This is a genomic window from Vibrio sp. FF266 (assembly GCF_041439695.1).
Lineage (GTDB): Bacteria > Pseudomonadota > Gammaproteobacteria > Enterobacterales > Vibrionaceae > Vibrio > Vibrio tasmaniensis_A.
On the sequence record NZ_JBGOOO010000014.1, the window covers coordinates 1 to 112,462 of the forward strand.

88 protein-coding genes and 3 pseudogenes are annotated in these 112,462 nt (G+C 43.4%); 37 read left to right on the forward strand and 54 right to left on the reverse strand.

Translation table 11 applies throughout. From position 1 onward, the window contains the following. Positions 1 to 242: 242 nt before the first annotated feature. Positions 243 to 692 (forward strand): TerB family tellurite resistance protein, encoded by a 450-nt coding sequence (locus ACED59_RS12345; protein ID WP_009847013.1) that lies wholly within the window; start codon positions 243 to 245, stop codon positions 690 to 692. Between the two features lie 33 nt (positions 693 to 725). On the opposite strand, the gene ACED59_RS12350 is transcribed toward ACED59_RS12345, so the two are convergent. The 6 genes and pseudogenes from ACED59_RS12350 to ACED59_RS12375 all read right to left on the reverse strand — a co-directional run bounded on the left by ACED59_RS12350 (position 726) and on the right by ACED59_RS12375 (position 5,888). Continuing rightward, positions 726 to 1,163, reverse strand: coding sequence for a hypothetical protein (locus ACED59_RS12350; RefSeq protein WP_029222865.1), 438 nt, complete (start codon positions 1,161 to 1,163; stop codon positions 726 to 728). 5 nt (positions 1,164 to 1,168) lie between these two features. Further along, positions 1,169 to 1,875 (reverse strand): annotated as a pseudogene (locus tag ACED59_RS12355) (transcriptional regulator). A 418-nt stretch (positions 1,876 to 2,293) separates the two neighbouring features. After that, on the reverse strand, positions 2,294 to 2,989 hold the full coding sequence (locus ACED59_RS12360; RefSeq protein WP_009847016.1) for a hypothetical protein: 696 nt from the start codon (positions 2,987 to 2,989) through the stop codon (positions 2,294 to 2,296). Positions 2,990 to 3,005: 16 nt separating this feature from the next. After that, entirely contained in the window at positions 3,006 to 3,362 is a 357-nt protein-coding gene (locus ACED59_RS12365) for an antibiotic biosynthesis monooxygenase (RefSeq protein ID WP_009847017.1), read from the reverse strand. A gap of 369 nt (positions 3,363 to 3,731) precedes the next feature. After that, the gene (locus ACED59_RS12370; RefSeq protein WP_009847018.1) at positions 3,732 to 4,262 is read right to left on the reverse strand and encodes a 3'-5' exonuclease; all 531 of its coding nucleotides are present in this window, start codon (positions 4,260 to 4,262) and stop codon (positions 3,732 to 3,734) included. An 87-nt stretch (positions 4,263 to 4,349) separates the two neighbouring features. Further along, on the reverse strand, positions 4,350 to 5,888 hold the full coding sequence (locus ACED59_RS12375; RefSeq protein WP_012604200.1) for a sensor domain-containing diguanylate cyclase: 1,539 nt from the start codon (positions 5,886 to 5,888) through the stop codon (positions 4,350 to 4,352). 348 nt (positions 5,889 to 6,236) lie between these two features. Here ACED59_RS12375 and ACED59_RS12380 point away from each other — a divergent pair, with 348 nt between their 5' ends. From ACED59_RS12380 to ACED59_RS12390, 3 genes are all read left to right on the forward strand, one after another. Continuing rightward, the gene (locus ACED59_RS12380) at positions 6,237 to 6,869 is read left to right on the forward strand and encodes a DUF2760 domain-containing protein (RefSeq protein WP_009847020.1); all 633 of its coding nucleotides are present in this window, start codon (positions 6,237 to 6,239) and stop codon (positions 6,867 to 6,869) included. After that, positions 6,869 to 8,848, forward strand: coding sequence for an Hsp70 family protein (locus tag ACED59_RS12385; protein ID WP_017102681.1), 1,980 nt, complete (start codon positions 6,869 to 6,871; stop codon positions 8,846 to 8,848). The genes ACED59_RS12380 and ACED59_RS12385 overlap by 1 nt, the downstream gene beginning before the upstream one ends. A 138-nt stretch (positions 8,849 to 8,986) precedes the next feature. Beyond that, entirely contained in the window at positions 8,987 to 11,827 is a 2,841-nt protein-coding gene (locus tag ACED59_RS12390) for an Hsp70 family protein (protein ID WP_029223789.1), read from the forward strand. A 172-nt stretch (positions 11,828 to 11,999) separates the two neighbouring features. Here ACED59_RS12390 and ACED59_RS12395 read toward each other — a convergent pair whose 3' ends face one another. From ACED59_RS12395 to ACED59_RS12430, 8 genes are all read right to left on the reverse strand, one after another. Beyond that, positions 12,000 to 12,215, reverse strand: a complete 216-nt coding sequence (locus ACED59_RS12395) for a hypothetical protein (RefSeq protein ID WP_009847023.1) — start codon at positions 12,213 to 12,215, stop codon at positions 12,000 to 12,002. A gap of 267 nt (positions 12,216 to 12,482) precedes the next feature. After that, the gene (locus tag ACED59_RS12400) at positions 12,483 to 12,956 is read right to left on the reverse strand and encodes a DUF2947 domain-containing protein (RefSeq protein WP_029223788.1); all 474 of its coding nucleotides are present in this window, start codon (positions 12,954 to 12,956) and stop codon (positions 12,483 to 12,485) included. A gap of 120 nt (positions 12,957 to 13,076) precedes the next feature. Continuing rightward, positions 13,077 to 13,664 (reverse strand): ribosomal protein S5-alanine N-acetyltransferase, encoded by a 588-nt coding sequence (gene rimJ, locus ACED59_RS12405; protein ID WP_009847025.1) that lies wholly within the window; start codon positions 13,662 to 13,664, stop codon positions 13,077 to 13,079. Between the two features lie 71 nt (positions 13,665 to 13,735). Continuing rightward, positions 13,736 to 15,280 (reverse strand): transcriptional regulator TyrR, encoded by a 1,545-nt coding sequence (gene tyrR / locus ACED59_RS12410; protein WP_017096746.1) that lies wholly within the window; start codon positions 15,278 to 15,280, stop codon positions 13,736 to 13,738. Positions 15,281 to 15,467: 187 nt separating this feature from the next. Next, positions 15,468 to 16,520 (reverse strand): YcjF family protein, encoded by a 1,053-nt coding sequence (locus tag ACED59_RS12415; protein WP_017096745.1) that lies wholly within the window; start codon positions 16,518 to 16,520, stop codon positions 15,468 to 15,470. A 14-nt stretch (positions 16,521 to 16,534) separates the two neighbouring features. Next, a complete protein-coding gene (locus ACED59_RS12420) occupies positions 16,535 to 17,908 on the reverse strand; it encodes a YcjX family protein (RefSeq protein WP_017096744.1) in 1,374 nt (457 codons plus the stop codon). Between the two features lie 223 nt (positions 17,909 to 18,131). Beyond that, a complete protein-coding gene (locus ACED59_RS12425) occupies positions 18,132 to 18,317 on the reverse strand; it encodes a hypothetical protein (RefSeq protein WP_004734731.1) in 186 nt (61 codons plus the stop codon). A 164-nt stretch (positions 18,318 to 18,481) separates the two neighbouring features. Further along, positions 18,482 to 19,999 carry a fumarate hydratase gene (locus tag ACED59_RS12430; protein ID WP_009847029.1) on the reverse strand — a complete coding sequence of 506 codons (1,518 nt, stop codon included), beginning with the start codon at positions 19,997 to 19,999 and terminating at the stop codon, positions 18,482 to 18,484. Between the two features lie 254 nt (positions 20,000 to 20,253). On the opposite strand from ACED59_RS12430, the gene pabB reads away from it, so the two are divergent. Further along, positions 20,254 to 21,660 carry an aminodeoxychorismate synthase component I gene (pabB, locus tag ACED59_RS12435; protein ID WP_017096743.1) on the forward strand — a complete coding sequence of 469 codons (1,407 nt, stop codon included), beginning with the start codon at positions 20,254 to 20,256 and terminating at the stop codon, positions 21,658 to 21,660. 121 nt (positions 21,661 to 21,781) lie between these two features. On the opposite strand, the gene ACED59_RS12440 is transcribed toward pabB, so the two are convergent. The 3 genes from ACED59_RS12440 to ACED59_RS12450 all read right to left on the reverse strand — a co-directional run bounded on the left by ACED59_RS12440 (position 21,782) and on the right by ACED59_RS12450 (position 24,818). Further along, on the reverse strand, positions 21,782 to 22,399 hold the full coding sequence (locus ACED59_RS12440; RefSeq protein WP_009847031.1) for a porin family protein: 618 nt from the start codon (positions 22,397 to 22,399) through the stop codon (positions 21,782 to 21,784). Positions 22,400 to 22,576: 177 nt separating this feature from the next. Beyond that, positions 22,577 to 24,274, reverse strand: a complete 1,698-nt coding sequence (locus ACED59_RS12445; RefSeq protein WP_009847032.1) for an ATP-binding protein — start codon at positions 24,272 to 24,274, stop codon at positions 22,577 to 22,579. Position 24,275: 1 nt separating this feature from the next. Further along, positions 24,276 to 24,818 (reverse strand): heme NO-binding domain-containing protein, encoded by a 543-nt coding sequence (locus ACED59_RS12450; RefSeq protein WP_017096742.1) that lies wholly within the window; start codon positions 24,816 to 24,818, stop codon positions 24,276 to 24,278. Positions 24,819 to 25,141: 323 nt separating this feature from the next. On the opposite strand from ACED59_RS12450, the gene ACED59_RS12455 reads away from it, so the two are divergent. From ACED59_RS12455 to ACED59_RS12465, 3 genes are all read left to right on the forward strand, one after another. Next, entirely contained in the window at positions 25,142 to 25,741 is a 600-nt protein-coding gene (locus tag ACED59_RS12455; RefSeq protein ID WP_009847034.1) for a CoA pyrophosphatase, read from the forward strand. Between the two features lie 309 nt (positions 25,742 to 26,050). Beyond that, complete coding sequence (locus ACED59_RS12460) at positions 26,051 to 27,304, forward strand: aromatic amino acid transport family protein (RefSeq protein ID WP_009847035.1); 1,254 nt, start codon at positions 26,051 to 26,053, stop codon at positions 27,302 to 27,304. A gap of 120 nt (positions 27,305 to 27,424) precedes the next feature. Then, positions 27,425 to 28,786 carry an L-serine ammonia-lyase gene (locus ACED59_RS12465; RefSeq protein ID WP_017096740.1) on the forward strand — a complete coding sequence of 454 codons (1,362 nt, stop codon included), beginning with the start codon at positions 27,425 to 27,427 and terminating at the stop codon, positions 28,784 to 28,786. 154 nt (positions 28,787 to 28,940) lie between these two features. On the opposite strand, the gene ACED59_RS12470 is transcribed toward ACED59_RS12465, so the two are convergent. Together ACED59_RS12470 and queD are read right to left on the reverse strand one after the other, a co-directional pair. Further along, positions 28,941 to 30,083 (reverse strand): amino acid permease, encoded by a 1,143-nt coding sequence (locus ACED59_RS12470; protein ID WP_139137290.1) that lies wholly within the window; start codon positions 30,081 to 30,083, stop codon positions 28,941 to 28,943. 737 nt (positions 30,084 to 30,820) lie between these two features. Then, positions 30,821 to 31,183: a 6-carboxytetrahydropterin synthase QueD gene (queD, locus tag ACED59_RS12475; RefSeq protein ID WP_029223787.1), complete on the reverse strand. Its 363-nt coding sequence runs from the start codon at positions 31,181 to 31,183 to the stop codon at positions 30,821 to 30,823. Positions 31,184 to 31,510: 327 nt separating this feature from the next. Between queD and ACED59_RS12480 the strand changes: the two genes are divergently transcribed. Next, positions 31,511 to 33,145 carry a methyl-accepting chemotaxis protein gene (locus ACED59_RS12480; protein WP_029223786.1) on the forward strand — a complete coding sequence of 545 codons (1,635 nt, stop codon included), beginning with the start codon at positions 31,511 to 31,513 and terminating at the stop codon, positions 33,143 to 33,145. Between the two features lie 138 nt (positions 33,146 to 33,283). Here ACED59_RS12480 and ACED59_RS12485 read toward each other — a convergent pair whose 3' ends face one another. Next, the gene (locus ACED59_RS12485; RefSeq protein WP_017096736.1) at positions 33,284 to 34,774 is read right to left on the reverse strand and encodes a SulP family inorganic anion transporter; all 1,491 of its coding nucleotides are present in this window, start codon (positions 34,772 to 34,774) and stop codon (positions 33,284 to 33,286) included. Positions 34,775 to 35,494: 720 nt separating this feature from the next. Between ACED59_RS12485 and asnS the strand changes: the two genes are divergently transcribed. Together asnS and ACED59_RS12495 are read left to right on the forward strand one after the other, a co-directional pair. After that, complete coding sequence (gene asnS, locus ACED59_RS12490) at positions 35,495 to 36,895, forward strand: asparagine--tRNA ligase (RefSeq protein WP_004734710.1); 1,401 nt, start codon at positions 35,495 to 35,497, stop codon at positions 36,893 to 36,895. Positions 36,896 to 37,214: 319 nt separating this feature from the next. Then, the gene (locus ACED59_RS12495) at positions 37,215 to 38,594 is read left to right on the forward strand and encodes a hypothetical protein (protein ID WP_017096735.1); all 1,380 of its coding nucleotides are present in this window, start codon (positions 37,215 to 37,217) and stop codon (positions 38,592 to 38,594) included. 92 nt (positions 38,595 to 38,686) lie between these two features. Here the strand turns inward: ACED59_RS12495 and ACED59_RS12500 are convergent, their stop codons facing one another. The 4 genes from ACED59_RS12500 to ACED59_RS12515 form a co-directional block, all read right to left on the reverse strand. Then, positions 38,687 to 39,847: a serine protease gene (locus tag ACED59_RS12500; RefSeq protein WP_017096734.1), complete on the reverse strand. Its 1,161-nt coding sequence runs from the start codon at positions 39,845 to 39,847 to the stop codon at positions 38,687 to 38,689. Between the two features lies 1 nt (position 39,848). Then, positions 39,849 to 40,526: a hypothetical protein gene (locus ACED59_RS12505; protein ID WP_017096733.1), complete on the reverse strand. Its 678-nt coding sequence runs from the start codon at positions 40,524 to 40,526 to the stop codon at positions 39,849 to 39,851. Between the two features lie 420 nt (positions 40,527 to 40,946). Then, on the reverse strand, positions 40,947 to 41,153 hold the full coding sequence (locus ACED59_RS12510) for a hypothetical protein (protein WP_004734707.1): 207 nt from the start codon (positions 41,151 to 41,153) through the stop codon (positions 40,947 to 40,949). 127 nt (positions 41,154 to 41,280) lie between these two features. Further along, positions 41,281 to 42,684, reverse strand: a complete 1,404-nt coding sequence (locus ACED59_RS12515; protein WP_017096732.1) for a PLP-dependent aminotransferase family protein — start codon at positions 42,682 to 42,684, stop codon at positions 41,281 to 41,283. Between the two features lie 220 nt (positions 42,685 to 42,904). Between ACED59_RS12515 and ACED59_RS12520 the strand changes: the two genes are divergently transcribed. Continuing rightward, positions 42,905 to 43,204, forward strand: a complete 300-nt coding sequence (locus tag ACED59_RS12520) for a hypothetical protein (RefSeq protein ID WP_009847048.1) — start codon at positions 42,905 to 42,907, stop codon at positions 43,202 to 43,204. Between the two features lie 298 nt (positions 43,205 to 43,502). Next, a complete protein-coding gene (locus ACED59_RS12525; RefSeq protein WP_029223785.1) occupies positions 43,503 to 45,029 on the forward strand; it encodes an HD-GYP domain-containing protein in 1,527 nt (508 codons plus the stop codon). Between the two features lie 222 nt (positions 45,030 to 45,251). Here ACED59_RS12525 and ACED59_RS12530 read toward each other — a convergent pair whose 3' ends face one another. Continuing rightward, a complete protein-coding gene (locus ACED59_RS12530; protein ID WP_371704923.1) occupies positions 45,252 to 48,410 on the reverse strand; it encodes an Ig-like domain-containing protein in 3,159 nt (1,052 codons plus the stop codon). Positions 48,411 to 48,608: 198 nt separating this feature from the next. Further along, positions 48,609 to 51,755 carry an Ig-like domain-containing protein gene (locus ACED59_RS12535; protein ID WP_371704922.1) on the reverse strand — a complete coding sequence of 1,049 codons (3,147 nt, stop codon included), beginning with the start codon at positions 51,753 to 51,755 and terminating at the stop codon, positions 48,609 to 48,611. A gap of 261 nt (positions 51,756 to 52,016) precedes the next feature. Here ACED59_RS12535 and ACED59_RS12540 point away from each other — a divergent pair, with 261 nt between their 5' ends. Beyond that, positions 52,017 to 53,207: an amino acid aminotransferase gene (locus tag ACED59_RS12540; RefSeq protein ID WP_017096727.1), complete on the forward strand. Its 1,191-nt coding sequence runs from the start codon at positions 52,017 to 52,019 to the stop codon at positions 53,205 to 53,207. A gap of 122 nt (positions 53,208 to 53,329) precedes the next feature. Here the strand turns inward: ACED59_RS12540 and ACED59_RS12545 are convergent, their stop codons facing one another. After that, on the reverse strand, positions 53,330 to 53,971 hold the full coding sequence (locus ACED59_RS12545; protein WP_029223784.1) for an outer membrane beta-barrel protein: 642 nt from the start codon (positions 53,969 to 53,971) through the stop codon (positions 53,330 to 53,332). A gap of 150 nt (positions 53,972 to 54,121) precedes the next feature. On the opposite strand from ACED59_RS12545, the gene ACED59_RS12550 reads away from it, so the two are divergent. Both ACED59_RS12550 and ACED59_RS12555 read left to right on the forward strand, forming a co-directional pair. Next, on the forward strand, positions 54,122 to 56,011 hold the full coding sequence (locus ACED59_RS12550; protein WP_009847053.1) for a DUF294 nucleotidyltransferase-like domain-containing protein: 1,890 nt from the start codon (positions 54,122 to 54,124) through the stop codon (positions 56,009 to 56,011). Positions 56,012 to 56,016: 5 nt separating this feature from the next. Beyond that, positions 56,017 to 56,733 (forward strand): 3'-5' exonuclease, encoded by a 717-nt coding sequence (locus ACED59_RS12555; protein WP_012604226.1) that lies wholly within the window; start codon positions 56,017 to 56,019, stop codon positions 56,731 to 56,733. A gap of 159 nt (positions 56,734 to 56,892) precedes the next feature. Here ACED59_RS12555 and ACED59_RS12560 read toward each other — a convergent pair whose 3' ends face one another. The 3 genes from ACED59_RS12560 to ACED59_RS12570 form a co-directional block, all read right to left on the reverse strand. Then, positions 56,893 to 57,585 (reverse strand): MOSC domain-containing protein, encoded by a 693-nt coding sequence (locus tag ACED59_RS12560; protein ID WP_029223783.1) that lies wholly within the window; start codon positions 57,583 to 57,585, stop codon positions 56,893 to 56,895. A 66-nt stretch (positions 57,586 to 57,651) separates the two neighbouring features. Then, positions 57,652 to 58,746 (reverse strand): 3-phosphoserine/phosphohydroxythreonine transaminase, encoded by a 1,095-nt coding sequence (gene serC, locus ACED59_RS12565; RefSeq protein WP_029223782.1) that lies wholly within the window; start codon positions 58,744 to 58,746, stop codon positions 57,652 to 57,654. A gap of 163 nt (positions 58,747 to 58,909) precedes the next feature. Continuing rightward, positions 58,910 to 60,172 carry a DUF945 family protein gene (locus ACED59_RS12570; RefSeq protein WP_017096724.1) on the reverse strand — a complete coding sequence of 421 codons (1,263 nt, stop codon included), beginning with the start codon at positions 60,170 to 60,172 and terminating at the stop codon, positions 58,910 to 58,912. A 182-nt stretch (positions 60,173 to 60,354) separates the two neighbouring features. On the opposite strand from ACED59_RS12570, the gene ACED59_RS12575 reads away from it, so the two are divergent. The 3 genes from ACED59_RS12575 to ACED59_RS12585 all read left to right on the forward strand — a co-directional run bounded on the left by ACED59_RS12575 (position 60,355) and on the right by ACED59_RS12585 (position 63,702). Continuing rightward, positions 60,355 to 62,298, forward strand: coding sequence for an ATP-binding protein (locus ACED59_RS12575; protein ID WP_371704921.1), 1,944 nt, complete (start codon positions 60,355 to 60,357; stop codon positions 62,296 to 62,298). Further along, entirely contained in the window at positions 62,291 to 62,788 is a 498-nt protein-coding gene (locus ACED59_RS12580) for a response regulator (RefSeq protein ID WP_017096722.1), read from the forward strand. The genes ACED59_RS12575 and ACED59_RS12580 overlap by 8 nt, the downstream gene beginning before the upstream one ends. Positions 62,789 to 63,147: 359 nt before the next feature. Beyond that, positions 63,148 to 63,702 (forward strand): hypothetical protein, encoded by a 555-nt coding sequence (locus ACED59_RS12585; protein ID WP_009847060.1) that lies wholly within the window; start codon positions 63,148 to 63,150, stop codon positions 63,700 to 63,702. Between the two features lie 125 nt (positions 63,703 to 63,827). On the opposite strand, the gene ACED59_RS12590 is transcribed toward ACED59_RS12585, so the two are convergent. Continuing rightward, on the reverse strand, positions 63,828 to 64,409 hold the full coding sequence (locus ACED59_RS12590; RefSeq protein ID WP_009847061.1) for a TfoX/Sxy family DNA transformation protein: 582 nt from the start codon (positions 64,407 to 64,409) through the stop codon (positions 63,828 to 63,830). A 355-nt stretch (positions 64,410 to 64,764) separates the two neighbouring features. On the opposite strand from ACED59_RS12590, the gene ACED59_RS12595 reads away from it, so the two are divergent. The 5 genes from ACED59_RS12595 (at position 64,765) to ACED59_RS12615 (ending at position 70,323) form a co-directional block, all read left to right on the forward strand. After that, complete coding sequence (locus ACED59_RS12595; protein WP_017096721.1) at positions 64,765 to 65,685, forward strand: HDOD domain-containing protein; 921 nt, start codon at positions 64,765 to 64,767, stop codon at positions 65,683 to 65,685. A gap of 54 nt (positions 65,686 to 65,739) precedes the next feature. Next, positions 65,740 to 66,645, forward strand: coding sequence for a lysine exporter LysO family protein (locus ACED59_RS12600; RefSeq protein ID WP_017096720.1), 906 nt, complete (start codon positions 65,740 to 65,742; stop codon positions 66,643 to 66,645). A gap of 174 nt (positions 66,646 to 66,819) precedes the next feature. Next, positions 66,820 to 67,347, forward strand: coding sequence for a hypothetical protein (locus ACED59_RS12605; protein WP_009847065.1), 528 nt, complete (start codon positions 66,820 to 66,822; stop codon positions 67,345 to 67,347). A gap of 118 nt (positions 67,348 to 67,465) precedes the next feature. Next, positions 67,466 to 69,109: a pyridoxal-dependent aspartate 1-decarboxylase PanP gene (panP, locus tag ACED59_RS12610; RefSeq protein WP_017096719.1), complete on the forward strand. Its 1,644-nt coding sequence runs from the start codon at positions 67,466 to 67,468 to the stop codon at positions 69,107 to 69,109. Between the two features lie 359 nt (positions 69,110 to 69,468). Further along, positions 69,469 to 70,323, forward strand: coding sequence for a MurR/RpiR family transcriptional regulator (locus ACED59_RS12615; protein WP_004734686.1), 855 nt, complete (start codon positions 69,469 to 69,471; stop codon positions 70,321 to 70,323). A 114-nt stretch (positions 70,324 to 70,437) separates the two neighbouring features. Here ACED59_RS12615 and ACED59_RS12620 read toward each other — a convergent pair whose 3' ends face one another. Continuing rightward, complete coding sequence (locus ACED59_RS12620) at positions 70,438 to 71,739, reverse strand: iron-containing alcohol dehydrogenase (protein WP_017096718.1); 1,302 nt, start codon at positions 71,737 to 71,739, stop codon at positions 70,438 to 70,440. Positions 71,740 to 72,250: 511 nt separating this feature from the next. Here ACED59_RS12620 and ACED59_RS12625 point away from each other — a divergent pair. Continuing rightward, positions 72,251 to 72,514 carry a GrxA family glutaredoxin gene (locus ACED59_RS12625; protein ID WP_009847069.1) on the forward strand — a complete coding sequence of 88 codons (264 nt, stop codon included), beginning with the start codon at positions 72,251 to 72,253 and terminating at the stop codon, positions 72,512 to 72,514. 247 nt (positions 72,515 to 72,761) lie between these two features. Beyond that, complete coding sequence (locus ACED59_RS12630; RefSeq protein WP_012604238.1) at positions 72,762 to 74,444, forward strand: aspartate:alanine antiporter; 1,683 nt, start codon at positions 72,762 to 72,764, stop codon at positions 74,442 to 74,444. Between the two features lie 184 nt (positions 74,445 to 74,628). Here ACED59_RS12630 and fabV read toward each other — a convergent pair whose 3' ends face one another. The 4 genes from fabV to ACED59_RS12650 form a co-directional block, all read right to left on the reverse strand. Next, complete coding sequence (gene fabV, locus ACED59_RS12635) at positions 74,629 to 75,831, reverse strand: enoyl-ACP reductase FabV (protein ID WP_009847071.1); 1,203 nt, start codon at positions 75,829 to 75,831, stop codon at positions 74,629 to 74,631. Between the two features lie 209 nt (positions 75,832 to 76,040). After that, a complete protein-coding gene (locus ACED59_RS12640; RefSeq protein ID WP_004734682.1) occupies positions 76,041 to 78,323 on the reverse strand; it encodes an acyl-CoA dehydrogenase in 2,283 nt (760 codons plus the stop codon). Between the two features lie 55 nt (positions 78,324 to 78,378). Continuing rightward, positions 78,379 to 79,008, reverse strand: coding sequence for a TetR/AcrR family transcriptional regulator (locus ACED59_RS12645; protein WP_009847073.1), 630 nt, complete (start codon positions 79,006 to 79,008; stop codon positions 78,379 to 78,381). Positions 79,009 to 79,447: 439 nt separating this feature from the next. Then, complete coding sequence (locus ACED59_RS12650; protein ID WP_371704920.1) at positions 79,448 to 82,531, reverse strand: VCBS domain-containing protein; 3,084 nt, start codon at positions 82,529 to 82,531, stop codon at positions 79,448 to 79,450. 301 nt (positions 82,532 to 82,832) lie between these two features. Between ACED59_RS12650 and ACED59_RS12655 the strand changes: the two genes are divergently transcribed. Both ACED59_RS12655 and ACED59_RS12660 read left to right on the forward strand, forming a co-directional pair. Then, complete coding sequence (locus ACED59_RS12655; protein WP_017096715.1) at positions 82,833 to 84,140, forward strand: TolC family outer membrane protein; 1,308 nt, start codon at positions 82,833 to 82,835, stop codon at positions 84,138 to 84,140. Then, the gene (locus tag ACED59_RS12660) at positions 84,140 to 84,751 is read left to right on the forward strand and encodes an OmpA family protein (RefSeq protein WP_032499588.1); all 612 of its coding nucleotides are present in this window, start codon (positions 84,140 to 84,142) and stop codon (positions 84,749 to 84,751) included. Before ACED59_RS12655 ends, ACED59_RS12660 begins: the two co-directional genes overlap by 1 nt. A 237-nt stretch (positions 84,752 to 84,988) precedes the next feature. On the opposite strand, the gene nhaA is transcribed toward ACED59_RS12660, so the two are convergent. The 5 genes from nhaA to ACED59_RS12685 all read right to left on the reverse strand — a co-directional run bounded on the left by nhaA (position 84,989) and on the right by ACED59_RS12685 (position 92,167). Then, positions 84,989 to 86,152, reverse strand: coding sequence for a Na+/H+ antiporter NhaA (nhaA, locus tag ACED59_RS12665; protein WP_029222855.1), 1,164 nt, complete (start codon positions 86,150 to 86,152; stop codon positions 84,989 to 84,991). Between the two features lie 275 nt (positions 86,153 to 86,427). Continuing rightward, positions 86,428 to 87,576, reverse strand: a complete 1,149-nt coding sequence (locus ACED59_RS12670; RefSeq protein ID WP_012604245.1) for a lipocalin-like domain-containing protein — start codon at positions 87,574 to 87,576, stop codon at positions 86,428 to 86,430. Further along, positions 87,566 to 90,019 carry an ABC transporter permease gene (locus ACED59_RS12675; RefSeq protein WP_009847079.1) on the reverse strand — a complete coding sequence of 818 codons (2,454 nt, stop codon included), beginning with the start codon at positions 90,017 to 90,019 and terminating at the stop codon, positions 87,566 to 87,568. The genes ACED59_RS12670 and ACED59_RS12675 overlap by 11 nt, the downstream gene beginning before the upstream one ends. Continuing rightward, complete coding sequence (locus tag ACED59_RS12680; RefSeq protein WP_009847080.1) at positions 90,000 to 90,671, reverse strand: ABC transporter ATP-binding protein; 672 nt, start codon at positions 90,669 to 90,671, stop codon at positions 90,000 to 90,002. The genes ACED59_RS12675 and ACED59_RS12680 overlap by 20 nt, the downstream gene beginning before the upstream one ends. Positions 90,672 to 90,793: 122 nt before the next feature. Continuing rightward, entirely contained in the window at positions 90,794 to 92,167 is a 1,374-nt protein-coding gene (locus ACED59_RS12685; protein WP_017096714.1) for an MATE family efflux transporter, read from the reverse strand. Positions 92,168 to 92,263: 96 nt separating this feature from the next. On the opposite strand from ACED59_RS12685, the gene ACED59_RS12690 reads away from it, so the two are divergent. Next, positions 92,264 to 93,700 carry a DUF2867 domain-containing protein gene (locus ACED59_RS12690; protein WP_017096713.1) on the forward strand — a complete coding sequence of 479 codons (1,437 nt, stop codon included), beginning with the start codon at positions 92,264 to 92,266 and terminating at the stop codon, positions 93,698 to 93,700. A gap of 126 nt (positions 93,701 to 93,826) precedes the next feature. On the opposite strand, the gene ACED59_RS12695 is transcribed toward ACED59_RS12690, so the two are convergent. The 3 genes from ACED59_RS12695 to rsuA form a co-directional block, all read right to left on the reverse strand. Continuing rightward, positions 93,827 to 94,486 carry a DUF2913 family protein gene (locus tag ACED59_RS12695; RefSeq protein WP_017096712.1) on the reverse strand — a complete coding sequence of 220 codons (660 nt, stop codon included), beginning with the start codon at positions 94,484 to 94,486 and terminating at the stop codon, positions 93,827 to 93,829. Next, positions 94,486 to 95,703: a Bcr/CflA family multidrug efflux MFS transporter gene (locus tag ACED59_RS12700; RefSeq protein WP_017096711.1), complete on the reverse strand. Its 1,218-nt coding sequence runs from the start codon at positions 95,701 to 95,703 to the stop codon at positions 94,486 to 94,488. Before ACED59_RS12700 ends, ACED59_RS12695 begins: the two co-directional genes overlap by 1 nt. A gap of 211 nt (positions 95,704 to 95,914) precedes the next feature. Then, positions 95,915 to 96,610 carry a 16S rRNA pseudouridine(516) synthase RsuA gene (gene rsuA, locus ACED59_RS12705; protein ID WP_009847085.1) on the reverse strand — a complete coding sequence of 232 codons (696 nt, stop codon included), beginning with the start codon at positions 96,608 to 96,610 and terminating at the stop codon, positions 95,915 to 95,917. Positions 96,611 to 96,707: 97 nt separating this feature from the next. On the opposite strand from rsuA, the gene ACED59_RS12710 reads away from it, so the two are divergent. Next, positions 96,708 to 98,447, forward strand: coding sequence for a DEAD/DEAH box helicase (locus ACED59_RS12710; RefSeq protein WP_017096710.1), 1,740 nt, complete (start codon positions 96,708 to 96,710; stop codon positions 98,445 to 98,447). A gap of 76 nt (positions 98,448 to 98,523) precedes the next feature. On the opposite strand, the gene ACED59_RS12715 is transcribed toward ACED59_RS12710, so the two are convergent. Then, positions 98,524 to 100,908, reverse strand: coding sequence for an EAL domain-containing protein (locus ACED59_RS12715; RefSeq protein WP_029223781.1), 2,385 nt, complete (start codon positions 100,906 to 100,908; stop codon positions 98,524 to 98,526). Between the two features lie 286 nt (positions 100,909 to 101,194). Between ACED59_RS12715 and ACED59_RS12720 the strand changes: the two genes are divergently transcribed. The 3 genes from ACED59_RS12720 to ACED59_RS12730 all read left to right on the forward strand — a co-directional run bounded on the left by ACED59_RS12720 (position 101,195) and on the right by ACED59_RS12730 (position 103,730). Beyond that, the gene (locus ACED59_RS12720; RefSeq protein WP_009847088.1) at positions 101,195 to 101,593 is read left to right on the forward strand and encodes a PepSY domain-containing protein; all 399 of its coding nucleotides are present in this window, start codon (positions 101,195 to 101,197) and stop codon (positions 101,591 to 101,593) included. A gap of 25 nt (positions 101,594 to 101,618) precedes the next feature. After that, positions 101,619 to 102,278: a response regulator transcription factor gene (locus ACED59_RS12725; protein WP_012604255.1), complete on the forward strand. Its 660-nt coding sequence runs from the start codon at positions 101,619 to 101,621 to the stop codon at positions 102,276 to 102,278. Between the two features lie 102 nt (positions 102,279 to 102,380). Beyond that, positions 102,381 to 103,730 (forward strand): ATP-binding protein, encoded by a 1,350-nt coding sequence (locus tag ACED59_RS12730; protein WP_017096708.1) that lies wholly within the window; start codon positions 102,381 to 102,383, stop codon positions 103,728 to 103,730. A gap of 74 nt (positions 103,731 to 103,804) precedes the next feature. Here ACED59_RS12730 and ACED59_RS12735 read toward each other — a convergent pair. Together ACED59_RS12735 and ACED59_RS12740 are read right to left on the reverse strand one after the other, a co-directional pair. Next, positions 103,805 to 105,111, reverse strand: a pseudogene (locus tag ACED59_RS12735) (LssY C-terminal domain-containing protein). Positions 105,112 to 105,125: 14 nt separating this feature from the next. After that, complete coding sequence (locus tag ACED59_RS12740; RefSeq protein WP_017096707.1) at positions 105,126 to 105,854, reverse strand: glycosyltransferase; 729 nt, start codon at positions 105,852 to 105,854, stop codon at positions 105,126 to 105,128. 369 nt (positions 105,855 to 106,223) lie between these two features. On the opposite strand from ACED59_RS12740, the gene rplY reads away from it, so the two are divergent. Further along, positions 106,224 to 106,502 (forward strand): 50S ribosomal protein L25, encoded by a 279-nt coding sequence (gene rplY / locus ACED59_RS12745; protein ID WP_009847093.1) that lies wholly within the window; start codon positions 106,224 to 106,226, stop codon positions 106,500 to 106,502. 461 nt (positions 106,503 to 106,963) lie between these two features. Here rplY and ACED59_RS12750 read toward each other — a convergent pair whose 3' ends face one another. Then, entirely contained in the window at positions 106,964 to 107,200 is a 237-nt protein-coding gene (locus ACED59_RS12750; protein ID WP_017096706.1) for a hypothetical protein, read from the reverse strand. A 280-nt stretch (positions 107,201 to 107,480) separates the two neighbouring features. Beyond that, positions 107,481 to 107,768 (reverse strand): hypothetical protein, encoded by a 288-nt coding sequence (locus ACED59_RS12755; protein WP_241820692.1) that lies wholly within the window; start codon positions 107,766 to 107,768, stop codon positions 107,481 to 107,483. 219 nt (positions 107,769 to 107,987) lie between these two features. On the opposite strand from ACED59_RS12755, the gene ACED59_RS12760 reads away from it, so the two are divergent. The 3 genes and pseudogenes from ACED59_RS12760 to ACED59_RS12770 form a co-directional block, all read left to right on the forward strand. Beyond that, entirely contained in the window at positions 107,988 to 108,209 is a 222-nt protein-coding gene (locus ACED59_RS12760) for a hypothetical protein (protein WP_009847096.1), read from the forward strand. After that, entirely contained in the window at positions 108,202 to 108,492 is a 291-nt protein-coding gene (locus ACED59_RS12765) for a type II toxin-antitoxin system RelE/ParE family toxin (RefSeq protein ID WP_009847097.1), read from the forward strand. The genes ACED59_RS12760 and ACED59_RS12765 overlap by 8 nt, the downstream gene beginning before the upstream one ends. A 103-nt stretch (positions 108,493 to 108,595) precedes the next feature. Beyond that, positions 108,596 to 108,691, forward strand: a pseudogene (locus ACED59_RS12770) (integrase); the annotation flags it as partial. A gap of 256 nt (positions 108,692 to 108,947) precedes the next feature. Here ACED59_RS12770 and ACED59_RS12775 read toward each other — a convergent pair. The 5 genes from ACED59_RS12775 to ACED59_RS12795 all read right to left on the reverse strand — a co-directional run bounded on the left by ACED59_RS12775 (position 108,948) and on the right by ACED59_RS12795 (position 112,276). Beyond that, positions 108,948 to 109,304 (reverse strand): hypothetical protein, encoded by a 357-nt coding sequence (locus ACED59_RS12775; protein WP_017096704.1) that lies wholly within the window; start codon positions 109,302 to 109,304, stop codon positions 108,948 to 108,950. 115 nt (positions 109,305 to 109,419) lie between these two features. After that, complete coding sequence (locus ACED59_RS12780; protein WP_017096703.1) at positions 109,420 to 110,193, reverse strand: aminoglycoside phosphotransferase family protein; 774 nt, start codon at positions 110,191 to 110,193, stop codon at positions 109,420 to 109,422. A 138-nt stretch (positions 110,194 to 110,331) separates the two neighbouring features. Then, on the reverse strand, positions 110,332 to 110,892 hold the full coding sequence (locus ACED59_RS12785) for a hypothetical protein (protein WP_017096702.1): 561 nt from the start codon (positions 110,890 to 110,892) through the stop codon (positions 110,332 to 110,334). Beyond that, a complete protein-coding gene (locus ACED59_RS12790) occupies positions 110,892 to 111,584 on the reverse strand; it encodes a hypothetical protein (protein ID WP_017096701.1) in 693 nt (230 codons plus the stop codon). The genes ACED59_RS12785 and ACED59_RS12790 overlap by 1 nt, the downstream gene beginning before the upstream one ends. 152 nt (positions 111,585 to 111,736) lie before the next feature. After that, on the reverse strand, positions 111,737 to 112,276 hold the full coding sequence (locus tag ACED59_RS12795; protein ID WP_017096700.1) for a hypothetical protein: 540 nt from the start codon (positions 112,274 to 112,276) through the stop codon (positions 111,737 to 111,739). Between the last annotated feature and the right edge of the window lie 186 nt (positions 112,277 to 112,462).

Consider the following 112,462-nt stretch of genomic DNA (forward strand, 5'->3'; position numbering starts at 1 on the left):
TCGGCTAAAAGCGTTTTACTCTTTGTTGAGGGAGATTTGCTTAGAATGACTAGGCTACTTCCCCCTCGCCGCGATTAAAACGCTTTTATCTCGAACAAAGTTTAACCGCGAAAGGTCAACACGCCCTAAACAAGTGTTCCTTATTGCTGACCTCTTCGTAATGTCAGTTTTAAGTAAAGACGCTTGCGATCACACTCCGTAGGCCCAATAGTAATAATATTCACCATAACTGGAATGCTCTTATGTTTAACTCACTTACCTCGTTATTTAAACAATTAGTTGACGGCTCTGATTTAGGCAAAACGCCCACTGCCTCACCTAACTTAGCCATCGCCAGCTTGTTATGCGAAGTCGCTGGTGCGGACCACGCGATCAACGAATCAGAGCAACAAGCCAAACTGCACTTACTTCAGCGTTTACTGAACATAACCGAAGAAGAATCAAAAGCTTTATTAACACAAGCTGAGCCTCAAGTTGAACAATCTGTTTCTCTGTACGATTTCACTTCTCAACTGCGAGAGCTTTCGCAGCCGGTTCGCATAGAATTAATCAAAGCTATGTGGGAAGTCGCGCATGCGGATGGAGAGATTGACCCACTTGAAGATTCAGTGATCCGTAAAACCGCAGAACTGCTCTACGTTGACCACAGTGACTTTATCAAAACTAAGCTGAACGTCATCGGTAAAAGCTAACCAAAGGCTCGATACTCACGTTAAGTGACTGGATCAACGTAAACGGTCGCCATGCATGATGCCTTTGAGCTCTAACGGCGTGCCCTTCTTAGTGACATAAAGGCCGCGCTGATTTGATACCAACACACTGCGCTTGCCTTGTGTTTGTTGAATGTATAAGTGCTTGATATTGAATGTCTGCTTATCTTGGGCCTGATCTTGATCCAATTGATAAAAGTAGTAATGATTCCCCCAGCGCAAGAACACGCCAAACATTTGCTTAGTTTGAGCGATATTCCCATCGATATCGTAACCAATGTACTGCATTTTGACTCGACCATTTTCCAATCGAAGTGATATTTTTTCCCAGCCTACCATCGGGTATTCTGCGGAAAATTTATAAGTACTTTTGGTTGCGAGCCCAGAAATTAAGCCTACATTTAGAATCACAAAAAACGTGAGTAAGATAGGCATCCAAAACTTACGATTCATATCACTCACCCTCGCTCATCGTCATTATCGTCATCGCAAGACAAAGATTTAAACTGGTGACTCATCTCTTTCCAGCGCCCGTTTATCAATGCGACGGCTTGGATATTCTGGCACCCAACTCCGATGCGATGCAGATAAAGCGAATCAACACCGAGTTCTGAGACGGTATTGAGTTCGGTTAATAATTCTTGATCAAAATTCAAACTGTCGTGATAAACATCCATGCCACGATAGCTCGTTTTATCCATAAAAAAACGAACTGATAAAACAGCACGAGAAGAAGCGCGCTGACGACCATCCCTACGATACGAGATTGGTGACGAGTGAGAAAACTCTTAACCCTTCGCTGTTTATGAAGTTCCCGTTGTTGGGGTAATACAGACTCGCTTTTACTGTCATCACTGCGATCACTGCGATCACTGTCAGTATTAAAAACCTCTAGCTCAACGGTTTCATTAGGAACATTAACTTGAGCTACTTGAGTTTGAATAGCAGAAATGGGTGTTGATAGATAACCACCAAGCTGTTGAGGCCTGCTAAAACTGTACCCTTGCTTCTGAACCGTTAAAATTTTGCACTCACAGTTCAGTTCATTCAACGCTGTACGAATGTTCTTTATCGCTACGTTTAGCGAGCTTCCTGTCACCACCCGCCCAGGCCAGCAATGTTCAAGAAGGAAGTCTCGGCCAATCGCTTTCGGGCTATTCATCACCAAATGTTCAAGGATCAAACTTTCGGATGAAGACAAGGTGACCTGCTTGTTAGAGCTCGAATTAATGAGAGTATTGTTATTCAATTCGATACCCGAAGCGTCTAAGGTGATCTTATCAGGGCTATTGGCGTTCATTTCGGCGAGGCGTTCATAAATAAAAGGTCATCAAAAAGGTGTTTATTTGGTCGAGCTAATACCAAACCATACATGGAAAAGAAGAGTAATAAGTTTAGTCAATAATTAAGCCAAATATAAGCTCAGCAAGTAACAAGATAAAATAACAACAAGGTGAGCCAGTCACGAAAACTCACTCACCTATGAACATAGCCAAGTTTAACTCTAAACTTGTCATGGTCCTATATTAAGACCTCGTCGTTACGCAATCTGAAAACGAGGTCACAATTTTGTTCTAGCGAAATTATAGTTCCAGTTTGAATCCAAGTTCACTAATCATAACTTCAGCGAAGCCTAACTTTACTGCATTCAACTGACTGGCAACTCCGCGAGCTTGTTCTTCGTTTTTAGCCAATATTGCCATTGAGTAAATGGGTCTGATCATCGCTTTTTGGTTTGGCTTCTCTTGAGCTATTTCTTGATGTTTTAAGTAAGCAGAAGTAATCACGCCTTGAGCGCTCCAATCGACAACCATTTGTAAATCTTGGCTGATAATCTCATCGACAATGAATTGATTCTCAGGCTCTGTCCAAGCGAGTTCGACTGCGTAGTTTTTGAAAGCGACGTCAGTGTTTAACCACTTATTACCGATGTCTCTGATTTCAGTCACCTCGACAAGCTCTTTAAATTGGAATGGTAGGTTACCAATCAACTCTCGAACGTGCTGTTCACTGTCCGCTTCAATCACAAACTTAATCATCGGAAACTTTTTATCCCCAATAAAGCTTTGTGATACGAACATATCGTGTACCAAGCCCGCATCAATCAGGTTGGCAAATGCTTTTTTCTGATGAGGCATTGCCTCAAATACGGCTTGGGCGTCATCGGTTTTCCAAGCCACTGACACGCCGTATGCCGCTGCGTGGGCATGGGTTGAAAAAAGAATGGCTGAAAATAGAAAGCTAAAAATAGCTAAAAAGGTTCCTAGAGTTGTTTTCATTGTGGTGGCTTCCTAATTAGTCGCGAATAATTTCATACAAGTTAGGGTCAGCAGAAACCCCTTCAATTTTTAAAGGTGGTAATTCTTTTCTCATCGCCTGTATCGCATCATGGAAATGCTTTTTGCTTTCCCACTCTGCAACATTAATAAAACGGTATGTCGCATCCGAGCTTAAAGAGCGGTGCAATTTGGTAGAGATATATCCAGGTTGCTTCACCAATACGTCTCGCGCATTTTCCCAATACGTTAATGTAGCGGCCTCATGGGCCGGCTCGACTGAAAAGGTATTTATCAATACAACGGGTTGTGCCGAAACCAACGCACTTACGCTTAGCGCCCCCAGTGCCAATCCATACTTAATAATGTTCTTCATCCTATTCTCCTTGTTTTGGGTGAGCTAACGCTACCACCTAGCCCTACCCAATCAAGGTCGAGACCTGCGATTTAATATTAATTAAAAAGCTAAATTTCAAACCAATATTATTCACTCGTAAAATAAGCGATGTAGCCATTCACTATTGATAAACCACTTGTTGAAATTAGGTTTCTTGGGATAGTCATTGCCCTTAACGTGAATAGTCATTGCCCTCAATTTGGATCGTCATTACCCTCAAATAACAGGCACAAAAAAACCACCTAATAAGTAGGTGGCTCTTCATTTTAATAACTCACAAGATTCAGGCTAACTTTAAGTGTTTAACCTTTAAGTATTTAACCAAGCGCCTCTCTGAAATACAAACGATTACAACATAGTCAGCGCAAGCTTTGCCAAGTTATAAGCGTCAACATAACCAGAGTGCTGACGACCTTCCCACTCAATGTTTTTCGCTTCTTGAGCAGCACGGTGACCAATACGTTTTTCTTTCAATCGATTCTGAACTCGATAAAGCGTGGCGATATTCAAGAACTCGCTAAACGGAGGTTCGATGCCTTTCTCAATACACTCTTTGTGTAAGATAAGGTCGTCACGTCCCCACGCTGCATAGATTTTTTTTGGTCCACCGAAGTTCTTAATCATCGACTTGATGACAGATTCTAATGGACGACCTTGCTTTTCGATTTTACGAGGTGTTATGCCCGTTAGCTCGGCGCAGAACAGAGAGACTTCATCTTTCTCTGGCTTAACGTAGTATTGTGCTCGCTTGACGATAGTGCCAGATGCTAGATCAATTTCAGCAAGACCAACTTCAATGATCTCGCCTGTTGTTCCCACACCGTCTTCGCTCCAACAGCACATTTCCAAATCGAAACATACCACTCGATTGTGATTCATACGTCGCCTAATTCTCTCGTCAAAAATTTTGTCAAATTGTACATGAGCCCAATACAGAACTCGACCCTAGTTGCATCAAGTGCTCATTTAGCCTGCAATTGTAACGCGATTTCGGCCATTTGACTTACTTAAGTAAAGCATACTATCGGTTTTTTGAAGGAGTTCTTCGATGTCTTCTTTACTGCGGATGGTAGCACCGATACTTAGAGTACAACTCAATAGTTGACCTTTATGCTCACAGTGAGACTCGCTCACCGTATCTAAAATGCATTCTAAATAACGAGCCAGTGCGTCGTGTTCAATGACGCTCGAAATGATACCAAACTCATCTCCTCCCATACGGAAGACATGATCGCCCTCTTTCAAACTGCCTGAAATCAACTGAATTACATGAACCAGTAAGGCATCACCAGCCGGGTGGCCAAATTGATCATTAATCCCTTTAAATTTATCGACATCAAATCCAATCAAGCTAAACGGCTTGTCACCTTGTATCGCTTTATCGAGCACCTTATTAAAGGCTCGTCGATTATAAATCTCTGTGAGGCTGTCATGATTGGCAAGAAAACGGAGTTCTTCCGTTCTTTCATCAATCATTTTATACAGGCGTACTTTTTCTTGGACTTGCAGTTTAACGATATAAGAAAGCAACAGTGAAATAGTCGTGCCCACGAGGGCAATCCCGGCCAACACCAGGTAACCATTAAACGAAATGCATGAGTCTATCTTGAAGTCGACAACCCATTCACGGTTAGTGAGTGTGATTTTCTTGGTGATATGTTGTCCAGTCACACCCTCATAACCTTTCGTTTCGAACAAGACAGGTGCATCTTCGGCTTCAAAACCGACATCACTAACGCGGACATAAACATTCATATCCCCAACCGTCGAAGCCAGCAAGTTCTCAAAATAGTATGTGGTGCGAACCACACCAATTACAACGCCGAGTAAGTTGTCACTCTCTCCCTCAAAGACAGGGTGATACACCAACATGCCACTCTTTTTTGTGTCTTTATCTAGCCCATCTTGTATCAAGCGAACTTTGTCTGAAATATTCGCCTTACGTGTCTGTTTGATATTATCTAGAACGAGATCAAATCGCTCTCTAGAAGAGTAAAAACCAAGAACTTTGTTGTTTGGTTCTGTATTGGGGAAAATATCGCTAGCAACGAAAGCTGGCTGACCATCCAAAATGTAGCCATAGGTTTTTGCTTGGTTCTTAGGAATGGTATACAGCTTAAAGAATGGGTACTTTTCTTTCATTTTCGCCGTGTGCTCAGCTATCTCGTCTGCGGGCACTTTTTGCATCCACTGCAAGGCAATTAAACTCTTTGAATCATCTATGGTTTGCTTAGCAAAGCGATCAAACTTATCCCAATTTTCAGGGTCATTTGCGTAGAAAAAATTAGCACCAGACCCAATATATGCAACATCATTATCTATAAAGGCTTCCAAGCTCAATGTCTGGTGAGTAGCAAAACTATCCAAATTCATATTCAGCGCACGCTTTTGATTAAGCATGACTAATACAAAGCACAAAACAGTAATCAAAAAACTGACCGAAAATACGACCAACGGGAGAGTTTGTCTCTTCAACCCTGTTAGTGGGTCAGTAGTTTGGGGCATGCGGGTTCCAAATAGGCTCTATTGAATGAAAAGTATATAACGGACGGAAATAATGCTCCATTCATGTTTAGTCCTAAATGTCACATTAAACGGGCATTTTGTAAATTTTACTGACCCCCATGACCAATAACCAGACAAATCTCGACTAAATTTCAAGCTAACACACTAAAAAGCCACTTGTTTGAAAACATTAAATACACCTCTTAAGCCTTGAATATGCTAGTATCCACCCATATTTATAGCTTGAAAGCGACCGTTTCAGTCTCGTGCTACCGAGTTTCTTTCCAATCTGTATATTCCTTTAAACCGACGAATATACCGTTAAATCAATTTTAAAGAGAAATCACTATGATCGTTGATTTGAACCTAATCCCACAAACGTTTGATATGCTTCACGCAGGCCTAACTGCATCAAGCGTTTTACTACTGCTTATTGCCGTTTCTCGTAAAACCCAAGTGGTTGAGAAAGTCGTAGAAAAACCAGTAGAAAAGATCGTTGAAGTTGAAAAGCCAGTTGAGAAAATTGTCGAAGTAGAGAAAGTTGTTGAAGTTGAACGTGTAATCGAAAAAATCGTAGAAGTTGAATCTAAGCTGGCAACAGCACCAACAGATTCTGCAATGCAGCTACTGTCTATCATGCAGCAAGAAGCTCGTTTAATTGACTTCCTAAAAGAAGACCTAACTTCATTCTCTGACGAAGAAGTTGGCGCAGCAGCACGTGTAATTCACACTGGCGGTAAAAAAGTGTTAGCCGATTACGTGACGCTTTCTCACATCCGTACTGAAGATGAAGAAACGCGCATCACGGTTGTTGAAGGTTTCAACCCTCAAGAAATTCGCCTAACAGGCAACGTAACGGGCAATGCACCGTTCAATGGCACATTGGTTCACAAAGGTTGGAAAGCAACTGACATGAACCTGCCTAAGCTTGCTGAGAACTACGATGCATCTGTGATTGCACCGGCAGAGGTGGAGCTATAATGGAACACCAAACTCAGCCATCATCACACGAGTCATCTGCACAGACGCATTCACAAGAGCTATCTTCTCAAGAGCAACAGCAAGCGCCTAAGTTCAGTGTCGGTATCGATTTAGGTACTACACACTGTGTTTTGTCTTTCATCGACACAACAAATGAAGACGCTCGCGTTGAGGTAATGCCAATCCCTCAATTGACGGCTCCAGGTACCGTAGAAACTCGCAGCCAACTTGGCTCGTTCCTATACCAGCCGCACGAACATGAAATGAATGCGGGATCTCGCGTTCTGCCTTGGTCTTCTGAACCGAAAGCGCTAGTCGGTGCGATTGCTCGTAACCTAGGTTCGAAAACCCCTATCCGTTTGGTCGCAAGTGCAAAATCTTGGCTATGCCACGGTGGTGTTAACCGTCGTGATGCGTTCCTTCCAGCAGGCAGCCCTGAAGAAGTTGAAAAGGTATCTCCGCTTAAGACAACTGAGTTGTACCTTGAGCACCTTAAAGATGCTTGGAACCACGCTAACCCAGAACACAAACTGGCAGACCAAGATGTAACGATCACCGTTCCAGCTTCGTTTGATCCTGCGGCTCGAGACCTAACGGCTGAAGCTGCGCGTAATGTTGGTTTTACTCACCTAACGCTTCTTGAAGAGCCACAAGCAGCTCTTTACAGCTGGATTGATAACAGCAACGATACTTGGCGCGATGAAGTGAACGTTGGTGACATCGTTCTAGTTGTCGATATCGGTGGTGGTACGACTGACCTTTCGTTAGTTGAAGTAACACAAGACGAAGGCAACCTAAGTCTGAACCGCATCGCGGTAGGTGAGCATATCCTACTTGGCGGCGACAATATGGACTTAGCGTTAGCTTACCGTCTGAAAATGAAGTTAGCTCAAGAAGGTAAAGAACTGGCTCCTTGGCAGGTTCAAGCGATGACTCATGCGTGTCGTGATGCGAAAGAAGCATTGCTAAATGATGCTGAACTTCAATCTGTGCCCATCGTTGTTCCAAGCCGCGGCTCTAAGCTACTTGGCGCAACACTGAAAACAGAACTGACTCAGCAAGAAGTACAACAAACATTGGTTGATGGCTTCTTCCCACAAGTCGCTGTAACGGATCACCCGGTACAGAAAACTCGTGGTGCACTGACTCAAATGGGTCTCCCTTACGCTCAAGATGCGGGTATTACTCGTCATATTGCCGCATTCCTTTCTAAGCAAGCCAATGCGCTTTCTGGAAATAGCGAAGCCGCTCAACAAGATTTCAACCCGTTTGCAAACATGCCCGGTATGCCCGGTACAGAAGCGCCAGCGGCAGACTTCATCAAACCAACAGCGGTACTGTTCAATGGTGGTGTTCTAAAATCTAACCTGCTTGCTGATCGTCTTTCAGACACGATCAATGAATGGCTAATTAATGCAGACGCTGAATTCGCTAAACAGCTTTCAGGCTTAGACTTAGACCTAGCGGTTGCAAGTGGCGCTTCTTACTACGGCGCAGTACGTCGTGGTCAAGGCGTTCGTATCCGCGGTGGTATCGCTTCTTCTTACTACGTAGGAATTGAAAGCGCGATGCCAGCTATCCCAGGTATGGCTCCTCCAATGGAAGCACTGTGTGTTGCACCATTTGGTATGGAAGAAGGCTCAAGCGTTCAAGTTCCTAGCCAAGAGTTCGGTCTAGTGATTGGTCAGCCAGTACACTTCCAATTCTTCGGTTCAACAACACGTCGTGAAGACCAAGCAGGTACGCACCTTGATCACTGGGCTCCAGAAGATCTTGATGAGCTTCCTGAAATCCAAGTGACACTGCCTGTTTCTGAAGGTCGTCGCGAAGGTGAAGTGGTTCCGGTGACTTTGGCGTCTCGTGTTACTGAATTAGGCACGTTATACCTAGAAGCGATTGCCACTGACAATGGTCAGAAATGGCATGTTGAGTTCGACGTTCGTGAAGACTCGAATAACGACTCAAACGTAGAAGCATAATGAATCAACGGCACCTTAACGGGTGCCGTTACTTTATCAATGCGATTCCCTAGCCCTGTATTAAAAGCATTCCAAAGACAATAATAAGACCAAGATTATCCATTAACTGGTCATCACTTTGGCAGAATAAGGTTTTGTATGGCATCTCCTCGTTTTTTAGTCGGCATTGACTTAGGCACAACCAATACTGTTGTCGCTTACTGTGAAATCAACGACGACCTACAACATGCTCCCGTTTCTCTTTTCGATATTGACCAACTCATCGGCCCCGGTGAAGTGGTTCGCAAGCCTCTACTTCCATCATTTCGTTATCATCCCGCACAAGGTCAGATCTCCCCTTCCGATCTCACCATGCCTTGGGAACCGAGCTTAGTTGAAGGCGATATTCAAAATGTCATCGTTGGTGAATGGGCTCGCGAACTGGGCGCAAAAGTCGAAGGCCGCCAAGTATCCAGTGCTAAGAGCTGGTTATCTCACCAAGCGGTTGATCGTAACTCCGACATTCTCCCTTGGGCAGGCGCAACTGACGTCGATAAGGTGTCTCCTGTTGTCGCAAGCGCAAGCTACCTTAACCACATCCGTCAAGCATGGAACTACCGTAACCCAAGCAATAAGCTTGAAGACCAAGACGTTGTAGTCACCGTTCCTGCTTCATTCGATGAGACAGCACGTAAGCTGACACTCGAAGCGGCAGCACTTGCTGGTTTAGGTAAGATTCTATTGCTCGAAGAGCCGCAAGCCGTTTGTTATGACTGGTATGCCCGTCACCAACAAACCGCTACAGACGAACTTCAACAGATCCCGCTGATTCTAGTGTGTGATGTTGGTGGCGGTACTACCGATTTAAGTTTGATCGAAGCGAGCTTCAAATCGGATAACGGTGGCAATCAAGAGCTCGCACTCGACCGTATCGGCGTTGGCGAACACTTGATGCTTGGGGGTGATAACCTCGATTTAGCTCTTGCCCACCTTGCAGAGCAGCGCTTCAATCAAAACAAAAAATTGAATGCTTCGAGCCTAACCAAGCTTATTCAGCAGACTCGCGCCGCAAAAGAGAGCCTGCTTTCTGCTAATGCGCCAGACGATGTGAAGATCACCATGCTGGGCAGCGGTTCAAAACTGCTTGGCGGAACGAAGAGTATTGGTTTAACCAAACAAGAAGTTCATCAGATTGCACTAGAAGGTTTCTTCCCGCTTTCAGAGTTTACGGAAGTACCCGACAAACGACGTAGCGCGGTGGTTGAGTTCGGCCTACCCTACGCAGCAGATCCTGCTGTAAGTAAGCACGTTGCCGAATTCCTAGCGACCCACCAGCAAGTATCTAAAGCCGCATTGGAAAAGTCAGACTCTGTTGAGTTTGACGATACCAAACCTGCAATTCCTGTTGGTGTACTACTCAACGGTGGTGTGTTCAACAGCGAGCTTGTCACCGAACGTATTACTCAGTTACTTGGCAATTGGAATGGTGCACCAATCACCGTCTTAGATAACCCTCACCCTGACTGGTCTGTAGCCCTTGGTGCTGTAGCTTTTGGTAAAGCACGCCGTGGTGCACAACTGAAAATCGGTGGTGGTGCCGCTCGTTCTTACTTCTTGCATTTACAAGAGAAGAACAAGATGGGTAAAGCTCTTTGTCTGCTTGCTAAAGGGACTGAAGAAGGCCAAGAGATACGCTTAAACAGCCGTCGTTTCTCGCTGACTTTAGGTGAGCCAGTACGATTTAATCTACTGACTTCAACCCACGATCAAATTGCTCATGACACCGCTATTCAAAATGGTGTGATGGTCAATGTCGACGCTGACTTGTTCTCCCCTCTTCCACCGTATATTTCAACACTGGAAGGTTCAGGTACTGCAGAGCTCCAAGCCAACCAAAAAGAACGCGTCGAAGTATTGCTCGCGTGTCAATTAACAGAAGTCGGCACACTGAAAATGGAGTGTGTGAGTACAGAAGACGACTCTAAACGTTGGTTGCTCGAGTTTGAAGTCAGAAACAAGCAAGGCGATGAGTCTGATACCGCTAAACTTCACCCAAGGCTGGATGAATGTAAGGAATTGATTTCTCGTCTGTACAGCGGCAACAAGAAGAGTGCTGAATCGAAAGAGATCAAAACACTATCGAAAGATCTTGAGAAACGACTCGGTAAGCGTGATGAATGGGACTTCACGACCCTTCGCCATCTGTTTGATACCTTTTCATTAGGTCGTAAACGCCGTCGTCGTTCAGAAGCACACGAGAAGAACTGGCTGCGTTTGGCGGGTTACTCGCTGCGTCCAGGCTTTGGCGATCCGACTGACTCATGGCGTATCGAACAAATTTGGGGCCTTTACCAACAAAACATTCAGTTCCAGAACCACCAAGGTTGGACGGACTGGTGGGTATTCTGGCGTCGTGTTGCGGGTGGCCTGAATCAAGAACAGCAAGAAACCATCTTGGCTGATATCGCGAAGTACCTTCACCCAGGTGCAATGAAGAACCCTAAGACAGCGAAAGATGCGCAAGACAATGGCTATGAAGCCATGGTGAGATTGGCAGCGTCCCTTGAGCAACTCGAGGTGGAAGATAAGGTTCTATTAGCGACTTGGTTCTTAAGCAAAGCGATTAACCATAATCAGTTCGAACAGGCTCACTGGTGGGCTCTGGGTCGCTTAGCGTCTCGTACACCTTTATACGGAAGCCAACACAGCGTCATTCCAAGAGAGCAAGCAGAACAGTGGTTACCAAAGCTGCTTGACCAGAATTGGCAGAAAGAGCAAATGATTGCTTTCGCGGCAGTGATGATTTGCCGCAAGACAGGTGACCGACAGTTCGATATCTCTGATGACTACCGTGCTCAAATTCTTGATAAATTAAAGCAAAGCAAGGTACCTGATTCATGGCTAACGCTAGTGAGTGAAGTCACTGAACTTTCTGAGAGCGAGTCTAAACGCGTATTTGGTGATGCATTACCAAGCGGGTTAAGCCTGATTAATAACTAGGTTTAAAAACGATTAGCTTTAGTTGTTAATGAGTAAAGAAGCTAACGAGAAAAGAAAAAGCCACTTTCGATTCGTTGAAAGTGGCTTTTTTATTGGTGGCTTAAGGCTGGTATGTTTAGTCGACTTATCGCATCTTGGTTAAGAGCCTTAGCCGTATTGCAGTTCATCATTGTTAATGTTTCGTACCTGTTGGGTTGATAGGAAAATCCGTATTTTCATAAATATCAGATAACTTTTTCGGTTTCTTCTCTTTAGCTCCTTGGTTCAATTGATTATGAGTTTCGCTTAAAAGCCATTCCTCATGCATTTTTGCTGAATCCAAAAACTCTGGATCTTCCATTGCTTCCTTGCGAAGTTTATTTACACGTTCGAGAGTATCCCAAATCATAATACTTCACCTCCACTAAGGCAGTAATATTAAGATAGCTCAAACACACAAAACTTCAACTAACCCAATGAGATAGCGATCTCAATTTCGTAATTTGCCCACTTTAAAAAAGTGGAAGCGCTCATTTTCAATTGAGCTCAGACAGTGGGTATACCCCATGATCTTCAAAGATCATCAGGTATAAAAAAAGCGAGCTCAATGCTCGCTTTTTGTCTGTCTATCTGTTGATTGGATCGTCAACACTCGCTCGATCAAATCACACCGAACTTAAGCACGGTTGCCAATTTTAACGGTACCATTTGTAGCAAACCAAAGTGCTTCTGAACGGCGGCGACCTAGTAGAATCGGGCCATCATCGTAGAACAAAAAGTTTTTCCAATGCTTCTTGAAAACCGACCACTTGGTTTCAAGTACATTGTATTTTTCATAGCAAAAATAAACAGTTACGTCATCTTGCCAATCAATGAAGTTAAGGATTTCTTCTGGCATTTCAGGTTCATCGGCTTCCCAATTTGCCATCCAGCTGATCTCTTCATTCCAGTTCGACGCTTTGCTTGGCCAATCTTGCGAACTTAGTCTTTCTGCATCCGGGCTTTGAGGGCTCACGTTCTCTTTCCAAAACTGAGATGCTCTCGCCTGTGTCATTGGTTTTATCTTTTCCAAATCTTCAGCGGGTAGTGGCATTGACTGGTGAGTGAAAATCCATTTTCTTTGGTATTCTTCCAAAGTTGTATATGACATCAAAATTCCTCAAATATCTACTCAGGCTTATGGGCTTACCATGCCTATATGTTCTTTCGATACAGCGATGACTTCATTTTATTTATGTTCTCCGCTGTATCTAAATTCAATGTTTTACACTCACACGGAGCGTTTATCTTGCCAGTTTGGGTTTACCAGTGCCGTCAACACGTGATCTTCCCATTTACCGTTAATCTGTAGGTAATCTTTGGCAAAACCTTCTCGAACAAAACCAAGATGCTCTAATACACCCGCACTTCGTTCGTTGTGAGGCATATAGCCCGCCATTAAGCGGTGCATGTTCTGCACATCAAACATGTAGTCTTTAGCCATGCTCAAGCCTCTGCGCATGTAACCGTGGCCCTGTGCACTTTGCGCCAATGAGTAACCGACATTACAAGCGTAGAACGGGAAACGAGACAAATTACTGAACGATATGGTACCTAACATTTCATTTGAATCGGCATTAATCAACAAGCAATAATAGCCTAGCCCCAATTTATGGAGTTCGTTTAACTTAATCAGCCGTTGAGCCCAATCAGCTCTGTCAAAGAACGCATCCTCTCGGGTCGGTTCCCAAGGCTTAAGGTACTCTCTGTTCACCTGAAAGTACTCACTGATCATGCTCGCATCATAGATCTCAGCCGTTCGTAAAATTAGGTTGCCATCACGTTTATCAATACGTTGCTGCGTACTCGAATCTTCCATAGTCTTGTTCTTATTTTTGTCTCTTTTTACGTTACCGCCTCACTCTTACCGAATTTAGCAGTCTAATATCATCAACTCTTTCTGATACCGTAATCACGAAGCTTATTCGCTATTGAGGTGTGAGAAACATTCAGACGTTTAGCAAGCTTACGGCTTGATGGGAAAGACTGATAAAGCTTCTCTAAAATCTGAGATTCATAGTCTTTCATGATCTCGTCAAGCGAGCCGTCTAAGCTTAAGTTCGCCATTCCAGCAGTCATAGTGTCAAGCTGTGGCAGGTGGAATTGCTCAACCGTTAACGTATCTGAATCCAACTCTGTTAGTGCACGTAGAACCATGTTGTCTAACTGACGAATATTGCCCGGCCATTGGTAGTTGCCTAATTGAACGATTAGTTCTTGAGTCAACTTTGGTTTCAACATACCTAACTGCTGTGCGTACTTTGCAACGAATAGCTCCAGTAATGGCGCAACATCGTTTGAACGTTCACGCAAAGCAGGAATCGACAAAGTCAGTACGTTCAAGCGGTAGAACAGATCTTCACGAAACGAGCCCGAGTCGGCTAATTCAGAAAGGCGATGGCGCGTTGATGCGATAATACGAACATCCGCGTGCATCTCTTCTTCTTCACCAACACGACGGAATGAACCATCTTGTAGGAAACGCAGCAGTTTGATTTGTAGATGCGGGCTCATTTCGCCGATTTCATCTAAGAATACCGTACCGCCATTCGCTTGTTCAAAGATGCCTTTATGACCTTGCTCATGGTTGAATGAGCCCGGTGCATGTCCAAACAATTCCGTTTCTGCTACGTCATCAGGCATTGATGCACAGCTTAGAATCAAAAATGGAAAAGAAGATCGATTTGAACGGTTATGACACGATTTCGCCAGCATCTCTTTACCCGTACCTGTATCCCCTTCAATAAGCAGAGGTTGATCTAGCATAGCCAGTTTCTTAGCTTGACTGATCAAGGCTTTATGGCGATTAGAGACACCAACAAAGTGTTCAAAACCTAGGTTATTCTGTTCAGGGATGGCGTCTGGCGCGTTCATTTCTTGGTTACAAGAACGAATCGTCATTACTGCACTCGCCAGTACCGCCTCGTTGACATCACCACCTAGATAAATAGGCAGAATTTCAATAGAAAAATCTAGGCCATCTAGCACCACGACTTCACGATGACGCGTTACATCGCCTTCAATCCAACGAGCGAAGTTGAAGCTAGGAACGAACGTCGCTAGTGGCTCACCGATCACTTCTTCTTCTTGTTTGTTGAAGAGGTTCAATGCAGCGTGGTTTGCCATGTCGACTGAGCCTTTAAGGTCAATCGCAATCACAGGATCAGGTAGGTTTGCCAGCAGGGCAATCAGTTCTGTGTTATGCCTTTCGCTTGGCATAAACTGGATTTTACGTACATCCTTCACACCTGAAATTCGGCGAATTTCAGCCATAAGTTCACTAAAAGCATCAAAATTAATATCCGGGCAATTTAGGTAAATAATACCTTTAACATCAATTTCGATTCCTCTTAAATCAATGCTTTTTGAGGCCAAGATATCGAGCAACTCACGTGTTAAGCCGAGTCTGTCTTCACACAATACTTCAAGACGCACAAATAGTCCTATTATAGGTGTCAGGATAAGTTGACAGTAGTGTGAATTAAGCTCTAAGTTCAGTCAAGAAGAAGAGTAAACATATGTTTACTCTTCGCTCGCAAATCACTCAACTTCCTTGTGTATATAGACTTTATAGGAAGGTAATTCGCTTTATTTCCTACATTTCAATTTTAAGCACTTCGCTTTACTTTAAGGTAATGCGCTTTATTTCATAAAGGACGGCTTTGCGAAGGTCGGATAGTTTTACTTTTCGCTCACTATGCCAAGGCATAGGACGCAGCAATGTCATGGCTTTTAAGCCCAGTCTCGCAGTGAGGATGCCGACACCGAGCCCCTGCCCAGCTCGAGCTGAGACTTTGCCTGCAAGATCCATCGAGACGAGATCCATACTCGCATCAATCGCGAGTTCACTGGCTCCTGCAGCGGCCATGTTGATTAACACCAGTTTAAATAGCTTTATACGAGACCAGTAGCCAAGCTCAATGCCATACACATCAGCAAGCTTGTCTATCATGGTGAAATTACGCCACGCCACCAGCAACATATCAGCAGCAGCCAATGGACTCACTGCAACCAAAGCCGCCGATTCGGTCGAGAACTTAGTGACGATTTGAGTCGCCACTTTATCTTGCTGAGCAACAACCAACGCATCGTACATATCCAACACTTCTGCATCACTGTGTGCTGGGTTAATGCTGTTTCGCCACTTATCGTACGAAGGTGACTCAGCAATAATACCGCCCTGCTTGGCAATGTTTTCACAGAATGCTTTGCCTTTACCAACACTCTGGCTTTGTAACAGCTCTTCACTCTGCTCTTGTACACTGAAATGATCTTTCAGCGAACGCAGCTTCCACAACTCTTTGCCTATTGCGCCGAAACCTAATGAAGCAATGGCAGCGATGAAACCTGCCCAACCTAAAGCTAGCCAGTCAGCGGTTTGAATAGCTGTAATGACAGAGTCAATCGCCTGCCATCCGACTAGGCCAGAGAAAGCGACAAGTAAGCCCGTTCCAAACCACTTCTTCTTTTTGCTCGGTCGAATCACTTGTTCCAATTGCAGCTCAGCGTCTCCATCAAGGTCGGTTTCCACTTGTGGTGCAACGGGCACAAACTTCTCTTGTTCCGTGAATAACTTTTGAGCACCCAAATCTGGGGTAACTTCATTCTTATCCGGCTCATCGAACGAGGTCTTTAAAGGTTCATCAAAGACCTGTTTCGTTTTTAATTCACTCATTTTGATTACCTCAATTACTTCAACTTGTCGCCAATGAGATACTCTAAAACCTTGTCGACTCTCAGATGCTGACAAGGCTCGTCAGAGTGCTGCTCCATCGGCCTAAAGCTCGTAAAATCAAACTGGTTGGTTTCCCAATACTGTTTGTTTGGCAGTTTACGCGGCACCTCTCCCGGATACATGGTTTGAGGGACATTATCCAAAGTCACACCTTGCAACGCCGGAACATTGTCTGAGCCTGACGAGATATAACCCGCGCTGGTCGCTTGAATAGACGCAATGCTCATGCAACTCATGTCGATGTGTTCAAATGCCGCCTGTTGCCAAGCAGGGTGTACCATCTGCTGTAACAGCGATACCAAGTTCGGATGTTGATCCGGTGTCACATGGTCAGCCTTAGTGGCAGCAAACAAGATCTTGTCAATCTTCGGCGCAAACAAGCGTCTTAGCATATTGCTTCGCCCGTACTTAAAGCTCTTCAATAACTGTTCTAACGCACCACGCATGTCCATGAAAGAGTCATAGCCTGCGTTAAGTGGTTGTAAGCAATCCACCAGCACGATTTGTCTGTCGAACGTGGCAAAGTGATTCTTATAGAACGCCTTTACGACTTTCTGTTGATACTCTTCATACCGCGCTTTTAAAACCGCATAGTTGCTGGTTTTTGAGAACTTACCCTCGGGAGCAGCGCACGGAAAAAATTGCAGCACAGGCGCGCCTTCAAGCTCACCCGGCAATACGAATCGACCCGGTTGTACCCAGTGCAATCCGTTATCCTTACAAGTATGAAGGTACTGAGTATAGCTATCGGCAATCGCGACCAGTTTCTTTTCTTCTGCTTCGGCTAGCAAGTCAATGTCGCCACGTATTGTGTTCCACTGTTGCGAATAGGTTTCTCTATCGCCGTTCAACGCGGCAAATTGAGATTGACTCCAAGTATCAAAGTCCATGTCCAACAAAGGTAAATCAAGCAGCCATTCGCCCGGATAATCAACAATATCGAGATAAAGGGTGCTGTTTTTACTCAGTAGCTTCTTTGCGCCTTTAGCTGGCTTATATTTGATGGCTAGACGAATCTCACTAACATCTCGCGTCGGCACTGGCCATTCTGGTGGTTGTGCATTCAACGACTCCATCGCTTCATCATAAGAGAAACGTGGGATCATCATGTTTTGTTGCGGGATGCGCTTTGCGCCAATAATTCTGCCATCTCTCGCCGATGCAAGTAGAGGCAGATTTTTGTGGGTAGACGTATGAAGAAGCTGATTAACCAGCGAAGTAATGAATGCTGTCTTACCCGCACGAGAAAGCCCCGTGACCGCTACTCGAATGTGAGAATCCGTTCCTCTGCTTATAAAGTCACTCATTTCTTGAGTTAGGTGTTTCATTTGAACGACTCCGTGATAATTAGGCCAGTCGGTTATGATAATAGATAGGCTAGCCTATGTTCTTTCCCTATTAGGGTTGTTTGTATGCTTTTGCTTTTGCTTTTGCTTGTTCTTTTACTAATAGTGGTGAGTATGCAATACCCATTCTTAATGCTAGATGAATAAAAGCCCCTGACTACATTCATAATCAGGGGCTTTAGAATTTTTCTGCGATATCCGACTCTTAATCGTCTTCAATCAACTTGTAGATAACAAACAGTGCAATCTCTGCAATTAGCCAAAGCGCACAAGTAATCGTCACGTATTTATTATCAAAGATACTGATCCCTTTCAAGATCAGGTCGTAACCAACAAAAGCACCAATCACCACTGCCAAGATAATCTGTAGGATCTGAATAAAACGAGGCATTCCTCTCTCCTATGTTCTTATATCAAACTATGTGTTTATCACTATATCATTGATAATAAGACAAAAGTGCAAATAATGCTGCACTTTTGTCTTCAACTTTCTGTCAAGATTTGCAATTCAAACGCTGAAGTTAGTGTCTATTACGATTTTTTGACTTCGGAAAATTATGCTTTTTCAGCTTCAGCAATTTTCACTTTCCACGTGTCAGGGCCGATCTGATGCGCGTTGACGCCGTTAGAGTCAACCGCAACCGTTACAGGCATATCTTCAACTTCAAACTCGTAGATCGCTTCCATACCGAGATCTTCAAACGCAACCACACGTGCTTTTTTAATGGCTTTCGCGACTAAATAAGCTGCACCACCAACCGCCATCAGGTAAACCGATTTATGTTGTTTGATTGACTCAACCGTTGCTGGGCCACGTTCTGCTTTACCAATCATACCCATAATGCCGGTTTCTTCTAGCATCATGTCGGTGAACTTATCCATACGAGTAGATGTTGTCGGGCCAGCAGGACCTACCGCTTCATCGCCTACTGCATCAACTGGGCCTACGTAGTAAATGAACTTACCTTTCAGGTCGACACCTTCTGGTAAACCTTCACCACTTTCAAGCATGCCTTGAATACGCTTATGCGCTGCATCACGACCGGTTAAGATCTTGCCTGATAGAAGAACCGTTTCGCCGGTCTTCCACTCTTGAACGTCTTCTTTAGTAATTTCATCAAGGTTAACACGGCGTGTATTCGCGCCTGCTTCCCAAGTAATATCTGGCCATTCTTCTAGCTTAGGTGGCGTTAACTCTGCGGGGCCGCTGCCATCTAATGTGAAGTGTACGTGACGCGTTGCCGCACAGTTCGGGATCAAGCAAACAGGCTTAGAGGCTGCGTGCGTTGGCGCTGTTTTGATTTTCACGTCAACCACAGTCGTTAGACCGCCAAGACCTTGTGCGCCAATGCCCAGTTTGTTTACACGGTTGAAGATATCTAAACGAAGCTCTTCTTCTGCGTTCTCTGGGCCTTTGTCGATAAGCTCTTGAATATCGATGTGTTCCATCAGAGATTCTTTAGCGAGTACTGCGGCTTTCTCTGCCGTGCCGCCAATACCTATGCCTAGCATGCCCGGTGGACACCAGCCCGCACCCATTGTTGGTAGCGTCTTCTCTACCCATTCTGCAATATCATCAGAAGGGTTAAGCATAACCATCTTGGTTTTGTTCTCAGAACCGCCGCCTTTTGCTGCGATTTGAATTTCAACTTTGTTGCCAGGAACCATATTAATGTGAACAACCGCTGGTGTGTTGTCTTTCGTATTAATACGCTTACCTGCAGGGTCCATTAGGACAGATGCACGCAATGGGTTATCTGGATTGTTGTAAGCTTGACGAACGCCTTCATCAACCATCTGTTGTACTGTTTGATCCGTTTCCCACCTAACATCCATACCGATGTTCACGAAACAAGTAACAATACCCGTATCCTGACAAATTGGACGATGGCCTTCCGCAGACATACGTGAGTTGATAAGAATCTGAGCAATAGCATCTTTAGCTGCTTGGCTCTCTTCTTTCTCGTACGCTTTTTCTAGGGCTTGGACAAAGTCTAAAGGGTGATAATAAGAAATGTACTGAAGTGCGTCAGCGACACTGCTGATCACATCTTGCTTACGAATAACCGTCATTGCATGCCTCTTTATTGTTCTGGTTCCATGTGGGGTCTTGGTTTGACTGTTTTTGTCTAACCGGATTAGTTGGCTTAGCTTTTTATTATGTTGAGCTGTATTTAGTTGCTTTAGCAATCGCTTGCATAGCTGTAAACTAAACCATGTAGTTTGCACCGTTCTAATCAAGAACCCATTTTATTTTCAATTTATGATACTCTTGCTTCCTCTCACACGCCATGCAGTGATCGAACTCTTTGTCACAAATTAAACAAATGAATAACAACGAATTTCGCTCTATCCAAATCAAGCCGCTTGAATATCAATCAACTTTAGCTAAACAGCTGTTTTCTCATATTGAAAGCGTGCCGTGGGCAATGCTATTACGCTCTGCCTCAGAAAGCCACGTCGATAGTCGATACGACATTTTAGTTGCTCAACCCATCGCCACCTTCGAGACAATCGGTGCAAAAACGACCGTCAATGTTAATGAGACGTGCGAGGTTTCAGAGTCAGACCCTTTCGAACTACTCGACCAATATCAGCAGCAATTACTACCCGCAATCAGTGAGCACCCTGAACTGCCTTTCGTTGGTGGTGCTTTAGGGTATTTTAGTTACGATTTAGGGCGACGAGTAGAAGCTCTTCCCTCTCTTGCTAAGCGTGATATTTCTGCACCAGACATGGCGGTTGGATTGTATGAATGGGCTGTGATTGTTGATCATAAGCTTAAAGCCGCGTTCCTTGTTGGGCAAAACATTGATACCCATTGGGATTGGTTAACTCAACAACAATCGCCAAGCCAACAAGCAGAACAAGAAGAACAAGCAGAACGAACTCATCAGAAGTTTGGATTAACCACCCCATGGCAATCCAATATGACTGAACAAAGTTATGCCAATAAATTCGATAGCGTTCAAGAGTACTTGTTGTCGGGTGACTGTTATCAGATAAACCTTGCTCAGCGCTTTAATGCCCAATACCAAGGCAGTGAATGGCTCGCTTATGAAAAGTTAGAGAAGTACAACTCAGCTCCATTCTCTGGTTTTATCCGTTTAGCAGGCTGCACCATTCTCAGTGTCTCACCTGAGCGTTTTTTAGAGCTCAATAGTGGCACCATTGAAACCAAGCCAATCAAAGGGACACGTCCTCGTTCTGAAAATTCCATGATTGATGACGCCAATGCACAAGACCTGTTGAATGCTGAGAAAGATCAGGCAGAAAACCTGATGATCGTCGACCTGCTTCGTAATGATATTGGCCGAGTCGCAAAGCCGGGATCGGTTCATGTACCAAAGCTATTCGATATAGAGAGTTTCCCTGCTGTGCACCACTTGGTGAGCACGATAAGGGCAGAGCTTGATGTCCAATATTCAGCACATGACCTATTAAGGGCTTGCTTTCCCGGGGGGTCGATTACCGGCGCTCCAAAAGTTCGCGCGATGCAGATCATTGAGGAGCTAGAGCCTCATCGTCGCTCGGCGTATTGCGGTAGCATTGGTTATATCAGCCGTAATGGCAGAATGGACACCAGCATTACGATTCGTACGTTAGTGGCAGAAAACAATACGCTTTATGCTTGGGCTGGAGGAGGTGTAGTATTTGATAGTGATTGTGCTTCTGAGTACCAAGAGACTCTTGATAAGCTGAGTAGAATATTGCCTGTACTGGCTGATAGATAAATTTAATCTAGATTTATTAAAACGGGTTATTAAAAACAGCTAAAAAGCCAATCTGGAAAGTACTTTAATATTAAAAAAGCTAAGTGGGCAATCACCTACTTAGCTTTTCAATAACACTAGTCTAGAAGGTGTATGTTGTAGCCAAATAGAATGAGCCTAGTGTGTGAACGTTAGATAACTCTTTGTTCTTTTCATCTTTCACTTTGATATCAGCTGCTTCCCAATCAATACCTGCACGTAATGCTAGAGCTGGTGCAGCAGGAATTGCATACTCTACGCCCACCCCCATTTTTATACCAGATACGGTTGATGACTTAGTCGCAAAGTATTTATTATTACCACTGTTTTCAATTTCTGAATTTAAAAAGCTATAACCTAAAAGTGCATAAGGTCGAAGACCAATATCGAACGTATAACCAACATTCGCAGCAACGCTAATTGAACTAAAATCTGTTGTGAATGCTTTTGAACTGCCTACTTTTGTTGTAGACGTTCCATATTTAGTATATTGGCCTTCGATACCAATAATACGGTTGATCTGATAACCGGCAATGAGTTTATAAGAAGGTGATTCAGTTTCAGTTGTTGTGGTTTTGCGAGTTATGGCCTTACCAAAACCACCATCATCAAGTTCAGTTGAACCAGCTCCTACTCCGATATAGAAACCATTTGGGTCTTTTTGTGCAGCCACTGCAGATAAAGGTGCAATTAGAGCAAGCGTCACTATCATTTTTTTCATATCGAATCCATTTTTATAGTTTTTCAAACCTCCTTAATATAATTAATAAAAGCGACCAATAAAGTAAGTGAACGTATAGCATTGTCAGCTCACTTGTTACATTGACAATATACTCAAGACATTAGAGACAAATCAATAACGTTACATATTCACTCACTACAAAGGCAATGATATTTATTAGCCCCACTTATTCAGCATTATCACTAAGTCGTTAGCGGTATAGGGTTTACTCAATATATCGTCCATACCAGATTCAATACACAACTCTCGCTCTTCTTTTGTCGTACCAGCGGTTAATGCAATAATTGGTTGGCTATATCCTGAACTTCGCAGTTTCTTCGTCGCTTCAAAACCATCCATGACTGGCATCCGGCAATCCATAAACACAATGTCATACTCATTATTCGACGCTAATTCCAACCCTTCTATACCATTACCGGCAATCGCTGGCTCTATTTCGTATTTGCGTAGCATTTGTTGGATGATGATCTGGTTCATCTTAATATCATCAACCACCAGCACTTTAAGCAATGTCAATTCAACCTCAGACTCAAAACCTTTGGCGACACTATCGCGCTCAGCCAGTGTATCGACAACTTGAAGAGGGAGTGAAATGGTAAATGTCGTACCCGAACCAACAATACTGCTCACCTCAATGTCTCCCCTCATTAACGCAGCTAGCTTGCGACAAATCGCTAAACCAAGCCCTGTCCCTTCGTAATTTCGGCTACTTGAGTTATCGGCCTGTGTAAAAGGTTCAAACAGTGTCTTAATAGCAGATTGAGCAATACCAACGCCACTATCCTCAACAGAAAAAATAAATTGGTCGTTAAGCCATTTTATCTCTACGCTCACATGGCCTTGATCGGTGAATTTAATTGCATTGCCGATTAAGTTCACGAACAATTGAGTAATACGCTCTAAGTCACCGTAGAAGTGACTGGGTACCCCATCGGTTACATTGACATCAAACTGGATCTGCTTTTCAATCGCTCGATTGGTAAAAATACTATCAATGGTATTTTTCAAATCTTGGAGTGCAAATGTTTTGGGAATTAATTCCAGCATACCCGCATTGATTTTACTGTAATCGAGAAGGTCATTAATGATGGTTCTAAGAAACTCACCGGATTGGCTCAAGTTATTCACGATCTCACGTTGAGAACTGCTCAGTTCGGTGTCGCTTATCAACTCCGCACTACCAAGAAGACCATTGAGTGGGGTTCTCAATTCATGGTTAATCATGGCGACAAAGTCACGCGTTGCCCTTTCGGACTCTTCCGCTCGTTTACGTGATTCTATATTTCGGTTAATCGCAAGTTGATGAGTTAACGCACTGCAGATAAGGTCCGTCACTAACAACAGTTGGCTTTGGATGAATTCGTAGTCTTGATCTAACAACCTGACCTGAACGATTAACGCGCCCACAATCACTTTTTCGACCTCTAATGGCACGGTAAGCAAGCAACCTTGCCAATGAGGTTCTTGAATGTCTTTCTCTATTACCTCGACTGTTTCATCACCATAGTCATGGGTTTGTAACTGAGGGATTAGATTGGGGGGTAACACCAAGCGACTGGCTTCAATTAGATAACTGTTAGTTACACTCGCCGTCAATTGGGACAACATCACGTCATCGAGATCACTCCTCAGAAACGCGCGTCCGAAATCAATCAACAGGTTGTCGATTTGTTCTTGGAATTCGATCCGTCGAATATTCGCATTTGAACGCTTTTCTAATTGGCGCAACGCAAGTTCAAGCTGTTGATTGGCCTCAAACAGTTCGAGACTCTTTTGCTCCAACAAGGCTTCAGCCGCTTTCCGTGCTGCTATTTGACGTTTCAGTTTTTTCTCTTGGGCAGATGCCAGATCCATATCACTTTTCTACTTTGAGATTAAACCTAACCACACTTTGGTCATCATTCTGAGGTGTCATTTCTACCACGATGGTTTCACCATGATAGTCAGCACACCCCTCGATTAATCCCAAACAAACGTGAGACATACATCGTGCGCTTTTATAGTCAAAAACAAGTTGCGCTTCGGTCGTGGTGATAAAGCTAAATTGTGGAGGCTCAGCATCTGGGTAGAGCTTCTTCACTTCTACGTGAATGTAACGCTCTACGTGCTGAATAAATTGAAAAGTGGTGTTGCTATGGGCGAGGCTCGCTTTATTCGGTAATGAGGCCAGTAAGTTCTTAAAAACCGATTGTCCAAAAACACGTTGCAGGCTCGCTGCATCAATATCGGTTTTCTTACTCAAGTTTATAATCAATCGAACAAGATCTTTGTGGTCGTAACTTCCGACTGATGTGTAGATCCCTTCATCTTCTGACATCTCTAGAACTTCTTCCAAAAGCTCTAACCCAAACTTGTCTTCAACAAGCTCTAAAAATTCGGTGAATATGATTCCTTTCATTTCATACCTTTTCTTCTATTTCTTTTTAGAATGGTCCACTAAGTCATTGTTATCAAATTCTTAAACAGAAAATGTACGTTTCATCACCCAATTTATGACATGGATAACGCTTACTAGTAGAAGTACACATATTCAAATATAGCAAAATCCGTCACTCTTAGAAGATTGGGAACATTTACCTTGAAAAACGCCGCTACCCAGCAACTTCTATTTCCAGTTATTGCCGGTACTAACGGAGGAAAGTGAAGGCAAATTCGAAATTGGTAATCAACACACGGTTATGACTATACTTAAAATCATAATAATCAATGTATTGGCTTTATATGAACAAAGATAACTTCCTTCAACAATTCCAGCTCAACTCTACCGTTGGCTATCACCCAGAATCCGTTGAGCGCGTTTCACACATCAATGACGATCAATTGCGTAAAGCAGCAGTGGTAGTCGGCTTAGTGGAACGAGAGGATGGTTTACATGTTATTTTTACGAAAAGAGCCGCTCATTTAAAACATCACCCTGGTCAAATCAGCTTTCCTGGAGGGAAACACGAACTCTCCGATCCTTCTATGCAATTCACCGCACTTAGAGAACTTCACGAAGAGGTCGGAATTCGATCGGATCAGGTTAAAATTGTTGGGCAATTACCTACTTTGAGTACCATTAGTAAATTTTTAGTTACACCGATTGTTGTAGTGGTCGATTCGGACTATAAACCCATCATCGATGAGAACGAAGTTGCTTCGATTTTTGAGGTGCCCGCCACCTATGTTTTAGACCAAGCCAAGTTACACAGCCACACTGTTAACTTAAAAAAAATCAAGCATCGTGTTTTTGCCATGCCCTTCCAAGAGCACCTAATTTGGGGCGTTACGGCTCAAATCATCCAATCACTGCAGCAACACGTAGTGCAACAAATTACATAGAAACTACGTTTTGTTTAATCCTTGTTAACAAACACAGCCTTTTCCATGGAACAGATTTATTAATCCAATTTTACGCAAACGTTTCCCTGGTATAATTCTGTACAACCCCGCCTTTCGCATAAGATAAACTAATAGCAAGCATGAGCATAAATCACCTGTGGCACGCTATTTTCGTGATCAAAAATCCGTTTTTCGCATATCATGTGACACGCCGTTTCATTACATGATTTAGATCTATTTTTTGTAGAAGAAAATTCTGCAGAATTAGCCCCGACTTATTTCCTGTTCCCAAAAAATGAGTAATTTAACATGAACACAACAACTTCTTCGGCAAATGCCGTTACAGATACAAGCAAGTTTAACTATAAAGATTTTACCTGGTGTCTATCACTATTCGGTACAGCAGTTGGCGCTGGTGTACTATTCCTTCCAATCAAAGCTGGTGCGGGTGGTTTTTGGCCACTAGTTATCCTAGCTTTAATCGCGGCACCAATGACTTGGTTCGCACACAAATCTCTAGCTCGTTTCGTACTGTCTTCTAAGAACCCTGAAGCAGATATTACAGACACAGTTGAAGAACACTTCGGTAAGACTGGCGCGAACCTTATTACTTTCGCTTACTTTTTCGCTATCTACCCAATCGTTCTTATCTACGGTGTTGGTATTACAAACACAGTTGACTCTTTCCTAGTAAACCAAATGGGCATGGAATCTATTCCTCGTCCTCTTCTTTCTGGTGCACTTATCCTTGCTATGACAGCAGGTGTTGTATTCGGTAAAGAGCTGATGCTTAAAGCAACTTCAGCAATGGTTTACCCACTAGTATTCATCCTACTAGCATTGTCTTTCTACCTAGTTCCTGATTGGAACACTTCAATGATGGAAACAAGCCCAGAATGGTCAGCAATGCCTTCTATTATCTGGCTTGCGATTCCAATCATCGTGTTCTCTTTCAACCACAGCCCAATCATTTCACAGTTCTCTAAAGAGCAACGTCGTGTATACGGTGAAGACGCGGTTAAGAAAACTGACGCGATCACTGGTGGCGCAGCAATGATGCTGATGGGTTTTGTAATGTTCTTCGTTTTCTCTGTAGTACTTTCTCTATCTCCAGAGCAACTAGCAACAGCGCAATCTCAAAACATCTCTGTACTTTCTTACCTAGCTAACGTTCACGAGTCTCCACTTATCTCTTACATGGGTCCTCTAGTAGCGTTCGCAGCAATCACTTCTAGCTACTTCGGTCACTTCCTAGGTGCTCATGAAGGTCTTGTTGGTCTAATCAAGTCTCGCTCTGGTTCTTCAATCAGCACGATTGAGAAAGCTTCTCTAGCGTTCATCGTTGTTACAACTTGGATTGTTGCGGTAGTTAACCCAAGCATCCTAGGTATGATTGAAACAATGGGTGCTCCAATGATTGCAGCTATCCTGTTCCTAATGCCTGTATTCGCAATGAACAAAGTACCAGCTATGGCTAAGTACAAAACTTCAGCACCTGTGCAAATCTTTACAGCTTTATGTGGTCTAGCGGCTATTAGTTCTGTAATCTACGGCGCTCTTTAATCTCAAGCCCTTTTTATAAGATGACATTCATCTTATATGGCGAGGTTAGACAAAAAATATAATGATAATAAATGAGCCTCCCTACTCCCCTTGGGAGGCTCTCTTTTTGAGGTAATCGCTATGATTAGTGTATTTGATATCTATAAAATCGGTGTTGGTCCATCGAGCTCACATACAGTTGGACCAATGAAAGCGGGTAAAGAATTTATTGATGACCTACGTTCAATGGGAAAATTGCGCGACATCACTAAAATCACCGTGGACGTATATGGATCACTATCACTGACAGGGAAAGGTCACCACACAGATATCGCAATCATCATGGGTCTTGCTGGCAATACTCCTGAGCGTGTTGATATTGATTCTATTGCAGGCTTCATTGCTCGAGTAGAAGAAACTGAACGTCTACCTGTCGGTATGCACTGTCATACTGTTTCGTTCCCTCGCGACGGCGGAATGAACTTCCACACTAGCAACCTTTCTCTACACGAGAATGGCATGAGCATTCATGCTTGGGTTGATGACGAAGTCGCATATTCAAAAACGTATTACTCAATTGGTGGTGGTTTCATCGTTGACGAAGAGAACTTCGGCAAAGAAGAAGAAAACCCAATTAAAGCACCATACGAATTCACAACAGCGGAAGAGCTGGTTAATCAGTGTAAAGAAAGTGGTCTTTCTATCAGTACACTGGTTATGAAAAACCAAGCGGCTTTCCACTCAGACGAAGAGTCTCGCACTTACTTCGCTAACATCTGGAAAACGATGCGTAAGTGTATGGATCGCGGTATGAATACTGAAGGTATCCTGCCTGGTCCACTGCGTGTACCTCGTCGTGCAGCAGCACTTCGCCAACAACTGATCACGTCAGAAAAAACAACTAACGATCCAATGACGGTTGTTGACTGGGTGAACATGTTTGCTTTCGCAGTAAACGAAGAAAACGCAGCGGGCGGTCGTGTAGTAACGGCACCAACAAACGGCGCGTGTGGCATCATCCCTGCTGTATTGGCTTACTACGATAAGTTCATCCAAACAGTGACAGAGAAAGATTACATCCGTTACTTCGCAGCGTCTGGCGCGATCGGTGGTCTTTACAAGCGTAACGCTTCTATCTCTGGTGCTGAAGTTGGCTGTCAGGGTGAAGTTGGTGTGGCATGTTCTATGGCTGCTGCTGGTCTTGCTGAGCTTATGGGTGGTAGCCCAGAGCAAGTATGTATGGCTGCAGAAATCGGCATGGAGCACAACCTAGGTCTAACGTGTGACCCAGTTGCTGGCCAAGTACAAGTTCCATGTATCGAGCGTAACGGTATTGCTGCAGTTAAAGCAATCAACTCGACTCGTATGGCACTTCGTCGCTCTTCTGCTCCGACTGTTTCTCTAGATAAAGTTATCGAAACAATGCTAGAAACCGGTAAAGACATGAACGCTAAATACCGTGAGACTTCTCAAGGTGGTTTGGCTGTTAAGGTTGTTTGTTAATTAACATTAGTTTGCTAATAGCCTCTAACACAGCTTGCTTGGTAACGAGCAAATAATAAAAAAGGAACGCCGATGCGTTCCTTTTTTTCTATCTAAATTCCGGCCACTTATATCTAAGATGCTCGATTTGCATCTTAGATAATGGGCCAAAGAACTAGATCACTTGTGAGATAAGCAGGAAGCAACCAAACAGCAGTGAGAACAACATCATTGCGCTGCCACCTTCTGCTCGGTATCTATCATCAGCAACTTTCATGAAGCGCTGCTTGTGAACCATCACCAGAGGAACAAACACCGCTAGGATCACCAAGATGATACCTGCGTAATTCAGCACTTGTAGGAACTTGTCTGCAGCAAGCAATGAACCCGCTAACGGCAAGATAAAGCTAATGCAGTACGTTACCGCTGTATTTTGGTTGAACATGTCTTTGTTCTGGTTGAACAACGCCATCGCCACACCAAAGAAAGAGGTCAACAACGCCAAGCCCGTGAAGGTAGACAGAACGTTACCCACCCAATGAGACTGAGCCTCAAAAGCCGCCATCAAATCTGATACGTTCTTAAAGCTTCTAAATTGCTCTTCGCTCAAGTTACCGACCACAGCAAACAACCAACATAAGTAACACACTAATGGGATCAGAGAACCGACGATCACCATGTTACGCAGCTGTTTGTCTGTCGCTTCGTGGTTGTAAGAAACCAAGGTTGGAATCACAACCATAAAGCCAAAGCTCGTAAACAGGATGGCACTGGTTTTGATTAGATCGACGTGGTCATGACTGGTTACCTGCACCAAGTTTTCTTGCGTGATGCTCGGCGCTAAGAACACCATGGTTGCAAACAAGCTAGCAAGCATCACGAAGAACAATGCACGGTTGAGTTTATCAATCACTCCGGTGCCACTTGCGACTACAGCACCAGCAAGTAACGTAAACACGACTTGGCTCGTGGTCGCGGTGAGTTCAACGCCAAAGTTAGACAGCAACTTGCTCAGCAAGTCGCCCGCGCCCAAAATGTAAGCCATCAATAGGCAAATCAATAGCGCGTAAAGTAGGCCGTTGGTAATCAACTGCCCTTGTTTGCCCAGAGTTTTTCGAGCAATAGAGTTCAACCCTAGACCGCCACCGGCTTTGATGGTCGCTTCTAGAAGTAATAATGCTGCGTAAGTGGTGCCGAAACAGATCAGAACCATCAGCAGTGTGCCGTAAAGCAATCCAAATTGAGCTAATACCATTGGGATCGCAAGCATACCAGCACCGAGAGCGGTACCAGCGATAATTAGGGAGCTACCCATCATTTTAATATTCATTGTTTTTAACTTATTTGTTTAGTTTTTATAGGTGTGAGTCTTCGTACATCAAGCGGATGACAAAGGAGTTCAGATAGAAATAAAGTTATAAAACGAATAACAATAGGAGCGATAAGCAGTAAAAAAGCGTGCAGAGATGTTGTCGAACAAGGTGTTCAAAGGGGAGCTTGTCTTAAAAGAGGTAAAACGAGAAGCGTGAGTTTGCGTTAAGTGATGTGGTGAACCTTCTGTAGGTTCAATAATCGGCGATGTAATCTTGAATTTCATGTATGTGTCCAATAATTAAGTCACATTCCATAGTATTTGAAGCAGCGCATCCATTGCTGCCCTACCTCTGTCATTAGAGGTATTTTCATCTTATCGAATGAGCTTTGAAACACAACGCTATAACCACATTTTTTGCTATTAAATTGAACAAAACAGCCATTTGGATACAAATCGACCACCAAACCGCGTAAAACAATAATCATTATTAATAAAAAGCGGAACTATACCCCCCCACCCCATTAACAACAAAGCTTGTATAAAGAGCACCCAAACATATATGACAGCTACAAAAAAGGCGCTCTTGTAAGCGCCTTTCGTTCGATTATAGCTTTTAAGGCTATAACCTTGAAAGCTATAGTATTGAAGACTGTTGCCTTGATAGCTGTATCTTTGATAGCTGTATCTTTGAAATCTACAGCATCGAAGACTTTAGCATCACAAACTACAGCATCGAAACCTTATTCACCGCGGTAGATACAACCCGCTGTACATGTTTCTTTAATCTCAACCTTGCTCAAAAGTGGCAAGCTTGGTTTAAGTTCATTCCAGATCCACTTAGCCAATACTTCACTTGTCGGGTTTTCTAAACCTTCAATGTCGTTTAGGTAGTAGTGGTCTAAACGGGCGTAAATTGGTTTGAATACAGCTTTAATTTCAGAAAAGTCGATTACCCAACCTGTATGCGGGTCAACTTCGCCTTCTACGTACAAACGAACAAGAAAAGAGTGACCATGCAAACGACCGCACTTATGCCCTTCTGGCACGTGTGGAAGATGGTGGGCTGCTTCAAACATAAACTCTTTGTATAACTCAGTTCTCATTGTGTTTCTCAGGCTAAAAAAATGACACGCAATATTACGTAAAACCAATACACACTACAAGTTCTATCACCACTGTACGGCCTTATTAGCTGCAAGGAGGGAGCTTGTTGCTAGCCACTCACTTAAGTCACAATAAAACACATATAAAGATGGCTTGAAAATCACCATACGCTTAACCCTCTCGCCAAATGAGAAACAAACCCGCTACATCACAGAAACATAACCACAACCGGAGTGTGGTCACACAATCGGTTATACCCCATAGGTGGTAGAGCCGCTTACACGTAAAGTATGCATGTCATTATACTTAATAAAAACAAACACCTTATGCGCTCAACAATCACCTTTAAAATCCTAGTAGCCCTCGCCATTGTGTTCACTTTCTTGCTTGCAATATCGACTTACTTTCAATATTCGCAGCAAAAGCAACTTGTAAACTCGGTGTTAAGTGAGCAGCTTCACGATAAGGCAAGCAACTATTTCGATAGCCTTAATATGATGATGCTGACTGGCACCATGGCACAAAAAGAGACCCTTCGTCAGAAAGCGTTAGCGCAAGAAGGCATTGAAAATGTTCGTGTACTGCGCGCCGATGCAGTGAGCAAATTGTACGGACCTGGCAATGACAACCAAACACCTATTGATGATATCGATAAACGAGCGCTAGCAGGCGAAACTGTTATCGAACCCTTTTCTGCCGATTGGGGTAAAGGCTTGGTTATTGCTCTGCCAATGAAGTCGAGCGAGAACTATCGCGGCACCAATTGTGTGGCATGTCATATGGCACCAGAAGGTGAAGTATTAGGCGCGATTCGCCTAGAATATAACCTCAGCCACGTTAACGCGCTGATCAACACTCAAACCATGGCTGCTATAGGCATTATGGCGGTTATCTCCTTCGCCGGGTTTGTTCTTACGATGGGATTAATTCGTAAGATTATCGTTCGCCCTCTTCAACAGACTTCGCGGTTTATGACCCAAGTAAGCAGCGATAAAAACCTGTCCACTCGTTTGCCCGAACAAAGTAAAGATGAGATTGGCACGCTGGCTAACGCCATCAACTCGTTCATGGGAACCGTTTCTAACAGCTTAGAAAAGGTACAAGATACTTCGCACAAACTGAATGCGTCAGCCAATCAACTGACTAGCGTTGCTCAAATTACCGAGCAAGCCGCCAGCGATCAACAAAACGAAACCACAGAAGTGCAAAACAATGTCGAAGGAATACAAGCACAACAGGTCAATGTAGAACAAGCCACTTTAACCGCGTCAGAACTCATCAATCACACCTCAGATGTGGCTTGTAAGAGTGCTAACCAAGCACATGATGCAAGTAGTGAGATTAAGAATCTAGTGAGCAGTATCGAAGAAGTGAAACACAAGATACAAACACTTAATGAGCAAACTGGAGAAGTCTCTTCAATATTGAGTGTGATTCGTGGCATTGCCGACCAAACCAACCTTCTAGCCTTGAATGCAGCGATTGAAGCGGCTCGAGCGGGAGAACAAGGTCGCGGCTTTGCGGTAGTGGCAGATGAAGTTCGTAATCTTGCATCACGAACGGCAGAGGCTACTGGCAGTATTGAGTCTATCATTCATCAGTTCCAACAAGGCAGTGAAGAATCGCTGAATTCTGCTGACCTCGTTTGCGAACAAGCACATCAAAGCTCGACAGATATCGACGCACTGTCCGTTGAAATGAACGGTGTCGTTGAAGAAATGAAACAAGTGTTAGCTCATGCACAAAATATTCAGCAACAGACGCAATCCACCACACAAGCAACCCAAGATGTGCAACAAAAAGTTGAAACCATCACTTCTCACGCCGACAACACATCGCAGTCTGCAGCTGAAACTCGTGGAATCAGTAATGATTTAGAAGAGCTGTCGGATCACCTTGAATCTCTTATCAACCAATTCACCTTATCGAACTCAAATACCAACGATAAAGGTCAGTCATAGGCCGTTAGAACTCCCCTAGCGACATCAACAAAAAAGCGCTCAAAGATGAGCGCTTTATCTTCATAACAATGTCTAGTTCGGGCTTTAAGATTTTAAGATTTTAAGATTTTAAGATTTTAAGAGCACCTTAAACCACGATTAGTGCGTAATGGAAACCGCGGTTAAATCTTTATGCTTGTGGTACATCGCGTGCTTGAATATCAGATTCGCACTCACGGTATCCATTCCTGCGACCTCTACATAAGCACCCTTTTTTCGGAACTTAAACACGACCTTATCAAGCGCCTCAACCGACGTGTTATCTAGGAACGATGCATCCGATATATCGATCGTCACTAAAGACGTGGCCTTGTCATAGTCAAATAGATCGACAAACGCATCTGAAGAAGCAAAAAAGACATGGCCTTTTACTCGATGGGTGGTGTGCAGTTCGTTAGTCACCACTTCATCAGATATAAAGACCATCGACTTGCTGGCATGCGCATAAAACAAAGCTGACAACACCACGCCAACTGCAACACCTATCGCGAGATTGTGCGTAAACACCACCACCGCTACGGTCGCTAGCATCGTCACATTAGTAGGGAGCGTGTGATCTTTAAGTTCAACAACAGAACGCCATGAAAACGTGCCGATTGAAACCATGATCATCACAGACACTAAAGCCGCCATCGGTATCAGCTTCAACCAATCAGAAACAAACACCACCATTAGCAACAAAACAACCCCAGCGATCATACTGGATAATCGGGTTAAGCCACCTGATTTGATGTTAATGATCGACTGACCGATCATCGCACACCCCGCCATACCACCAAATAGTGAGGCAACGATGTTCGCTACTCCCTGCCCTTTACACTCATTGTTTTTATTGCTTTCAGTATCGGTCAGATCATCGACTATGGTCGCTGTCATCAAAGATTCCAGTAAGCCAACCAGAGATAGAGCGATAGAGTATGGCAGGATGGTTGCAAGCGTATCGAACGTGAATGGGATATTAGGAATCAAGAATACCGGCAGTGAATCGGGAAGCTTGCCCATATCGCCAATCGTTCTGACATCTAAACCAAATAACAAACTAATGATTGTCAGGGCAACAATAGCGACCAATGGAGAAGGTATCGCACGACCAAACTTGGGAAAATAAGGAAGCAGATAAATGATCGCCAAACCCAAAGCGACTAACACGTAAACGCTCGAAGGGACGTTGATCAACTCAGGGAGCTGAGCCATAAAGATAAGAATAGCGAGCGCGTTAACAAACCCAGTAATCACCGATTTGGAAACGAAATTCATCAGATTACCAAGCTTAAGGTATCCAGCCGCGATTTGAATGACGCCAGCAAGAAATGACGCTGCGAGTAGATACTCTAGCCCGTGTTCTCTCACCAAGGTGACCATTAATAGCGCCATAGCGCCTGTTGCACCGGAAATCATTCCCGGACGACTGCCAACCAAAGCAGTGACGACACAAATACAGAACGAGGCATAGAGCCCTACTTTAGGGTCAACGCCTGCAATAATTGAAAATGCGATGGCTTCAGGGATCAATGCGAGTGCAACCACAATCCCAGATAATGAATCTCCTTTAACGTTTGATAACCAGCGTTTTTTTAAATAATTAAGCATGTAATTCTCTTTTACTTGTACAGCCAGTCCTGCCTTGTTGAGACATAATTTGATCGACTGTTTTTCTTGAATGAGCGAGCGCTCGAAAAGTGCGGGTGTAGAGAGAATGCAGGGGTTAAGGCGGCGTAATTAACACGTGAACATTAAACTCCTTTAGTGGGTGATTGTTTAGTAGAATGAAATCAACACCTGTGCTTTTTTTTATCGCGTTTGTCCTACACAGGTCAGAATGGCTGACAATATAGAGTGAGTGCCACTTTAATCACACGACCAATATTGCAAACAAAGGTTTCGAATATTAACGCTTCTTAATCCGGCCAAAAACCGCTAGCGGACTCGATTTCAGCCAGCTCTATGTTGTAATCAACTTCAGTTCATGTCATTTCAATCACTCTGCTCACATCGATTTACAAGGTATTGAAGAATACTTAACCATTAGCGCTAGCGCACCTCCTTAGCACTCAAACAAATACCAAACAGAAAGCCAAATCGAACAAAAAACACACCCTAAAAGGTATTTCTGCTCAGTAGACACAATATTTCTTTCACCAAGCAAGAATAAAGGTTGAAGCTGTCGGTATGACAGGTAATATGTTCAATCGATTTAAAAAGTTTATACAACTTAATGTTTCGGCTAATTATTGTGCAAATGTATGTTTATTTGCAGCAATGCCAGAGACTTTGAGTTGAATTTGTCCCTCAATGGAGAATGAAATCAACATGACTTACGCGCCTGTAACAGACGTACTTGGCGGCAAGCTAGCGGTAGACAGTGAAGTAACTGTTCGCGGCTGGATCCGTTCACGTCGTGATTCCAAAGCTGGAATCTCTTTCCTTGCCATTTATGACGGCTCTTGTTTCGACCCGATTCAGGCCGTGGTTCCTAATAATCTTAATAATTACGAAGACGAAGTATTAAAGCTAACAACTGGCTGCTCTGTTGAAGTAACAGGTAAGATTGTTGAGTCTCCGGCGAAAGGTCAAGACTTCGAACTAGCAGCAACTGACGTTAAAGTTGTAGGCTGGGTTGAAGACGCTGACACTTACCCAATGGCTAAGACACGTCACTCTATCGAATACCTTCGTGAAGTTGCTCACCTACGCCCACGTACGAACGTGATCGGCGCAGTAGCACGTGTACGTAACTGTTTATCTCAAGCGATTCACCGTTTCTACCACGAGCAAGGTTTCTTCTGGACTTCAGCTCCGCTTATCACTGCATCTGATGCAGAAGGCGCTGGTGAAATGTTCCGCGTATCTACGCTAGACATGGAAAACCTACCTCGCACTGACGAAGGCAAAGTTGACTTCAATGAAGATTTCTTCGGTAAAGAAACTTTCCTAACAGTATCTGGCCAACTTAATGCTGAAGCTTACGCTTGTGCACTAAGCAAGGTTTACACGTTCGGTCCTACGTTCCGTGCTGAAAACTCAAACACAAGCCGCCACCTAGCTGAGTTCTGGATGGTTGAGCCTGAAGTTGCATTTGCAGACCTTGACGATGTAGCGAAACTGGCTGAAGACATGCTTAAGTACGTTTTCGCTGCTGTTCTTGAAGAGCGCCGCGACGACCTTGAGTTCTTCGCTTCTCGCATCGACAAAGAAGCAATCACTCGTCTAGAGCAATTCGTAGACGCTGATTTCGCACAAGTTGACTACACTGACGCAATCCAAATCCTACTAGATTCTGGTAAGAAATTTGAATTCGACGTTGAGTGGGGCATCGACATGTCTTCTGAGCATGAGCGTTACCTAGCTGAAGAGCACTTCAAAGCACCTGTTATCGTTAAGAACTACCCGAAAGACATCAAAGCTTTCTACATGCGCTTAAACGACGACGGCAAGACAGTTGCAGCAATGGACGTACTTGCACCAGGCATCGGTGAAATCATCGGTGGTGCACAACGTGAAGAGCGTCTAGACATTCTAGACGAGCGCATGATTGGTATGGGTATCGACCCTGAGCACATGAGCTGGTACCGCGACCTACGTAAATACGGCACAGTGCCTCACGCTGGCTTCGGTCTTGGCTTTGAGCGTCTAGTGTCTTACGTAACAGGTATGGGCAACGTTCGTGACGTTATCCCGTTCCCACGTACACCACGCTCTGCTAACTTCTAATCTCAGCTTTCTTCTTTCAAAGAAGTCATATAGATAGATAATTAAATAGATAAAAACCTCCGTATATACGGAGGTTTTTTTATTCCCCGAGATTATTTCCGTTACCCACAACCTCCCTTCCCCACCCACAAATTCTCCTGCGTATTCTCGATTCAAAAGCGGTTAGACGCGAAGATAACAAATCAACAAATCAAAATCATATAGTTAAGCACTGTAATTTTATGTAATGAACACCTGACAAAGTCATACAGTATTGATGTCCTGTATAAATTATTCTTCTTACTAATTAATTTGTGAATATAAATTTTTAGGGACCCCAATGAAAACAAGCATTTTATCTGCAGCTCTACTAATCACTTTAACTGGATGTGGCGGAGGAGGCTCATCGACTCCCGCGAAAAAACCAACAGTTAAGCCAACGCAAAAGCCAGTGGTATTTATCTCTAAATGTTCGCAACCCTTACAAGGGGATACAGCCTTAACTTTCAAGATTAAGGGTACAATAGCGAGTGTCAATGGCGTTGCATGTAGTGGTAGCCCCAAAGCATTTGACGATATGATCAAAGCTCACCCGAATACAAAAACGCTGAACTTCATCGATATGGGTGGCTCTATGAATGATGATGCCAACATTCAACTAGCGTACAAAGTAAGAGCGAAAAAATTAGACACGTACATTAGCTCTATTGGACATGTCGCTTCGGGGGGAACTGACCTTTTCGCTGCGGGTGTGAAAAGAACGATTGAACCAGGTGCTCGATTAGGCGTTCACTCATGGGCACAAGGGTCTTTACAAGGGGCTTCATTGCCTGTTGGTCATAGTGAGCATAAACCCTACATTGATTATTATAAAAAGATGGGATTACCAGATCCGAGCGGCTTCTACTGGTTTACACTGAAAGCTGCTCCGGCTCAAGGAATGCATTATATGACTCCTGCTGAAGTATCTAAGTATGGTTTGGCGTCTGTAATGACGGGTGTTACAAAAGACCTACGAGCAAATTACACTCCTAAAAACAGCCTTTTGAACAACAACCTGTTAGACGTTGTTAGTGATAGCCTGAAAGCTGTAGCGGTTGAAAACCACGTGAGAAAAAGTGTATATGCACTTGATCATGTCTCTTCACTATTATTCAAGCAATTTAATGTATCAAACCGAGATGAGTTAATAACCTACTTAAAGGGTAATGGTAAACTAGATCCTGTTACCAAATCGTATGTATTCAAAGCTACATCAACTCAGCCGACGACTGTCTATAACTCAAAAACGGACACAATAAATACAGCATATAGGTCCGATGATAAGTACCGTGTCGCTCCTAAGCCCTTAATTGAAACGGGTTTGATGATCGAAAATTATGGCATTGAAACATCACACACATCTGTTCAGGTTGAATTGAACAAAAGCGCGATCCAAGTTGAGATTGCAGATGAACAATTTACCCTAGTTAAAGACCCATCAGTCAACACAATTAACTACTGTAAAAAAATCAAGTTCAAAGTCGCATCAGGGAAACTGGTCACTGTTGCTAACTGCTTAGAGAGCACTCTCAAAGGTGACCAAGTTCAACTTGTCAATTACGAAAGAACGACAAAGAGAGATATGCTAGGTAGCGTAGCTCCGACCGTAACCAAATCGGTAACCAAGACTTCGAACTTTGAATTCAATGCTAAGCAAAGTACGCTAATTACTAAGTAATTTTACAATGTGTAAAAAAAGCCCTACTTAACATAAGTAGGGCTTCCTTTTATTTATTGCGCTTAAGTTTCATTTAAGCTGTCCAGACTAAATTAGTCAGCCTTGCGTACCAAAAAGTGATCGAGCATAATTTTTTCACCTGTACTTTGAAGAGGCTTGAATTCAATGACTAACTGATCGCCTTTCTGTTCAAATGCATTCACTTTCAAAAACAGACTTTCTTTGTCCGCTTTAATGTTATGAGCGACCTGACTACCATTAACAAACACATCAAATGCAGGCGCTTTAGAATTTACAGGTATCACTGTTTCAAAAGTGTACTTTTCCCCTTCTATCGCATAAGCGGTGTTATAAATACCACCATCCGCCGTCCAGTAAGTGCCATTGAAATCCATACTATCCGCGTTCCAATAGCTGTAAAATGCATGCAGATTTTCAATATCGTTCTGAGTTGTTGACGTCCACTTTACGTCAGAGAGGTTTACTGGTTTCGTGTAACTAAAGCCATGATCTCTCATATCTTTATTTAACGAATCTAATCTTCCCAAAACATCATCGAAGGTATCTTGCCAACCAAGCTCACCATAATATTGAAGCCCTATCTCCCCAATAATATAAAACTCACCATCTCTCTCAATCGTGATACCAGAGCCTGAATCCCCATGGATAATTAACCACTGCAAGTTACTTTGAGGCATGATCACTGGGTCATGTTTGTACTCAGCTAACCATTTTTTGTCTGTGTCGTTGTACTTAACAAACTTTTTGCCGCCATTACGTCCGTTATAGTTGCCAAAGCCAACGCTATTTACTTCATAGACTTCTGAATGATCAAACATCCCTTTCTCAGGCAACTTCGCCGGCTTGATACCGGTGATAGGCGTATCTAAGCGCACCAAAGCGAAGTCGTAAATACCATCGGTAAATTCATACTCCCCCCACTCACCATCAGGGTCAGTAGTCGCACGTGACGTATGAACAACATTGTACTTGCCATTCTTATCTTTTTCATAAGAAGAACAAGTTACCGCATTTTCATATCCTTCACTTTTTGAACCTGACACATGATTTGCTGTGATAACCCAATACGGGTCGATTAAAGTGGCCGACCCTGCATTCATGTGGCAAGCAAAATCAAATTGAGTTTGTAAGGCAAACGCTTTGTGTTGAGTAACCGAGCGATCCATCTTGCCTATGCCCGCCTGCGCTGAAAAAGTAGCAACGATCGCTGATGCCAAAATAATTTTTTTCATGTTACTGAGCCTCTCTCAATTGGATAGCTTCAATAGCGTGGTAACCCTGTCTAGCTTCAAAGTCGAACTGTCTATGTTGACGTGTATAAGTGATTTCGACGATATCATCAGGAGATTGGGATTCGAAAACTATCGTATTTTTGACGCTGGTCATGTGAAAGGAAATATCATTTTTAATAGTGATACATTGCTTTTTAACACATGCGGTTACATCAGCAGAAGAGAGCCAATTGTGTGTATAAAGCTCTACAGAAAATCGCCCGCCTTTACCTGGCTGAACGTCAAAAGAGAAACCACTAGTGCCGACAAGTAAACCAGAAAAAGCTAGCTCTTGGTTGTAATCTGTAGAATCACCACCCTGCCAGTAATAACGGTTACCAATTGCGTTTTTGGTCTCTGAATTAGAAACTTGTCGTAATTCACCAATAACGTTTACGTCACCAATTAAAGCACTATTGGGTTTATCTTTTCTTTGATGCTCTCCATACAAGAAAACCCAATCTAAACCGTTCAAGTCAACGTCTCTTGCGTAACGATACTTGCCATCATTAAGTTCATAACCGATGAACTCACTAGCGATCGACAAAGTATCTGTACCAATTTCTGAAACATTACTTAATTTATTTAAATCGACCTCAACCTCACTGGCCGCTGCATTGGTTGTTAGCAATGCCAACATGCAGAGGTTCAATTTTGCACATTTTAATCTCATATTTTCGCCTCAGTATTAGTTCCAAGTAATTGTAGGCTAAAGATAAGTTGAAAATGTAAGGTGCTGTAAGGGCTTTGTTCATCACGATTCAAACCTCACCGACTGATAGTTGGCACGAATAACTATAAACCCAACCATACCAATAGTTAATGATGATAAATGGCGTTTGCCAAGCTTTTGACTAAAGGTGATTTACTTTCCAAGTAGTGACTCGACGCTCCTTACATATGCTTACAATAGGTATGGATAGTAATTGTATGTCATTAAGAATTTTTATTTCACGACGATAACAGCGATACCTATGCAAGTTCGTTTCATGTATACAACGAAAAAGCCCCACCAAATCATGGAGGGGCTCTGAAAGATCATTTTTGTGTACTCAAAAACTTAGTCGACATCTTGGTCGATAGCGTATTTTATCGCGAGACCGCAGATTGCCATCATAACGAATGGGATGGCGGCAGTCGTGTATTCTGCCCATGCCATATCAGCGAATGCTTTTGCCAGTAGTACGTGGCCGAGGATTAACAGAAGTGCACACACAATAGCAACGATAATCAACTTAACTTCGTTACCCATAGTCATTTTCAACATAACGGTATCTCCAATATTTGGTCTATCGATATTGAATCACAACTCGTTGGTCAAGAAGGCGTACAGTTGCATCGGAATCAGTCCGTACAGTTGGAATCATTGTCTTTTTTATGAGTGACTTACGGTTTTACGAGTGCGTAAGTTGATGCGCAAGTTTACCAAGTAAGAGCAGCGCTTGCTCTTTCTCTGCTGTGAGTTCATAAGAGAAGTTCAATCTGATCGCGTTATCTACTCTGCCCTGCTCACTAAACAGATCGCCTGAAGCGACGCTGATCCCCTGAGCAATTGCGAGTTGATGGAATTGTTGGCTATCGAAGTGAGGAGAGAACCGTACCCACACGAAGTAACCACCAGCAGGGTCTTCTATCTCGATGGAATGTGGGAAATATTGCTTAATGACCTCTATAAATCGCTTTTTTCTCATTAGAAGATTTTTACGCAATTTACGAAGGTGATTGTCGTAGCTTTCGTGTGTCAAGAAGTGCGCGACGCCAAGCTGCACAGGAGCACTACTCGACAGCGTAGAAAGAAGCTGAAGTTTTTGAATCGCATCATTAAAACGCGAACTCACCACCCAACCAACACGATAGCCAGGACATAAACTCTTAGAGTAAGAGCCGCATAGCAACACTGAGTCTGTTTTATCAAATGCTTTTAGCGGTTTAGGTTTATGCCCTTCGAAATATAGGTCGCCGTAAACATCATCTTCGATAATATAAGTCTTGTATTGTTCAGCAACCTCAACCACTCGGCGCTTCGCATCTTCAGACAAACTTGTCCCTGTCGGGTTTTGAAACGTCGTCATCAGCCAACACGCTTTCACATCCTGGTTTTGTAGTGCGCTTTCAAACTGCTCAATATTCAATCCATTGATTGGACAAACATCCACTTCGATAGGGTTGAGTCCTAACCTCTCGACAGCTTGCAGAGCACCATAGAAAGCGGGAGATTCAATCACAACGTAGTCACCGGGCTTGGTTACAGTTTGAAGGCTCAAGTTAAGCGCTTCCATCGCACCAGAAGTAATCACGATATCTTGATGGTTGACGGTAATACCTTGCTGCAGGTAACGTTGAGCGATTTGTCTTCTTAGGGACTCACTGCCCGGTGGCAGATTATTGATCACACTAGCACCTGTCATCTTCCTTCCCGCACTGGCGAGGTTTCGAGTCAAGGTAGGCAAAGGAAAAAGGTCAGGATCTGGGAATGCTGATCCAAAAGGAATAACCCCCTCTGCCGAACTCGATTTCAAAAAGTCGAATAAGCGATCATTAATGGCTTTCTTTTTGTGTACTAACGGCAGTTCATAATCAACGCCGTCCACACGTGGTGCAACAAAGTAGCCCGACTGAGGCTTAGCGATGATCCACCCTTCACTTTCTAACAATTGGTAGGCTTGTAAGACAGTACTATTGCTGACGCTGTAATTGCGACAACTCATGCGGACGGAAGGGATCTTTTCTCCTGAACGCCACGTGTTGTTCGCTATCTGAGTTCGAATATCCTTTGCAAGCTCTTCATAACGCGCCATCTAATTGTACTACCTAGAGAAATTCTAATAAGCCTGAGATTTTATCACTAACGTTAACAACTATTGCTGCTATCCATATGATTGAGCCTAATTTCTATAATAGTGTGAATTGGTTCACAGATAACTTTGTATGCTTTGCTAAGTTTGTAACCAAGGCGAGAGCCAAGTTCGTTCTACGCCTCTATAATTTGATGTAATCCAAAAAACATGCGAGATAAAAATGAAAAAAATAGAAGCAGACCAGTTAAGTTATAAAGGAGAGTCAAACGGTGTTCATAGTTGGACAACACCGAGTGGCCAGCCATATTACTGGCACCCAGACTGGCTCCATATCGCTGAAGATGCAACAGGCTCACATCCAAAGCAGGAGATCGACGTCGATCAAGATCAAGCACCAACTGAGAAACACGCGGTGTCTGCTATTCTGAAACACCTAAACCAATGGGCATCAGACAAACTAGCATCTCACCCAGACATTGAAACCAACTCAATTGAATCTGAAATCAATCTGAAAAAGTAATTTGATTAGAGGTAAGTAGTCGTCAATCACTCTCGACTTTACTCAAATATATCGACTGAATAGTCTCGTATTTCAACCGGGACTATTCAAGTGCCTTCATAAAAACTGCCGTAATAACACCCATCTAGCTAACAATTATCTAACACAAACCAATTTTTTGTATCATTCAACAAAAGCTATCGATAGAATCCCCGACCTTATTCACACTCGCTATACTAGCCATACATACCTACCAGCCTCGTGAATTAATACACAAAATACGTATTCGTAAACTTAGGAATAGTTGCGAGACCTTAAGATGAAAATGAACAAAGGCTTATCGATGGATACTTCAAATTACAATCAATCGCTAACGACTCAATTATACGTCATCGCTGGCGTGCTATTTGGCACCTACGGCAGTCGGGTATGCCCGATGCTCGAAAGCTTAACGACGTTAGAAATTTTCACCCAAGTCAGTAGTGTCTTTATCTTATTGTGGCTAGCGCGTCATTATTTGCTATCGCAACACACCTTAGTCAAACAAGGTCGATTTGCACAACTCGATACTATGTTGTTCTTTGCCGCGAGTATTCCTTTCGCGCTCTACTACAACCTAAGCTACGAATTCACGATAGACAGTAACTTGAAAGTTCTGTTTGGTATGAGTCTATTCGGTTTCTTTACCGGAACCATTCTTCAATTGAAAGCGAAGCTTAGCCAAATAGATGAAATGGAGATGACTGGGCAATTTGACTTCCACCTGATAGGTGAAAGAAGTTCACTGGTTAAACAAATGATTGGTTTGGTCATCGTGCTTCTGGTAACACTGACCACCATGCTGACTATGGTGGCCGTCAAAGACATCTTCTGGCTAGAACACAACCCCAGCCGTTTGCTAGATGGTACGGGCAAGATCAGCGTGATCAAAGAGTTCATTTATTTGGCGGTTGTACTAGGTGGATACGCGATAACCATCATGACTCTATGGAGCCAGCTGATTAGACGTATTCTTCTAAGCCAAGAGCACGCATTAAGTAAAGTAACTAATGGTGAGCCAGGCGTTCGCTTACCTATATTCAGCTACAACGAGCTTGGGTCAATAGCATCTATGACCAATACCATGCTTGATAGCCTCGAAAACGCTCAAGACGAAGTAAAAACCACACGTGACGTCGCGATTGTTAGCTTATCTGCACTAGCTGAATCTCGAGACAATGAAACTGGCGCCCATATTTTACGAACTCAAGAATACGTAAAGGTACTCGCACTGGAGCTCAGCAAATCTGAAGCTCACGCGATCTTATTAACACCCAACTATATCGAGCTGCTTTATAAATCTGCCCCACTGCATGATGTAGGTAAGGTTGGAGTACCTGACAGTGTGCTGCTAAAACCGGGCAAACTGACGGATGAAGAGTTTGAGATAATGAAAGGTCACCCTGCTATTGGCGCCGAAGCGTTATCTATTGCAGAAAAGCAATTAGGAAGCAGTTCTTTCTTAAGAGTCGCGAAAGAGATTTCTCTCACTCACCACGAGAAATGGAATGGCAGCGGTTATCCCAACCAACTGTCTGGGGAAGATATTCCTCTATCCGGCCGCTTAATGGCATTGGCCGATGTTTATGACGCATTAATATCGAAGCGAGTCTACAAGCCAGCCTTTACTCATGAGCAAGCGAAACAGATTATCTTGGAGGGCAATGGGACCCATTTTGACCCGCAAATTGTCCAAGCTTTTCTGGCCGTCGAACAAGAGTTCGTTTCAATTGCCGCGACCTACAAGGATGGAAAAAACATGCAAAGTGAACTTGAACGAGAAAGCTTTGTTGCTCAACCTGCTTAGTCTTTTCGAAAACCACTAACTATACAGGCTCCGACTATACAGGTTACAGTAATTTATGGGGTGTTATACAGGCTACAATAGTTATATAGGTTAGGCCGCAGAGTGATTTTTTGAGTCAGCTTCATTCGAGTATTAAGTTAAACGAAACAGGAAGAGTGACTGAATAAGATTCTATAAAAAAACCAGCATATATATGCTGGTTTTTTTAGTTTAGAAGAAACACTATCTTAGTAGCTGTACACCACCAAGAGCCACGCCCGGATTTTTTCCTTTGCTGTCAAGTTTTTCTACTTCATAGACCCACTTGAGCGTTGTTGTATCGGCTGGTAAATCAACGCGGTGAATACCGTAGCGGCCTACCTTAGTGCCTCTAGGTACACTGACTGAAGAAGAACCGATAGAAGGTAAGCTAGACCACTGATTCCCTGATTTTGCTAACGCGCCATCAATAATATTGTCACCAACGCTATATGCCTTCCATACTTCAGTGCCATTCGCGAATAATTTAAGCGTACCTTTTGGTACGTCTTGAGCACCAGTCCAGCCTTTTCCAATAACAGCGGCTCTAAAACGAATGGCCTTCCAGCTTTGTCCGCTTTCAGCTGTAACTGACACTTCAGGCTTTTTATCTTCACCACCAAGGTAGAGGTGACCTTCCCAGTTAGTGATATCGGCAGGGTTTTGTGTCCAACTATGATTAAATTGGTCAGTTGTATTGCCATCATCCCAACCAAACAGACAATCCCCATTCTTAGTGACTGTACATTGAGGGTAATTAGCACCAGAGTTTGCTTCAGCATAACTGAAAGATAAGTTCTGAATACCCGTTTTGAGTGAGTTACGAACAGACCATACTTTTCCGGTTTTACCATCAAAATCAATGCGCCAATATAAAACATCGCTTGCTGGGTCTAGATTGACAGTGTGCGAACCTGAAGCAGCAGAACTAGCACCTGATTGAACTTCTAACCAAGTGCTATTATCTGTACTGGTATACACTTTGTAAGCACTTGATTTAGATACTTTCCAAGTGAACTTATGGTTACCCTTGAATGGGAACGATTGTCCATTATATGGTCGCGGTGTATACGCATACTTTAAGCTATCATTAGCAAGCGCCACCATGTCACCATCAGACAAAGCAAATGAGCGCATCTCGATATTATCAACCAAGATATTACCTGCTTTTTGCTCAGACTTTATATTAGCTGTAGCATCTTTGCCTGCATCCATCCAAGGCTTAGAAATGATCAACCCTTGGCTTGTGCCCGCAGACAAACGGCTACCCGCCCCCCAAACACCCGCATAACCATCAGCCAACTCCATATCATCGCTTTCTTCTTTACTGCGACTGTAGTTGTTAACTAGCGTAGCTTGCTTTCCATTAACCCAAATAGAAACTTTTTGAGTGGTACGATCAACACGCACTGCGACAGTATTCCATTGACTGAGGTTAAGTGCCTCTTTGGTTGTAACAGACACCTTTCTAAGGTCACTTCCACCCGCATAAGCAGCAAGTTGACGCGAAATCATGAACCACTCTAGTGTTCCTTCGTTCGTTAACTTAAGTTGGAACCCATCAACCCAAATGCCCTTACTAACGAGATCAATTGGATGTTCTAGCTTGACTTTAGGTTTCACTTTGAGTGACAAAGTAAAATCGTCTTCACCGAAATCGAAATCATGTCCGTAGTGGAACTTATACTTATAAGATTCCTGAACATCGTTCTCTAGTAAGTTAGATTTTACTGACTCGTAAGCACCTAGTTTTAGTGTTTTCGAATTCGCGTAACCTTGGTTAACCCAAACTTCAGAAACTTCCTGCTTACTCGACTCTTTTACAACAGCAACTTGTCCTGCCAATCCTGTTTGAGCGTTCACCATCCATAAGTCATCAACAGGTGCGTCTTCAAAATCGAAACGAGCATATAGATCTGGAGTCGTAACCTTGACATGAACAACGTCACGATCGAACAGTTTCTTGCCATCAGTAATGATGTAGTGGAACTCATCCTCACCAATAAAGCCTTTTGGTGCTTTATAGGTGACTTTCCCATTTGTGATACTGAGCTCAGCACCTTGTGCCGAGTATTTATCAACGTTGTGGATAGAAATCTTATCGCCATTAGCATCTACGTCATTTTTCATGACATCTAATGCCGTCGTGCTATCACGTTTTACACTAAAGTGGTCAATTTTAGCCGAAGGAGGCAGAGGGTAATCCGCAGGTCCAACAAGATTTCTTCTTAGACGGTTATTTTTATAAATATTGAAATTGATATCGTCAACGTGCGCTTCACCACCTTGAATTCCGTGGCCTTCAGCAGAAGTACTATGCCCTGTGCCTAAGTAGTGCGCGGTTTCATGCAATACAACGCCATCAGCACCAATGATGTCACCTGGAGAGCGAACAATACTTCCGAAGTTTACACCTAGAATCCAGTTACCTTTCAGCCACAACATTCTATGTTTAAGGTCCCAACCTCGCGTTTTTCTTTGTTCATCCCACCATTTTATAGCAGCGACTCTAATGGGTTCATTCTCGTGTTGGTACCCCCAAGTCTTACAAGCGTCATGAGAAGCGCTTTTTTTACAAGTTTGGTAATGGTCGTCCAGATAGCCCCAAGTTTCTATCAACACATCATTGACAGAGAAACGTAACAAAGCATCTCGACTCAAAACATAATCAACCAAGTTAATGTAGTAGTCGACGAGCACCATCGCATCATCCAAGTTGCTATCCGCTTCTTGAACAAACGCTTGGTAAGAGACATGAACTGCCACTTTTACTTTGTGCAGCTGAACTTGCGTTTTGTCTTTAGCAATTAAGTTATCTAAACCCGATGTTGGTGCACTCGGGTGCTCATCTACGGTTTTAATTGCTTTTTGCATGTTGTCTAAAATTGCAGACTGCGGCGTAACCGAAGCTAAGTTTTGAGCTGTTGCTGTTAGCTTCTTAGCGGAAAGACCGCTTATGATGTCCGCTTTTTCAATTGTCCATACTCTTTGACTACCACGGAACGCTGTCACATAGAGTTTATTTTTACTGGTCAGAGCGGCAATAACTTGCGTATTCTCGTCACTGGTATCAACACCACGATAAACACGAATCGCTGGCGTATTAATAGTACTGGATGGTGCATTCCCATTAATACGGTGATCCCAAAGATATACTTTCATATCGGGCTCTCTGATCGAGTAACGATGGAGCTCTAACGTACGCTTTTTACCATTAACCGTAATTGCCACTGAAAGATCTGGGGGTGATGCTTTCGTAGGGTTGTAGACCATAGGTTTATGGCCTTCGTTTTTGCTATCTTTGCACCCACCAGCCATGACTACCGCTAGTACCACAAAACATAGACTCAGTATTTTATTCATTCTATGTGGTTCCCTTATATCGACCAGTCTAAAGATGAATAAAAACCATAGTAATAGCAATGAATTACGTTGAACAAAACAACGCCAACGTACAGCCTATCAAAGGACTGTCTTTCAAAAGGGAGCGTGATTTAACTATGTAAATAAAAAAGCCCAGCGTACAAATACGCTGGGCTATTAAAGTTTAAAAGAAAAGTACTACCTTATTAGTTGTACGCCTCCTATAACGGCTCCGGGGGTCATTCCTTTGCTATCTAAGCGTGAGCTTTCATATTCCCATTTGAGCTGTGTGACATTTGCAGGGAGATCAATAAAGTGAACGCCATACATATCAGATTTCACTTTACGAGGTACACTTACTGAGTAAGTACCGATAAAAGGCAGTGACGCCCACTCTGTACCTGCTTTAGTCCAAACCTCATCACCGATATTATAAGCTTTCCATACTTCCTTCCCATTTGCATACAGCTTCAGTGTACCTGAAGGGTAATCGTCCGCACCGGTCCAACCTTTGCCCGCCGCAGCTGCTCGAAAACGAACACCAGACCACTCACCGGTTGGAGTATCAACTTGTAAGCTCAACGTTTTTTGTTTACCACCAAGATATATATGGCCTTCCCAGTTAGTAGTCCCGCCGTTGTCAATTGTCCAAGTATTACCATATAAGTCGTTATAACCATTTTGCGTTGCTGGCCAACCAAATAAGCAGGTTACACCTGATTTGACTTCACAATCAGGTATTGCGGCACCGTTACTAATTTCAGAGTGACTGAATGCGATTTCTTGACGACCATTAACTAGATTATTTCGAACCGACCACACTTCGCCGACAGAACCGTTCACGTCGACACGCCAATAAAGCGCCTCATCGGAGGCATTGAGCGCGACAGTATGTGAACCCGAACTACCATTACCAATTTTTTCAGTAGACCAAGAGTTTCCATCACGGCTAATCATTAACTTGTAAGCCGATGACTTAGACAATTTCCAGCTCAGTGTTTTGCTTCCTGAGAAAGCAATGCCTTCACCATTATATGGACGCGGTGCATAAGGATACACATAATTGTTGTTGGTCAATTTTGATATCTGATCATCTGTAAGTGCAAATGACCTCAACTCTACGTTATCGATACGCAAATAGCGGCTCTGGCTTTTTTGTAACTCCTGCTTGTGTACTTCGTCCGTATCCCACCATGCTTGCCCGATAGTCAAACCTTGACTGATACTTGACGCTCTTCGGCTACCTCCGCCCCATAAACCAGCATAACCTTTAGGAAGATTAACCTCATTTTGCGCTTCATCGACAAGCGACTGTTTAACCCCATCAACCCATAAGCTTGCTTGATTCGTTGTTCGGTCAACTCGCACAGCAATTGCATGCCATGCGCTATCAGCAGGTAACAATGACTCCGTCGTCATTGTTACAATGCGGTAATCAGTACCGCCTTTATGCATAGCGTATTGACGAGACTTCATGTACCACTTTAGTTTTCCATCTTTCAGTAGTCGTAAGTGGTAGCCTTCTCTCTCCATTCCACGGTTAACCAAATTAATGTCATGAGGAAGTCTAGTTCCAACTTTCACTTTCAATGAAACCGTGAAGCTATCATCACCGAGATCAAATGCATGACCGTAATGAGTATTATATTTAAACGACTCAGGTACATCGTATTTGCTTTTGATTGACCTTACCGCTTCATGAGCGCCCAGCGTTAATGTCTTTCCATAGGAATCGTTAGTCACTGATTGTGAGTAATCAACCCAAACATCCTTCCCTGAACGCCAATCACGACTAACATGAAGCTGACTTGCTAGTCCGGTCTGTTCATTAGGAATCCAAAAATCTTCAATCGCGCTTTCAAATCCGAATCTAGCGTACAAACCAAGGCTTGTTACTCTTAAATGAACCTCTTCACGATCATACAATTGTTTTCCATGATGCTTAGTTGAGTCAGTGATTTGATAAAAGAACGAATCTTCTCCCACAAACCCTTTCGGTGGGGTATAGACCAGTTTATCTCCGACGATCTTAACTTGACCGCCTTGAACGGTAAGCGAGTCCACTTTATTTATCGATATCGAATCACCATTTGCATCAAAGTCATTTTTCAACACATCTAATGTTTTCGCTGTATCACGCAACACACCAAAGTGATCAATTTTAGCCGATGGGGGTAACGGGTAATCAGCAGGGCCAACAATCGCTTGTCTGGCTACACGGTTTTTGTAACCGACAAAACCAATATCTCCCACGTGCGCTTCACCACCTTGTGAGGTTTCTTCCTCGCCACCAGTATGGTGCCCCGTACCTAAATAGTGTGAGGTTTCGTGTAAAACAACACCATCCGCTTGAATCAATTGACCCATCGAGCGAACATAAGATCCCCAGTTCACACCAACAACCCCACTGCCTACCAAATCAATCATGCGATGTCGAACATCCCAATGGCGCGTTTTTCTTTGGGCATCCACCCAACGTCGTGTTGCGTTTTTAATTGAGGTATTCTCATTTTGGTAACCCCAGTCTTTACATCTATCGTGACTGCTACTCTTTATACAGTTATTGTAGTGACTCCTTAAATGCCCCCATGTTTCAATAAGAACATCTTGCATAGAGAATCGAATTAACGCATCACGACTATACACATAGTCCACTAAGTTTATGTAGTAATCAGCTAAAACCATAGCATCATCAAAGTTACCGTCAGCTTGCTCTTTAAAAGTCTGGTAACTAATTTGAACAAATGCATTTATCTTACTCAGTTTAATGTCTGACATATTTGTTGGTAAGATATTGTCTAGACCCGAAACTGGGTTATCCGGATTTTTGTCTATTGGCTTAATCGACTTCTGAACCGCATCTAATATACTGTTTTGTCGAGACACAGAAGAAAAGCTAGACTTCAACGGTTGGATAGTACCCGCTGATTTACCACCAGTTACCGCTGCATCCTTGATCGACCAAACTCGGTGGCTACCACGAAAAGCAGTTACATATAATTTATTTTTAGTGGTAAGAGCCGCTATAACTTGAGTATTCTCATCACTCGTATCAACGCCTCGGTAAACACGAATGTCCGGAGTTTTAATAGTACTCGAAGGGGCGTTCCCGTTAATACGATGATCCCATAGATATACTTTCATATCGGGCTCACGAATAGAGTAACGATTCAGCTCTAACGTACGCTTTTTTCCATTAACAATAATTTCAACAGAAAGCTCTGACGGTGATGCTTTCGTTGGCTTATAGACCATAGGTTTATGGCCTTCATTTTTGCTATCTTTACAGCCCCCAGCAGTGACCACTGCTAAAGCCACGAAAAACAGACTCAGTGTTTTCTTCATTCTAAAGAGTTCCTTCATGTTTACCGCCCTAAACATGAACAAAAACAACATTGTTAGCAATGAATTACGTTAAACAAAACCGCATCGACGCACAGTCATTTCAAATGGAAATGCCGAAAAATTCCATAAATCAAATTTTCGAAGCTGTTGGTTATAAATCGTTTTAATAAATTCTAGGTTTTGAGTTGTAACAACCTTGCATGAAAGGTATAAATACCGGAGTTATTATTACCTCCCTCTCAATTGACATGGATGAAGATTATGTTTGAAAAAGTGTTAGCAGCTCCCGCCGATCCTATTCTCGGCCTTACTGAAGAATTTAAAAAAGACTCTCGTGAAGAGAAAATTAACCTTGGTGTTGGCATCTACAAAAATGAAGATGGTCAAACGCCAGTACTTAAAACAGTAAAGAAAGCAGAAGCTGCACTTCTTGAAAACGAAAAAACCAAATCTTACCTAACGATTGAAGGTACCGCTGAATACGGTCTAGCGGTTCAGAAACTGCTTTTCGGTTCAGATGCAGAGATCGTAACGTCTCAACGCGCTAAAACAGCACAAGCTCCAGGTGGTACAGGTGCACTTCGCGTAGCGGGTGAATTCATCAAGCGCCAACTGGGTGACGTGAAAATCTGGATCAGTAACCCAACTTGGGCTAACCACAACGGCGTTTTCGCTGCTGCCGGTATCGAAACAGCTCAATACAGCTACTACAACGCTGAAACCAAAGACAAAGACTTCGCAGGCATGGTTGCTGACCTAGAGAAAGCTTCTGAAGGCGACATCGTTCTTCTTCACGGCTGCTGTCATAACCCAACAGGCATCGACCCAACAACTGAAGAGTGGGAAGTACTTGCTAAGTTAGTTGCTGAGAAGAAACTGCTTCCTCTATTCGATTTTGCCTACCAAGGTTTTGCTAAAGGTGTTGAAGAAGATGCAGCTGGCCTGCGCATTTTTGCTAAATACAACAAAGAGATTCTTGTTGCTAGCTCGTTCTCTAAGAACTTCGGTTTGTACAACGAGCGTGTTGGTGCATTCACATTGGTTGCAGAATCTGCAGACGTAGCAACAACAGCGTTCTCTCAAGTTAAGAGCATCATCCGCTCTATCTACTCTAACCCACCAGCGCACGGCAGTGCTGTCGTTACTCACATCCTTGGTGATGCTGATCTACGTGCAGAATGGGAAGCAGAAGTAGCAGAAATGCGTGACCGTATCCAAGAGATGCGCGAGCTATTCGTAACGACACTGAAATCTGAAGGTGTTGATGCAGACTTCACATTCATCGAGCGCCAAAACGGCATGTTCTCTTTCTCTGGTTTAAGCAAAGAGCAAGTAACTCGCCTGAAAGACGAATTCGCAATCTACATTGTCGGCTCTGGCCGTATCAGCGTAGCGGGCATGACGAAGTCAAATATGGGTCCTCTATGTAAAGGCATCGCTGCGGTTCTTTAATCGAAAAAGAAACCTGCACTTGCAGACCAATAGATATGCAAAAGCCAGCTATTAAGCTGGCTTTTTTGTGTCTGCCTCCTTTATATGTCAGTTTTTAAGACGCTTAGTCTATATATCGCTAACTAATACTCTAGGAAGAACTCTACACCTAGCTCGTTAGTGCGTTCACTACGAATCTTACCTTCGCCATTTCTGTGTTGGTAAGAGCCACCAATCGCAAATTTGTTGGTCACTAAATAGCGTAAACCTAGGTGGTAGACTTCCTCGTCAAACAAGTCACTGCGATTCACTTGTACACTGCCGTTCGCTATCCAACGTTTCGCAAAGCCATAGTTGAGTTCCGCTTTTATTCCTTGGATAAACTCCGTGTCAGACGAGCGAGTAATGTTAGTTCCATTATCTTCGACTTCCCCCTTAGTAATACCAAGCAGGTAGTAAGCCACTATATCTAGATCTCGCTTAATACTGTAACGGTACCCAATGCCCGGCATAAGGGTATCCATTCGAGTTGTTGATTCATCTGGGTGAATGAAACGAGCACTGTAGTCACCCAACAATAGCCAATCATCCGTTATCGCATAGCTAATACCTAATCCATAGGATGATGCATTGTTATTGCTGCCTGCATCTTCATTCAAACTTCCCGAATGAGCGGTGGCGTATATATGGTCATAATCAAGAATATCCACACTGTGAGTTTCGGCCCACGAACTTGAAGAAAACATAAAAATTGCAGACACTAAACTAAGTTTCCACTTCGGCATTCCTATCATCCTTTAACTGTCACCCTATTATTTGAAAGATTAGTCTATCCCTAAGACTTTAAAAAGGTTTTAGCTCACAGATTGATTTGTGACGGCAAAATATTATCAAATGTTGTACCATGAAATCATACAAACCAATGGATGATCATTATGGATGCTGAGTTATTAGAGATTCAAAACTTTCTGGCACAATACCCCCCTTTCACAGAACTCCCAGAGGAGATGTTGGCGAAAGTGACCAGTAGCGTCGAAATTTCTTATTACCGCCAAGATACCCCTATCATTCACTTTGGTGATCAGATTAACGACCTTTACATTGTTCGAAGCGGCGAAGTAGAAGTCTATCGTCGTAAAGGTGAGCTCTATAACCGGCTGGATGAGGGACACTTATTTGGCCAAATGGGGCTACTCACCAACAATAAAGTTCGCTTCCCGGTAAAAGCAACAGAAGACACCCTACTCTACTGTATCCCTGAACCTATTTTCCAAGAACTCTACGACAACTATGATTCATTCGCTGACTTTGTCGAAGTAGAAGATAATGCGCGACTGCGTCAGGCTAACTCAGACAGCAACGACGCTAACGATCTAACCACGTCAAAGGTAAAGACGCTGCTGACTAGCGAAGCGCCAATGATCGAAAAAACACGAACCATCCAACAAGCTGCTACCATGATGGCACAAGATAATGTTTCATCTTTGCTGATCATCGACCCGGATATTGTTGAAGATGATGAAGACGATTCGACGCCCGTTATTGGCATCATTACCGACCGTGATCTGTGTACCCGAGTTTTAGCAGAAGGACTCGATCCATCGGATGAAGTATCAAGTGTAATGACAGCAGAGGTTATCTCGCTCGATCATAATGCCTATGTCTACGAAGCCATGATGACCATGCTTCGCTACAACGTGCATCACCTACCAGTACTAAAAGATAAGAAGCCTATTGGTATTATTGAAGCGACCGATATTGTACGTTACGAATCTCAAAACTCGCTGTTATTGGTAAGCAGCATCTTCCAACAGCAAAGCATCGAAGATCTTAAAGTCCTTTCTGAGCAAGTAAAAGACAGCTTTGTGCGCTTGGTTAACGAAGACGCCAACGCCCACATGGTGGGTACCGCAATGTCGGTAATTGGCCGTAGCTTTAAACAACGAATTATTGAACTAGCCGAAGATAAACTCGGTAAAGCGCCGATCCCTTATTGTTTCCTCGCGCTCGGCTCGATGGGGCGTGATGAGCAGCTGCTCGTTACTGACCAAGATAACGCCATTATTCTTGATGATACCTACGATGAGAAAAAGCACGGTAAGTACTTTGAAGAGCTGTCGACCTTCATTTGTGATGGCTTAGACCAATGTGGCTATGTGTACTGTACCGGTGACATCATGGCCACTAACCCAACTTGGCGTATGACACGTCGACAATGGGAAGAATGCTTCGCTGATTGGATTGATGATCCAAACCCGAAAGCACTACTGAACGCCTCTATCTTCTTTGATTTAGATGGTGTTTATGGCCGCTTAAAATGGGCAGAACAGTTAAATAGCTTTATTGTAAGACGTGCGCGTAAGAACAACCGTTTCTTGGCGTGTCTTGCTCGCAACGCACTCAACCGAACACCGCCTCTGGGTTTCTTTAAAGATTTCGTAATGGAGAAAGATGGTCGTCATAACAACTCGATCAACCTTAAACGTCGTGGTACCGCACCACTTGCCGATCTAATCCGCGTTCACTCTTTAGCAGTCGCATCTCGCTCTAAGAACTCATTCGAACGTTTAGACGACATTATCGACGCAGGTATTTTGCCAAAAGGTCGAGCTCAAGACTTGAAAGATGCGATGGAATTCATCTCTTTAGTTCGTATTCGCCACCAAGCCCACGATGTCGACAACAACATTGAGCCTGATAACAACATTGAGCCAGAGAACTTGTCTGACTTCGAGCGACGTAATCTAAAGGATGCATTCCAAATATTAAGCAATGCACAGAACTTTCTTAAGTTCCGTTATCAAGCCAGCAATAAGTTTAAGTAGGCGCTATGAACAAACTATTCAGATCACCTGCAGTCGATTGGCCATTTAAGTTTGCTCAGAAATTGGAACGAGCGAGAGACGAGCGCTTAAAGCAATTTTATAGCCAGCCTCTTCCTGCACCTGATACGCCATTATCAGAAGTGACTTTCTTAGCTGTCGACTTTGAGACAACGGGTTTAAACCCAAACAAAGATGGCATCATTACCATTGGTCTAGTTCCGTTTACGCTAAATCGAATCTACCTAAGACAAGCCAAGCACTGGACCCTGAGACCAAAGCAGAAATTGGAAGAAGACTCGGTTGTTATCCATGGCATCACTCACAACGACATCATTGATGCGCCAGACTTAAGTGAAGTATTAGATGAGATCTTAGAGTCAATGGGCGGCCATATCCCAGTCGTTCATTATCGCCGCATCGAGCGTGATTTCTTGGATAACGCGTTGAAGGTCAGATTAGGTGAAGGAATTGAGTTTCCAGTCCTCGACACGCTCGAGATTGAATCTCAAATCCAAAACAAACTGGCCGGCGGTCTATGGAATAAGCTAAAAGGTAAGAAGCCTGCGTCAGTAAGGCTTGGTCAGAGCCGTCGTAGATACCACTTGCCTGACTATACTCCGCATCATGCGTTAACTGATGCGATTGCGACAGCGGAGCTTCTACAAGCACAGATTGCGCACCATTTTAGCCCTGATATGCCTGTTAAAGATTTCTGGTTATAGCTAAATTAAACACCATTTAAACGCGTATAAAGCGATTTAACTGTTAGCTACTGACTAATAGTTAATAGTGCACACTTCAAAATTAAAAACGCTCACATCATCTAGATTGTGAGCGTTTTTCTTTTTCGCATGATTTTTTTTTGCGCCTGAAGAGAAAGTCTACTCGGCTGTCGGGCCAACCAATCTCATTTCCCAATCTTCAACTTCGCCAGTTTCAAGTCGACGTTCTACAAGCGTGCCCCAAGATTCCACTAAAGGCAGCTCCGCCAATTCTCTAAGCTCTTGTTTATCCAAACAACCCGTGAACACCGCCCCCATAACCCGGCTTAACGGCCATTCTGGGTAAGGTCTTTCACACAGGGTAATCTCGTCACCGGAGCCGATATCACCCTCTTCCAAAACACGGAAGTACCAGCCAGTTCGAAGGGTATCTTGTAGCCTTCTTGCCATATCATTTTGATCGAATCGTACATTGAGCTTCCAACAAGGCATGCGCCCCTGTGAGACTTCCAATAAAGTAGATCCGATGCGAACCTTATCTTTCAAGCAAATGGATTGTTCCGTGATCCCGCTTGAGCTCAGGTTCTCGCCAAATGCGCCTGCAGATTGGAAGATGTCTTTGTCGCCCAGTTCTTGCTGCCAAACCGGATAGTGCTCACTTGGATAAATATGAAGGGCTTTCTGAATACCGCCATGAAAGCGAGGGTCGCCTTGCTCATCGTTAATAAATCCAAGCTCAGTGGCGTATTGGCGCTCAGATAAAACCTGCTTATTGATTGCACTCTGTGTACCGTGAGCAAAAGCAACGATCTTACCGCCCAAAACACTGTTTACTGTACCTAACTTCTTCATACCCTTCCTTTTCAGCAAGTAAAAAAAGAGGAGCTTTCGCTCCTCTTATTGTGAAATACGCCTTAATTAAGCGTATTTCTCTTCAAAGTCTTTCATGAAGTTGACTAATACTTGCACACCTTCCAAAGACATTGCGTTGTATAGTGATGCTCGCATCCCACCTACCGCTCTGTGACCTTTTAGTGATTTCAGACCAGCAGCATCAGCCAACTCTAAAAACTTAGCATCTAGCTCTGGTTTCGCTAATTGGAATGGCACGTTCATTCTTGAACGGTTTACTGTATGAACATCGTTTCTGTAGAAAGCTGAGCTATCAATCGCATTATAAAGCAGCGCAGCTTTCTCTTTGTTCACTAATTCCATCGCTTCAACACCACCTTGAGCTTTCAACCACTTGAATACAAGGCCTGATAGGTACCAAGCGTACGTTGGCGGTGTGTTGAACATTGAGTCTTTTTCAGCAAGTACTTTGTAGTTAAGAATGCTCGGCAATACGTCGTTTGCTAGCTCTAGCAGATCATCACGCACGATAGCAATGCAAATACCAGCGGGGCCTATATTCTTTTGAGCGCCAGCGTAGATAACACCGTACTGAGACACATCGATCTTACGAGACAGAATGTTAGATGACATATCCGCTACGATTGGCTTATCCGTTTGAGGAAGCTCACTGATTTCAATACCATCGATGGTCTCATTTGGACAGAAATGTACATACGCCGCTTCCGGGTCGATTTTCCAATCTTTAGCTGGAACAACCGCTGCTTTGCCATCAATTGACGTCTTGGCGTTGAATACATCGATTTCGCAATATTTGCTCGCTTCAGTCACTGCACTTTCTGCCCAGTAACCCGCATCAATGTAAGTCGCTTTCGTCGCGTCACCTAAAAGGTTTAGAGGAACAGCAGCGAATTGAGCACGAGCGCCCCCCTGACAAAAAAGAACTTTGTAGTTGTCTGGGATGTTCAGAAGATCACGTAGGTCCTGTTCGGACTCGTCAGCAACTTGAATAAATTCCTTGCTGCGATGGCTGATTTCCATCACGGAAGTCCCTAAACCATTCCAATCAATAAAGTCCGCCTGCGCTTGTTTCATTACCGGTTTAGGCAGTGCAGCTGGGCCAGCACTGAAGTTGAATACGTTATCTAATGTAAGTTCCATGGGGATGATTGCTCCTGCTAAATAATAACTATGCAAGTAATACCATGTTTTACCCAACATAAAAACAACAAAAGAGGTCTTAAGACCTCTTTTGTTTTGTACCGTATAAAATGTTTAAGCTTAACCTGCTAAATCACCCTATCAGTATTCAAGCCTGTTCTGTTTATTGAACAAAAACCGGCATAAGTAGAGCGATTAATGGAATTTCTTGTCCATTTTCGAACACTAGGTTTCCATTTTCTAAGTCAGCGCTGATTTCATAACCACTTTCTGTTTCCTTGATCATTTCCATCACAAGCAATTCATCGATACCTTCACGGATGAATGGGTACTCTTCAACAAGCTCATTTGAGAAGCTAGAGTGAACGTTACCCGTTAATGCCGGCATGATCATCGAAGGATTACTGCTGATGTTTTCGGTTCCTTCCGGTACGCTCACTAACCACTTAGATTCGAATTGACCCTTACCTAGATCTAACGACATATTGTTCATTGAAAGGTCGAAGCCTTTAGCAAACAGGATATCGATAAATGGAATGATCTCGGCAACGTCTTCTTGCGTCATTACTGGATTAGATTGGTAAATCTCAAAGATTTTCTCAAACGATTCGCTATCCAATTTCGACATTTCGAAATCGACGTTTAGGTTGTTCAACTGGCCTTCACTGGTCTCGATGTTTGCGATATCCAGCTTAAGGTTGCTGCGCAGACGCTTAGTCGCTTCATCTAGATGTGATTCAAAATCGTACTTAGAGTTTTCAATGGTCATGAAAGGCTGCATTGCAGAGTCTGTAACCAAGAAGCTATCGATAGTAAAATTCTGAGAACCTAACCAGTAGCCTTTCGCTTGTTGACCTGAACCTACACCTTTTAGGTTTGACAGTGTTACCTCTTCACCGGTTTCAAAATCAATTTGAACTGAAGGGATTGAAAGCTCGTAATCAACTTGCCCTAAAACAGTGGCATGGCCAGACAGATTCGATTTCGTGATTGATACCGAAGTACCATTCTCATCAGAACCTTGATGATTGAACTGGCTTAACTCGAAGTTAAAGTCCGTGTTGCCGTTTAGCTCAGTGCTAGTTGTCAGAGTTAGAGGCAGAATATCAGTATTATCAAACGTCGACAGTGCATTCAGGCTCACCAAACCGTGGCTAACCGCACTATTGATGACAAACTCACTCGGCAGCCCATCAATCGCGAGTTGTTCTTTCAGGTTTTCATCGGTCACAGTTAGGCGAGTAGTTACGTTAGAAGACAGGTAACCTCTATCGTACTCCACGATCTCCGCTTGAATGCTTGAATTGTTAAGCTTTGCAACACCATCGGTAATGGCATTTTGTCCAATTTGGCCAACCGCTAGTGGCCAACAAAGTGCCAATGAGATTGCGCCGCCAATTGCACCAATTTTTCTTAACTGTTCCATGAGTTCTCTTTCTACACGTGTCTGTTTTTTTAGTCTAACCCATCAGTAGCAAACAAGAAACATTGAGTTAAATCAGTCTATTGCTCGATACTTCGATTGCCTCAATAAATTAACGGCTAGCTCTCATCCTTATTCGGCGGTTCTTGCTAGGCTAGAGACATCGCTACTATTAAGGTTGAGCTGTGAATCAATACGCTGTTATCTGTTTGGACAATAATCCGGTTAGCATTGAAAGAATACGTTCGGAGCTGGCTCCGTTGGCTTCTGTATTCGATATTTATACTGCCGAGAACATAGAAGACGCGCATCACACATTAGAAGATATTCATGATCACAACCAAACTGTAGCCTTGGTGATCACTCATCATCATTCTGAATTTAATGGCGTGCAATTTCTGATTGAACTCGAACAGCTGCCCCATAGTAATACCGCAAGAACGATATTAGTCAGCGCTTCGTCAGACATTCAATCCATTCTAACCGCTGTAAATGAAGGCAGGCTCAACCACTGTCTAACCAAGCCAGTTCAAGATCAGGTTCTATTCAAATCAGCGCAAAAAGAGCTAACGTCTTTTGTCATCCAATACGACTCAGAAAACCTGCTCTCTTACAGCGATGCATTGGATCAACAGCGCTTACTCAGAGCGCACATTGAACAAAAGATTCACTCTTTCCAATCGGGTTTCATTCACGATTACCACCAGCTTTCTGACAATGCCCTTGCTGAGCGTGTCGTCAGTGCTCTGCAGGATGTCTTTTCAAAAGATGATAAAACCAAGGCCATTCGTGATTATTCACCAGAGCATCTGCTGACGGTTGAGGGCGAAGATAATCGCTTTCTTTGGTTAATTATTGAAGGTGAAGCGGCGCTCTATAAAAAAGATGAACTGGGGCAGCAACGCGAAGTTGTGCGTCACTCTAAGGGCAATATTGTCGGAGGGATGTCATTCGTGACGGGTGAGCCTTCGTTCTCTACTGCGATTACTCTGACTCAGACCCAAGTCATCAAACTGGATAAAGATAGCTTTGCTCAGGTGATGCATTCAAACAACACTCTGCTGCCGCTGTTTACCAATCTACTACTCCGTCACTTTAACCGACGATTACAAAGAAGCATCAACAATAAGATCCAGCTTCAGCAAACGCTAGAATCGTTGGAATCTGCACATCAACAATTGATAGAGAAAGAGAAGATGGCGATGCTCGGCCAACTCGTGGCGGGTGTTGCACATGAGTTGAACAACCCGATTGCAGCGATCTTGCGAAGCATTGAAACCTTGTCTGAACATCTCGATCAAATACTCGAGAACTCGGCACTCCCAGAATCCAATAAAGGGACGGATGTATTAGCACAGTCAAAAATGGCGAAGCCACTATCAACAGCTCAAGAAAGACAAATTGTAAAACACCTCACCTCTACTATCGATGACCGCGCGCTAGCTAAAAAAGCCGTAAGACTGAACCTGAGCCAAGACTCTGCGGTTTTAGATACCTTAAAAGACTCCCCTGTCGCAGGCAAAGAGCTGCTCAATGACTTAGAGCATTATCACTATGTTGGAAACTCTATCCGCTCAATTCAAGTTTGCAGCAAACGTATTGCCGATATGGTCAAAAGCCTAAAAAGCTATGCCCGAGAAGATGAAGAGGTCCGCCACTACACAGATATCCACGAAGGGCTTGAAGATACGTTAGTGATCTTTGAAAACAGGCTCAAACATCACCAACTTGAAAAACACTACGACACCGACTTGCCGCTTCTATTGTGCCAGTCGCTCTCGCTGCAACAAGTGTGGACCAACCTTCTCTCTAATGCACTTGATGCTCTTTCAGAGCGAGGCAAAGTCTCTATCACCACGTCTCAAGAAACTAAAGGTGACGACACGTTTCTTGTAGTGCAAATATCGGACACTGGACACGGTATCGCCAAAGAAGACATCAACACTATTTTCAACCCAAACTTCACGACCAAAAAAGAAGGCAACTTCGGTTTAGGGATTGGGTTATCCATTTCTCAACAAATCGTTTCGGCTCATCAAGGTTTTATTTTGGTGGAGTCTGAGGTAGGCAGCCATACACACATGCAAGTGTGGCTTCCATTCAAACAAGAAGGAGCACCTCATGAATAAGTACCTAATTTTATGTGTCGATGATGAGCCAGAGGTTCTCAACAGTGTCCTTCAAGATTTAGCACCATTTGAAGACAATTTTATTGTTGAAGGAGCCGAATCGGTCGATGAAGCTAAGCAAGTGATTAAAGAAATGGGACAGGAAGGTATTAAACTCGCCTTAATCTTGTGTGACCACATCATGCCTGACAAAACGGGTATCGATTTTCTTATCGAACTTAACCAGCACGACTCTACAAAGCCAACACGCAAGCTGCTGCTCACCGGGCAAGCTGGGCTAGAAGATACCGTCACAGCAATTAACAACGCGGCGCTTGATTTTTATATTTCAAAACCTTGGCAAGGCGATCAACTTAGAGACACGATTACTCAACAACTGACAGACTATGTCATTGCAAACGACAAGCAGTTGTTAAACTGGACTTCCATTTTAGATACTGAGCGAATACTGACCTCAATGTCAGACAAGCGAACTAGTTTCAGTGAATAGCGATAGGTTGGTAAATAGAGGTTGTTTGCTGAATAGTGATTAGATGATGAATAGCGATTAGTTAGTCGCGATGCATCTTTGACACTAAGTGTATTTTGTATAACAGCGAGTAAATTAAGTGTATCTAATAGTTATCGATAACAAGTGAATGGATACTAGATTTTGTTAAATAACCCTAAAACATGAGATCTCTGTAACAGAGCAGTACTTTACTTGCTTGTTTTTTAGCTAAATGACAAATGAATAGCATTTTTATGGGTTACTTTTCCGCGAGTTAGATTAAACTGTCTCAATGTTTATGGTTTGGCTATTTTTTATCAAACCAAAGGGATCAACACTAATAAAGGTTTACGGTCGTTATGCGCAAAATTCTACTTACTACCGCTATGCTATTGGCTTCTAGCCAAGCACTAGCTGTCGATGGACAACCAAATGAACAAGCACAAGTAATGAGCAACTTTAGCTACGATTACTTTGACGCTCGTATCGGTGCGAGCCCAATTACATTTGGTGGTGCGTTCAGTAAGTCAATCCACCCGAATGCTCACGCAGTAGCGCGTATCGATTCAGAATTTGAAGGCGATTACGACTCTGCTGTAGGTCTTGGTTTCCACGCTCCAATTAACAACTGGGCAGATCTAACGGGTGAAATGCTAGCTCGTATAGTTCAACCAGCAGCGAAAAGCTCTCCTGATGTTGGTATGGAATTCAACGTTGGTGTTCGTCAATGGCTTGGCCCACAACTAGAAGTTGGCGGCAAAGGCGGTTACGTTTCTATCGATGATAAAGATGATTGGATCGGTTCTGCTTACGTGCGTTTCCACTCTACAGAACTATTCTCTCTAGGTGCAGAAGTTCGTATCAATGATTTCTACGGTGATCAGTTAATGTTCACGACTCGTTTCAAGCTTTAAGTAAAACGAGAAAGCTCTTCATATGGGCTTAGCCTTTAAAACGGGCTAGATAGAAACAAAAAACCGAGGAAATCCCTCGGTTTTTATATATAAACAGTAATCTTATGCATATACAGGCGATATCTTTAGTGGCAGCTCTTTAATAATTGCTGCTTGCGTGGCTCTTGTAATAGTTTCCAGTGAATACCATCAATTGCACCCGCAAACTTCCAAAGTAATTTTAGGTCAACATCGTTTCCGTACGCTTCGCGAACCTTATTAAACACTTCAGATGCACCCAACTGCATAAACATTGAAACATCATCCACTCCAGCCTTTTTAACCATGCGTTCTAACGTCAGTTGCATGTTAGGCAAATCCCTTAATCTACGGCTAGCAGATGATTTTTTGAAGCTACGCTGCTGAATTGAATTATCGATTGAAGTACGAATAATACTATCCAATTCAGGATGCTCAGACGTAAAGAGATCCGTGATGTCGTAGTAATTCACGGTTGCTGTCGTCTGCTTTTTTACGTGACGATACTTTTCACAATCAAGCCCCGTCAGCTTTTTATCTAATAACTTCCCACCTCGAATGAATACACAATCTTCACTCAACAAAGCGAACATAGCGTCATTTTGAAAGAGGCCAATACCTCCAAACATAGAGCGCTTTTGATGTTCACCAAATTGATTCACGTAATTAATAAATGCTGTCTCGGTCATATCCGTTGATCCTTAATCAAATTACCCCGATTAGGTTGATCGCCAGACAAGCAGCTTTTTATGCGAAAAATTTTAAATCTATTTAATGTTTAGGTGAATATTATGGTTTCGTTTGTCACCTTTGAAATAAATGATACTTCGAAAAGAAAAATAAGTCAGGGCGCAGCTCACATCAATCAGTTGAATATCCTTGCTTTTAATGATTTACATCACATTAAACTATCAAATCACGCCAAGAATTTAATTCTTAGTGATACCCCCGTTCAAGTTATCAAAGCTTATGTGGTTCGATGAGTATTGCCTCGCAGCATCGCGGCTTGTAAAATGGTACGACATACATGTTCTTACTCTTAATATGAATCATTTATCATTTTTCTGGCTACCACAAAATAAAGCTCTTCTCCTTAAGGGCCTAGAATCCGAGTTTGCCCAACTTGTTGGACATTCCATCTCAGCGGGAAAAATAACTCTTCCTCCGATTCCTGAGGTTGTACTTAAAATTCAAAAGCTATGTACTCTTGAACCAACAGGCGTCGCCGAAGTTGCCGAGTGCTTACTTGAAGACCCAGGGCTGACAGCAATCGTGATCAGAGTTGCTAACTCAGTTGTCTTCAACAGACGCAATATTACTTGTGTCGATGTTATGACGGCCGTATCGCGTCTTGGTATATTGAGAGTGCGTGACATTGTCACGGCTCAGGCTATTGAACAACTTAAACATTCCGTCAATTTGAGTAAAGAGTGCAACGAGCTATTGGTTCAGAGCGCTTCTGTATCAAAAGAACTCGCCGCAACTATGGTGTTAGTCACTAACCTATTTAAAGAACTATCCCCTACCGAATACCGTTATCTAGAGCATGAAAAGTCACTACTTGTTGGGTTACTTGCAGACATTGGCTTGTTCTGTTTGGTTAGTGAATATCACCTCTACCTAGACAACGGGAACTATTTAGATCACGACATCGCACTGCAAATATTCCAAGGCCAATGTTCAGCAACCAGTAAGTTGGTCCTTAGACGCTGGGGTTTCGACAGCGACTTTATCGATGTGTGCAGCAACACCATTAATAATCACGAAGAGCGCGAGGTGTCTTACCTTGATATTGCGCGAATAGCTAACCACCTACTGATGTTTAGAAACAAGGATGAGAACATTGATGAGCACGAAGTAGAACTAAACGTGACAGGAGCGGAAGTACTTTATAAATTAAGCAACTTGAGCAAACAGGATTTTAATGCAAAGCTAAGTGACGTGATCAATACTAGCGGCTTCTAAGTTACTGTTAAATTGCTAGTAAATGCAATATGAAGTCAATGCAATGGGGAAAGCATGTTTACAGGGATGATCTTTATATTTGCGCCACTCGTCGTGGGGTATCTTTTTTCAATTTCGAACGCTCAGACGCTAGAATTTATCAACCGCTCTACTTCGCGGTTGATCTACGTGATTCTCGCGTTAATGGGACTTAGCTTAGCCGCACTCGATAACCTAGGCAGTAACCTGCAGACAATTCTTCTATACACGGCCACTTTCTTCGTCTGCTTAAGCGTTTGTAATCTAATGGCGCTACCTGCTATTGATAAGTTACTGCCACTCCAGACAGACAGCTGTAATAAGAAACTCCCCCTGTCTTCTATGGCGATGGAGTCTGCCAAACTCATCTTAGTGGTCGGTTCCGGCCTTATTGCGGGTTTAGTTCTGCCTATTGGACTTGATTGGGTTGATACCGCGAGTGAATGGATTCTGTTTGTTCTACTGTTCTTTATTGGCATTCAGTTACGCAATAGCGGACTAACACTTCGTCAAATCTTACTCAACAAGCACGGTATGGTAATCGCAATCGCAATCATCACCACCTCAATGCTTGGTGGTATTATTGCGTCTTATATCCTTGATATTCCTTTGTTCAGAGCCTTGGCAATGTCTTCAGGGTTTGGCTGGTATTCTTTAGCCGGTATCTTGATGGGCGACGCCTTTGGTCCTATTTATGGTGGCGCTTCTTTCATGCTTGAGCTGTTAAGAGAGTTAGTTGCTTTAATACTTATTCCTGTGCTGATCCGAAGCTACCCATGCACATCGATTGGTTATGCAGGCGCAACAGCGATGGATTTCACATTACCTGTCATTCAAACCACAGGTGGCGTTCGGTGCGTGCCAGTCGCCATAGTCAGTGGCTTTATCCTCAGCTTGCTTGTCCCGATTTTGATGTTGTTCTTTGTATCTCTTGCTAACTAGATCGCAGGAATAGCGTTTGTTTTAGATTAGAATGCAACTCGAATACCGATGCCCAAGACACCGATACAGTTACCGAAATAAAAAGACACTAAGTGTCATTGCTCAACAAATAATGATCACGGTAATCTGTAACGACAACGTTATAAAAAGAATAAACTTACAAAAGGAACCGCTATGAAACGCCTTTGCGTCGCATTACTGCTAGCTTCAACTTCGACTTTCTCTTTTGCAGCAGATTCAATGTCTGAGACAAATCAGTGCCAAGCAAAAAAATATGATGCGTACATCGACGCCTCTTTAGGTTGGTATGCTGACCTCGCTACATTAACTTCTGAGCAATACCCAGAATTGACAGAAGTAAGCGAGTGGTTCCTAGAAGGTCGTAAGCACCACTTCGAGCTTAATCGCGCTGCGGTAAACTACTACCTTGTGAACGATTCAAGCAAAGTGGCAACAGAGCAACCGGTAGAAGGCTGGCTGCAACTGGAACAACACGACATTAAGACGTTATCAACACGTGATGATGAACTTGGTAGAATTGCGAAAACAACGTTCGACGACCGCCAATCAACACCTCACGCTCAAAACTACGAGCTACGTTCCGCCTTTGCTGAGCTGCTTAGTCACCCTAAGCAAATCGATACAGCACTGCAGCGTTACAACCAGTCGATCGCCAAACTAGAAGCGATCAAGTGTAAATAACCCTTAATTTACTATGCTTTTATGGGAAGTTGGATTTCATAATTAAGACGGGACATTGTTCCCGTTTTCGTTTAGATTATCCCGCTCGCGTCAATATAAGAAAAATAACTCGCTTGCTATGGTTACGGAACAAAAAACAGCAGATGTTAGCTTTGACAGTCTTCTACGTATCTTTACAGTACCAGAAGGCCCAGACTCAACACTCACTCAAATCGAAGACAAACTTTCACGAAACCTGAATCAATTCTTACGTGAACACATTGTGGCTGAAGAAAAGCCATTACGTGAGATTGAGAAAGATTTTTCGAATGCTCATATCCCAGAGCAGCCTGAGTTTGTTTCAGAACATACCGAGCATCTCCTCGATTCTCTTGTATCTCATTCTGTACATACGTCGTCGCCAAGTTTTATTGGTCACATGACGTCTGCGCTACCCTATTTCCTGATGCCGCTGTCTAAAATCATGATTGCGCTAAATCAGAATCTAGTAAAAATCGAGACCTCAAAAGCTTTCACTCCCTTAGAACGTCAAGTTCTGGGTATGTTACATCGCCTGATATATCAGGATAGCGACCAGTTTTATTCTCGCTGGATGCACAGTGCCAACCACTCTTTAGGAGCGTTTTGTTCTGGCGGTACCATCGCGAACATAACAGCGCTTTGGGTTGCACGTAACAACGCGCTAAAAGCACAAGGTTCGTTCAAAGGTGTGGAAAAAGAAGGCTTGTTTAAAGCCATGAAGCACTACGGCTACGAAGGCCTTGCTATCTTGGTTTCTGAACGTGGTCACTACTCTCTGAAAAAAGCAGCGGATGTCCTTGGTATTGGTCAAGAAGGTCTAGTGTCTGTTAAAACAGATAACGACAACCGCATTTGTACGGACGACCTAAGACTCAAGATTGAACAGCTCAAGCAGAATAAGATAAAGCCTTTCGCTGTCATTGGTGTGGCTGGTACAACCGAAACCGGTAATATCGACCCTCTAAGAGACATTGCAGAAGTGTGTGCTGAATCCGATTGTCATTTCCATGTTGATGCCGCTTGGGGAGGTGCGACTCTAATGTCGAACAACCATCGTCACCTACTTGATGGTATTGAATTGGCTGATTCAGTTACGATTGATGCACATAAACAGCTTTATATCCCTATGGGTGCTGGCATGGTTTTGTTTAAGAAGCCAGATGCGATGACCGCAATCGAACATCACGCTCAATACATCCTTCGCAAAGGCTCAAAAGACTTAGGTAGCCATACGTTAGAAGGCTCTCGTTCAGGTATGGCAATGTTAGTCTACGCCTCAATGCACATCATCAGTCGCCCTGGGTATGAACTGCTAATCGACCAGAGCATCAATAAAGCGCGCTACTTTGCTGACCTGATTAAAAGTCAAAACGACTTCGAACTGGTTTCAGAGCCTGAGCTTTGCCTACTGACCTATCGCTATGTGCCTGAATCAGTTAAAGCAGCACTACTCAAGGCTAAAGCACCAGAGCGTGTTGAACTGAATGAGCTACTGAATGAACTGACCAAGTTTATTCAGAAGAAGCAACGTGAAACGGGCAAGTCTTTCGTATCGCGAACGCGCTTAAACCCCGAAATATGGGCGCATCAGCCAATCATCGTTTTCCGTGTAGTATTAGCAAATCCACTGACGGGCAACGATATTCTCTCTTCAGTGCTTGAAGAACAGCGTGAAATCTCTAAACTAGCACCCAATTTGATGAGTAAAATCACCAAATTGGTTAAGCTAATCAACGCCTAGCCATTCAATTTTAGTTGCATCAAATTGAAAATTTCTTTCTTTTTGATGTAACTTAGCTGTCAGTTCATACTCAATTTGCATTCTTTTTGCTCTAATCCTCTTCCAATTCTGTAGTTTTCTAAAATTTTGTTGAGGTTTGTCATATTCTTAAGCATTGATGCCGTGTTTTTGTATTAGTGAATAGTATCTTGGGTTTATACTGACTCTATGGTGCTAGTTAGCTTGATATCTATTTGATGCAGTAGAATTTACAATACCGAATATAAGTTTGGTTTTGTATTTTCTTATATTTGTTTCAGCCATACCCCCTGGTAAAAGATATTAACTAGCAAGTTGTTCTCTATACCCTTGTGAACACTATGAATACATTAGAAAAAATACAAAAAAACCTGGAAAATTTCAGCAAGTCTGAGCGTAAGGTAGCCGAAGTAATCATGGCTTCCCCTCAAACTGCAATTCATTCTAGCATTGCTACCTTAGCGAAAATGGCTGACGTGAGTGAGCCTACAGTTAACCGCTTCTGTCGTCGTTTAGACACAAAGGGCTTCCCTGACTTTAAACTTCACCTAGCCCAAAGCTTGGCGAACGGCACACCTTACGTGAACCGTAATGTTGAAGAAGATGACGGCCCAGATGCTTACACGCATAAGATTTTTGAATCAACTATGGCTTGTCTAGATGTTGCTAAAAACAGTTTAGACGCGATGCAAGTAAACCGAGCGGTTGACTTACTGACACAAGCAAAACGCATTTCGTTCTTCGGACTGGGTGCCTCTTCTGCTGTAGCCAAAGATGCTCAAAACAAATTCATTCGTTTCAATATCCCAATCACTTGTTTCGAAGACATCGTGATGCAACGCATGAGCTGCATTAACTGCAGTGATAACGATGTCATTGTTCTGATCTCTCACACTGGCCGCACTAAAAGCCAAGTAGAGATTGCGAACTTAGCTCGTGAAAACGGCGCGACAGTTATCGCTATCACAGCAAAAGACTCTCCGCTAGATAAAGCGAGTTCTCTGTCTATCTCATTGGATGTACCGGAAGACACTGACGTTTACATGCCAATGGCAAGTCGTGTTGTTCAGATGACGGTTATCGATGTGTTAGCAACAGGCTTTACGCTTCGTCGTGGTTCTGGCTTCCGAGAGAACCTGAAACGAGTAAAAGAGTCACTTCGTGATTCACGTTACGAAAAGTACTCTCAGTTCTAATCTGTTAAGATGTGAGCTTAAGAATTCAATTGAAAAACGGAGCCTAGAGCTCCGTTTTTATTTGTCCCGCGTTAGCTTAGCTTTCTCGTTATGTGTGCTTTCTACTTTCTGCTATTAGATCGTCCAGCTATTACCTTTCTCTACTACATTATTTTCAGACGCATAAGAGTTGATAATGGTAAAACTCGACTCCGTAACCTGTTCTGGGGCACGTTGAGCACCTTGATTCATCGAGGCTGTCTCATGGTATTCACCTCCACAGTCACACTCCTCACAAACCTGCTGAAGAATATGTACGAGTCGTTCTTGGTTCAGCGGTAAAGGGTTCCCTTTAATCGCCACCGACTTGAGCGCGTCGGCAGACACCTCATCAAACTGGGCTTCACAGACACCAAATTCCAGTAAACTTGGAAGCTTGAGCGTATCCAACACTTCAGACAACCAAGAAATTGCCTCTTCCTCTGTTGCTTCTACGTTACCTGTCACTATCTGAGAAATTCGCTGATAACGCGCTAGGATGTCACTCCTCTGCTGCTCCTTCGCAGCAGCTATATTCTCTAACATCACAAATGGTGCTAAACGTGCAGTTATCACACTATGAGGAGCCGAGATTTTGCCACCTAGCGCAGAAGCTAAACCATGCGCAGCGCCAAGTTTGGCGTTAGTTATCGCTATTCCCCCTAACATAGAGGAAAACGCGAGATCAGAACGCGCTTGAGGTTCATCGTAGATACACGCCTGAATGACAGAACCACTCAGCTTACGTAAGCCTTCTTCACAGATCATATCAGTCAGTGGGTTCGGTTCACCGCACACATAGGCTTCCATTAGATGGGTAAATGCGTCCATAGCACCTCGCCCCGATAAATACAGATTCGTACCATGAGTTAGGGTTGGGTCAACAATCGCAACGTCAGCCAGCATGTCTGGGTTTCTAAGGCTGATTTTTACTTGGTCTTGCCCTGATTTCAGCACCGCGTTTTTAGTGACTTCTGCACCTGTACTCGCTGTGGTTGGAATCGCAATGAACGGAAGCGGTTTGGTTTTAAGAGGGACATTACGCCCAACGACTTCAACATAGTCATACAAACTACCTTGGTTAGGTAAAACCGCGGCTAACGCTTTGCCCATATCGATGGCGCTACCGCCCCCCATAGCGACAACCATATCTGGCTTAAATCGACGTGCAGAAATAGCAGCCTCCTCAACCATTTTGATATTAGGTTCACCGGATACGGCAATGTGTTGATAGCGTATACTCTGTGCATCGAGATAGTCAGTGACTATTGAAGTGCGCTCTAATGTATTGCCAGTCACCAATAGCACGCTGTAACCGTATTGATTAAAGAGAGACAATGAAGCGGAGAGTGCTCCATCACCAAAGATGATCTTTGTAGATGTCATAAATTGAAACATGGTGCCTCCTGCGCCTATGACCGAACAAAACTGCGAACTCTTGGTTTTTAGGAAATTGGTCTCTTGGATTTCACATTTGAAATTTGATTTTCGTATTTACAACACAATCCCGGCACCCCAAATACGAATGCACTAAAACATCATTACTTCAGACTGCTTACAGAATATGGTTCCATACCTAGATAAAGGATGCCTCGTTCTGCGTTTGATTTTTTTGACAAGGTGCAACTTGTCGCACTAAATATCGACTAAAGTTGCAATCTTAGGGGTAATTCACATACTAATATTGAGGGGAATTCACGATGACAGTGGCCAGTAAACAATACTCTAGCCTTTTATGATTAATATTTGCGCTGATAGGCAAAACCTATCGTATTAAGAGGCAATTCCATCTTTATTTCCCCATGCCATTGAGGCATAGTTGGTTTTAAGAAATTTTGAGTGGCATTCATAATAGAATAGTTAACATAAATGAGTTAACGAGCCTCATCCCGTATTTAGGAGAAATTAAATGTTTGTAGTTATTTTTGGTCGCCCTGCTTGTCCATTCTGTGTTCGCGCAAAAGAGCATGCTGAAACTCTTAAAGCTAAACGCGATGACTTCAACTACCGTTACGTTGACATCCACGCTGAAGGCATCAGCAAAGCTGACCTAGAGAAGACTGTTGGTAAACCTGTAGACACAGTTCCACAAATCTTCATCGACCAAGATCACATTGGCGGCTGCACAGAATTTGAAGCATACGCAAAAGAAAACCTAGGTCTTTTCGACTAAGCTGGGATTTCTCAAACGAAAATCGAGGCTAAAGCCTAAACAGCTGATAGATAAAACAGTTAGACTGTATGATTGATATAAAGCCCGCTCATTGCAGCGGGCTTTTTTATGACAATTTTTCAACCGGAGTAAGATTAAGGTCAATATCGAATAAAATTGAAAATAGCACTTATAATTTATTTATATTTAGATACAATTCATTCCTCAAACTGATCCTGTGTTTCACGCTAATTATTGAGCAATCACTGTGAATATCGACGTTGTCTTGCTGTTAAAACAAAACCCCATCCTTCTCATTTTTGTTGTGTTATCTATTGGCCTCGCCATTGGTAAAATTCGTTTCGGTAGTCTCCAACTAGGAAATTCAATCGGTGTTCTGATTACTTCTCTTATCATGGGACATCTTGGCTTTTCCTTTAACGCCGACGCTCTCACAATTGGTTTCATGCTCTTCATTTACTGTGTAGGTATTGAAGCCGGGCCCAACTTCTTCGGTATATTCTTCAGAGATGGTAAGCATTACCTCATTCTTAGCCTCGTTGTACTTTCTACGGCCATTGCCCTTACTTATTTTTGCAGCGAATATTTAGGTCTTGGTTTCGGACTTTCCGCAGGCATGATGGCGGGAGCACTAACTGCAACACCAATATTAGTTGGCGCGCAAGATGCACTCAATTCAGGTTTAGCTGAAGTACCAAGAAACATGGACTTGGGTCTGGTTATAGAAAACCTCTCTGTAGGTTACGCGATGGCTTATTTAGTCGGCTTAATCAGTATGATTATGTTTGCCCGCCTTATTCCAAAGCTTCAGAAAGTAAACCTGCACGACTCTGCAGAACAAATAGCTCAAGAGCGCGGCCTAGGCACCTCTGGCCAGCGTAAGGTTTACTTACCCATTATCCGTGCTTATCGTGTGGGACCAGAGCTCATTACCTGGACTGATGGCAAGAACCTTCGTGAGCTTGGCATCTATCGTCAAACTGGTTGCTACATCGAGCGGATTCGACGTAATGGTATTCTTGCCCACCCTGATGGCGATGCCATTCTGCAAGAAGGCGATGAAATCGCATTGGTTGGTTTCCCTGACAGCCACGCTCGTCTTGATCCAAGTTTCCGAAACGGCAAAGAAGTTTTTGACCGTAACCTTCTCGATCTACGAATCGTTGAAGAAGAGATTGTCGTTAAAAGTGACAACATCGCAGGTAAGCGTTTATCTGACTTAAACTTATCCGAATACGGCTGTTTCCTTAACCGCGTAGTAAGAGCTCAAATTGAAATGCCGATGGATTTAAACATCGTACTTTCTAAAGGTGATGTACTACAAGTCAGTGGTGAAAAGAGCCGTGTTCACGGCCTTGCAGAAAAAATTGGTTTCATCTCGATTCACAGCCAAATGGCCGATTTGACGGCTTTCTGTAGCTTCTTCATTCTGGGCATTTTGTTTGGTTTGATCACCATGACATTCGGCCAAGTCTCATTTGGTTTAGGTAATGCAGTTGGTCTTCTTCTATCGGGCATCATGCTTGGCTTCTTACGAGCGAACCACCCTACCTTCGGTTACGTTCCTCAAGGGGCGTTGAATATGGTCAAAGATCTCGGTTTGATGTTCTTTATGGTCGGTATCGGCTTGAGCGCCGGTGGTAAGATATTTGAGCATTTGACCCAAGTGGGTCCGCAAGTTATCGGGATAGCACTTATCGTGAGTGTACTGCCGGTATTCTTCGCTTACCTAGTCGGCGCTTACGCACTGAAGATGAACCGAGCTCTTCTTTTTGGAGCCATCATTGGCGCACGAACCTGTGCTCCGGCAATGGACATAGTAAACGACCACGCTCGTTCAACTATCCCAGCACTGGGGTACGCAGGTACGTACGCGATAGCCAATATATTGATGACCTTAGCGGGTACCTTTATCATTATCATCAGCTAGTTTATTCAGCGTTATAGCGCTTTAGATTAGATATTTTAAATGCACTAATTCATCTTTGAGTTAGTGCATTTTTTATTACTTAATCTCTTTTCTCATCCCAAATCTCTATACTACTTTCCTCAAACTACAGACAAAAAAATAGGCGCTCAATGAGCGCCTATTTCGTTTTATTTTGATTTGTGAATTAGATATCAGCTACATCAAATTCAACAGCTGTCTCTACATCAGCTTCGTAATCAACACCATCAACACCGAAACCGAACAACTTCAAGAACTCTTCTTTGTACTCAACGTAGTCAGTCAGTTCTTTTAAGTTTTCAGTTGTGATTTGAGGCCATAGGTTACGACAATGCTCTTGAATGTCGTCACGCAGTTCTAGGTCATCTAGACGTAGACGGTTCACTTCATCAACTTCTGCTGCGCTGCCGTCTGCTTTGTATAGACGTTGGCTGAACATGCGGAAGATCTGTTCCATACAACCTTCGTGAATACCTTCTTCACGCATCTTCTTGAACACCATCGCGATGTAAAGAGGCATAACAGGAATCGCAGAGCTTGCTTGAGTCACAACAGACTTCAGAACAGCAACGTTTGCAGTACCGCCAGTTTGGCCTAGTTTTTCGTTAAGCGCTGATGCTGCACGGTCTAGATCCATCTTAGCTTTACCTAGCGCGCCATCCCAGTAGATTGGCCACGTTAGCTCTGTACCGATGTAGCTGTAAGCAACAGTCTTACAACCGTCAGCTAGAACACCCGCTTCAGAAAGTGCGTTGATCCAAAGTTCCCAATCTTCACCGCCCATTACAGTAACAGTGTCTTTGATCTCTTCTTCAGTAGCAGGCTCAACGCTTGCTTCGATGATCGCATCTTTGTTTGTATCTACCGCTGTAGATGTGTAAGTCTCACCGATAGGTTTAAGAGATGAACGAATCACTTCGCCAGTCTCTGGCATTTTACGCACTGGAGATGCCAGTGAGTACACAACCATATCGATTTGACCTAGATCTTCTTTGATCAGGTCAATTGTTTTCTGTTTAGCTTCGTTAGAGAAAGCATCGCCGTTAAGGCTTTTTGAATACAGGCCTTCTTCTTTAGCTAGCTTATCGAACGCTGCTGAGTTGTAAAAACCAGCTGTGCCCGGCTTTTTCTCAGTACCGGCTTTCTCGAAGAAAACACCGATAGTTGAAGCGCCGCCACCAAATGCAGCCGCAATACGTGAAGACAAGCCGTAGCCACTTGAAGAGCCAACAACGAGTACACGTTTAGGTGCATTTGCGATTGGGCCTTGAGCTTTTGTGTAAGCAATTTGTTCTTTTACATTAGCTTCACAACCGACTGGATGTGTTGTAGTACAGATGAATCCGCGAATTCGAGGTTTGATGATCATATTCAACTTCCTTAAAAAATCAGGTTAAGGATAAGAGTTTCGTGCGCAAATGGCATCTAATTTCTGTAAAAATGTGGTGAAAATGCAAGTGGTTGGAGCACTCAACTGATATTTGCCGACTAAGTCACCATTTGTTAACGCTTCTATTGCGACTTCTACGACAAAAACAAAAAAGGCACCTTATTAGGTGCCTTTTATCATTTCGTTATCTAAGCAACGCTATTTAGCTTAGGTTTTAACTCTTTTCGCGTCAAAGTTTCACTAAAGTCATGACTGAAGTGGTCAACTTGAATCGCTGTGTAACGTAGTTTATCAGCAGCAACAATTTGGTCGACTTCTTCTTGTGTCAGAACATCGGCAGCAAGTGCTTGAGCCAGTTTGTCTGCCAACAAGCCTTTACGAGCCACTTTGCCCTCTTTCACTGCTTTAAAGATCTTACGCTCCAGAGGCTTGATGCTGTACATCGCATTGAACGCGTTCTCCATAAGGCCAACACTATCATCCTCTTCCTTGCCGATGTAGCAAAGGTGAGTCAGACGTTCACGGTGTGCTCCCGGAGTCATCAAGCTTTCTGCTAGTTGAACTGTTAGGTTATCACTTGGTTTTTCGAAGTGGTTACCTACAGGGAAAACTAGACCTTTAAGTACTTTTCCAACCATCTTGTTCGGGAAGTTACGGTACGCTTCTTGTAACGACTTAGCCGCATTGTGGAAACAGTGTTGAACCGCGTAGTGTACGTAGTCTAGGTCAGCTTGTTGACGACCTTCGTCTTCATACTTTTTAAGTGCAGCAGACGCCATGTATAGGTAACTTAGACCATCACCCAAACGTGCAGAGATAAGCTCTTTACGTTTCAGTTCGCCACCTAGCGTCAGCATTGCGAAATCCGCACTCACTGCAAGCGCGCGGCTCAAGCGAGTCAAATCTTGGTAGTAAGGCTTCGTTGGACCACTCATGTCGGCTTTAATGAACTTAGAGCCAGTAAGTGCTGCACCAAACGCGCCAAACGTGTTTTTAGTTGCGTGTGAGATGTGCTTGAACAACAAGCTATCAAAGTCTTTTGCACCTTGCTTCTCATCTGGGTTCGCTGCCGCTTCCATTTCGCTCAATACGTATGGGTGACAACGTGTCGCACCTTGACCGAAGATCATCAGGTTACGAGTTAGAATGTTCGCACCTTCTACTGTGATAGCAACTGGAATACCTAGGTAAGGCGCAGCCAAGTAGTTCATTGGGCCATCTTGAATTGCACGACCTGAATGGATATCCATTGAGTCATTCAGAATAGTACGAGCCATCTCTGTCATGTGATACTTCGCGATAGCCGTTACGATACCCGGCTTCTCTTTCATATCAAGTGAAGTGGTTGTCAGTGTACGAGTCGCTTCTAATAGATACGTTAAACCACCAATACGGCCTAAGCTCTCTGCAACACCTTCAAATTTACCAATCGACATACCGAACTGCTTACGAACATAAGCGTATGCGCCGGTCGTTTTCGCTGTTAGGTGGCCCATCGCCGTACCAAGTGCGGGTAATGAGATACCACGACCTGCAGACAGACATTCCACCAGCATACGCCAGCCTTTACCTGCGTAATCTGCGCCACCGATTAGCCATTCCATAGGAATAAATACATCGTGACCGCGTGTTGGACCATTCATAAACGCAAGACCAAGTGGATCATGACGCTCACCAATCACAACACCTTCGTGGTCTGCCGGGATAAGCGCACAAGTGATACCAATGTCTTCTTTGTCACCCAGTAGTTTTTCTGGATCGTGCAGTTTGAAAGCCAAACCAAGTACCGTTGCCACTGGTGCTAGCGTAATGTAACGCTTGTTCCAGTTAAGCTTGATGCCTAGTGTCTCTTTACCTTCGTGCATGCCCATACACACTGTACCGACATCAGGGATACCACCCGCATCAGAACCAGCTTCAGGGCCTGTTAGTGCGAAACAAGGGATATCTGTACCGTCAGCAAGACGAGGTAGCCAGTAATCTTTTTGATCTTGAGTACCGTAGTGAGACAGCAGCTCACCAGGGCCAAGAGAGTTTGGAACCATTACCGAAACCGCGGTACTGATACTACGCGTTGCAATCTTAGTTACGATTGTAGAGTTGGCGTGCGCCGAAAATTCACGGCCGCCGTACCCTTTCGCGATAATTAGCGAGAAGAAACGCTCTTTGCGTAAGAAGTTCCACACCTCTTCAGGAAGGTCCCGGTCTTCTTTCACAATTTTGTGGTCATCAAGCATAGCGAGTAGAGTTTCCAGTTCATTGTCCATGAACGATTGCTCTTCTGCTGTCAGCTGAGGTTTTGGGTACTGGTGAAGCTTAGTGAAATCTGGTTTACCAGAAAACAGCTCTCCGTCCCACCACACGCTACCCGCTTCCATCGCTTCTTTCTCGGTGCTAGATAGGGGTGGTAGTACTTTTTTAAAGAGTTTAAAAGCTGGGTCACTTACCCATTTTTGTCTTAGAGAGCTCATAGTTCAGATCCTTTTGTTCACTATATTGTTTGTGAATGTTTTGCTTTTTATTGTTTTATTCTTTTGCTGACATGCCAGCGGCCAAATATGGAATAAGAATATCGACCACTGCCTTAGCATCTATCTTTCTGTCATAGTCATTCTCTGCAATTTCTATTAGAGCTTGGCTAGATGCCATGGTGAATACACAAGTCCCTAGGGTGAAGTGCAATCGCCAAAATAACTGTTCTTGAGTGAGGTTTGGGTTGGCTTTCATTACTGAGTTGGTAAACAAAGTCAGTACTTCGCTATAACGAGTAGTAATGAACCAACGTAAGTGACCTTGCACGTCCGTATAACCTCGGCCAATGAGTAACATAAATCGACTCGTACCATTTGGCCTTACATCATTGAGTGCCCTTAGTGGCTGTCTTAAAGACTCAAACACGTCACTCATAGAATACGTTTCGTTCAAATTTAAGTTCACTAGTGCATCTTGCAATGCTGGCATAAATGCTTCTAAGTAACGATTGAGTACCGCACGAACCAGAGTCTTCTTATCGCCAAAGTGGTAGTTCACTGAAGCAAGATTGACATTGGCTTTACTCGTAATCGTGCGTAAAGAGGTGTCATTAAAACCGTGCTCAGCAAATAAGCCTTCAGCCACATCTAAGATTTTGTCTTTGGTTGTACTTCTTGGTGCCATTTCAATCACTCGTATTAAACAACTGTTTGAAATATACGCTTAGAACATTTATTTAACAAGCAAGCAACATCACATTTTCACAAATTGGTCGTACCAGTTGTAAGCATTACGTTCTAAGCGATTGAATAGAGACGCGTTTAATTAAAAAGAGAAAATTAATGAATTTTTGGGGAACTGAAATGGTAATCGAGGGTCATAAATTAAGTAGAAAACAGAGTATTTAGATGTTTAACAGGCCGTCAAACTTGTTTCTCACTGTTTTCTTAATTACTGCATTTTCCTTATTAACTCCTATACTTGTATCCGCCCAAACCGCGTTGGTTTGGGCTTTTTTTTATCTAAGATCACGGTGTTTTTTTTAGGTTAATAGTAGACACAAAAAAGCCCTCGAAACCGAAGGCTTTCATTACATTAAAGTTCAAAGCATTTCACGATCCTACTAGGCAGCATCATTTTTGATTAACTCGGCTAGCACCGAAAGATCATTGCCGAGATCAACCGAAGCTCCCATTTCCGTTGCAATACCTTCAACCACTATGGTTTGAGTATCACTGCCGCCATTGATTGGAATCGATAGTGCGATATCGTCTCCATCAACAGACACTTCAATCATGCCAAGCAGCTCGGCCATTTGAGTTTCATCTTGTGGGTCTTCAAGTAGATCATTGAGGTCAATCAGATCACCGGCGCCCTCCGTATAAAGCTCAAAGTCTTTAATGATATCGGTCCCATTGTCGAGCGTAGAGTCTAGCCAAGTGAAGATGTTGTCTCCGCTATCTCCAATCAGCAGATCGTTGCCTGACTCGGCATACAAAGGTTCATTACTCGCTGCACTAATAACGTTATATTGCTGCGGTTCTTCGATATCTATGGTGACCGTCTCTACCGTACTTTCTACGCCATTAGAGTCGACCGCGACATAATCAAACTGCGGGTCTTCAGTTACCGCCTCGTTACCTTGGACATAACGTAACTCCCAACTGCCCCCTGTCGATGACAACTCCATTCCAACGATCGGATTATCTGGTGATGAATAACTGAAATCATAAAGTATTTGGCTGTTTCCGGTGTCTCCGGGGTCTTTCTGATACTGCTCTGTATGCGTTGTACCATCAGCAAAGGTATAGAGTACTTCAACATAAACATTACTATTGGTGTTAAATGAACCACCCAAACCATCTAGACCAAAATCAACGACCCCTAATGGATTATTCGTAAAATCGAGGACTAAGGTCTCCTGTTTGTTCATACCTCTACCATCGGTATCACCAATACCAAAACCGACATGAGACTGTTCACCTTGATACTGTTTCAAAGGCTTATTATTGTTGTCTTCAATCGTAACCGTAATCGTATTGCCGTTATCTAGGGTAATAAGTCTCTCGGTTGGCGACACCGCGACGCCCCAATTATAGAAACCATCAACGAGCTCTGGCATATCGTCAGGGGCACCACTAAAGCCCATTTCAAACATTTCTCCAGGCCCGGCAACGAAGCTGATATTGTTTGGGACAAACAACACACCGTTGTCGACGTCAGACTGCACAATTTCTCTCGTGACACCATTTTCATCGGTATACAAAAGGCTGCCGTTGGTTGGCAAACTTTCTATCCGAATATTAAGTGGAATGTCGTCATGATCATCTTCTATATCTGAGATGTAATCTGGCATGCCGCCATCTTCAGAATCGAAGAGGATAGGTATAATCGCGTCCTCATCATTAACGACCGTAAAACTGGTCGCTTCAGGTGCGTCATTGACACCATTGATGGTTATCTCGATAACATGCTCTACACCATCGATGGCGGTGACGACATATCGCTCAATAACCGTGTCGTCATCGTTCAAATATTGAACCGCATCGTTATCAACGACATAACTCCATGCCCCTTCAGGAGTAATCGTTAACATACCTAGTGCAAGTGCATAAGTAGATCCAACAGGGGTAAACACGCCATTAGGCATGTCACTGGTGTCGACGTCAGTAATCGTTAAAGTACCAGACACCGAGAGTTCGTTGGTATCTTCATTGACATCGACGTCCTCTGTCACTTCTCCCACGTCAGAGTCACCTTCCCCAATCGTAATCTCAGATGGATCATCAGCACCATTAATAGTGATTGTCACTTCACTTGTGGTTCCGTCAATCGCAGTAACCGTGTAAACCTCGGTGATAAATTCATCGTCATCGAGATATTGCACATCATCGTTGTCGACGACGTAAGTCCATTCACCATCGTCGGTAATGGTCAACATACCCAACGCAGTATCATTGGTCGAACCTTCAGGATTAAACGTTCCGTTAGGTTGAAAAGCCGCGACATCGTTAGCATCAACATCGGTAATCGTCAGTGTTCCCGTCGCCATCAAGTCGTTACTCTCCGGGTCAACATCGACATCTTCCGTCACCTCACCCATGTCTGAGTCACCTTCTCCGACAGTAATTTCGGATGGATCATCAGCACCATTGATGGTGATAGTTACTTCACTTGTGGTTCCGTCAATCGCAGTCACCGTGTAAACCTCGGTGACAAATTCATCGTCATCGAGATATTGCACATCGTCGTTGTTAACTACGTAAGTCCAAGCACCATCAGGGTCGATGCTCAATACGCCTAGCTGTGATTCGTTTGTTGAACCTACGAGGTTAAACTCACCGTCAGCTGAATAGGTAGGAGTGTCGCTGTCTACATCTGTAATTACGATCTGACCAGACGTCACTAATTGATTGGTGATCTCATCTACATCAATGTCCTCAGTCACACTGCCCGAGTCATCGGTAGCGACTGCCGCATCATCAGTACCAATGATGGTGACGGTGATGACTTGTTCGCCACCGTCGGAGGTTTGCACTGTCGTCGTATCTTGAATTTGCTCGCCATCAGCAAGTTCATCAAATGGACTGTTGGCCACGAATGTCCAGGAGCCATCCTCATTAACGACAAAAGACCCGAACCCATTTTCGCCTTCCGCATCTTTGGCGATAAAGGTAACGTCCGGATCGTCAATGGTTAAAGCGCCCCCGGTTTCAATAGGCTCATCCTGTTCAAACTCAATAACGTTGGTTTCACCTGAAACAAGCGCAAGAGCAATGATATCGAAAAGAGCAATACTTTGAGTTTCGGACAACCCTTGAGATTCAAGTCCGTCAGTTTCAAAGTTTGTTGAAGCCAGAGTTTCAGCCCCTGTACGTTCAATCCTACCGCTGTTGGTTAGACTTGAGCCTTGCTCACCTGCTGCGGCATCAAACTCTTCACCCAATTCTGTTGGATCAAACCCTTCTTCAATAGCACGTTGAACTTGAGCGATCGCATCATCAGTGTCTATCACGTTTTGCTGACCTTGGTCATCGACAAACCGTGCAGAAACGTTTGGCACGCTCTCTTCAGTTGTTTCGACAGTGACAATGACGTCGCTAGTAGCTGGTTGCTCGCCCGGAGGCAAACGTCTAACTTGGCCTTGAGCGTCGAGCACTATAACGCCGTTCGCAAGACCTAGTATACTTAGGTTGATATTTCCCATTTCCATATTCCCACTTCTGCCCAGAACACACCAAACGCGGATCCAATCCCACTCTGCGCTGTGGCTATTTCCTACAATAAATTTAGTAGTGGCATTATTGATAATCAACTCACTAAAGGCATGGAAATGCGATGCTTTTTAAATTAGTCAATAGCAATAGCGACTTACATTCAAAAAAAAACCAACAAACTTCGCATTTTTTTGCAAATGTCCTAAGCTTCGTTTAATACCATTCACTCAATTCAACGGTAAACGTAGGTTGGGAAACGGATGAGGCATTGAAAGTAGAAGGAGAGCTACTTTGAAATTGTTTAAATTATCCATAATGTGTTGCTTAGTTGCTGCAGCACCACTCGCCGCTCAAACTCTGGAACAGTCTGTGGCTATTACCCTGGCAACGAATCCAGAGATAAAAAGCATCTTTAACGAATATGTGAGCGTGAAAAAGCGTAATGACGCCTCTGGTGGGGCATACAGGCCGAGTATCGACCTTGATGCCGGTATTGGTTATGAAGGTATAAACCCTGCACCAAATAACGGTCCAGACACGGATCTAACAAGAAAGGAAGCAACGATTTCCCTCACTCAATTGCTGTGGGATGGTTCTTCGACTCTGAACGATATTGACCGTACCGCTGCAGAAGCCGAATCAGTTCGTTTGCAATTGATAGCCGATGCCGAAGACAAAGCACTGGAGGTAACACAAATATATCTCGACGCAGTAAAAGCGACTGAGGTACTGGCGCTGTCAGAAAGTAACCTTGCGATACACAAGAAAATCTATAAAGACATAAAAAAACGAGCGAGTTCAGGCATAGGTTCTACCGCAGACGTTTCGCAAGTAGAAGCTAGGATTGCAAAAGCTCATGGTAACTTATTAGCCGCCCAGAATAATTTGATCGACACACATACCCAATTTAGAAGAGTTGTAGGACAAGAACCGCTAGGTCTGATTTACCCAAGGGCCGACATATCTTGGATTCCACTGTCATTGTCAGATGCCCTAGTTGACGCTTTAGATAAACACCCTGTAATTAAAATAGCGGCGGCAGATGTCGACGCAGCACATTTTCAATATAAACAGTCCAAAGGCGTAAACTATCCTACATTCTCTATCGAAGCGTCTCAGTCATGGCGTGATGATGCAGGAGGCGATGAAGGTTCAAGTCAAGAAACGCTCGCAATGCTGAGAATGCGGTATAACTTGTACAATGGTGGTACAGACAGCGCCAATTCAGAAGCTTCTGCTTACCAACTCAATAAGGCGAAAGATCTTAGAGATCGTGCTTATCGCCAAGTCGAAGAAGGACTTCGCCTCTCATGGAGCGCCTTAGATCTCACACTGCAACAGAAAAACTTTTTGTCCGACCATGTTGATTCAGCTTCAGAAACCGTTATCGCCTATGAAAAACAATACCGAATAGGGAAACGTACTCTGCTTGACTTGCTCAATACTGAGAACGAACTGTTTGAAGCCCGCAAAGATTATCTGGATGCCCATTACTCGGAGCAGTACGCTAAATACCGAGTGATGAACGCTACAGGTTCTTTATTGAACGCTCTACTGGTCGACATACCAGAAGAGTGGACAACGGCCGTGGAGTATTAATGATGAAAATAACTTACTTATTACTTCCCGTATTAACGATGACTTTATTTGCCTGCTCCAATCAGCAGCGAGAAGCCTACATCGAGACGCCCGAAGCTGAACAAATTGCCGATCTACAAGACGATGATAAAGATGGTGTAGTAAACGCGCGAGATACCTGCCCTGGTACACCAGAAACATCACAAGTCGACAATGATGGCTGTGGTGAAACAATTCGAGCGGAAGAAGTCCGACAGCTGAAAATACTCTTTGCTCATGACTCATTTGAAGTAAACCCAATATTTTCTAGCCAAATTAGCACCATGGCAGAGTTTCTTGAAAACTACAAAAGCGCTTCAATTGAAATCCAAGGTTACGCCAGTAAAGTGGGCTCCAACGAATACAACTTAGACTTGTCAAAGAAACGAGCAAACAATGTACAAGATGAGTTACTTTCGAATGGTATAGAACCAGAGCGCGTGAGAATTGTTGGCTATGGTGAAGAACGCTTAGAAAACGATGGTGACGATCCTACTTCACACGCACTGAATCGTAAGGTAACCGCGACCGTAGTTGGGTTAAGTGAGCAGATCGTTGAAGAGTGGACCATTTTTACCACACTAGAAAAGTAACGTGACATCATCACTGAAAGCGCAAGATGTAAGGTAAATTCGCTTACAAATACAGCTTAGCTTCAAGATCAATAAAGCCGTGATAGGGTTACCCATCACGGCTTTTTGTTCTTTGTCGTCACATGAATCGTAAAGGTGATTCTGTAACTCTTCTTGCTACTCAGAAATTGACTTGTTACTCAGTGAGTAGGCTCCCTCTTAAGCGAACCTACTACCGATTATGCTTTTACCTACCAATTATAATTTTACTTCTTGATGCTTAGTTTTCGGTAGAGAAATACTTAGCAGGAAGTAACCTAAGATAGCTGCGGTCGTTGAGCCCATCAGGATACCTAATCGAGCAAGCGTATCAAAATCTGCGTTCGTTGGTCCAAATGCCAGCGATGAAATAAAGATAGACATCGTAAAGCCAATACCACACAACACAGATACCGCGAAGATGTTCATGAAGTTCACACCTTCAGGAAGCTTAGCGATGCCCGTTTTCACAGCACCCCAGCTGAATAGGAAGATACCCAGAGGCTTACCAACCAATAGACCCATAGCAATACCAAGCGGTAGCATGCCTGTAAGGTTTGAAATTGAGATGCCTTCTAGTGAGATACCTGCGTTTGCAAATGCGAAGATTGGCAAAATTGCAAAAGCGACGTATGGGTGCAGAGCATGTTCTAGATGTTTCAGCGGAGAACGCTCTCCTTTATTGCCTTTCAGTGGGATAGCAAAACCAATGACTACACCAGCCAATGTTGCGTGAACACCTGACTTCAATACTGCGAACCACAGAATTGCACCAACAATAAGGTAAACACTCAGCTTAGTTACATGCTTGTTGTTTAGCATGAACAGCACACCAGTTGCAATGAAGCCAACCGTTAGTGCAAGCGTCGATAGATCACCTGAGTAGAACAGTGCAATGATAACAACAACCCCTAGATCATCGATAATTGCCAACGCTAGTAGGAATACCTTCAAGCTTACCGGTACACGGTTACCAAGAAGAGCCATGATGCCCAATGCGAAAGCGATATCAGTTGCCGCTGGGATAGCCCAACCTTGAAGCGCTTCAGGGTTACTTGAATTGAATAGCACGTAAATAAGTGCAGGAGCTAGCATACCACCCACCGCTGCGATAGCTGGGAAGATTGCTGTCTCTTTAGACTTTAATGCGCCTTCTAACAGTTCGCGCTTAACTTCTAAGCCAATTAGAAGGAAGAAGACAGCCATTAAGCCATCGTTAATCCAGTGTGATACAGACATACCAAGAACATAGCTGTGCAGTACCCCTTGGTACATTTCGTTCAATGGTGAGTTTGCTACAAACATTGCGATCGCCGCAGCGATGACTAGTATGATGCCGCCAGCAGATTCCAATTTAAAGAAGTCACGGATGACGTCGGTCATGATTTCGCCCTTATATTTATTATTTAAATAAACGAATAACAAAGAATAACCACGAGTTTATATCCAAGCTCTATCGATAGATAATCACTTCTTCGGATGTTTAACTTCGGTTTTTCCTACAAATACTAAACAATACGTCGTATATTCCATAATGTTGTTATGCACCATGAATTAAGTATAGATGAGTTCACCAAGGCTGTATGCACAAATAATTCGAGGGTTGTCGGAATATCAAACATAAAAAAAGGCTATCAAATGATAGCCTTAGGTGTTTTTTAGTAGCCAGTTAACTGCATAAAGCCTGTTGCTTCATGGCTTCCGCTCGCCATAATTGGCCCTTCCCAATAGGGTATGACAAAAGGCAGCCACATATCCCTACGTTTGATACGCGTAGTGAGATTGATATCGTGTTGTGGCACGTTAATAATCCATTGGAGCGGCATTCTTCTACCATTCATTAGCGTCGTATTCTGTAATGGCTTGATAGAAATGTCGGAGTCCGTTAGCTGATACACTTTGCCAGAACGAGTTGCCAATGTTCCAAAAACATAAGGCAATTGTTGATTATGGCGATATCGGTTAATGCTCAGTGCAGTACCGTCATCGAGATTAAACACGAACCAATCCCAGCCTTGCTGACCGACTCCGAGTAAACCACTGCCCCACTCTTTATGCACCCACGCAGTACCTTCGACTTCTTTCGTTACACCGTCGAGATTCAAAACCCCACTCAAAGATAAAAACGGAGCGCTGAAGTTATAAGACGCGACAGGCAATAAGTCGTGCTTTTTCTGATAGCCGTTATCGCCGTTGAGCACGTATGGCCCTTTCGCAATAGTGTCGAGTTCAAGGCCGAACGTATCGGTTTGTACTTGAAGGCGACCTGGAAACGGTGTGTTACCCAAGGCACGCCAGTTCCAGTTATCAATCCAAATTCTAAACGGATGACTGGTCATTCCCGCCTGTCCAATGCCACCACGCGCCAAACGTTGCTCTTTCCAAACCTTAGATTCAGACGAAATTACCACATTTGAAATATAAACCTGCGGGCTTTGCCACCCCCAGGTTTCTCGCTCATCGGTTGCAATGCGAAAGAAGCTCCACTGTACCGAGTACTTTTTCCCATCATCCCCTTTTAGAGACGCAAAATAATGCCACCACTCATGCTGGAATTCTGGGTGGAACTGGAAATCACGAGGCAACGAAACGCCTCGGTCTGGCAATACAGGTTCAAACACATTGAAATGCTCACTTACAAGTACTGAATTAACCTCATTCTCGCCCTTATCGCCAACATCGACAAAATAGGAATAGTAAGCCCAGACACCTAAAATAGTGCCAAAGAAACCAATCAGTAATAGAGCAGAAACAAATCGGTGTCTGAGTTTTTTTGAGCCATTTCGTTGAAGCATATTAAAGCGCATCCCTCAGTGATTTCATCGGTGTGTTCCGAATCATTCTCATCACTGGCAATGCACCAGCTAACATTAATGCTGCCATGGCCCACGCAAATGTCTGCAAATAGTCCCAAGGAATCACTTGTAATTCGAGTGACCACCCAAAAGACTGCTTAATGACAATATCGACGATCAAGCTGGCTAACGCCAATCCGAGCGGGATAGCAATCAAGGAAGAAATAAGTCCGAACACAAACAACTGCAAGCTGCCTGTAAAAATCAGCTCTTTTGCCGAGACCCCTAAGCAACGTTGCAATGAAATATGCCTTTGTCGAGACACTTCACCCGCAACCGTCGCGAAAAAGATGCCGAAGACCGCGATGACCAAAGTGATGTTACCCAATGTATCAGCTATCGCAAATGTTCTATCAAACACTCTCATCGCCTGACTGTGAATATTGTTATTATCAAAAATACGCTCAGATCCAAGCCTGAATACGCTTTCCAATCGACTTCGAAGTCCTACGGAATTGACATCATCTTTGAGTATGACGCCTAGACCGACATTTCCGCGTCCAGCAAACCCAGATAGCCAGTTTCGATGTGACATCATGACTTGATGGTAAGGGTTGCCATAATCGTAATAAACACCAACAACCTGCCAACCAGAGCCAAGACTGTCATAAAGGTCTATATAGTCGCCTGGGCGAATCCCTAACTTGAGAGACATCGATTCACTGATCAACACACCTTTCGAATGATGCAGGTGGTACCAGTAATTCGGAATACCTAACTTGATCGTCAGCGCTTCTAATTCGCCTTCAGAAGGACCAGTACTGACCACCTGGGTACTTCCGACAGGGGAAGCGACATCTTTCTCCCAACGCCACCAAACTGAATCGACTTCAGGCTGTTCTGACAGCCAATTACTCATACGTGCAGCGGCGTTGTTGGTTGGGTAAATGTACAGGTCTGCAGCCAAACGCTGTGTTAGCCATTTATCGGTGGTATCCCTAAAGCTACCCACCATGGTTTCTACACCAATATTCGCGGTTAACGCTAGCATGAACGCCATTGTCGCCACACCACGATAACTCATGCTTGAAGCGGCATCCGCAAAGAACCAGCGAGCACGAACCCAACGCAGTGAATAAGACAAACTGTTGAACAGCTTCCACATCAAGAAAGGCGTAAACAAAGCCACACTGACGAGCATCAGGGCAATAATCGCAAAACCAGATTCTTGCGTTTGTGGGGCTTGATACACAGCGACAGCTGCAACCAAGAAACCACAACCAATCAATGCTTGCCAAGTAAACTCAGTGCCAGCAAAACGCATCAAAGATAAACGAGATGACAAACGAATCGGTTGCGACCTCAGCAAACGAACCAATGGCCATGCACACGCTAGGAATGCACCAAGCAACGCCATTAATAAGCTATAGCCACTCCAACGCCAACTCCAGCTAAGGGTTAAGCCCACATTCGCATCGTAAAGATCACCTAAACTCGAAGAAACGGCAGGTAACAGTTGGTTTGCCAACATGACACCGAATACATTGCCGCAGATCCAGCTCAGTAGAACCAATAACAATAACTCTAAGCAAAGCGCTTTAGTCAGTTGCCAACCAGACACACCTGTTTGTCTCAAGATTCCGACGAGTGGTTGTCGCTGAATGAAAGACAGCGACATCGCTTGGTAGAAAATAAACAAGCCAACGACAAACGACAGCATGCCCATCGCTTTTAGATTTAAGTGAAAAGCGCTAGTCAATGACTCAAGCTCAGCTTTAGAGCTGCGAGAGATTGTCAAACCATTGGGCAACATGTTTTTAAGACGTTCAAACTTCTCAGGAGACATGTCTGAACATGCAATCACGGAAAGCCCTGCACTGCGTTTAAGCATTCGGAGCAAAGATATATCCGCAATCAACCTTGTACCATTAATCAGGTTATTTTGGTCAACTACCACAGGACCTAGCTCTGAACCATCCATCAGTGGAATGTAGTCCCCATCCTTCCATTCCATATGTTCAGCAAGATCATCACTCACTAGGATCGGATATGGTGGTTTCATGAGATCTAACGTGGTGAGTTCTTTTAAGGCAGCACCAGGCTGAAGCTGAAGCATAGAAACAGGGTCTATGCCAATAAGCATAAAGTTTGCACCATTTTCATCAGTGATACTATGGTGGTCAAAAGGAGAACACTGCTGAAAGCCTTCACGACGAAGCTGAATGTAAAAACCTTGCGGGATTTTATTCGCGTTATGTTTTGGTCGAATACGGTAAGGAAGAGGATTCGAAAAGAGTTTTTCGCCATGCGTATAACTTTGCTTGGCGTGTTGGTTGATAGCGGTAACACCAACCAAAAGTGATACGCCTAGGGTTAAACCAAGCCATACCAAGATAATCTGAAGTGGGTAACGTCGATAGTGACCAAGTAGCGCTTTAACTACGGGCCATAACATGCAGTTGCCCTCCTTGTAGGCGAATTCTGCCATCCATATGCAATGCAACTTTCTCACTGTGTGTTACCAGCAATAATGTACATTCTAATTGGCGGGCCAAAGAGGTCAGCAAACGCATTACCGCTTCTGCATTACGCTCATCTAAACTTCCCGTCGGTTCATCGGCCAACAGAATTTTAGGTTCCATGTACAGAGCACGAGCAATCGCTGCGCGTTGTTGTTGACCACCAGACGCTTCTTCAGGGTAACGACCAAGCAAAGGCATCAGGTCTAAAGCAGAAAGAATCTGTCTCCAGAGCCCCTTATCTTCAGGTAAACCTTTTAACTGGCGGCAAAAACGGATGTTGTCGGCAATGTTAAGCGTTGGTAGCAAGTTGAATTGCTGGAAGATATGACCGATGTTGTTTCTACGATAAGCGGTGCGGTCACGCTCGGTCGAGTCGTGCATATCGAAGTGAGGGAAAGCGATTTCACCTGAATCGGCGAGGTCTAAACCCGCGATAAGATTCAGCAAAGTACTCTTACCAGAGCCACTTTCTCCCATTAATGCCAGCTGATCACCTTGGTTTAATGTTAATTCAGCACCTTGCAAAACAGGGTGAAACTCCCCCCCATCGACATAGCCTTTACACAGGTCTGACAGCTTTAACATTAAACAGCTCACATTAGTTAGAATTTGGAATGAGAATCTACACTAATTCCCTGTTAGGAGGAAGTATTTTGAAAGATAGATCACACACCAACGATAAAGTGATGGGGTTGATGCGCTCTACTTCAATTTCCTATCAAGTTTTTAATCCATTTTCTTGTTTTCATGCGGTAGAGCGACCCACCCCACTTAAGCACTTCTTCAGTGAGGAAAAGCAGATATATCCACTCAGGTGGAAACTTCAGATAGATAGCAGCAATCGCGGCGAGCGGAATACCGATCACCCATTGGGCAATCAGGTCTTGATAAAGGCAGAACTTCACATCACCGCCCGCTCTCAACACACCAACAATGACAGTCAGCGGTACCGATCGGATAACAATACCCACGCTTAAAATTAGAATGAACTTTTCTGAGAGGGCTCTGGTTTCTTCCGTCAGTGCACTAAAAGCATTCAGTATTGGCGTTTGTACGAAGTAAAGAAAAATCGCGACCACGATACTGGTCAAGAAACACAAAATCGTTAAGCCTAACGCTTGGTAATAAACCGCTTCATTATTCTTTGCGCCAAGTTGATTACCCACCAGAACCGCTGCCGCATTCGAAAGGCCAATCAGTAAACTCAATGAGATAGATTCAACCGGCGTCATCACTGACAGTGCTGCCAGTCCTTGAACGCCCGATTGCCCCATGATCGCGTGGTAAGCAAATAAGCCACCAGCCCACGCCAAAAAGTTAAACGTCGTCGGCAGCGATAACTTTAAGAAGCGAACCACTTTTTCAATCGAAGCTGCTGCTTTTATATCGCATAACTTGAAAGCCAAGAGATGCTTTGAACAATAAAGATAGCCAAACAAGGTCGCCACTTCGATTGCACCACTCAACACTGTCGCAATCGCTGCGCCTTTGATTCCAAGCGCAGGAAACCCTAAGTTACCGAAGATCAGCACCCAGTTTAAGAACACGTTAGACAGGATACCGATACCGCTGAAGAAGGTGCTTAGCCCGGGTTTGTGCATCGCTCTCAAACCTACAGCCATACTGCTAACGCACGATACAGCTAGCATGCTAAACGAGGTGATAACAATATATTCAACACCAAGGTTGATCACTTCTTGGGAGTCAGTCGTCACACCCATGATTTGTGCGGGAAATGAAACGAAGAAAACAATAGTTAGTAACGCAAATAGTGTCGAAACCAACCATGTAAGCGCGGTACTTTCTCGCACACCTTGTTTGTTACCCGCGCCCCAATATTGAGCCGTTAGCAAAGCGCCGCCCGTAGTGACACCCACCAGCATAATGGTCGTGACAAACATGGCTCGACTCGCCACACCCACCGCAGCAATATCAGCTTCACCCAATTGGCCTAACATCAATACATCCACAAGGCCTCGACTTGAGAACATAATGCTCTGCAAGGTGATAGGTAAAGCAATCGCAATAAGCCTACGAACAAAATCACCTCGAGTGTGATGAATAATTGAAGAGAGCAACATAGAAATACCTAAACGGAACGTATTGATGAATAAAGATAAATATCACGCTATTATATCAATGTTCGGTTTTTAACCACAGAGATAAATGGAGTAACAATGAAGAAAGTACTGGTTTTAGGCGCTTCTGGATATGTTGGTTCGCAGCTCCTCCCTCTCCTGCTTGAGCAAGGCTATCTAGTCACAGCTGCAGCAAGGCATATCGACTATTTAAAAGCACGAACAGAGCCTCACGACAACTTGTCACTTGAATACCTTGATCTCGCAGATCAAGCTGCGACACAAGCGCTCGTCCCTGACTTTGACCTTATTTTCTTTCTTGTACATGGAATGGCTGAAGGCCATGATTTCATTGATTACGAACTCAAGTTGGCTCGTAACTTTGTTTCGGCTCTTGGGCCAAAAAACCAACACGTCATCTACCTGAGTTCGCTTCAACCGCAAACGGGTGATTCAGAGCATCTTCAAGCGAGAAAACAAACCGGACAACTGCTTCGTAAAGGACCAGTACCGGTGACCGAACTTCAAGCAGGCGTGATCATTGGCCCCGGCTCTGCGGCGTTCGAGATCATGCGAGACTTCGTGTACAACTTGCCTATTATGATTGCGCCAAAATGGGTCGACTCTAAAGCCAACCCTATTGCCTTGCAGAACCTGAACCACTATCTACTAAAACTCGCACAAGACACGCCTAGCGAAAGCCAAACTTTCGAGGTTGGCGGGCCAGATATTGTCTCTTATCGAAACCAATTTGCACACATTGCCAAAACAGCCGATCGTCCACTCAGGCTGTGGGCGACATCACTTCTCACACCTTCAATGGCGTCTTATTGGTTGGGCGTGGTGACTTCTGTTCCGTCCAACATAGGCAGAGCGCTTCTCGCGGGCTTAAAGCATGACTTTATTGCCAGTTCGACCATCATTAGAGAAAAGTACCCTCAGAAACTTATCTCATTCGAAAGTATGGTTGAGCAAGCGATTCATTCTGAAGGCAACTTCGTAAAAAGTAATGTTTGGGGCTTTGACAAAACCGCCTTCAAGCGCTGGCAAGCTGGGTATGGCTATTACCCGAAGAAAACAGGGGCAAGTATCACCTCAAGCGCATCCTTAGATTCCCTCTGGCACGTTGCTCAGCAAATAGGAAGCCCGAAACAAGGTTACTTCTTCGCTAACGCTTTATGGCGCACACGCGAATGGTTAGATCTTCTCTTTGGCGGTGGTGTACCGGTTCGACAAATGCCAGAAGGCTCTAACCTAAAAGTCGGTGACAAGATTGACTCTTGGAAGGTTATTCGCTGTGAAGAGAATCAGTTTCTATCTCTGCTTTTCGGTATGAAAGGTCCCGGTTTGGGGAGACTCGAAATTACCGTCTCTGACCACGGTGATTCTCGTGAACTGAACATTTCAGCTTGGTGGCATCCAAAAGGCTTTTTAGGCTTACTGTATTGGTTCGCGATGATGCCAGCTCACCTATTTATCTTTAAAGGCATGGTTAAGGCGATTGAGAAGCAAGCTAAAGAGCAGATGAAGGATTAAAGCAGATTCGAGAGCCGGCAACGAGATACGAAGAAATTAAGAGCTATGGATGAGACTGCATCCACACCTTCTTGCTAGAAAAAGACCGCCATTTAGGCGGTCTTTATATTTTTAACTGTCACTAGATTAGCCAATAACGCTAATTGGGATCTCAGCCAGTTGGTTGCCTTGGTTAGCTGGATACACGATGTATTCACCGTGATACTTCACCGCTGACTTGTAGTCAGTGACTTTGTGAAGCATGAAACCTGCTTCCATCGCTGCTTGAATAAACTCAGCGTGGTTACCACGAACAAACCAGTTCATTGGTTTTACCATTAGCTCACCGTCGAACGAGTCGTCACACTGTTTGCCACAAAGTGCAAAAGAGTGCTCACCATCAGTGAAGAACTGAATTTTGCCGCCAGTCGTTAGCTCGTCTTCACTTGATACACTCCAACCCATCTCGTACATTTTGTCCATGAACGCTTCAACATCACTGTCTTTTAGCGCTTTAGGCTCTTCGCCTTCAGGGAAAAAACGTCCGTAAAACGCAGAAATACGTTTAAAGGTAAAAGTTAAATCAGAGTTATTGCCCTTTGAACGGCCCTGCTTCTGCCAACGCACCAAATCAGGAACAATCACACGCTCATAAGACTGAGCCTTAATCGCCTTCGTTACCCAACGAACTAAATAAAGGTTGTTCGCAATAGGCGCATCAATCGCTTTGCCTGCTTTGTGCAGAGCATAAAGCTCGCCTAACGCATCATTCACTAACTTCTGAATTTCAATATAGTATTTTGACATTATGCCTTCTTTCCTAATGTCCAATATAGTAATGCTGACATTACTGCACACGCAGCCATTACCATAGCCATAGACCCAGCACTGTCACTTGGCAGCATCGCAACGATAGCTCCAACGACAGAACCAGTACCAAATCTTAATGTTCCCGCAAGCGATGAAGCCGTACCGGCCATGTTTGGATAACCACTGAGCAATAGACCCATAGAGTTACTGCCGATAGTAGAAATGGTGCCAATAAATAGCATCACAAACGGCACAATACCCCAAAGCCCGAGATCCAATAACCAACCAACCAGTAAACCGACGCCAGCCAGTAATTGGATGACCAGAGCTGCTCTCAGCATGGTATGAGAACCGACCTTCTTAACAATTCGACCATTGATGGTCGTCATCAAAATCATCGCAACGATGTTCAGGCCAAACAGGTAACCAAACAGGTCAGGACGTACCCCATAGACATCAATGTAGACAAAAGAGCCTGCGGTTAAGAATGCAAACATCCCAGAGAACGAGAACGCACCCGAGAAAATTAGGCCCATAGCGGTCGAGTTTTTACATAAACGAGCGTAATTGCGAATCGTCGTTTTAAAACGCAATGGCTGACGATTTTCAACAGGCAGTGTTTCAGGGATCTTAATGATAACCGCAAGAATCACGATAACCGCAAAAATAGCCAACACCCAAAAGATTGAACGCCAACCGAACCACAATGCCAAATAACCACCAATCATAGGGGCAATTAATGGCGCAACCGTCATCACTAAGGTAACGAACGACATGGTTCTTGCGAAATCTTCACGGTCGAACATATCGCGCACAACCGCTTGGATAATAACCGCTGCGGCAGCACCCGCAAAACCTTGAGCGGTACGAACTAACGTTAACGCTTCAATGCCATGAGTGGTTGCACTCACGACAGACGCTATCGCAAAGAAGAGCACACCAATCAGTAGAATTGGCTTGCGACCATAACTGTCGGCTAACGGACCATGTAGCAACTGACCTAAAGCGAAACCTGCGGTGTACGCGGTAAGTGTGATTTGCACTTCCCCTGCTGTCACACCAAGATCTTTGGCGATCGTTGGCATTGCAGGTAGGTACATATCGATGGCGAGTGGTGTTAAAGCACCAATAGCGCCCAGAACCAAAAATAGCATCCAACCTAACTGAGGCGTTTGTGATTGTGAGCTTGGGGTCTGTGAGGTAGACGTTTGCATAACTCTCCGACTAAGTACTAGGTTCTATGTAAGCACGAGCATGCACGCAGCAAACGAATACACACACAGCAATACACGAATACGCACAGTGATACACGAATATGCGCACACATACATGAACATATAGTAATAATGGCTGAAACTGTCCTAGTACCAGTCAAAATAATCAGCCGACGCTATCCTTGGTCGGCCACATCTACGGTAGAAAAGTTTACTTCCAGATAGAGTCTACTTCTTCTTGTGTTAGGTAACGGTATTCACCCAACTCTAAAGACTCGTCCATCTCGATTTCACCAATACGTTCACGGTGCAGTGCTTCTACCTTGTTACCAAGTGCTGCAAACATGCGTTTTACTTGGTGGTATTTGCCTTCGTGAATCGTTAGCAACACTTCACGCTCTGCTCGTACTTCAAGGTGTGCTGGAAGTGTTAGGCCGTCTTCGCTCTTAAGCTGAATGCCCTCTTTGAACTTTTCAACGTAATCGTCTTCAACAGGTTCAACCAACCACACTCGGTACATCTTCTCGCACTTGTGCTTTGGCGACGTAATACGATGAGACCACTTACCGTCGTCTGTCATTAAGACAAGACCCGTTGTATCAACATCTAAACGACCTGCAAAGTGCAGCTTGTCCATTTTGATTTCATCGAGTAATTCAAACGCAGTGCGATTTGAACCATCTTCATGCGAACAAACAAAACCTTCTGGCTTGTAAAGCATGATGTAACGCGGGCCGTGAACATTCAGTTCATTGCCTTGCCATTCCACAACGCACTCTTCAGTTACCTTAAGTGAGCCGCTTTTTTGAATGACATCATTTACTGTCACTGCCTTGGATTTTAATAAGTGTGTTGCTTCTCTTCGAGTGACGCCTAACGCATCGCACAGAAATTTATCTAAACGCATGAATACCTCAACTAATCTAAGTCGGGTATTATAGTCACCTTTGCTCAATTAGTTGAGCTATTTCACACTATTTGTTTTCTACCCTACAAGACGCGATATGTATACACTCCGCCCGTACCAAGCTGATTCTGTAAAATCAGTGATTCATTACTTCAGAAAACACCAAACTCCGGCTGTTCTTGTGTTGCCTACAGGCGCAGGGAAAAGCCTTGTGATTGCAGAGCTAGCAAGGCTTGCGAAAGGTCGAGTTCTGGTACTCGCTCACGTTAAAGAGTTGGTCGAACAAAACCATGAAAAGTATGAAGGTTATGGGCTAAAAGGCTCAATTTTCTCTGCGGGTTTAGGGCGAAAAGAGACAGACCAACAAGTGGTGTTCGCTTCGGTTCAATCTGTGGTTCGCAACCTCGATTCATTCTCTAACCAATTTTCACTGTTGGTTATCGACGAATGCCACCGTGTTCCCGATGAAAAGACCAGTAGCTACCAAAAAGTGATCACTCACTTGCGCGAGAATAATTCGGGCATCAAGGTGCTTGGACTAACCGCGACCCCTTATCGTCTTGGTATGGGGTGGCTTTACCAATATCACACGCGTGGCCAAGTGCGCTCTGAAGAGCCGAGATTTTTCAGAGACTGTATTTTCGAACTGCCGATTCGTTATTTGTTGGACGAAGGCTTTCTAACACCAGCACGCATGATCGATGCGCCAGTATTGAGTTATGACTTTTCACAGCTAAAACCTGCAAGTACAGGCCGCTACAAAGAATCAGAACTCGATATGGTGATTGAGCAATCGAAGCGTGCTACCCCGCAAATTGTCGACCAAATTATTGAGCTGGCCAAAGACAAACTCGGCATCATGGTATTTGCAGCCACCGTTCGACACGCACAAGAGATCCTTGGTTTACTGCCCGAAGGTGAAGCTTCAATTGTAATCGGCGACACACCGACACTCGAACGTGACCAAATCATAAATGATTTCAAGGAACGTAAAATCAAGTTCTTGGTTAACGTGTCAGTATTAACCACAGGTTTTGATGCGCCCCATGTGGATTTAATCGCGATTTTGCGCCCAACAGAATCTATTAGCTTGTACCAACAAATCGTTGGCCGTGGCTTACGCCTATCTCCGGGTAAAAAAGAGTGTTTAGTGCTCGACTATGCGGGCAACAGTTACGACCTTTACCAACCAGAGGTCGGAGACCCAAAGCCTGACTCAGACAGTGAAATCATCACTATTCCCTGCCCTGCTTGCGGCTTCAATAATAACTTCTGGGGCAAGCTAGACAGCAACGGCTTCTTACTCGAACACTTTGGCCGTAAATGCCAAGGCTACTTTACCGATGAAGACACGGGCGAACGCGAGCACTGTAACTATCGTTTTCGTGCTAAGTATTGTGGTGAATGCGGCGCTGACAACGACATTGCCGCGCGCATTTGTCATGAGTGTGATGCCACCTTGGTCGACCCAGATAAAAAGCTTAAGGAAGCGTTAAACCTCAAAGATGCGTTGGTGTTTGAGTGTTTAGAAATGGACCTTAACGTTCTCAAGGACGAAAAAGGCAAGTCGCAGCTTAAGGTCACTTACCGTGGAGAAAACCAAGCACAAGTGCATGAGTTTTGGTCATTAACCACTAAGAAACAGAAGCAGAACTTTAAGGATCAGTTTGTTCGCCCTCACCTTGCCGACAGACACAGACCGTTTGAGGAAGCTTCACCGACGAAGGTGGTCGCTCACCAACATAGATTCCGCCCACCTCAATTCGTCATTGCCCGTAAAGTTGGGCGCTTTTGGAAAATGAGAGACAAGATATTCGAAGATGAACTCAAGCAATAGGCTCCCAATAATCAACAGAATTAATAAAAGGAGTATCGATACTCCTTTTATTAACATTCTAATGACCACACATGAGTTAACTTGTTAAACCACAAATTAGATTGCGCTTAGATTTTTCTGATTCCCGCGCCTCTTTTTCCATATTATCAAAAAGCTCAATGGCTAAAGTTGGCCTATGAATATAAAAGCCTTGAATAAAGTCAATGCCTAACGTTTCTAAAGTTCTTAACTCTTCAATTGTTTCAACACGTTCTGCAACCACTTTAGTTTGGCTCATTTCTGCCAACTCAACTAATGAGTGCACCATTTTTTTCTTAAAATCAGAACTGTTAATATTTTCAACAAGCGAACCATCAAGCTTGATCGTATCAAAACAGCCTTCAGATAAAATTGAATACGATGAATAACCTGAACCAAAATCATCTAAGGCAACTATTATCTGGTGGTGTTGTAGTCGCTCTACTATTTTTCGAAACTTCTCATCTGCACGATAAAAAACAAGCTCAGTCACTTCAACACATAAACGGGAACGGATATAAGGGGGTAGATGACATAAACGATCGATAACACTCATATCGAAAATGGTTTTAACTGAGAAGTTTAATGACAATTGAATAGTTGAATAATGCTCAAGTAAGCCAATTGCGTAAGTAAGCATACGAGAATCGAGCTCCTTCTCAAGCCCATGAGAGGCTACAACATCGAGCAATTCACCAGCAGAAACGATTTTTTCACGCCCCTCTTCATCTTCCATTTTTAAACGACACAGTAGCTCATAGCTCGAAGCAACACCCTTTAAAGAATGAATTTTTTGAGCAAAGCAAAGCAACCTATCCGAGTTAAGCAGTTCAACCGCCTCTTCCCTAAGATTCGGTAAACTATAGAGCATAACCCCGTCTTGTTGCTGCCAGTCTTGGTAAGGTTCATTGTTGGACTTTGCTTTACGGCAACAGTATTCAGCTTTATAAATACAGTCTTCGACAGATTCATTAGGACCACTTCGATAACGGCCAAAACTAAAGCTTAGAGCATTTTCTGTTTCTTGTGTGAGGTTTTGTTCCAACAAATAATGTAGTAACTCTTCGGAAACAGACGTTTGGCAAATTAATACAAATTCATCGCCACCGACTCTATACGCCTGACCTATACCTCGAGCTGCTATCTTTTTGAAACGCATAGCTAGATTAATCAACATCCGATCACCCACATGGTGACCTTGACTATCATTGAGAAACTTCAACTGATTTGCATCAATGTAATAATAACAACGAGAAAACTCGATAACTTTTTTATATTCTATAGACTTTCGATTATACAGACCTGTCATGAAATCCTTGTCAGAGCTAGACAGTAATTTCTTATAGTCACCTAAATTAATCACTCTCAACTCACCAAGATCGTAAACACACGCAATCACGAAAGAGGCATGCGACAGATAGAATAAGGTTTGAATTAGATAGTAATATCCAGAAGTAAGCGACAGACTCATCGAGGATTCGAGTGAAATAACAGACATGACAAAACATGAAAGATAACTAATTATGATCTGTTTTTTATTCTTAACTTCCTTTGCTATCAAACAAAATGCGATAACAACGGCTGATAATATAGTGCTAATCAAAAAACTAACTAAAACACTCAAGTTAACATAAATAGACAGAACCTGGAGAAAAACAAATAAAAAACAGGTTAATAAATGCTTGGTATTCACTCTATCGCAACTTGAAAAAACGAGCATCAAATATATGCAAACTAGGGAGAGAGAATAAGAAACGAACCAATAGTCGCTTCTAAAAAAATCTATTACATACGTCCCTTTATTATCATAACCATCCCATAAAAACCCAAATTTATACATATAAAAAATAGAAAACAATAATATATAACATGTCATGAATAGTGTTTTAAATCGCTTAATTGGCCAAGCAAAATAAACATAAACTAAAGAGATCGCACTCGACAAAATAAATAAGGCTAGAATCACCCCATCTTTCATTACAAGCGCTTGTTTGAGTTTTTGTTCTTTCACCAGTAAAGCACTAGTATTTACAGTCTTTCCTTTAGCAAACTTTACGAGAAAATAACGATATTTAAAGTCTTGTTTCAGCTTTAACGAGCGATAGTATTCAAACGAAAAATCACCGACAGTTATTCCATCTTGGTTAACAAAAAACAGTTCTCCTGAGCGTGAGGATAAAGATTTCCATACCAGATGATTATAAATAGAGAGGTCGTCCGAGGATATTGAAAGCTTAAACCAACACGACTGATTAGGTTTGGGGATACAAGTAACAATAGGCTTCCATTCATATTCAGTATGAATAATGGTATCAATTGGGGAGTCAGTGGCGACCATACCATATTCGAAATCACTTATTCGCTTGAAATCTAATTCATTGGCATGGCTAGTGAATGTGATAAGCACTGAAAAAAGCAGCATACCAAGTACTGTAAATGACACAATAAAGTCCTTTTGTAGTCAAGTCGCGTGGCAACAAAGCCCCTATAATCCATATACTTGCAAGCTTACCATGTTAATTATTTGTAATTTGTAAGCGAATGTAATAACTTCAACACATTACTATCGATCAAATGATTCAACATGAATATCAGGTTGGTTAATTGCACGTTGATACAACACTTTACATTGCTAAAGTGATAAAGCGTCTCTCGTATTCACATTCATACTCCATTCATTTTTATTGTATTAAACTGTCGTTACTTGCTTCTTTTACTAAGGCCACTGCATGCAAAAACCAAGCGCTATACTCATCTGTATCGCTGTAGCTATAGGCTCGACATCAAGCTTTGCACAAGATGATCACCATAACGGTCATGATCTTGTACAAGATGTTCATAAAGCGGGAACCCGTATCGAATTTGAAGAAGATCAAGACGAAGTCTATGAAGCGGTGCAAGAAGGCTACATTCGCCCTTTCTCAGAAATGTATGCTGCGGTTGAAAATGATCTTCATGGCCGAATCATTAAAGTAGAACTAGAAGAAGACGATGATATTTGGGTGTATGAGCTCAAAATAAATTTCCAAAACAATATCATTAAAGTGGAATACAACGCTGAAACGTTAGAAATGCTGATGATTAAAGGTCGCAACTTTAAAGAAGCGATCAAAAACTCCCACGAATAATAAATAACTATAAAAAGAGTGATACATGAAAATTTTAGTCGTTGAAGACGAACCTCGTTTGGGCCAACAAATTATAGACACCCTTGAGGGAGCCGACTGGGTTCCTGAGCTTTCTCAAGACGGTATCGACGCACTCTACCGTGCAACATCGGAAGAGTGGGATGCAATCGTTCTCGATTTAGGGCTACCTAAGCTTGACGGCCTAACCGTATTAAAAGGTATTCGAGACGAAAACATCAATACGCCAGTGATTATCCTAAGTGCTCGTGACACGCTAACCCAACGTGTCGAGGGCTTGAACGCAGGTGCTGATGACTATCTAACTAAGCCATTTGAAATGGTCGAGCTGATTGCCCGTATCCGTGCTCAACTACGCCGAGCGTCAGGCAGTGCTGCTCCTATACTTCAAATTGGTGATCTCAGCCTAGACACACGCAGCTCTAAAGTGTTGTGGCAAGGTCAAGCTGTTAGCCTCACAGCGCTTGAATATAAAGTGGTCGCTTATTTCATGCATAACCAAAACAAAGTTATCTCGCGCACTGAGTTGGTTGAACACATCTACAAGCAAGATTTTGACCGCGACTCAAACACGGTTGAAGTTTTCATCGGTCGTATTCGTAAGAAAATCGCACCTAAGATCATCAAAACCGTTCGCGGCCTTGGCTACCAACTGAATGCTGAATAATGCTGTATTTAATTAAGCTAAGAGCAATCTCCAATTAGTGGGCAGCCTGTGCTGATCTTTGTTGTTTTCATAGCAAGATGAGCAAAGACAGGCTGGTAACGTATGAATCTAAAAAAACGAACACTTAAAAACGTCAGTCTAAAAAGCCGCTTGCTTCTTGCCGCGGCTTTTTGGCTAGGTGCGATGATATTAGCGGCAGGTGTCGGAATTCCGAAACTGGTAAATGACTACCTCGTCGATGACATGAAACAGCAGCTTGCTTTAACCATGGATGAGTTAACCGCCAATATCGAAACCAATGACAGTGGTAACCTAATCATGGCAGAGCGTCTGTCTGATCCTAGGTTCAACCAACCCTACAGTGGTATTTATTGGCGCGCCGCTACCCAAGATCAGATTATTCGATCTCGCTCGCTATGGGATAAAGACCTCACCATCAAGCGTTCGCCGATTCACACATCAGTCAAAGGGCCAGAGAAAGAAAAGCTTATTTACATCGAGCAGGATATCTATCTGCCTGAACTGAATGACCCTGTCACGATCACCATTGGTATCGATGAAGACCCATTAGAATCCACACTGACCGAGCTTACAGGTCAAGTCTGGTTGATTCTGATGCTGCTGTTTGTTGGCGTGCTGATGTTGATTGGTATTCAAGTCAGTTGGTCGCTATTGCCACTCAGTAAGATGCAACGTGAACTGGTGATGTTAAGAAACGGAGAACAACAAGGGTTAAGCGATAACTACCCGAAAGAGGTTTCTCCATTAGTTTCTGACCTCAACGCCCTACTCTTCCACTATCAAGAATTATTGGAGCGAGCGCGTAACCACGCTGGAAATCTATCTCATGCGTTAAAAACGCCGCTGTCGGTTTTGAAAAATGAGATAGAGCGACTTCCAGACGATGACAAAACCTTGTTACAACAACCCATTCATCAGATTCAGAACCAAATAGACTATCACCTTGGCCGTGCGCGCATGGCAGGCGCAATGAACATTCTTTCAGTGAAGTCTTCACCTTGTGAGCGTGTTGAAGCTATCTCAATGGCATTTGATAAAGTCTATGCCGCCAACGAAGTCACCATGATTAATGAGCTAGACTCTGAAATTGAAGTGGCGGTTGAAAAAACCGACCTTGATGAAATGGTCGGCAACCTACTAGAGAACAGTTACAAATGGGCGAGCAGCATTATCCGAGTCCATTCGAATGAACTCGATGATGGCAACATTGAATTAGTGATTGAAGATGATGGCCAAGGCATTCCTGAAGAGAAGCTTGAGCAAGTGACAAAACGTGGTGTTCGACTTGATGAAACCACACCAGGAACAGGCTTGGGGCTTAACATTGTGAATGAAATGGCACACAGCTACCGAGGCAGCCTAACGCTCAGCAAGAGCTCTATGGGCGGCTTAAAAGCTTCTCTGGTGCTTAAAATAAGCAAGGTTACGTAAGCTAAATAGCTAAATAACCACGATAAGCCCTAGCACAACGCTAGGGCTTAGTTCAATCGACCTTACATACGACCCTATATCTCATTCACAGCGATATCTAGAGTTTGTAAATTATCATTATGAGTTGCGACTCCGATCATCAAGATCTTACCGTCGGTATAATAGTCATGATCTTCATTCATTACTTCTACCGTTGCTAATGGGTACTTGTCTAGCTCAATATCTGGTAGTGAAGTTCGTATCTGATTAGCAAGCCTATCTCGCTCTTCATCAACATTAGGGTCAATGTTATGCAGTATGGTCACAATGCCTGAGTAAGGGGTGACTTTAAGGCCATCATCATAGCTGATTGCACCTAACCACTGAGGCTGGTTAGTTTTAATATCAACACCAGCACGCCACCAGCGAATATGGCTACGCTTCATCAAGTTACCCGGCAATTGAAACGCCATATCTTGTGGCTTGTCTCGCCAATACAAATCAGACACCGGTGGCGTTTTGTCTCTAAGCAATGCGAGGTAACCAACCCATTCAATCTCATTTCGAGAGAAAGTTTGATTTTCTATCCAGCCCAATTGTTTCATTAAGTCTCTTGGGTTGCTCCAACATATAGTACGTTGATAGCTTGTGCCGAGTAGAATGAAGATTTGCCTGGGAACGCTTTATAGGTAACCGAATTCCAGTCGACTTTGTCAATTTGAGCCGTCTCTGGTTGATTCTTAAAATCATCCGCTTTCCAGAAAAAGTGTGCGTAGTTCGCAAACAATACCCACGCCAACAGCAACGCACTGGATTTAAGCACCAAGCGCCGCCACTTCATTCGATAACCAATAATGGTGAAAACCGATACTGCGAACACACCGACGATCAAGCTATTATGCTCAGAGATAAATATCTTAAGACTATTAAGCCACGGGAAGTTTTCAACGCCGTGCGCCAGTAACATGCCCCAAGCAATGAACTGTCCACCACCAAGAGCCAAGCCGATAAACGCCAACACACTGAAATTGCGCCACCGTACACGATGTGAGCCCGCTATAAATGGCACAACCCAAGCGATAGGCCCTAATAAGCGAGCAAAAAGAATGATGTATGTGCCTTTGCGAGCAATTAGGTAACGGCAGCGCGCAATTAATCGTTTGGTTTTAGGACGAAACTTAATGAGCCTTCGCTGCGCTTTCGCACCGTATTTATAGCCAATAAAATAACTGAGTTGGTCACCAAGCAAACCGCCTAGCATCACCAAAACCAACGCCATCCATGCACCTGAATACAGTTGAAAGCCCGCTGCGATAAAGAAGGGCTCTCCCGGTACAAATAGGTTTGGGCCAATGAGAGCATCACCCAACGCCCCCAGAAACAGCCCTAGTCCATCAAACATAACAACCTCAGTGCTTACTGTTCTTTATAATGACCGAACTTGTAGTTCATCTCGTTGTTACGCATTTCGCCTTTAAAAAAACGTCTTACATTGGCTTTAAGGTAAGTAGACCCTGTCTTTACAACACCATCTTGGTTTAAACGACGTGGGTCAAAACCAAAGGTCATATTCAAGAATCTAAATCGCCATGTTTTGCTCGCACGTTTTACATAGTCACAGTCTTCACACAGTACGATCTCTTCATCGAAACCGCCGATTTCATCATGCGCTCGTTTAGTCGAGAAAATACAGGCGCCAATCGCCGTCGGGAAAAAGAACTGGGTAGTAAATAAGCCTGCGTTAAATAGCCCGTAACCAAACTTGTGTACAAGCGGCAGACCTTTCGAGCTCATGTACACACCCGCCACTTCAAGCTTCTTCTCCTCTAGTTCATAAAGCGCTTTCGCAAGGAAGTTTCGGGGCAAACTCACGTCGGCATCTAAGAAAAGGATTCGGTTGTACTGCGCTAATGAAGCGCCTGTGTTTCTGCCAAGGCTCACACCGCGATTTTTCATATGATGAACCGTTAACTTTGGTAACGCGCTTTCATAAGCTTGTGCCACCCCTCTTGTGTTGTCCTCACTGTTCGAGTCGACAACAATCACCTCAAATTCTTGATGGGTTTGCACACTCAACTCTTCCATTAAGCGGCTGATGCGTTTCTCTTCGTTTAGCGTAATTACGACAATGCTTACCGGTTCCATATTTTCACCTATTCATTCTGCTGTTTAATTACCACTAAGATTAACCAACCAAGCCTTAACCAAGTCTTAGGCAAACATTCATTTTCCGTTCATTAACTTGATGATTTAGCAACGCTATAAATAGATAAGATAGGCAATGTAAAAGACGATAAAATGGGGTAAATAAGCGCTAGTGAACGTTTTATCTCCAAACGAATCATTTATCGAAGGAAATTCACTTTGAGATGGGCTTCTGACTTGCTCAGATTTGAATGTGATGTTAGTATCCGCGCTCGCTTAAGCATGAACTCGTTTATGCCTAAGCTTTACCACATACTCAAGGTCGCATTGAGGTGTGAAGTTAATTTTTACTAATTTGAGAGTAAAACTATGAAATTTGAAGCAGTAGTACGTACTGAACTAGGTAAAGGTGCGAGCCGCCGCCTACGTCACGCTGGTAAATTCCCAGCTGTAATCTACGGTGGCGAAGCAGCAGCTGTAGCTATCGAACTTGTTCACGCTGACGTGATCAACCAAATGGATAAGCCTGAATTCTACGAAACAATCACTCTAGTGATTGACGGCGCAGAAGTTAAGGTTAAGCCGCAAGACGTTCAACGTCACGCGTTCAAGCCTAAAGTTGAGCACATGGACTTCATCCGTATCTAATTCCCTACCAAGGAATAAGATTGGATTAATCCAGCCTTCTGCATAGAAAAGATAATCGATCTTACCAGTCGAGAAATCTAGAAATTCGAAACCCCGATGCTACCAACATCGGGGTTTCACCGTTTCTGAGCCCTCAAAAACGCCTCAAATCTCGCGCAATACACTGAAAATAATCTACTTTTCCTCTCCCCACTTTATCCCAGCCTTGCTTGGGTGGATTAAGGGTGGACGAAAGGTGGACTTATACAGTAGTTTTTCTAACACAAAGACTAGACCACTTTTTCGCTAGGCTCCGCACACTCACTTTTCAAAACATAACACTGAGCCTCCCTGGCCAAAAGTCATGGATTCGATTCCGAATTAGCGAATAAAGAGGAGTAATATTAGGATGGTTGTAGCAGTTTATCTTGGAAGGTTATCGTACATTTACTGGGTCAAGCGGCCTGATTACCCGACTTTCCTTAGGCTCTTCTTTCTAGAGTGTTCGTAATGTCTTTTTTGAGCTCCTCTGAAAGGCGTTCGAATTGTTTTGGTACAACCAAACCTTCCTCGCACATAAAGTGAAACCTTTCCCCTACAGATTCTGATTCATCAGTAATCGCTTTGATGGCTTCATCTAGCTGACGAGTACAAAACAGTTGCGCAGCTTCTCTCTTTATCTCGCAAAAGATTTTCCAATCAGACTCTTTGATATTCACACAGACCTCCACAAAGTGTTACTTCTTAGGGTAGAACATTAAGGCGTATAAAGGACGTGAGCGACACGATTACCCAATAGTAAATCAGAGCGCTATTAACACGAAATCCAATCTTGAGCAGAAAGGAAGGGCCAGCATTAGGCTGCTTTAAACGCCTGTAGGAATATTTCCAAAGTCTAGTTTGATATTAATTCCACTAATTTCGATTTCGCTTGATGCTAAGAAATACAGGCATAAAATTTGGCCAGAGGTACATATAAGAATCCGCCTTAAATGCTTGTTATCTCCGTTGCTGAAGATTAGCGACATGATGTTTATACTTCTTCTCACGCCAACACCATATTGCATAACTTAACGGGATAGCACCTATCGACCCCCAAAAACCACTCATCAATACATCGGTAGTTTGCGCCCAGCCCCAAACACTTTCTGACATAAACAACGGCTCAATACTTCGACCTACCATCACGCCTAAGATTGCTGGAAATGATGTACGAGCAGTAAATCTGAGACTCCCTTTTTTCCTCTCTAGCTTCCACTTGGAAAATTCGACATCTGGATCTTTCATTATTGCCTCCATAAGATAATTTGCCTGAAGCACATAATGCCTAATTGAGTCGCTGACAACACTACCTATACACTCAAACCTACGACCGAAATCACTGAAACTAATCCAAGTAGAAAATTACAAGCGTAACAGTCTGCTTAAATGCTTGTCATGGCGCAATTTGCAACACCTGTGGCGATTTACTACAATATAAATACAAACTAAATTAGGAGACATATTATGGCTACTGCAAGTGTACGTATTGACCAAGATCTTTTTGATAAGGCTGCGATAATGGCTAAAGCACTAAACCGCACTACACCAAAACAAATTGAGCACTGGGCTAAAATCGGGAAAATGATGGAAGACAACCCTGATCTACCTTATGAGTTCGTAAAGCAAGCAGTCATAGCAAAAGCTGAGAAGGAAGCTGGTAAATTAGAGGCTTACTCTTTTGACTAAGATTACCAACATTCTTCAGACACCTACTTTTAAGAAGGCGGTCAAGAAATTACACAAGAACCAAAAAACGGATCTAGATAATGCTATTCGAGCCCTTATGGAAGATCCGCATCTTGGTGAGCAGAAGAAAGGTGACCTGTTTTTCTTGAGAGTGCATAAATTTAAGATGGTTAAGCAATTAACATTGCTCGGTTATAGCTATGAAGATGGTACTGTAACTCTCGAACTAATAGCTCTCGGCTCGCACGAAAATTTTTATCGAGATATGAAGAAAATATATTGATTCGATGTGATCGAAAATATCCTTGCCCGTCTGAGCCATACTCGTTTGTTGAACGAAGCCGCTACGCGGCAGAGTAAAACAGCTACCATCCATACTCTTGTAACGCTATAACTCTCCTTATGAACAACACCTTACTAACCTTAAACTGCAAGGTAAACGACCTGCAACTATTGATGCCTATTCTCGTGCGGTTCGTCGAAAGGCATTTGATAATAAGGAGAATGGCATGAACCAAAATAGAGGAGGTGTAACGACGAAAGAAACGAAAAATAGCTAACTGGTTAATAAGATTGCTATCGCAACCTTATCTTGGCCTCGCTTGCCTTGAGAAAAACCTCAAAGCGATGTGCCCTTCAAACTAAATTACGCAATTTACTTAATAAAGTGGCTTCGGGCTTATTCAACACTTGGGATTTAGTGTTGGCTACGCAATACCTCAATCCTTATTAGTTAGCTTAAATTTCAACGAATTGTGCATACGGGCAAGCACTCACAAGTTCACTTTTAACACCTTTAATTAAGTGCTCTGGAACCCAAAAGTCCAAAGCTCCATCGGATTCATTGAACAGAGTTACGCACGTCCCTCCAATCGGGTCTTTCACAAACTGAATACGGACAATGCTAGTAGTACATATCGTGCTGCCTTTTAAGCTAAGGAATCGTTCCACAGCCAGCTTGCGGATCGTTATTTGATTACCCTCAACCTCGATGATTGCTTTGAGCTTTGAAGTTTTCAATTCGAACAAACCAAACGAGGCAGGAAACACAAATGTTGCGCATAAAACGAAAATGATTATTGAAATAATATCCATAGCTTCACGTCCCTTTAAGCTAACGATTAGCTAAGTGGCTAACAAACCTGCCACCTCACTCAATTAAAACACCTTAAACACTCAACTAAACCAAGCTGAAAATACCAAACGTTTGTTAGTTGCACAACGCGCGCTGAATTTTTTGCTTATTATCGATAATGTACTCTATGTCATCGAGATAAGATTGAAGATGACCGTGCTCGATGTTCTCAGAAAATTGTTCGCTACCGTTGGCTGCTTCTTGCCGCATGAAGCTGACTAGTGCGTTTAGGCGTATAACCATATAATCTGCGAGTTGTTCCCGCTGAGCCGACGAAGCTCCATAACTGTCGCAAAATACCTTAGCTCTTGCAGTTTGTTCCTCAATTGAACCTAACCTATCGACACTGTCCGTTTTAAACGGAGCCCAGCAATAAAGTGAATATGCTAAATCCCAAATCCTTGGTGCTGGATGTGAGGTGTCGAAGTCAAATACGCCACTCACAACATTACCATCGAGAGCTACATTATAAGGGGTAAAGTCACCATGACATATAACCTCAAATGGCTCTCGAGGTTCTAACATCCAAGGCAAGCGACTAGGTTCAATATTACTAACGAGTGTTTCAGTTGAGTCGTGAAGCTTTCTCAGCAATTTAGCGGCTGACACTAAAGCCTCTTGTGTGGCGATAGCACCCGTTAGCGGGTAATTGAATGTGTCACCAGTTACAAAACTTAACTTCTCTTCATCACCCTCAACACCGAGAAACTGAGGTGCTTCATTGAATCCAGACTCTTTTAGGTGTTCTAGTAACCGATGAATCGTAGTACTCCAAGGCTGAATTGGTCGATAAACAACATCGCCATCTCGAAATATTGAAGACTCTCTTCCACCTGATAATTCTTCCATGATTCTCCATGAGCAACTAACGCCCAATTAAGTAGTGAGTAACGCTACCACTTAACCAGAATATTGTGCCCTAATCACTAAAGCTGATTCAAACCAAAAATGCCAAACATTACGAATCTGTTTAAATTGTTTGTTATATCAATTTTTACTATCTCGAGGGGCTATTACATAATAAATAACCTTGCCATCAGTAGAGTTATAACGGCCATTTTTATCGACAGAAACACACAGATTACCACCACAACTCGTGATGTGGCCATACTGATTAAGCTTCTCTATCTGAGCTTGAAGTTGCGCTTTCTCACTTCTTAGCTCGTTAATCTCATTTATGGTGGGAATATCTTTGACAAATAGAAACCAAATACTAACTGCAACACCAATTAAAAACATAAGCATAATGAAAGATAGTTTTAACACCGAGTATCTGCTTGCTTTCTCATACCTGGACGCTGCTTGTTCTGCTTTAACATGCGCATGTTCAAGTTTTTTAAATAATTGCTCTGAAACCTTATCCGATATTTCACTTGATGCATTTTGGGTAGACTCTCTTATTGTTCTTTTAGCCTCTGACTCAACTCTGCTAACACTCCGGTTAGTTTTTTCAATTGACGCGATTGCGTTAGAAAATTTTTGTTCATTTTTCTCACTTGCAGCAAGCAAATTAGCAGCTGCATCAAATAACTTATCCAACCTCTCCATTATCGACTGATCTCCATATCGAAACCTTTGGTTCTATTAATACTTTTTTTAACCTCTATACTTTTATTTAATTGATTCTTTATCTCATTCACATATTCTTTATGTTGTAATCTGAGCTGCATAATGTCCGTAAACTGGAAATACTTTATCCCACTCTCAGAAACTGCGATGATTATACCTCCAGTCCCCACCTCTCCTGTACCTTGGCACCTAGCAACCAAACTCAAATAGTCCTTAAAGTCATCATTGCTAAAAGTGGTATCGTTACTAAAGACATCATCTACAGTTTTTTCAATAAAAGTTTCTAATGTAAAACTATCGTTAACACTACTATCAAAGGCATCCAGATAAGGTTTGATATTGTTTACACAGAGATCATTTAAAGGCTCGGTTTCAACATACCAATGAATACTCTTAGACAAAGAAATGTTTTTGTGGCCTTCTCCCAATGCAGACTTTAATTGATAGTGTCTTTGCATCTCTTTTTTTAAGCTGCCAGCTTTGTTTTTAAACTCTATGAGTTTTACAACTCCAGGAAATTCTAAAAGTACATCACCCAGCTCTTTGTCTGCCGGTGTTTGTTGAAGCAGGTTTACGACTGACAAAACCTCATTTCCGCCTTTCTTAGCACCAACAGAGTAGCCTAATCCATAAAGAAAGTTTCCAATGACTACATTTTCATATAGTTTCATTATTTTTTGCACCTATCCCTAAATTGATATAACGCCTTGCTAAGTGGCTGATAACGAACACTTAACCTAAAGCAACGCATCTTAAACACAACACTCATTGGAACCAAAACTGCCAAGCGTTAGAAGTCCATCTTGAGCAATTTGTTATAAGCCTATTCACCAAGCCATTCAGGTTCAGGATCACCCGATATCCACCCCCAGTCTTTCAACGTTTCTATAAACCTACCTCGATTATATTGGTCGTACGACGCGGGGTTTAGACCAGAACTGTAGTAACCAACCAATTTTTCTGATTCAAATACAGATTCATCGTCATCTTTTCGTGAAGTAACTAGAGTGCCATTTTGACAACCGAATTGAGGTAGCAAACCTGTCACTTCGTATTCTCGGTCATCCGTCCCTAGAAATTTGAATGGTGATATAAATTCAATTCCAAGATCTTTAGATGCATCGAGCCATGCTTGTTGAGGGCGATTAAATAACGATTTTAGACGCTCAGCGTTTTCATTGTCAGATACATCTATGGCTTGAAGGATGCTGAAATCAACAAAACCATCTTCATCAAATGAAACGATCCAACGCTCGGAAAATGCATTAACTTCTACATCTATACAACTCGACCATTCAATATAGTTGACTTGAAATGGAAACTTCTCTTTCGTCATTTGTTCAAGGAAATCAAATAATTTCATATATCCTCTGAGGCTTATAACGCCTGCATAACACGTTTGCTACGAAACAGGCTTAGCTGAATTTTACTGCCTTAATCACTGAAATTAAAGGCAAACTGACAACGCCGAGTGTAGCAAATCGTGTTGATGCATTTGTTGAACGAAGCCGCTGCGCGGCAGAGTAAAGCGAGTGCAAGCCATACTCTT

Excerpts from the sequence above, each read along its gene's own strand:
- ACED59_RS12535 (WP_371704922.1), bottom strand. The coding sequence starts at position 51,755 with ATGAAGAAAACACTGAGTCTGTTTTTCGTGGCTTTAGCAGTGGTCACT.
- ACED59_RS12390 (WP_029223789.1), top strand. The coding sequence starts at position 8,987 with ATGGCATCTCCTCGTTTTTTAGTCGGCATTGACTTAGGCACAACCAAT.
- ACED59_RS12585 (WP_009847060.1), top strand. The coding sequence starts at position 63,148 with ATGCGCAAAATTCTACTTACTACCGCTATGCTATTGGCTTCTAGCCAA.
- ACED59_RS12430 (WP_009847029.1), bottom strand. The coding sequence starts at position 19,999 with ATGACGGTTATTCGTAAGCAAGATGTGATCAGCAGTGTCGCTGACGCA.
- ACED59_RS12720 (WP_009847088.1), top strand. The coding sequence starts at position 101,195 with ATGCAAAAACCAAGCGCTATACTCATCTGTATCGCTGTAGCTATAGGC.
- ACED59_RS12785 (WP_017096702.1), bottom strand. The coding sequence starts at position 110,892 with ATGGAGAGGTTGGATAAGTTATTTGATGCAGCTGCTAATTTGCTTGCT.
- ACED59_RS12495 (WP_017096735.1), top strand. The coding sequence starts at position 37,215 with ATGAAAACAAGCATTTTATCTGCAGCTCTACTAATCACTTTAACTGGA.
- ACED59_RS12740 (WP_017096707.1), bottom strand. The coding sequence starts at position 105,854 with ATGGAACCGGTAAGCATTGTCGTAATTACGCTAAACGAAGAGAAACGC.
- ACED59_RS12550 (WP_009847053.1), top strand. The coding sequence starts at position 54,122 with ATGGATGCTGAGTTATTAGAGATTCAAAACTTTCTGGCACAATACCCC.
- queD (WP_029223787.1), bottom strand. The coding sequence starts at position 31,183 with ATGAGAACTGAGTTATACAAAGAGTTTATGTTTGAAGCAGCCCACCAT.
- ACED59_RS12375 (WP_012604200.1), bottom strand. The coding sequence starts at position 5,888 with ATGCCCCAAACTACTGACCCACTAACAGGGTTGAAGAGACAAACTCTC.
- ACED59_RS12595 (WP_017096721.1), top strand. The coding sequence starts at position 64,765 with ATGAATCATTTATCATTTTTCTGGCTACCACAAAATAAAGCTCTTCTC.
- ACED59_RS12395 (WP_009847023.1), bottom strand. The coding sequence starts at position 12,215 with ATGATTTGGGATACTCTCGAACGTGTAAATAAACTTCGCAAGGAAGCA.
- ACED59_RS12710 (WP_017096710.1), top strand. The coding sequence starts at position 96,708 with ATGTATACACTCCGCCCGTACCAAGCTGATTCTGTAAAATCAGTGATT.
- ACED59_RS12420 (WP_017096744.1), bottom strand. The coding sequence starts at position 17,908 with ATGAAACACCTAACTCAAGAAATGAGTGACTTTATAAGCAGAGGAACG.
- ACED59_RS12790 (WP_017096701.1), bottom strand. The coding sequence starts at position 111,584 with ATGAAACTATATGAAAATGTAGTCATTGGAAACTTTCTTTATGGATTA.
- ACED59_RS12460 (WP_009847035.1), top strand. The coding sequence starts at position 26,051 with ATGAACACAACAACTTCTTCGGCAAATGCCGTTACAGATACAAGCAAG.
- nhaA (WP_029222855.1), bottom strand. The coding sequence starts at position 86,152 with ATGACCGACGTCATCCGTGACTTCTTTAAATTGGAATCTGCTGGCGGC.
- ACED59_RS12515 (WP_017096732.1), bottom strand. The coding sequence starts at position 42,684 with ATGGCGCGTTATGAAGAGCTTGCAAAGGATATTCGAACTCAGATAGCG.
- ACED59_RS12540 (WP_017096727.1), top strand. The coding sequence starts at position 52,017 with ATGTTTGAAAAAGTGTTAGCAGCTCCCGCCGATCCTATTCTCGGCCTT.
- ACED59_RS12670 (WP_012604245.1), bottom strand. The coding sequence starts at position 87,576 with ATGCGCTTTAATATGCTTCAACGAAATGGCTCAAAAAAACTCAGACAC.
- ACED59_RS12625 (WP_009847069.1), top strand. The coding sequence starts at position 72,251 with ATGTTTGTAGTTATTTTTGGTCGCCCTGCTTGTCCATTCTGTGTTCGC.
- fabV (WP_009847071.1), bottom strand. The coding sequence starts at position 75,831 with ATGATCATCAAACCTCGAATTCGCGGATTCATCTGTACTACAACACAT.
- ACED59_RS12520 (WP_009847048.1), top strand. The coding sequence starts at position 42,905 with ATGAAAAAAATAGAAGCAGACCAGTTAAGTTATAAAGGAGAGTCAAAC.
- ACED59_RS12780 (WP_017096703.1), bottom strand. The coding sequence starts at position 110,193 with ATGGAAGAATTATCAGGTGGAAGAGAGTCTTCAATATTTCGAGATGGC.
- ACED59_RS12580 (WP_017096722.1), top strand. The coding sequence starts at position 62,291 with ATGAATAAGTACCTAATTTTATGTGTCGATGATGAGCCAGAGGTTCTC.
- ACED59_RS12470 (WP_139137290.1), bottom strand. The coding sequence starts at position 30,083 with ATGATGGGTAGCTCCCTAATTATCGCTGGTACCGCTCTCGGTGCTGGT.
- ACED59_RS12645 (WP_009847073.1), bottom strand. The coding sequence starts at position 79,008 with ATGGCACCAAGAAGTACAACCAAAGACAAAATCTTAGATGTGGCTGAA.
- serC (WP_029223782.1), bottom strand. The coding sequence starts at position 58,746 with ATGGAACTTACATTAGATAACGTATTCAACTTCAGTGCTGGCCCAGCT.
- ACED59_RS12510 (WP_004734707.1), bottom strand. The coding sequence starts at position 41,153 with ATGTTGAAAATGACTATGGGTAACGAAGTTAAGTTGATTATCGTTGCT.
- ACED59_RS12480 (WP_029223786.1), top strand. The coding sequence starts at position 31,511 with ATGCGCTCAACAATCACCTTTAAAATCCTAGTAGCCCTCGCCATTGTG.
- ACED59_RS12425 (WP_004734731.1), bottom strand. The coding sequence starts at position 18,317 with ATGCCTCGTTTTATTCAGATCCTACAGATTATCTTGGCAGTGGTGATT.
- ACED59_RS12455 (WP_009847034.1), top strand. The coding sequence starts at position 25,142 with ATGAACAAAGATAACTTCCTTCAACAATTCCAGCTCAACTCTACCGTT.
- rimJ (WP_009847025.1), bottom strand. The coding sequence starts at position 13,664 with ATGGAAGATTCGAGTACGCAGCAACGTATTGATAAACGTGATGGCAAC.
- ACED59_RS12590 (WP_009847061.1), bottom strand. The coding sequence starts at position 64,409 with ATGACCGAGACAGCATTTATTAATTACGTGAATCAATTTGGTGAACAT.
- ACED59_RS12440 (WP_009847031.1), bottom strand. The coding sequence starts at position 22,399 with ATGAAAAAAATGATAGTGACGCTTGCTCTAATTGCACCTTTATCTGCA.
- ACED59_RS12605 (WP_009847065.1), top strand. The coding sequence starts at position 66,820 with ATGAAACGCCTTTGCGTCGCATTACTGCTAGCTTCAACTTCGACTTTC.
- ACED59_RS12380 (WP_009847020.1), top strand. The coding sequence starts at position 6,237 with ATGATCGTTGATTTGAACCTAATCCCACAAACGTTTGATATGCTTCAC.
- ACED59_RS12690 (WP_017096713.1), top strand. The coding sequence starts at position 92,264 with ATGAAGAAAGTACTGGTTTTAGGCGCTTCTGGATATGTTGGTTCGCAG.
- ACED59_RS12545 (WP_029223784.1), bottom strand. The coding sequence starts at position 53,971 with ATGCCGAAGTGGAAACTTAGTTTAGTGTCTGCAATTTTTATGTTTTCT.
- ACED59_RS12555 (WP_012604226.1), top strand. The coding sequence starts at position 56,017 with ATGAACAAACTATTCAGATCACCTGCAGTCGATTGGCCATTTAAGTTT.
- ACED59_RS12530 (WP_371704923.1), bottom strand. The coding sequence starts at position 48,410 with ATGAATAAAATACTGAGTCTATGTTTTGTGGTACTAGCGGTAGTCATG.
- ACED59_RS12415 (WP_017096745.1), bottom strand. The coding sequence starts at position 16,520 with ATGAGTGAATTAAAAACGAAACAGGTCTTTGATGAACCTTTAAAGACC.
- ACED59_RS12525 (WP_029223785.1), top strand. The coding sequence starts at position 43,503 with ATGAAAATGAACAAAGGCTTATCGATGGATACTTCAAATTACAATCAA.
- rplY (WP_009847093.1), top strand. The coding sequence starts at position 106,224 with ATGAAATTTGAAGCAGTAGTACGTACTGAACTAGGTAAAGGTGCGAGC.
- ACED59_RS12725 (WP_012604255.1), top strand. The coding sequence starts at position 101,619 with ATGAAAATTTTAGTCGTTGAAGACGAACCTCGTTTGGGCCAACAAATT.
- ACED59_RS12365 (WP_009847017.1), bottom strand. The coding sequence starts at position 3,362 with ATGAAGAACATTATTAAGTATGGATTGGCACTGGGGGCGCTAAGCGTA.
- ACED59_RS12730 (WP_017096708.1), top strand. The coding sequence starts at position 102,381 with ATGAATCTAAAAAAACGAACACTTAAAAACGTCAGTCTAAAAAGCCGC.
- ACED59_RS12675 (WP_009847079.1), bottom strand. The coding sequence starts at position 90,019 with ATGTTATGGCCCGTAGTTAAAGCGCTACTTGGTCACTATCGACGTTAC.
- panP (WP_017096719.1), top strand. The coding sequence starts at position 67,466 with ATGGTTACGGAACAAAAAACAGCAGATGTTAGCTTTGACAGTCTTCTA.
- ACED59_RS12695 (WP_017096712.1), bottom strand. The coding sequence starts at position 94,486 with ATGTCAAAATACTATATTGAAATTCAGAAGTTAGTGAATGATGCGTTA.
- ACED59_RS12445 (WP_009847032.1), bottom strand. The coding sequence starts at position 24,274 with ATGGATCTGGCATCTGCCCAAGAGAAAAAACTGAAACGTCAAATAGCA.
- ACED59_RS12795 (WP_017096700.1), bottom strand. The coding sequence starts at position 112,276 with ATGAAATTATTTGATTTCCTTGAACAAATGACGAAAGAGAAGTTTCCA.
- ACED59_RS12660 (WP_032499588.1), top strand. The coding sequence starts at position 84,140 with ATGATGAAAATAACTTACTTATTACTTCCCGTATTAACGATGACTTTA.
- ACED59_RS12570 (WP_017096724.1), bottom strand. The coding sequence starts at position 60,172 with ATGGAACAGTTAAGAAAAATTGGTGCAATTGGCGGCGCAATCTCATTG.
- ACED59_RS12500 (WP_017096734.1), bottom strand. The coding sequence starts at position 39,847 with ATGAAAAAAATTATTTTGGCATCAGCGATCGTTGCTACTTTTTCAGCG.
- ACED59_RS12600 (WP_017096720.1), top strand. The coding sequence starts at position 65,740 with ATGTTTACAGGGATGATCTTTATATTTGCGCCACTCGTCGTGGGGTAT.
- ACED59_RS12620 (WP_017096718.1), bottom strand. The coding sequence starts at position 71,739 with ATGTTTCAATTTATGACATCTACAAAGATCATCTTTGGTGATGGAGCA.
- ACED59_RS12760 (WP_009847096.1), top strand. The coding sequence starts at position 107,988 with ATGGCTACTGCAAGTGTACGTATTGACCAAGATCTTTTTGATAAGGCT.
- ACED59_RS12385 (WP_017102681.1), top strand. The coding sequence starts at position 6,869 with ATGGAACACCAAACTCAGCCATCATCACACGAGTCATCTGCACAGACG.
- ACED59_RS12685 (WP_017096714.1), bottom strand. The coding sequence starts at position 92,167 with ATGTTGCTCTCTTCAATTATTCATCACACTCGAGGTGATTTTGTTCGT.
- ACED59_RS12615 (WP_004734686.1), top strand. The coding sequence starts at position 69,469 with ATGAATACATTAGAAAAAATACAAAAAAACCTGGAAAATTTCAGCAAG.
- ACED59_RS12350 (WP_029222865.1), bottom strand. The coding sequence starts at position 1,163 with ATGAATCGTAAGTTTTGGATGCCTATCTTACTCACGTTTTTTGTGATT.
- ACED59_RS12450 (WP_017096742.1), bottom strand. The coding sequence starts at position 24,818 with ATGAAAGGAATCATATTCACCGAATTTTTAGAGCTTGTTGAAGACAAG.
- ACED59_RS12465 (WP_017096740.1), top strand. The coding sequence starts at position 27,425 with ATGATTAGTGTATTTGATATCTATAAAATCGGTGTTGGTCCATCGAGC.
- ACED59_RS12345 (WP_009847013.1), top strand. The coding sequence starts at position 243 with ATGTTTAACTCACTTACCTCGTTATTTAAACAATTAGTTGACGGCTCT.
- rsuA (WP_009847085.1), bottom strand. The coding sequence starts at position 96,610 with ATGCGTTTAGATAAATTTCTGTGCGATGCGTTAGGCGTCACTCGAAGA.
- ACED59_RS12370 (WP_009847018.1), bottom strand. The coding sequence starts at position 4,262 with ATGAATCACAATCGAGTGGTATGTTTCGATTTGGAAATGTGCTGTTGG.
- ACED59_RS12640 (WP_004734682.1), bottom strand. The coding sequence starts at position 78,323 with ATGAGCTCTCTAAGACAAAAATGGGTAAGTGACCCAGCTTTTAAACTC.
- ACED59_RS12680 (WP_009847080.1), bottom strand. The coding sequence starts at position 90,671 with ATGTTAAAGCTGTCAGACCTGTGTAAAGGCTATGTCGATGGGGGGGAG.
- ACED59_RS12485 (WP_017096736.1), bottom strand. The coding sequence starts at position 34,774 with ATGCTTAATTATTTAAAAAAACGCTGGTTATCAAACGTTAAAGGAGAT.
- ACED59_RS12755 (WP_241820692.1), bottom strand. The coding sequence starts at position 107,768 with ATGAAAGATCCAGATGTCGAATTTTCCAAGTGGAAGCTAGAGAGGAAA.
- ACED59_RS12505 (WP_017096733.1), bottom strand. The coding sequence starts at position 40,526 with ATGTTGGCATTGCTAACAACCAATGCAGCGGCCAGTGAGGTTGAGGTC.
- asnS (WP_004734710.1), top strand. The coding sequence starts at position 35,495 with ATGACTTACGCGCCTGTAACAGACGTACTTGGCGGCAAGCTAGCGGTA.
- ACED59_RS12650 (WP_371704920.1), bottom strand. The coding sequence starts at position 82,531 with ATGGGAAATATCAACCTAAGTATACTAGGTCTTGCGAACGGCGTTATA.
- ACED59_RS12700 (WP_017096711.1), bottom strand. The coding sequence starts at position 95,703 with ATGCAAACGTCTACCTCACAGACCCCAAGCTCACAATCACAAACGCCT.
- ACED59_RS12560 (WP_029223783.1), bottom strand. The coding sequence starts at position 57,585 with ATGAAGAAGTTAGGTACAGTAAACAGTGTTTTGGGCGGTAAGATCGTT.
- ACED59_RS12775 (WP_017096704.1), bottom strand. The coding sequence starts at position 109,304 with ATGGATATTATTTCAATAATCATTTTCGTTTTATGCGCAACATTTGTG.
- pabB (WP_017096743.1), top strand. The coding sequence starts at position 20,254 with ATGAATAACAACGAATTTCGCTCTATCCAAATCAAGCCGCTTGAATAT.
- ACED59_RS12360 (WP_009847016.1), bottom strand. The coding sequence starts at position 2,989 with ATGAAAACAACTCTAGGAACCTTTTTAGCTATTTTTAGCTTTCTATTT.
- ACED59_RS12400 (WP_029223788.1), bottom strand. The coding sequence starts at position 12,956 with ATGTCATATACAACTTTGGAAGAATACCAAAGAAAATGGATTTTCACT.